115 protein-coding genes (1 of these 115 running past the window's edge) are annotated in these 113408 nt (G+C 61.8%); 45 read left to right on the top strand and 70 right to left on the bottom strand.

Annotation, left to right across the window (positions count from 1 at the left end):
- Positions 1-2020, bottom strand: partial view of a transglycosylase domain-containing protein gene (locus tag VMA09_17175; GenBank protein HUA35345.1) — the 5' portion only. It extends 506 nt beyond the left edge of the window; the window shows 2020 of its 2526 coding nt (coding positions 1-2020); its start codon is at positions 2018-2020; the stop codon falls past the left edge of the window.
- 114 nt (positions 2021-2134) lie between these two features.
- Positions 2135-2617, bottom strand: a complete 483-nt coding sequence (locus VMA09_17170) for an adenosine-specific kinase (GenBank protein ID HUA35344.1) — start codon at positions 2615-2617, stop codon at positions 2135-2137.
- 77 nt (positions 2618-2694) lie between these two features.
- Between VMA09_17170 and VMA09_17165 the strand changes: the two genes are divergently transcribed.
- Complete coding sequence (locus VMA09_17165; protein HUA35343.1) at positions 2695-3282, top strand: hypothetical protein; 588 nt, start codon at positions 2695-2697, stop codon at positions 3280-3282.
- Here VMA09_17165 and VMA09_17160 read toward each other — a convergent pair.
- Positions 3279-3788, bottom strand: coding sequence for an SRPBCC domain-containing protein (locus tag VMA09_17160; protein HUA35342.1), 510 nt, complete (start codon positions 3786-3788; stop codon positions 3279-3281). The genes VMA09_17165 and VMA09_17160 overlap by 4 nt on opposite strands.
- Positions 3789-3981: 193 nt before the next feature.
- On the opposite strand from VMA09_17160, the gene VMA09_17155 reads away from it, so the two are divergent.
- Positions 3982-4452: a hypothetical protein gene (locus tag VMA09_17155; protein ID HUA35341.1), complete on the top strand. Its 471-nt coding sequence runs from the start codon at positions 3982-3984 to the stop codon at positions 4450-4452.
- Positions 4453-4763: 311 nt separating this feature from the next.
- On the opposite strand, the gene VMA09_17150 is transcribed toward VMA09_17155, so the two are convergent.
- Entirely contained in the window at positions 4764-5840 is a 1077-nt protein-coding gene (locus tag VMA09_17150; protein HUA35340.1) for a sugar phosphate nucleotidyltransferase, read from the bottom strand.
- Positions 5841-5846: 6 nt separating this feature from the next.
- The gene (locus VMA09_17145; GenBank protein ID HUA35339.1) at positions 5847-7202 is read right to left on the bottom strand and encodes a phosphomannomutase/phosphoglucomutase; all 1356 of its coding nucleotides are present in this window, start codon (positions 7200-7202) and stop codon (positions 5847-5849) included.
- Between the two features lie 115 nt (positions 7203-7317).
- On the opposite strand from VMA09_17145, the gene VMA09_17140 reads away from it, so the two are divergent.
- Positions 7318-8067 (top strand): SDR family oxidoreductase, encoded by a 750-nt coding sequence (locus tag VMA09_17140; GenBank protein HUA35338.1) that lies wholly within the window; start codon positions 7318-7320, stop codon positions 8065-8067.
- Here VMA09_17140 and VMA09_17135 read toward each other — a convergent pair.
- The 4 genes from VMA09_17135 to VMA09_17120 form a co-directional block, all read right to left on the bottom strand.
- Complete coding sequence (locus VMA09_17135; GenBank protein ID HUA35337.1) at positions 7979-9313, bottom strand: glycosyltransferase family 87 protein; 1335 nt, start codon at positions 9311-9313, stop codon at positions 7979-7981. The genes VMA09_17140 and VMA09_17135 overlap by 89 nt on opposite strands.
- An 80-nt stretch (positions 9314-9393) precedes the next feature.
- Positions 9394-10722 (bottom strand): glycosyltransferase family 87 protein, encoded by a 1329-nt coding sequence (locus VMA09_17130; GenBank protein HUA35336.1) that lies wholly within the window; start codon positions 10720-10722, stop codon positions 9394-9396.
- 4 nt (positions 10723-10726) lie between these two features.
- A complete protein-coding gene (locus VMA09_17125; GenBank protein HUA35335.1) occupies positions 10727-11341 on the bottom strand; it encodes a class I SAM-dependent methyltransferase in 615 nt (204 codons plus the stop codon).
- Between the two features lie 31 nt (positions 11342-11372).
- Positions 11373-12653 carry a glycosyltransferase family 87 protein gene (locus tag VMA09_17120; GenBank protein ID HUA35334.1) on the bottom strand — a complete coding sequence of 427 codons (1281 nt, stop codon included), beginning with the start codon at positions 12651-12653 and terminating at the stop codon, positions 11373-11375.
- Positions 12654-12814: 161 nt separating this feature from the next.
- Between VMA09_17120 and VMA09_17115 the strand changes: the two genes are divergently transcribed.
- Positions 12815-13681, top strand: a complete 867-nt coding sequence (locus VMA09_17115; GenBank protein ID HUA35333.1) for a CPBP family intramembrane glutamic endopeptidase — start codon at positions 12815-12817, stop codon at positions 13679-13681.
- Here VMA09_17115 and VMA09_17110 read toward each other — a convergent pair.
- The 7 genes from VMA09_17110 to VMA09_17080 all read right to left on the bottom strand — a co-directional run bounded on the left by VMA09_17110 (position 13637) and on the right by VMA09_17080 (position 19407).
- Positions 13637-14104 carry a hypothetical protein gene (locus VMA09_17110; GenBank protein ID HUA35332.1) on the bottom strand — a complete coding sequence of 156 codons (468 nt, stop codon included), beginning with the start codon at positions 14102-14104 and terminating at the stop codon, positions 13637-13639. The two genes, VMA09_17115 and VMA09_17110, sit on opposite strands and share 45 nt — an antisense overlap.
- An 87-nt stretch (positions 14105-14191) precedes the next feature.
- Positions 14192-14392 (bottom strand): rhodanese-like domain-containing protein, encoded by a 201-nt coding sequence (locus VMA09_17105; protein ID HUA35331.1) that lies wholly within the window; start codon positions 14390-14392, stop codon positions 14192-14194.
- 1 nt (position 14393) lies between these two features.
- Entirely contained in the window at positions 14394-15758 is a 1365-nt protein-coding gene (locus tag VMA09_17100; GenBank protein HUA35330.1) for a neutral/alkaline non-lysosomal ceramidase N-terminal domain-containing protein, read from the bottom strand.
- Positions 15759-15763: 5 nt separating this feature from the next.
- Positions 15764-17020 (bottom strand): DegT/DnrJ/EryC1/StrS family aminotransferase, encoded by a 1257-nt coding sequence (locus tag VMA09_17095; protein ID HUA35329.1) that lies wholly within the window; start codon positions 17018-17020, stop codon positions 15764-15766.
- A gap of 39 nt (positions 17021-17059) precedes the next feature.
- Entirely contained in the window at positions 17060-18517 is a 1458-nt protein-coding gene (locus VMA09_17090; GenBank protein HUA35328.1) for an amidase, read from the bottom strand.
- 50 nt (positions 18518-18567) lie between these two features.
- Positions 18568-18867 carry a putative quinol monooxygenase gene (locus VMA09_17085; GenBank protein ID HUA35327.1) on the bottom strand — a complete coding sequence of 100 codons (300 nt, stop codon included), beginning with the start codon at positions 18865-18867 and terminating at the stop codon, positions 18568-18570.
- Positions 18868-18981: 114 nt separating this feature from the next.
- Positions 18982-19407 carry a VOC family protein gene (locus VMA09_17080; protein HUA35326.1) on the bottom strand — a complete coding sequence of 142 codons (426 nt, stop codon included), beginning with the start codon at positions 19405-19407 and terminating at the stop codon, positions 18982-18984.
- A gap of 138 nt (positions 19408-19545) precedes the next feature.
- On the opposite strand from VMA09_17080, the gene VMA09_17075 reads away from it, so the two are divergent.
- Positions 19546-20688 carry an acyl-CoA dehydrogenase family protein gene (locus tag VMA09_17075; protein ID HUA35325.1) on the top strand — a complete coding sequence of 381 codons (1143 nt, stop codon included), beginning with the start codon at positions 19546-19548 and terminating at the stop codon, positions 20686-20688.
- Here the strand turns inward: VMA09_17075 and VMA09_17070 are convergent.
- The 4 genes from VMA09_17070 to VMA09_17055 all read right to left on the bottom strand — a co-directional run bounded on the left by VMA09_17070 (position 20678) and on the right by VMA09_17055 (position 24009).
- The gene (locus tag VMA09_17070) at positions 20678-21013 is read right to left on the bottom strand and encodes a hypothetical protein (protein HUA35324.1); all 336 of its coding nucleotides are present in this window, start codon (positions 21011-21013) and stop codon (positions 20678-20680) included. The genes VMA09_17075 and VMA09_17070 overlap by 11 nt on opposite strands.
- Positions 21014-21079: 66 nt before the next feature.
- Positions 21080-21859, bottom strand: coding sequence for an SDR family oxidoreductase (locus VMA09_17065; GenBank protein ID HUA35323.1), 780 nt, complete (start codon positions 21857-21859; stop codon positions 21080-21082).
- Position 21860: 1 nt separating this feature from the next.
- Positions 21861-22802, bottom strand: coding sequence for a UDP-glucuronic acid decarboxylase family protein (locus VMA09_17060; protein ID HUA35322.1), 942 nt, complete (start codon positions 22800-22802; stop codon positions 21861-21863).
- A 25-nt stretch (positions 22803-22827) separates the two neighbouring features.
- Positions 22828-24009, bottom strand: a complete 1182-nt coding sequence (locus VMA09_17055; protein HUA35321.1) for a DegT/DnrJ/EryC1/StrS family aminotransferase — start codon at positions 24007-24009, stop codon at positions 22828-22830.
- Positions 24010-24172: 163 nt separating this feature from the next.
- Here VMA09_17055 and VMA09_17050 point away from each other — a divergent pair, with 163 nt between their 5' ends.
- Positions 24173-25834 (top strand): glycosyltransferase family 39 protein, encoded by a 1662-nt coding sequence (locus VMA09_17050; GenBank protein ID HUA35320.1) that lies wholly within the window; start codon positions 24173-24175, stop codon positions 25832-25834.
- Here VMA09_17050 and VMA09_17045 read toward each other — a convergent pair.
- Together VMA09_17045 and VMA09_17040 are read right to left on the bottom strand one after the other, a co-directional pair.
- Entirely contained in the window at positions 25831-26895 is a 1065-nt protein-coding gene (locus VMA09_17045; protein ID HUA35319.1) for a L,D-transpeptidase family protein, read from the bottom strand. The genes VMA09_17050 and VMA09_17045 overlap by 4 nt on opposite strands.
- Positions 26896-26967: 72 nt before the next feature.
- Complete coding sequence (locus VMA09_17040; protein ID HUA35318.1) at positions 26968-29154, bottom strand: UvrD-helicase domain-containing protein; 2187 nt, start codon at positions 29152-29154, stop codon at positions 26968-26970.
- 118 nt (positions 29155-29272) lie between these two features.
- On the opposite strand from VMA09_17040, the gene VMA09_17035 reads away from it, so the two are divergent.
- Positions 29273-29884, top strand: coding sequence for an RlmE family RNA methyltransferase (locus VMA09_17035; protein ID HUA35317.1), 612 nt, complete (start codon positions 29273-29275; stop codon positions 29882-29884).
- Between the two features lie 43 nt (positions 29885-29927).
- On the top strand, positions 29928-30758 hold the full coding sequence (locus VMA09_17030) for a bifunctional nuclease domain-containing protein (protein HUA35316.1): 831 nt from the start codon (positions 29928-29930) through the stop codon (positions 30756-30758).
- Here VMA09_17030 and VMA09_17025 read toward each other — a convergent pair.
- Complete coding sequence (locus tag VMA09_17025) at positions 30755-32473, bottom strand: DUF6178 family protein (GenBank protein ID HUA35315.1); 1719 nt, start codon at positions 32471-32473, stop codon at positions 30755-30757. The genes VMA09_17030 and VMA09_17025 overlap by 4 nt on opposite strands.
- Before the next feature lie 122 nt (positions 32474-32595).
- Here VMA09_17025 and thiD point away from each other — a divergent pair, with 122 nt between their 5' ends.
- Positions 32596-33399: a bifunctional hydroxymethylpyrimidine kinase/phosphomethylpyrimidine kinase gene (gene thiD, locus VMA09_17020; GenBank protein ID HUA35314.1), complete on the top strand. Its 804-nt coding sequence runs from the start codon at positions 32596-32598 to the stop codon at positions 33397-33399.
- On the opposite strand, the gene nrfD is transcribed toward thiD, so the two are convergent.
- The 4 genes from nrfD to VMA09_17000 are packed head-to-tail and all read right to left on the bottom strand — an operon-like array spanning position 33375 to position 38316.
- Positions 33375-34229 (bottom strand): NrfD/PsrC family molybdoenzyme membrane anchor subunit, encoded by an 855-nt coding sequence (gene nrfD, locus VMA09_17015; protein HUA35313.1) that lies wholly within the window; start codon positions 34227-34229, stop codon positions 33375-33377. The two genes, thiD and nrfD, sit on opposite strands and share 25 nt — an antisense overlap.
- Positions 34222-35103, bottom strand: a complete 882-nt coding sequence (locus VMA09_17010) for a 4Fe-4S dicluster domain-containing protein (GenBank protein HUA35312.1) — start codon at positions 35101-35103, stop codon at positions 34222-34224. The genes nrfD and VMA09_17010 overlap by 8 nt, the downstream gene beginning before the upstream one ends.
- A gap of 12 nt (positions 35104-35115) precedes the next feature.
- Complete coding sequence (gene fdnG / locus VMA09_17005) at positions 35116-37803, bottom strand: formate dehydrogenase-N subunit alpha (protein ID HUA35311.1); 2688 nt, start codon at positions 37801-37803, stop codon at positions 35116-35118.
- Positions 37804-37815: 12 nt separating this feature from the next.
- Positions 37816-38316: a hypothetical protein gene (locus VMA09_17000; protein ID HUA35310.1), complete on the bottom strand. Its 501-nt coding sequence runs from the start codon at positions 38314-38316 to the stop codon at positions 37816-37818.
- Positions 38317-38453: 137 nt separating this feature from the next.
- Here VMA09_17000 and fdhD point away from each other — a divergent pair, with 137 nt between their 5' ends.
- Complete coding sequence (gene fdhD / locus VMA09_16995; protein HUA35309.1) at positions 38454-39224, top strand: formate dehydrogenase accessory sulfurtransferase FdhD; 771 nt, start codon at positions 38454-38456, stop codon at positions 39222-39224.
- Positions 39225-39318: 94 nt separating this feature from the next.
- On the opposite strand, the gene VMA09_16990 is transcribed toward fdhD, so the two are convergent.
- Genes VMA09_16990 through VMA09_16980 form a run of 3 tightly spaced genes read right to left on the bottom strand, consistent with a single transcriptional unit; the run spans position 39319 to position 42503 of the window.
- The gene (locus VMA09_16990) at positions 39319-40407 is read right to left on the bottom strand and encodes an ABC transporter permease (protein ID HUA35308.1); all 1089 of its coding nucleotides are present in this window, start codon (positions 40405-40407) and stop codon (positions 39319-39321) included.
- Positions 40407-41519 carry an ABC transporter permease gene (locus tag VMA09_16985; GenBank protein HUA35307.1) on the bottom strand — a complete coding sequence of 371 codons (1113 nt, stop codon included), beginning with the start codon at positions 41517-41519 and terminating at the stop codon, positions 40407-40409. The genes VMA09_16990 and VMA09_16985 overlap by 1 nt, the downstream gene beginning before the upstream one ends.
- Positions 41520-41525: 6 nt before the next feature.
- Positions 41526-42503, bottom strand: a complete 978-nt coding sequence (locus tag VMA09_16980) for an ABC transporter ATP-binding protein (GenBank protein HUA35306.1) — start codon at positions 42501-42503, stop codon at positions 41526-41528.
- 351 nt (positions 42504-42854) lie between these two features.
- Between VMA09_16980 and VMA09_16975 the strand changes: the two genes are divergently transcribed.
- From VMA09_16975 to VMA09_16950, 6 genes are all read left to right on the top strand, one after another.
- On the top strand, positions 42855-43664 hold the full coding sequence (locus VMA09_16975) for a class I SAM-dependent methyltransferase (GenBank protein HUA35305.1): 810 nt from the start codon (positions 42855-42857) through the stop codon (positions 43662-43664).
- An 88-nt stretch (positions 43665-43752) separates the two neighbouring features.
- Positions 43753-45510 carry a radical SAM protein gene (locus VMA09_16970; GenBank protein HUA35304.1) on the top strand — a complete coding sequence of 586 codons (1758 nt, stop codon included), beginning with the start codon at positions 43753-43755 and terminating at the stop codon, positions 45508-45510.
- A gap of 36 nt (positions 45511-45546) precedes the next feature.
- A complete protein-coding gene (locus tag VMA09_16965) occupies positions 45547-46245 on the top strand; it encodes a hypothetical protein (GenBank protein HUA35303.1) in 699 nt (232 codons plus the stop codon).
- A gap of 57 nt (positions 46246-46302) precedes the next feature.
- Positions 46303-47352, top strand: coding sequence for an Mrp/NBP35 family ATP-binding protein (locus tag VMA09_16960; protein HUA35302.1), 1050 nt, complete (start codon positions 46303-46305; stop codon positions 47350-47352).
- Between the two features lie 119 nt (positions 47353-47471).
- Entirely contained in the window at positions 47472-47807 is a 336-nt protein-coding gene (locus VMA09_16955; protein HUA35301.1) for a YfhL family 4Fe-4S dicluster ferredoxin, read from the top strand.
- 18 nt (positions 47808-47825) lie between these two features.
- The gene (locus VMA09_16950; protein HUA35300.1) at positions 47826-49148 is read left to right on the top strand and encodes an inositol-3-phosphate synthase; all 1323 of its coding nucleotides are present in this window, start codon (positions 47826-47828) and stop codon (positions 49146-49148) included.
- Here the strand turns inward: VMA09_16950 and VMA09_16945 are convergent.
- Positions 49145-49582, bottom strand: a complete 438-nt coding sequence (locus VMA09_16945) for a VOC family protein (GenBank protein HUA35299.1) — start codon at positions 49580-49582, stop codon at positions 49145-49147. The two genes, VMA09_16950 and VMA09_16945, sit on opposite strands and share 4 nt — an antisense overlap.
- A 114-nt stretch (positions 49583-49696) precedes the next feature.
- On the opposite strand from VMA09_16945, the gene VMA09_16940 reads away from it, so the two are divergent.
- A complete protein-coding gene (locus VMA09_16940; GenBank protein HUA35298.1) occupies positions 49697-50221 on the top strand; it encodes a DUF983 domain-containing protein in 525 nt (174 codons plus the stop codon).
- Between the two features lie 8 nt (positions 50222-50229).
- On the opposite strand, the gene VMA09_16935 is transcribed toward VMA09_16940, so the two are convergent.
- Both VMA09_16935 and VMA09_16930 read right to left on the bottom strand, forming a co-directional pair.
- Positions 50230-50913, bottom strand: coding sequence for a hypothetical protein (locus VMA09_16935; protein HUA35297.1), 684 nt, complete (start codon positions 50911-50913; stop codon positions 50230-50232).
- A 74-nt stretch (positions 50914-50987) separates the two neighbouring features.
- The gene (locus VMA09_16930) at positions 50988-51872 is read right to left on the bottom strand and encodes a GNAT family N-acetyltransferase (protein HUA35296.1); all 885 of its coding nucleotides are present in this window, start codon (positions 51870-51872) and stop codon (positions 50988-50990) included.
- A 142-nt stretch (positions 51873-52014) separates the two neighbouring features.
- Between VMA09_16930 and VMA09_16925 the strand changes: the two genes are divergently transcribed.
- Together VMA09_16925 and VMA09_16920 are read left to right on the top strand one after the other, a co-directional pair.
- Positions 52015-53199: an acyl-CoA dehydrogenase family protein gene (locus VMA09_16925; GenBank protein HUA35295.1), complete on the top strand. Its 1185-nt coding sequence runs from the start codon at positions 52015-52017 to the stop codon at positions 53197-53199.
- A gap of 30 nt (positions 53200-53229) precedes the next feature.
- Positions 53230-54369, top strand: a complete 1140-nt coding sequence (locus tag VMA09_16920) for an acyl-CoA dehydrogenase family protein (GenBank protein HUA35294.1) — start codon at positions 53230-53232, stop codon at positions 54367-54369.
- Positions 54370-54485: 116 nt separating this feature from the next.
- On the opposite strand, the gene VMA09_16915 is transcribed toward VMA09_16920, so the two are convergent.
- Positions 54486-56144 (bottom strand): APC family permease, encoded by a 1659-nt coding sequence (locus VMA09_16915; protein ID HUA35293.1) that lies wholly within the window; start codon positions 56142-56144, stop codon positions 54486-54488.
- A gap of 495 nt (positions 56145-56639) precedes the next feature.
- The gene (locus VMA09_16910; GenBank protein ID HUA35292.1) at positions 56640-56879 is read right to left on the bottom strand and encodes a hypothetical protein; all 240 of its coding nucleotides are present in this window, start codon (positions 56877-56879) and stop codon (positions 56640-56642) included.
- Between the two features lie 257 nt (positions 56880-57136).
- On the opposite strand from VMA09_16910, the gene VMA09_16905 reads away from it, so the two are divergent.
- Positions 57137-58138 carry an LLM class F420-dependent oxidoreductase gene (locus VMA09_16905; GenBank protein ID HUA35291.1) on the top strand — a complete coding sequence of 334 codons (1002 nt, stop codon included), beginning with the start codon at positions 57137-57139 and terminating at the stop codon, positions 58136-58138.
- A 76-nt stretch (positions 58139-58214) separates the two neighbouring features.
- Here VMA09_16905 and VMA09_16900 read toward each other — a convergent pair whose 3' ends face one another.
- From VMA09_16900 to VMA09_16890, 3 genes are all read right to left on the bottom strand, one after another.
- Complete coding sequence (locus VMA09_16900) at positions 58215-59003, bottom strand: hypothetical protein (GenBank protein ID HUA35290.1); 789 nt, start codon at positions 59001-59003, stop codon at positions 58215-58217.
- 252 nt (positions 59004-59255) lie between these two features.
- Positions 59256-59861, bottom strand: coding sequence for a hypothetical protein (locus VMA09_16895; protein HUA35289.1), 606 nt, complete (start codon positions 59859-59861; stop codon positions 59256-59258).
- Positions 59862-59994: 133 nt separating this feature from the next.
- Complete coding sequence (locus tag VMA09_16890; protein HUA35288.1) at positions 59995-60273, bottom strand: hypothetical protein; 279 nt, start codon at positions 60271-60273, stop codon at positions 59995-59997.
- A 145-nt stretch (positions 60274-60418) separates the two neighbouring features.
- Between VMA09_16890 and VMA09_16885 the strand changes: the two genes are divergently transcribed.
- Positions 60419-61246: an SDR family oxidoreductase gene (locus VMA09_16885; GenBank protein HUA35287.1), complete on the top strand. Its 828-nt coding sequence runs from the start codon at positions 60419-60421 to the stop codon at positions 61244-61246.
- Positions 61243-61863, top strand: a complete 621-nt coding sequence (locus VMA09_16880) for a TetR/AcrR family transcriptional regulator (GenBank protein HUA35286.1) — start codon at positions 61243-61245, stop codon at positions 61861-61863. Before VMA09_16885 ends, VMA09_16880 begins: the two co-directional genes overlap by 4 nt.
- 219 nt (positions 61864-62082) lie before the next feature.
- On the opposite strand, the gene VMA09_16875 is transcribed toward VMA09_16880, so the two are convergent.
- The 13 genes from VMA09_16875 to VMA09_16815 all read right to left on the bottom strand — a co-directional run bounded on the left by VMA09_16875 (position 62083) and on the right by VMA09_16815 (position 71584).
- On the bottom strand, positions 62083-62646 hold the full coding sequence (locus VMA09_16875; protein HUA35285.1) for a hypothetical protein: 564 nt from the start codon (positions 62644-62646) through the stop codon (positions 62083-62085).
- Positions 62647-62766: 120 nt separating this feature from the next.
- Entirely contained in the window at positions 62767-62991 is a 225-nt protein-coding gene (gene iscX / locus VMA09_16870) for a Fe-S cluster assembly protein IscX (protein HUA35284.1), read from the bottom strand.
- Between the two features lie 18 nt (positions 62992-63009).
- Positions 63010-64872, bottom strand: a complete 1863-nt coding sequence (gene dnaK / locus VMA09_16865; protein ID HUA35283.1) for a molecular chaperone DnaK — start codon at positions 64870-64872, stop codon at positions 63010-63012.
- A 3-nt stretch (positions 64873-64875) separates the two neighbouring features.
- On the bottom strand, positions 64876-65508 hold the full coding sequence (locus VMA09_16860; protein ID HUA35282.1) for a hypothetical protein: 633 nt from the start codon (positions 65506-65508) through the stop codon (positions 64876-64878).
- Positions 65509-65535: 27 nt separating this feature from the next.
- Positions 65536-65853 carry an iron-sulfur cluster assembly accessory protein gene (locus tag VMA09_16855; protein HUA35281.1) on the bottom strand — a complete coding sequence of 106 codons (318 nt, stop codon included), beginning with the start codon at positions 65851-65853 and terminating at the stop codon, positions 65536-65538.
- A gap of 14 nt (positions 65854-65867) precedes the next feature.
- Positions 65868-66284, bottom strand: a complete 417-nt coding sequence (gene iscU / locus VMA09_16850) for a Fe-S cluster assembly scaffold IscU (GenBank protein HUA35280.1) — start codon at positions 66282-66284, stop codon at positions 65868-65870.
- Positions 66285-66308: 24 nt separating this feature from the next.
- Positions 66309-67523: an IscS subfamily cysteine desulfurase gene (locus tag VMA09_16845; protein ID HUA35279.1), complete on the bottom strand. Its 1215-nt coding sequence runs from the start codon at positions 67521-67523 to the stop codon at positions 66309-66311.
- A 229-nt stretch (positions 67524-67752) separates the two neighbouring features.
- Positions 67753-68889 carry an ABC transporter permease gene (locus tag VMA09_16840; GenBank protein ID HUA35278.1) on the bottom strand — a complete coding sequence of 379 codons (1137 nt, stop codon included), beginning with the start codon at positions 68887-68889 and terminating at the stop codon, positions 67753-67755.
- Positions 68886-69557 carry a TetR family transcriptional regulator gene (locus VMA09_16835; protein HUA35277.1) on the bottom strand — a complete coding sequence of 224 codons (672 nt, stop codon included), beginning with the start codon at positions 69555-69557 and terminating at the stop codon, positions 68886-68888. The genes VMA09_16840 and VMA09_16835 overlap by 4 nt, the downstream gene beginning before the upstream one ends.
- A gap of 97 nt (positions 69558-69654) precedes the next feature.
- A complete protein-coding gene (locus VMA09_16830; GenBank protein HUA35276.1) occupies positions 69655-69966 on the bottom strand; it encodes a hypothetical protein in 312 nt (103 codons plus the stop codon).
- A 30-nt stretch (positions 69967-69996) separates the two neighbouring features.
- Positions 69997-70929 (bottom strand): protein translocase subunit SecF, encoded by a 933-nt coding sequence (secF, locus tag VMA09_16825; GenBank protein ID HUA35275.1) that lies wholly within the window; start codon positions 70927-70929, stop codon positions 69997-69999.
- Positions 70930-70979: 50 nt separating this feature from the next.
- A complete protein-coding gene (locus VMA09_16820) occupies positions 70980-71390 on the bottom strand; it encodes a hypothetical protein (protein ID HUA35274.1) in 411 nt (136 codons plus the stop codon).
- Between the two features lie 20 nt (positions 71391-71410).
- Complete coding sequence (locus VMA09_16815) at positions 71411-71584, bottom strand: hypothetical protein (GenBank protein ID HUA35273.1); 174 nt, start codon at positions 71582-71584, stop codon at positions 71411-71413.
- A 257-nt stretch (positions 71585-71841) separates the two neighbouring features.
- Here VMA09_16815 and VMA09_16810 point away from each other — a divergent pair, with 257 nt between their 5' ends.
- The gene (locus VMA09_16810) at positions 71842-72714 is read left to right on the top strand and encodes a tRNA (adenine-N1)-methyltransferase (protein ID HUA35272.1); all 873 of its coding nucleotides are present in this window, start codon (positions 71842-71844) and stop codon (positions 72712-72714) included.
- 53 nt (positions 72715-72767) lie between these two features.
- The gene (locus VMA09_16805; protein HUA35271.1) at positions 72768-73721 is read left to right on the top strand and encodes a molybdopterin-dependent oxidoreductase; all 954 of its coding nucleotides are present in this window, start codon (positions 72768-72770) and stop codon (positions 73719-73721) included.
- A gap of 4 nt (positions 73722-73725) precedes the next feature.
- Here VMA09_16805 and VMA09_16800 read toward each other — a convergent pair whose 3' ends face one another.
- The gene (locus tag VMA09_16800; GenBank protein ID HUA35270.1) at positions 73726-75084 is read right to left on the bottom strand and encodes a kelch repeat-containing protein; all 1359 of its coding nucleotides are present in this window, start codon (positions 75082-75084) and stop codon (positions 73726-73728) included.
- Positions 75085-75402: 318 nt separating this feature from the next.
- Between VMA09_16800 and VMA09_16795 the strand changes: the two genes are divergently transcribed.
- Positions 75403-76185, top strand: coding sequence for an enoyl-CoA hydratase/isomerase family protein (locus tag VMA09_16795; protein ID HUA35269.1), 783 nt, complete (start codon positions 75403-75405; stop codon positions 76183-76185).
- Between the two features lie 15 nt (positions 76186-76200).
- Complete coding sequence (locus VMA09_16790) at positions 76201-77298, top strand: SDR family oxidoreductase (protein ID HUA35268.1); 1098 nt, start codon at positions 76201-76203, stop codon at positions 77296-77298.
- Between the two features lie 351 nt (positions 77299-77649).
- Here the strand turns inward: VMA09_16790 and VMA09_16785 are convergent, their stop codons facing one another.
- The 8 genes from VMA09_16785 to VMA09_16750 all read right to left on the bottom strand — a co-directional run bounded on the left by VMA09_16785 (position 77650) and on the right by VMA09_16750 (position 85556).
- Entirely contained in the window at positions 77650-78435 is a 786-nt protein-coding gene (locus VMA09_16785; protein HUA35267.1) for an SDR family oxidoreductase, read from the bottom strand.
- A gap of 65 nt (positions 78436-78500) precedes the next feature.
- On the bottom strand, positions 78501-79616 hold the full coding sequence (locus tag VMA09_16780; protein ID HUA35266.1) for a substrate-binding domain-containing protein: 1116 nt from the start codon (positions 79614-79616) through the stop codon (positions 78501-78503).
- A gap of 44 nt (positions 79617-79660) precedes the next feature.
- Entirely contained in the window at positions 79661-80260 is a 600-nt protein-coding gene (locus tag VMA09_16775; protein HUA35265.1) for a histidine phosphatase family protein, read from the bottom strand.
- A gap of 6 nt (positions 80261-80266) precedes the next feature.
- Positions 80267-81043 (bottom strand): slipin family protein, encoded by a 777-nt coding sequence (locus tag VMA09_16770; protein HUA35264.1) that lies wholly within the window; start codon positions 81041-81043, stop codon positions 80267-80269.
- A gap of 232 nt (positions 81044-81275) precedes the next feature.
- Complete coding sequence (locus VMA09_16765; protein ID HUA35263.1) at positions 81276-82592, bottom strand: nodulation protein NfeD; 1317 nt, start codon at positions 82590-82592, stop codon at positions 81276-81278.
- Positions 82593-82594: 2 nt separating this feature from the next.
- Positions 82595-83383 carry a uracil-DNA glycosylase gene (locus VMA09_16760; GenBank protein ID HUA35262.1) on the bottom strand — a complete coding sequence of 263 codons (789 nt, stop codon included), beginning with the start codon at positions 83381-83383 and terminating at the stop codon, positions 82595-82597.
- A gap of 66 nt (positions 83384-83449) precedes the next feature.
- Positions 83450-84676, bottom strand: coding sequence for a bifunctional phosphopantothenoylcysteine decarboxylase/phosphopantothenate--cysteine ligase CoaBC (gene coaBC / locus VMA09_16755; GenBank protein HUA35261.1), 1227 nt, complete (start codon positions 84674-84676; stop codon positions 83450-83452).
- Between the two features lie 46 nt (positions 84677-84722).
- Positions 84723-85556 carry a hypothetical protein gene (locus VMA09_16750; protein HUA35260.1) on the bottom strand — a complete coding sequence of 278 codons (834 nt, stop codon included), beginning with the start codon at positions 85554-85556 and terminating at the stop codon, positions 84723-84725.
- An 87-nt stretch (positions 85557-85643) separates the two neighbouring features.
- Between VMA09_16750 and VMA09_16745 the strand changes: the two genes are divergently transcribed.
- Positions 85644-86597 (top strand): fatty acid desaturase family protein, encoded by a 954-nt coding sequence (locus VMA09_16745; protein HUA35259.1) that lies wholly within the window; start codon positions 85644-85646, stop codon positions 86595-86597.
- 25 nt (positions 86598-86622) lie between these two features.
- Entirely contained in the window at positions 86623-87000 is a 378-nt protein-coding gene (locus tag VMA09_16740; GenBank protein ID HUA35258.1) for a HigA family addiction module antitoxin, read from the top strand.
- A 15-nt stretch (positions 87001-87015) separates the two neighbouring features.
- Here the strand turns inward: VMA09_16740 and VMA09_16735 are convergent, their stop codons facing one another.
- The 3 genes from VMA09_16735 to VMA09_16725 all read right to left on the bottom strand — a co-directional run bounded on the left by VMA09_16735 (position 87016) and on the right by VMA09_16725 (position 89076).
- Positions 87016-87459, bottom strand: coding sequence for a hypothetical protein (locus VMA09_16735; protein ID HUA35257.1), 444 nt, complete (start codon positions 87457-87459; stop codon positions 87016-87018).
- Positions 87456-88610 carry a serine hydrolase gene (locus VMA09_16730; GenBank protein ID HUA35256.1) on the bottom strand — a complete coding sequence of 385 codons (1155 nt, stop codon included), beginning with the start codon at positions 88608-88610 and terminating at the stop codon, positions 87456-87458. The genes VMA09_16735 and VMA09_16730 overlap by 4 nt, the downstream gene beginning before the upstream one ends.
- Positions 88611-88689: 79 nt before the next feature.
- Positions 88690-89076 carry a DUF1272 domain-containing protein gene (locus tag VMA09_16725; protein ID HUA35255.1) on the bottom strand — a complete coding sequence of 129 codons (387 nt, stop codon included), beginning with the start codon at positions 89074-89076 and terminating at the stop codon, positions 88690-88692.
- A gap of 111 nt (positions 89077-89187) precedes the next feature.
- Between VMA09_16725 and VMA09_16720 the strand changes: the two genes are divergently transcribed.
- The 3 genes from VMA09_16720 (at position 89188) to VMA09_16710 (ending at position 91899) form a co-directional block, all read left to right on the top strand.
- Complete coding sequence (locus tag VMA09_16720; GenBank protein HUA35254.1) at positions 89188-89664, top strand: ion channel; 477 nt, start codon at positions 89188-89190, stop codon at positions 89662-89664.
- A gap of 214 nt (positions 89665-89878) precedes the next feature.
- A complete protein-coding gene (locus VMA09_16715) occupies positions 89879-90664 on the top strand; it encodes a UDP-2,3-diacylglucosamine diphosphatase (GenBank protein ID HUA35253.1) in 786 nt (261 codons plus the stop codon).
- Complete coding sequence (locus VMA09_16710; GenBank protein HUA35252.1) at positions 90661-91899, top strand: glycosyltransferase; 1239 nt, start codon at positions 90661-90663, stop codon at positions 91897-91899. Before VMA09_16715 ends, VMA09_16710 begins: the two co-directional genes overlap by 4 nt.
- Here VMA09_16710 and VMA09_16705 read toward each other — a convergent pair.
- The 4 genes from VMA09_16705 to VMA09_16690 form a co-directional block, all read right to left on the bottom strand.
- Positions 91896-92567, bottom strand: coding sequence for a DJ-1/PfpI family protein (locus VMA09_16705; GenBank protein HUA35251.1), 672 nt, complete (start codon positions 92565-92567; stop codon positions 91896-91898). The genes VMA09_16710 and VMA09_16705 overlap by 4 nt on opposite strands.
- Entirely contained in the window at positions 92564-93184 is a 621-nt protein-coding gene (locus VMA09_16700; protein HUA35250.1) for a TetR/AcrR family transcriptional regulator, read from the bottom strand. The genes VMA09_16705 and VMA09_16700 overlap by 4 nt, the downstream gene beginning before the upstream one ends.
- Before the next feature lie 158 nt (positions 93185-93342).
- A complete protein-coding gene (locus tag VMA09_16695; GenBank protein ID HUA35249.1) occupies positions 93343-93738 on the bottom strand; it encodes a hypothetical protein in 396 nt (131 codons plus the stop codon).
- Positions 93739-93824: 86 nt separating this feature from the next.
- Positions 93825-94085, bottom strand: a complete 261-nt coding sequence (locus VMA09_16690; GenBank protein ID HUA35248.1) for a hypothetical protein — start codon at positions 94083-94085, stop codon at positions 93825-93827.
- Positions 94086-94370: 285 nt separating this feature from the next.
- Here VMA09_16690 and VMA09_16685 point away from each other — a divergent pair, with 285 nt between their 5' ends.
- From VMA09_16685 to VMA09_16625, 13 genes are all read left to right on the top strand, one after another.
- Positions 94371-96476 (top strand): NAD(+) synthase, encoded by a 2106-nt coding sequence (locus VMA09_16685; protein ID HUA35247.1) that lies wholly within the window; start codon positions 94371-94373, stop codon positions 96474-96476.
- A complete protein-coding gene (locus VMA09_16680) occupies positions 96430-97311 on the top strand; it encodes a TIGR03619 family F420-dependent LLM class oxidoreductase (protein HUA35246.1) in 882 nt (293 codons plus the stop codon). Before VMA09_16685 ends, VMA09_16680 begins: the two co-directional genes overlap by 47 nt.
- Before the next feature lie 512 nt (positions 97312-97823).
- Positions 97824-98129 carry a PqqD family protein gene (locus VMA09_16675; protein ID HUA35245.1) on the top strand — a complete coding sequence of 102 codons (306 nt, stop codon included), beginning with the start codon at positions 97824-97826 and terminating at the stop codon, positions 98127-98129.
- Positions 98113-98556: a lasso peptide biosynthesis B2 protein gene (locus tag VMA09_16670; GenBank protein ID HUA35244.1), complete on the top strand. Its 444-nt coding sequence runs from the start codon at positions 98113-98115 to the stop codon at positions 98554-98556. Before VMA09_16675 ends, VMA09_16670 begins: the two co-directional genes overlap by 17 nt.
- 27 nt (positions 98557-98583) lie before the next feature.
- On the top strand, positions 98584-98889 hold the full coding sequence (locus VMA09_16665; GenBank protein ID HUA35243.1) for a PqqD family protein: 306 nt from the start codon (positions 98584-98586) through the stop codon (positions 98887-98889).
- Positions 98890-98910: 21 nt separating this feature from the next.
- Positions 98911-100875 carry an asparagine synthase-related protein gene (locus VMA09_16660; GenBank protein HUA35242.1) on the top strand — a complete coding sequence of 655 codons (1965 nt, stop codon included), beginning with the start codon at positions 98911-98913 and terminating at the stop codon, positions 100873-100875.
- Between the two features lies 1 nt (position 100876).
- A complete protein-coding gene (locus tag VMA09_16655) occupies positions 100877-102016 on the top strand; it encodes a 50S ribosomal protein L11 methyltransferase (protein ID HUA35241.1) in 1140 nt (379 codons plus the stop codon).
- A 212-nt stretch (positions 102017-102228) separates the two neighbouring features.
- Positions 102229-102393, top strand: coding sequence for a lasso RiPP family leader peptide-containing protein (locus VMA09_16650; protein HUA35240.1), 165 nt, complete (start codon positions 102229-102231; stop codon positions 102391-102393).
- A 220-nt stretch (positions 102394-102613) separates the two neighbouring features.
- The gene (locus tag VMA09_16645) at positions 102614-103513 is read left to right on the top strand and encodes a hypothetical protein (protein HUA35239.1); all 900 of its coding nucleotides are present in this window, start codon (positions 102614-102616) and stop codon (positions 103511-103513) included.
- Positions 103514-103531: 18 nt separating this feature from the next.
- Positions 103532-104785 carry a nucleotidyltransferase family protein gene (locus VMA09_16640; protein HUA35238.1) on the top strand — a complete coding sequence of 418 codons (1254 nt, stop codon included), beginning with the start codon at positions 103532-103534 and terminating at the stop codon, positions 104783-104785.
- Positions 104782-106572, top strand: coding sequence for an ABC transporter ATP-binding protein (locus VMA09_16635; protein ID HUA35237.1), 1791 nt, complete (start codon positions 104782-104784; stop codon positions 106570-106572). Before VMA09_16640 ends, VMA09_16635 begins: the two co-directional genes overlap by 4 nt.
- Positions 106573-106613: 41 nt before the next feature.
- Positions 106614-107606 carry a glutathione S-transferase family protein gene (locus tag VMA09_16630; protein HUA35236.1) on the top strand — a complete coding sequence of 331 codons (993 nt, stop codon included), beginning with the start codon at positions 106614-106616 and terminating at the stop codon, positions 107604-107606.
- 202 nt (positions 107607-107808) lie between these two features.
- Positions 107809-108453, top strand: a complete 645-nt coding sequence (locus VMA09_16625; GenBank protein HUA35235.1) for an OmpA family protein — start codon at positions 107809-107811, stop codon at positions 108451-108453.
- A gap of 89 nt (positions 108454-108542) precedes the next feature.
- Here VMA09_16625 and VMA09_16620 read toward each other — a convergent pair whose 3' ends face one another.
- From VMA09_16620 to VMA09_16610, 3 genes are all read right to left on the bottom strand, one after another.
- A complete protein-coding gene (locus tag VMA09_16620) occupies positions 108543-109436 on the bottom strand; it encodes an SDR family NAD(P)-dependent oxidoreductase (protein HUA35234.1) in 894 nt (297 codons plus the stop codon).
- Positions 109437-109599: 163 nt separating this feature from the next.
- Complete coding sequence (locus VMA09_16615) at positions 109600-110016, bottom strand: nuclear transport factor 2 family protein (GenBank protein ID HUA35233.1); 417 nt, start codon at positions 110014-110016, stop codon at positions 109600-109602.
- A gap of 96 nt (positions 110017-110112) precedes the next feature.
- A complete protein-coding gene (locus VMA09_16610; GenBank protein ID HUA35232.1) occupies positions 110113-110583 on the bottom strand; it encodes a MarR family transcriptional regulator in 471 nt (156 codons plus the stop codon).
- A gap of 73 nt (positions 110584-110656) precedes the next feature.
- Between VMA09_16610 and VMA09_16605 the strand changes: the two genes are divergently transcribed.
- On the top strand, positions 110657-112159 hold the full coding sequence (locus tag VMA09_16605) for an FAD-dependent oxidoreductase (protein HUA35231.1): 1503 nt from the start codon (positions 110657-110659) through the stop codon (positions 112157-112159).
- Positions 112160-113408 lie beyond the last annotated feature (1249 nt).

The raw sequence follows: 113408 nt of genomic DNA, 5'->3' as shown, positions 1-113408 counted from the left end.
GGCGGCCGGAGCTCGCACCGGTGCCATAGCGCAGAACGGCTTTCAACGCGCCTGTGATCAGGAACGCGACCTGGGGCTTGATGACGCGATCGGAGACGTCCTCGTGATGGTAAATCTGGTGGTCTTTCGCATCGACTACCGATTCAACGGCGTACGGCTCTTCCAGAATTCCTTCGCTGGCGAAGGCCTGGTAGGCGCCGACCAGCTCGAGCAGAGTGACTTCGTCGGCGCCGATCGAGATCGGCAGTACGGCCGGAAGATCGGCGCCGATTCCAAGCTCATGCGCGGTGCGAACGATCCTTCCCGCGCCGAGTTCATTGCCGACATAGGCAGTCGGCACGTTGAGCGATTCGATCAGCGCCTCGGCGACCGTCACTTGCGGCTGATAGGTGCGCTCATAGTTGGCCGGCGTCCATCCGTTGAACGACATCTGCTCGTCGGGCAGGAGCGACGCGAGCGTGAGCGGTGGCGAGAAGGGCGCGCGGCTCGGATCGAGCGCTGACAAATAGACAATCGGCTTAAACGCAGAGCCAGGCTGACGCTCCGCGAGCGCAGCGCGGTTGAACTGACTCTCAGAGTAGTTGCGCCCGCCGACCATCGCCTGGATCGCGCCCGTATCCACGTCGATCGCGACCATCGCGCTCTGCAGCTTGTCTTTCGGGTTCGCATGCGCGAGCCGGTGACGCGATTTTTCGAGGCGCGCGAGATTTTCAATGATCGCGTCGTTGGCGTCGGCCTGCATCACGGTGTCGAGCGTCGTGTAAACCTTGAGTCCGGCGAAATCGCCGTTGAAGCCGGGGATATGCTGCACGAAGGCGGTCACGAAGTCGGTGAAGTAGGGCGCGCGCCGGAGGCCGGGCGCCTTCACGGTCTCAATCGGCGTTGCGATCGCGACTTTGTAGGCCGCTTCGTCGATTACGCCGTTGTTCTCCATGATACCGAGCACGGTGTTGCGCCGCTTGAGCGCGTTGTCAGGATGCCGCCGCGGATCGTAGGTCGTGGGCGCGCGCACCATCCCGATCAGAATCGCGGCCTCGGCTGGAGTGACTTCCTGCAAATCCTTGTTGAAGAAAAGCCGCGCCGCCTGCGGCATCCCCTCGATCGGCGTGCCGTCGTACGAGCCCATGTCGACGTCGTTGATATAGCGCTCGAGGATTTCCGATTTGCGCAGCCGCAGCTCGAGGACTATCGCGACGGCGAACTCGCGGAACTTGCGGCTGAACGAGCGCTCGCGGCGCTCCATGAAGGTTCGCGCGAGTTGCTGGGTGAGAGTGCTCGCGCCTTCGACCAGGTGATGCGCGCGCACGTCGGCGATCGCAGCCTTGACGATACGAATCGGATCGAATCCGGGATGGTAGTAAAAATACCGATCCTCGGTCGCGAGCAATCCCTTGACCAGGTAAGGCTTGAGCTGGTCGAGCGAGACTTCGACGCGCTCGGCCGGCGCTCCCGCCATCAAACGCCCGATCACTTCCGGCTCGAGCATCGCATCCTGCATCGCAACGCCATATGCGTCGGCAACGTCGGTGATCCGCGTCTTGTCGAGGATGATTCGCACGACGCGCGCGGGATAGTCCTTCACGCCGACGCGAAAGGCGCGCACATATATCGAGACCGCGCGCGGGTTGGCGGAATATTCACCGGGCGCACTCGCGAGCGGGGTGAGCGTGTAGCTCAGTTGATCGAGGCGATTATATAAACCGATTCGTTCGACGTCGTCGCCGGTGCGAAGCGGAGCTGGCGCGGAATAGATCGCGGAGGTGAGCGCGGCCTCGCGCTGCGCGATCATCGTCGAGATCTCGGCGTAGAGTTGCGCGAGGTAAAAACCGAGTCCGAAAAATATGGTCAGGAAGACTGCGGCGGCGATGTTGCGCACGCGCCATCCGCGGATGCGCCATTCGCGGCGCGCGGGTTTCTGTGCCGATGCGCGCGGCTTCGCACTCGCAGGCTTGGCGCTTTGCGCAGACCTGGCGCCTTGCGCCGCGGGCTTGCCGCCCTTTACCTCTCGTCCACCAGCCATCCGCCGCCCTCGCCGCGGCTCATGGCGCCGCGCGCGTATGAGGAAAATCCGCGCCGTTCACAAGCTCAAGGCTAGCCGCGGCGCACCGTGTGGTCCATCGCCGGTGCAGTGCGCCTACTGCTTGTAGCCGAACCGGCGCAGCATCGCGCGCCGCTCCGTCTCTTCCGCCTCGCCCTCGACGCCCTTGGGCGAGCTGCCGTCGATAACGCCGATCACGCCGCGGGCTCCATCTTCTTCTACGACGACCAGCTTCAGCGGATTCGCCGTGGCGCAGAAAATCGTGCAGACCTCCGTCACCGACTTGATTTGATTGAGCACGTTGACCGGGAACGCATTGCCGAGCATGACGACGAAGACGTGCCCCGCCGCAATTGCCGAGGCCGCATCGATCGCGGCGCGCTCGAGCGCCGCATCGGTTCCGGTATGTCGAATCAGGCAGGGACCCGAGGCTTCGTTGAATGCCACGCCGAACTTGATTCCGGGCACGGCCTGTACCAGGGCCTCGTAAACGTCCTCGACGGTTTTGATGAAATGCGCCTGGCCGACAATCACGTTGGCATCGGCAGGTTTAACGATTTCCACAGTCTTGAGTTCCATCGCGATTGCCCCTCGGCTCGACTCCATGGATGATAAGGAAGCGGAAGGTCCGCAGGAAGTGGGGGACGGAGGTGGCGGTGGCTACCAGTACGGTCGCGAGACCAAAGTCGAATCTGCCGGCGTATTTTCACCGGCTCTCGGGCCATCAGAAGCGCATCTATCTAAGCAGCGACGCAATCGATCATTTCGACCTGGCGCCGAGTCCGGGCGCGCGGCGAATCCTGACGGCGCTGATGACCGCGCTCGAAAGCGAGGAAGTCGCGCGCATCGGACCGCATGCGCGCGCGCTCGCGGCCGAGGTGTGCCGGCTGCTGGGTGTGCCGCCCGTCGAGGTGCAGGTGCGAGGCGTGCGGCCGCATAACGCGCGCGGCGAATTGCACGGGCTCTTCTATCCTTACGATCGCGTGAGGCGCACGCCGCCGAACATCATCCTCTGGATGCGCACGGCGCAGCGTCATGACGTCGTCAAGCCGCGCACGTTCCTGCGCACGCTGATGCACGAGGTCGGGCACTACCTCGACTACTCGCTGCTGAGGCTTGGCGATTCGTTTCATACTGCGGGATTTTTCAAGCGCGAATCGTCCCTCGTGCGCGCGCTGCTCACGCCGCCGCAGGAGCCGCAGCAACTCGCGCTCGGCACCCTGTACTCCGATCCCGGCGACTAGGCGGCGAGCGCCTCGCTCATACGATCGAGCGCCTCGTTCCATCCTGTCACGTGATCGTCGCAGACCGAGCTGCTCTCGAAGCTCGCCTGATGCAGCATCAGCTTGGTTTTGCCGCGTTCGTCGCTAAGCGTGATCGTGACGAGAGTTTCGTGAATCGGCTGCCCGGCTTGGTCGAGGAACGTGTAAGTGAAGACGAGGCGCTCGGGCTTGACGATTTCGCGATACCCACCGCGCTGACGCTCGACGATCCAGTCGCCGTCGCCGGTGCCGCCATAGCGATGGTTGTAGTTGTCGAGGACGCGCCGCGAGCGCATCGCGATGGACCATGAGCCGCCGACTTTCAGATCCATTTCGCAGGAAACTACCGTGCAGCCTCGCGGACCCCACCAGCTCGCGATGCGCTTGGGATCGGTGAAGGCGTCGAAGACCAGCTCGCGCGGCGCGTCGAAGGTGCGCGTGATGACGAGGCTGCGATCATCGAGCTCGTCGCGGCTTGTAATTTTCATTTCCTTCGGCACGTCAAGTCTCCTGCGAATCCATGTATTTTACCAATTGGTTAAGTAACAACCTATGGGATCGCGAATCGTCAATCAACCGCCTGCTCTTGCGGATGTATCTCAATCCCGATACGTAAACTCGCGAAGTGGCTTGAGCGCGCGTCGAGGGCCGCGCGCAATTCGAGGCCAATGACGGGGGAGCATGGCGACGGCTATGGGATTGTTCGACTGGTTGCGCCCATCGGCGGCGGGCAATGTGGACGACAGCATCGAGCTGGCGGAGCTGACGGGACGAATCGAAGCGCTGGTGGATCGGCTGCGGCGGCATGCCGCGATGTGCCGTTATCCGCAGGATCGATCCGCGGTGGAGCAACTCGCGGAGCATCAGGCCGAGCACCTGAAGTCGCTCAAATCGATCCTCGCCGATCGCAACGCGTGGGCGCGTCCTCCGGCGGGTGTTGCACACGAGGGCTCGAACGACTGGGGCCGGTTAAGCGGCGATCTCAATGAGCTGGGCACGCTCGGCGACGACATGCATCGCACGGCGATCAAGTTCGAGGCCTTCGATACAGCAACCGCGAAAGTGCTGCACGAAATCGCAGCCCAGGATTCCAACTACGAAAGCAAGCTACGCCAGATCGCGCTCAAGTGCGATCCACAGGCGATCGACTGATTGCCAATCTGTCCATTGCAAGGTCGAAGGCGAAACAACCGACGATTTTGCAGATAGTGTCGACAGGCCAACCTTCCCTTCTCGTGCGGGAAGGGAAAGATGGTCAGGTCGATCTTTGGGTTTTGGATTCGTAAAGTCAAAGACATACGACCTAACCCCTAACCCCTTCCCGCACGGGAAGGGCGACCAGAAGCGAACGCCACTTCGCCTAATAAGAGCTGTTTCAGATGTAGCGGCACAGGCCGCCTCGTTCTTCCTGCGCGAGAAAGGAGACCAGAAACGAAGCCGAGTCGAAGTTGTCCTAGGTTCGTTTACAAGTAGCGGCGGAGGCCGCGGCGTTCTAGTTCCTTGACTACTTCGCCGAGGCGCGATGAATGTTCGCGATGGGCGATCAAGATGGCGTCTCCGGTATCGACTGCGATCACGTCGCTTACGCCGAACAGCACCATCAGGCGCGAGTGCGAGTGCGCGAGGTAACGCTCCGCTTCCATCGCGATTACCTCGCCGCGCGCGAACGATTTGCCGGCGCCGCTTACCGCTGTAATCAGGCCGTCCCATGAGCCTACGTCGTGCCATTCGAAGCGCGCTCGCACGCCGAGCACGTTGCGGCTCTTCTCGGCGACGACGCGATCGAACGAATCGAACTTGAGCTTCGGATATTCGCGATCGACGATCGCTTTCGACGATTTTGCGAGCCGCTCGGCTGCGACTTTCAGTGCGGGTGCGTGCGCTTCGAGTTCGGCATCGAGCGTCGTACTCGACATGACGAACATCCCGGCGTTCCACAGGTACTTACCGGACTTAACCATGCGCTCTGCGAGCGCGAGCGCGGGCTTCTCGACGAATCGCGCTACTTTGAAGCCTTCGCCCACGGGAGCGCCGATTTGCTGATAGCCGAAGCCAGGCTCCGGCCGCGTCGGAGGCACGCCGATCACAACGATCGCGCTGCGCTCCGAGGCGAGGCGAATTGCGCTTGCGATCGTGGCGCGAAAGCCCTGCGCGGGCGTGATCATATGATCCGCCGGCATCACCGCGATGGTTCCGGGACCGAGTCGCCGCTTGATGACTGCAGCGCCATATGCGATCGCAACCGCGGTGTTGCGGCCGACAGGCTCGACGATCAGGTTGCGCGACGGGATTCGTCCCGTGACCTCGCGGCGGAACGGTTTCGCGTGCGCGGTGGCAACCAGCACGAAGATTCGTTCCGGCTGTATCAGAGGACTCAGGCGCGCGATCGTTTCCGCGAGCAGGCTCGTTTTGCCATCGGGCGCGAAGAGCGGCTTGGGGCGCGCCTCGCGGCTCGCGGGCCAGAATCGAGTGCCGCGCCCGCCCGCGATGATGAGCGCGGAGGCTGTGGCGTTAACCAGAAGCTTGCTCGCTCGCGGCATCGAAAATCAGAACGCGCCGAGCTCTTTCAGCTTGCGCTCGAACGTCGCACGGATTTCGGCGAGCCGCTCGGGGCTGGTCGCTTCGAATCGCATAACGAGGGCGGGCTGCGTGTTCGACGCGCGCACGAGGCCCCATCCGCCGTCGAGGTTCACGCGCACGCCGTCGATGTCGATCGTCTCGTATTGCGATTTGAAAAACTCGCTCGCGCGGCGCACCACGTCGAACTTCTTGTCGTCGCTGCAATCGAGGCGAATCTCGGGCGTAAAATAGCTGGACGGTAGATCGCCGAGAATTTCGCCCAGGCCGCGCTTTTCATTGCTGATGATCTCGAGCAGCCGGAACGAGGCGTAAACCCCGTCGTCGAAGCCGTAGTAGCGGTCGGCGAAGAACATGTGCCCGCTCATCTCGCCGGCGAGCGCGGCCTGCTCCTCGCGCAGCTTGCTCTTGATCAGCGAGTGGCCGGTCTTCCACATGATCGGACGGCCGCCGTGATGCGCGATGTCGTCGTACATCCGCTGGGAGCATTTCACTTCGCCGATGATCGCCGCGCCCGGGCGTTCCTTCAAAATCGCGCGCGAGAATGCGACCATCAACTCGTCGCCCCATACGATGCGTCCGTTCTCGTCGACCGCGCCGATTCGATCGGCGTCGCCGTCGTATGCGATCCCGACAATCGCTGCATTGTCGCGCACGGCCGCGACGAGATCGCGCATATTCTCCTCGACGGTGGGATCGGGATGATGATTCGGGAAGCGCCCGTCCATCTCGGTGTAGAGCTCGATAACCTCGATGCCGAGCTGTTTCATGATCGGCACCGCGACGGCGGCGCCGCATCCGTTGCCGCCGTCGACGGCGACTTTCAGGCCGTTGCGAAAGTGAAATCGTGACGTGATGTAATTCGTGTAATCGGGGATTACCGGCCGCGCGCTCAGCTTTCCCGGCGCCGCGGCCTTTACGTAATCGCCAGCCTCGATGATCTCGCGCAACGCCTGGATCTGCGCGCCGTGAATCGTCGTCGTGCCGACACCCAGCTTGAAGCCATTGTACTCGGCGGCGTTGTGACTGCCGGTTATCATCGCGCCGCCGTCCATCTGCCAATGGAGCATCGAGAAGTAGAGCAGGGGCGTGGGCACGACTCCGATATCGACCACGTTGATCCCGCCGGCGAGGATACCTTCCAGCAGCAAATCGCGCAGCGCGTCGGAGCTGAGGCGGCAATCGCGGCCGAGGGTGATCGTGCGCTTGCCGGCGCGCGTCAGGATCGTCGCGTAGGCGCGGCCGAGGTTTACGACGAAGTCGTCATCGAAATCGTTTTCGACTACGCCGCGGATGTCATATTCGCGAAATACCTGCGGATTCATAAGTTGCGGTGGTTGATGGATGGCCGCCGTGCGCCTCATTATGATGTGCCAAGTCTGTGCGACGATCGCGCCGAGCGCAAGTGCGGCTCGCTCGCAGGCGCCCTTTGATTACGTCATGAATAACCCGAAGCACGAGCATCGTGTCGCGATCGTAACCGGCGCGGGTCGCGGCATTGGGCGCGCGATCGCGGTGGCACTGGCGCATGCCGGGTTCTCGCTATGCATCGCGGCGCGCACGCGCGAAGAGCTCGAAGAAACGCGGCGTCTCTCGGGACTCGAGCCCGCTCGTTCGCTCATCGCGCTGATCGATCTTACGGCCGAGGACGCGGCCGACGATCTCGTCGGTGTCGCCTTCGATTGCTTCGGGCGAATCGACGTCCTGGTCAACAATGCGGGATGGGCACCGCCGCGCACGCCGCTCATGAAGCTGCGGCAAACTGAGATCGATCGAATGATCGCGCTCAACTTGCGCGCGCCGATTGCGCTCACGCGCCTGGTCGCGGCGAAGATGAGTGCGGCGCCGGGCGGCGGCACGATCGTCAATATCGCATCCGCCTCGGCGCGCCGCCTTCCTGCTGGAGAATCGGTTTATGCCGCGACCAAAGCTGGACTCATCGCTTTCACGCACGCCGCTTTCGCGGAACTCCGTCCGGCGAATGTTAGGCTGTCCGTGATCGTCCCCGGCCTCGTCGATACTCCGCTGATTCCGAACAACAAGCGCATCGATCGCTCGGCGATGATGGCGGCCGAAGACATCGCCACTGCGATCATGCAAATCATCGAGTCTCCGCCGCGTACGGCTGCGGTTGAGCTTGTCTTGGAGCCGCGGAGCGATCCCGAACACCCGGCGAAGCGCGACGGCTAAGCAGATCGGCGGCGAGGACATACGCGGCGCCCCAGGAAAGTATCGTCGATACGAACAGCCCCTCCATCACTACATTTCCAAGCACCGGATGGCCGGCGTCGAAGATTACGAACCCGCCTGAATAGGCGAGTTCGGCGACGACGAATGCTGCGATGCCGAATGCGATCGCCAATCGGGGCGCCTCTCCCCGATAGGCGGCGATCGCGAGTTGTCCAAAGGGGATCAGCAGCAGGACCATATAATGCGGCCAGGCGCCGGGTATCAGCAGCACCATCGTCGGGATCAGCAGCCCGAAGGCGCTGCGAGGATCGATGCCTCGCGCGCGAAGCCGCAGGGTCACAATCACCACCCAGCCGAAAATGCACAGGTCCAACGCCGTTGCGATGAAATGAATCAATAGTGCGAAGCGCGACTTCGCGTTTGCCGGGCTCACGAAGTACCCGAACCAGCGCCAGATCGTGCCCGCGATACTGACGATCGGCAGCATCGGCACCCCTGCTCCGGCGGTGATTGCTCTGGGAAGTCGTGCGAAAAAGCCGAGCGACCACGGGCCCAGGATAACTACCGTCAGCATGAATCCGAACATCACCGCGACTGCCATCGCAGCGAGCGCACGCCAGCGATGATCGCAAAGAAAGTAAAGCGCCATGAATAGCGGATATCCCTTCAACAATCCCGCGAAGGCGAGAATCAAGCCCGCAGTGATTTCGCGATCGCGCTCGAGTTCGCGCAGAACCAGGATCAGCAGGAACATTATCAGTATCTGCGCCTGCCCGAATTCGAAATGAACATAAGTCGGGCTATACAAGAACGACAACGAAACGGCGATGGCGATCAAGTACGGGGGCAGATCGTCAGCCAGTAGAATCACGGTCGCCGCGATGAGCAGCGCGACGCTCATGATGATCCAGATCCAGTGAGCGTTAGTCGGCGCAAAATGCGAAAGCGGTTCCGATAGCAGAAGGAACGTCGGAGGGTAATTCGATCGCGTGACTGGACCGATTATTGCCCCATTATGAAGCCCTAGTAGGGTAAGGTCGTTCTGATATGCATTAATATGGCGTCGAGCGGCAATCGCCCACGTGTAGTAACATGAGAAGTCTAGTCTAATTATATCGAGCGGGCGCTCGATCCAAATTGCGCGGTAAGCCCAGATAATCGCGACGACAATAGCAAGTGCGGCCGCTTCCGGCCGATTCACTATTTGCCAGAATCGAGACCGTGCCTTCGCAATGTTATCGTCCATCGCCGAAAACTCCGAACAAGCCGTACTAAACGGGCGTCGCTACCGCAACGAGGTCAGTCGCGCCCGGTTGGACGAATCGGTTATGCAGGACTAGCTGCGTGCGACGATTGAGTGAGCGCCGCCGTGTCTGTACTCGGTTCTCTTCGCGAGTCTTGTAGGATCATTACATATGACGCAGCGAACGTGAGCACTACTGACCAAAACAAGCCCTCAGATATCTGATCGGCCAGAACTTGATGCCCATACACATAATACTCAATACGAGATAATTCGATCGCGACGTCAGCCAGCAGATATGCGGCGATGCCAAGAGCGATCGCCAGGCGGGTGGCCGTGCCGCGATAAGCTGCAAATGCCAATTGTGCAAGGGGTATCAGGAGCAGCACCATATAATGCGGCCATGCGATCGGTGTGACTAGCACCGTCGTCGTGATCAACAGACCAAAGGCCGGCTCGAGTGATTTTCCCCGCTCTCGCAGTCGCAGAGCCGCCCGCAGCGCCAAGGCGAGAACGAGCAGGTTCGTCAATGTACTTACAAACGTTAGTGATCCAAGGTGGTGTGCCCTTATGTCCGCCTTGGTGCTGAAGAATTCGTAAAATCTGAAATAGGCTCCCGGGATGCTCACGATCGGCAGGATCGGCGCACCGTGACCCGGAAGCGCCGTACGTACGAACGCCCCGAAGAAGTCGAGTGCATCGCGTCCCATGAGCAGCATGCTGAGAACAAACCCGAAGACAAATACGAGTCCGGCGCATGCGACCCCTTTCCATCGCCGATCGGATACGAAGTAGATAATCAGAAGCATCGGAAAGATCTTCAGCAGTCCGGCCAAGGCCAGGATCGAACCAGCAGTGTCCTGGCGATTTTGCCGGAGTTCTCGCATGACTAGAACGAATAGGAACAGCAGCGGAATCTGGATTTGCGCGAACACGAAGTGAATATCGACCGGCAAGTAGGAAATCGCGAAAACAGCCGCAATTGCGGCCAGCGGCATGGGTAGCTCAGCAGTTAACATCAGAGTCAGCGCCGCAACGAAGAGGACGGCGCTCAGGCTGATCCAGATCCAGTAAGCGACGATTGGTCTGAATTTCACGAACTGCTCGAACAGTAAAAGGGTAGTCGGCGGGTAGTTAGTTCGAAGAACGGTCCCGATTGAAAGCCCTAGTCTGCTCGCCAACGGAGTCAGATCGCCACGATACGGATTGAGATGCCGGCGTATAGCGAATGCCCAGGTGTAGTAGCTCGAGAAATCCAGCCCGATGATTAGCGGACGGCGCAGGTAGATAATGTAGCAGAGCTCGATCAGCGCGAGCGCGGCGGCGATGATCGCCACATCGCGGCGATTGGCCGCCCATTCGACGAGCGAGCGCACGCGGCCCGTGACCTTCCCGGGCTTCACGGCGGGCATCGAATCACTTGCGGGCGAGGACGCACGCCTCGGTCCATGGCGCGATCCTGCATGTCTCGATGCGTATTTCACCAAAGCAGGCCTCGGTCAGCAGGCATTCTATCTTGTGTGGATCCAGGCTCGGCGGTTCCCGTGGAGCGTTTGGGCGTGGTTCCTTCCTGAAGGCGAGCGCTAGAATGCCGCCTGATTTCATTGTGCGCCGGATTTCGCGTAAGTCGTCCGCCAATGAGGGCCAGAAGTAGATATTATTGATGCTGCAGACCTTGTCGAACTCGTCGTTTGGATATGGGATTGCCGAAACGGTACCTGGCTTGAGCTCGACACGCCCATTCGCCAGGTAGCGTCGATTACGAGAGCTTGCCAGCGCAATCATCGTTGAAGATGGATCGATGCCAGCAACTTTACCTCTGCCGGTCACGCACTCGGCGAGCATCGTGATGCATCCGCCCGGGCCAAAGCCGATTTCGAGCACGCGGTCGTCGGGATCGATTTGCAGCTGCGCGACGACGAAGCGGTTTACCTTGCGATTGGATACCAGCATGATTCGCCCTGCCACGCGACCGGCGAATCCCGTCGGATTGCGGAACTGAGCGGCCACACGGCCTGGCAGGTCGTTCATCAGCAAGGGCTTTCGATCGACAAAGGGACAATCAAGATGCGCAATCCTCGGATGCCGTAGTTGCGGGAGGGCGTTTGTCAACGGTCAGTATATACGCGGCTATATAGGTCATAATCGTGGAAACGAACATCCCTTCGATTAGCCATAAGCCCCTCTCCAAATGATTATGTGTGAAGCTCTTGTGCGCGGTTACGCCCGAAACCTCCGCCAGCAGACAGGCGCTCAGTGCCAGCCATGAAACGATCGCAGTCGTCTCACCGGCGAGCGCAGCGTAAGCGATCTGGCAGAGCGGAAACAACAGCAAAACCATGTAGTGCGACCACGAGTTTGGATAACAGACAGTCATCGCAGCGATACAAAAGCCAAATGCATATTCCGTTCGGCGCGGATCGCCTCGTGACTTCAGAATTGCAAGCGACGAGATGGCTAGTAAGCCAAGCTCCAGGATCGCTTCGACGACGTTCCGTAGAATTACGAGCGAAGTGTACGCGTCGCCCGGATCGAAGCGATGATAAATGCGGACGATTGTGCCGTCGATGCCGACGATCGGCGACTCGAGTGTTCCTGGGACAGGAGTGACGTGGCGGATGACGGTATGGAAGAAACCAAACGATGTTGGCCCGACAATCGCCAAGGTGATCGCAAAACCGGCTGCGAGCACAATCATCGTGAATCCGAGAGCGCGCCATTTCTGCATGCAGACCAGGTACAGCATCATGAATAGCGGGTAAGCTTTTAGCAGTCCCGCGACTCCGAGCCACGCACCGGCGGCGAGATCGTTGCCGCGCCGCAAATCACGCCACATAACGACGAGCATGAACAAAATCATGATCTGTGTCTGCTGAAAGATGAAATGGATCCTCAAGGGCTGGTAGAAGAGCGCGATCGATATGACAATCAACGCTGTGGCCCGGGAAACGGACTTCGTCGTCGGCACCAGCAGCGCTAACGATGCGATCAGCAGGACAATCGAGATGCCGCACCACACCAAATATGCCGTCGAAGGCGTGAGGAACGTGAGTGGCTCGAACATCAAAAGGAAAGTGGGCGGATAGTCGGCGTGACCAATTACGCCGATATTGACGTTGAGCGTCTTCGCGTACGTGAACAACCAGGTCTGATAGGGATCGATGTGATGACGCAGCGTCCACGCCCACAAGTAAAATGAGCTGAAATCCAGGCCCGGCAATTTGCGCGGATAGGTATTGCGCACCAACTCGATCAGGTGGATCGCAGCCGCGACGACAGCGGCTGTTGCCACCCACCGCGAGCGCATCGCGGCAGCGAGCATCTCCCTCCATTTCGATGGCATCAGTCGCAACTGGCTGGACGAATCCGCGACAGGCTCAACTTCCTCTTGGTGCCTCGCAAGCATCCGCATTCGTAGCCGCCGTTGCCCGCAGGGTCAAGGCGACCGGAGAAGGCTTGCATGGCACCCGGGCAATCGGTATCGGTCGGACGCCGGAAAACCGCATGTCGTTCACTTCCAGACTGGCGCTAACGCTCGCGGCCGCAATCGGCGCCGCAGTATTGCTCGCACCGATCGCAGGAATGCTGGTCGCGGTGGCGGGCTTTCACATCCCGTTCCCCCGCATCTTCGATCGCGTCGTGATGGTCACAGTTTTCGTCGCTCTTCTCTGGAACAGCCGCGGCCTGCGATTCATACCGCTGCTCAGCGCGGGTTTCGCCAATCCCGCCGGCAACCTGGGGCGCGCACTGCGAGGATTCGTGGCCGCGCTCGTCGTGATCGCCATACTCGGAGCACTGGCGCTCGCGATGGGCGGCTGGGCGAGCGCATCGCTCGCTGCCGCAGCTTCGCGATTTCCGAAATACCTGCTATCGGCGATCGCGATCGCGATTATGGAGGAGGCCTTCTTCCGCGCGTTTTTGCTCGGAGGCTTGAAGCGCGACTTTGGTCGAATGGGCGCGTTGATCCTGAGCGCGGCCGTGTATTCGATTGCGCACCTGGTGCGTTCTCCATCGGCGTTTTATGTGAACGGCTTCGAGCCGGGCGCCGGATTGATCACGCTCGCGCACAGCGTCGATCAGATGCGCCATCCGACGACCGCGATTCCCGTTATGCTCGGCCTCTTTTTGCTGGGAATCGTTCTCGGCGAGGCATTTTTGCAAACCGGAAATGTATATCTGTCGGCGGGCCTTCACTGCGGTTTCGTGCTCGGATCGAAGCTGTGGCCGAAGTTGATCGCAGGCCGCAACGCCATTCCGCTCTGGCTCGCGGGCGTCGGTCCGGTTCCGCTCATCGGCGGCGCCGCGGCCTGGGCGATGGCGATCGTTCTATTTTTCCTGCTGCGTCCGCTCGGCGCCGATCGCAGGACTTGAGTTTTCCAGACAATAGCGGCCGAGGTACTTTCCCATCCCTGTTGTGATCAGAATGTAGCGATGATCCTTGAGCAGCTTTGCCGCGAGTGCCGGCGTCATTTCAGGACGAGCGGTTTGCGGACCGCCATTGACGTAATCGATAGCGGCGCCCTCAACTCCGGCTTTTTCTATCGCACCGAGCAGGACGCCGTCGCGATTCAGCACCACCGCGTGGGGCGAATCAGGCCGCAGTGACGACGCAGCGATCTGATCTTCGGATGAAAGCCGCGGCACGTCATCGGCCATCAGCTGATCGATGCGGTGACGCCTGGTGGCCGAGATCCACAAATCGCGCGGACCTGGAAACAAGTTGTTGATGAAGTACGGAAGCGGACGGATTCGCTCGACGATTCCGGCCCGCGGCTCGGTCGGCAATCCGCGCATCAGCCAATCCGCCTTGCCGCGCAGATAGTGATGAACGCGCGTGAAGCCAAGATACTCGAGCTGCGCCGCAGCCCGCGCGCTGAGGTCTCACAATGAATCGCGGCAATAGACGATTATCGGCGTTTCGCGCGCGAGCTTTTGCCGCGCCTCGCGGAGCACTCTGCCAAGCGGCATATGAATCGCGCCGGGAAGGTGAACGGGGTTGTACTCATGAGCCGGCAGCGCGTCCACGACCTGCGCGCCTTCGGTAATCAGCCGCAGCACTTCGTGATGATCGATGCTGCGCAAGTCAGTGCCTCTCAGATCGCATCGCCATCAGTGACTCTAGAACCGTCGCTACGATTGCATCACCGGATCCCTCGGCCACGCGCGCCGTATCGACTTCGTAGCCGCCCTGCGCGTAAGCCTCGCGCGTCGGGATGTATCCGATCAGGTCGTTGCAGTAGCCCGCGACGAAGGTACGGTCGAAGAGCGGATTTGCCTTGAGCGCGAGGCCGAGCTCGACAAACAGCTCGCCGGGGATTCCCGCAATCGCGAGACCGCCGATCGTGATCAGTGTCAGCGTGGTCGAGATCTCGCGCCGCGCCAGATCGACCCGGCGATCGCGGCGGTTCTGCTCTTCGAGGCCCTCGATCGTGGCGAGCTGCGTGAGCGAGAGTTCATGCTGATCGCGCAGTCGTTTCAGCTGGATACCCTCGCCGCCGCGATGGTTGTTGAGTGATGCTTCAGTCTGCGCGGCGCAGCGCCGTGCATCGGCGATGAGGTCATCGAGCGGTCGCAGCTTGAGAGTGATCGGAACGCGGCGGAACGCGACGGGCGCATCCTCGATTGCTTGCGCCCCGCCGACCGCAGCGAGCACCGCGCGTCCTGCGGCAGTACCATGCTCGCCTGCGACTTCGAAGCTGCCACGGCCGCGCGGATCGATGTTCCCGGTGGCACCCTGCAGGAAAATCGTGATCGCGCCTTCGCCTTCGGCCGTCGATTCGATCTCGTCGGCGGCGAAGCCCGGCCAGTCGCGCGAATAGAGCAGGTTGTCCTCGCACAGCACGACGGCGTGGCAGGGATAATTGAAGATGATCACGATCGGTGCGCCGTCATTGGCATACACGCCGAGCGCGAGCGCCTCGGGATCGGCGACGCCAGCGTAGTTCGGGGCATTCTGAATCGACCCGTCAGCGCGCCGCAGGCGCCGATTTGTTCCGAGTGTGAAACGTGCGCCGGCTGCTCGAATCGAGGCAAGCTCGAGTCGCTCATTGGCTTCGACGACGGCGCGCGCAATCTTGTCGGGCAGCGCGCGCTCCCACTCCAGATCGCGATCGTCGCCTGCTTTCGCATCAGCCGCAGGCGTCGCGAAGATGTTGAAAAGCGGGGCCGAGTGCGTGTGCGTTGCGCAGATCATGATCGCGTCGGCGGCGATGTCCGTCTTCGCCGCGATAGCCTCGCGGATTTGATCGGCAATTCGAATTCCGATCGCGAGAACATCGACGCTTACGATCGCGATTTTCGTAGCGCCGTCGGAAATCACCACCGCCTGCGCGGCGAGATCGTCGTGGACGCCCGAGGCGCGCCCGATGCGCCGGCCGTATCCCGCCATCGCGATTCCCAGTGGAGGCTCGAGCTTGACGCGCGCCGCGCCGGCCTGAAGGCGGCCCATCGTCGTCACGCAGCGCGCTCGAGCCGCGCGGTTTTGAGTTCGCGCGCATGCGCCGCGACCTTGGCGGCGGCCGCGACTAGATCGTCAACGTCGCGCTCATCGCCGAGCAGGCATTCGTGCGGAATCGCGACCATCGCCTGCTCGAAGAGCTGCTCTGCAACGGGACATTCGGCGGGCGCATCGGGATCCGCGCCCGCCAGCTCACACGCAACGCGGTACGGTTTCACTTCGCGAGGGAAGAGAGCCGAGCGATAGACCGGTTCGTTGCCGACCCCGGCCGGGATGCCCTCGGCGCGCAGCGCGCGCACGAAACGATTTCGCGACACGCCCAGCGCGGTTTCATCGACCATGAAGATGAAGGCGTAGATCACTTCGCGCGTGGTGCGCGGATCGCGCGGGATCGCTTTGAGTCCGCGAATCGCGTCGAGGCCCTCACGCAGGCGCGCTGCGTTGCGGCTTTTCGTTTCGATCTGCTCAGGCAGGCGCGCGAGCTGGGCGATAAGCACGCCGCATTGCCATTCCGTCATGCGATAGTTGGCGCCGAGGAGCGGCTCCTCGAATGTGTCGCCCGGGCGCCGCCGGCCGCAGTTGATTAGCGACTGGCATCGCTGCTCGAGGGCGGCGTCGTTGGTCGTGATCATCCCGCCTTCGCCGGCGGTCATCGGTTTCGTGGTTTGAAAACTGAAACATCCGAGCGCGCCATGCGCGCCGACTCCGCGCTCGCGCCACGCCGCTCCGGGGACGTGCGCGCAATCTTCGACGATTGGAATTCCGTGTGCGCGCGAGATTTGCGCAAGCGCATCGAGATCGGCGAGCGTCGCGCCGTAATGTACCGGGATGATCGCCTTGGTGCGGCGCGTGATGAGTCGTTTCACGGACTCGGGGTCGATACACACAGTATCAGCGCGCACATCGGCAAAGACCGGGCGCGCGATACAAGCAACTGGAGCATAGGCGGTCGCAGCGAACGTGATCGCGGGAATGATTACTTCGTCGCCGGGGCCGATGCCGAGGGCTTTCAGCGCGGCTTCCAGAGCCGTCGTGCCCGATGTCGTCGGAATCGCGAAGCGCGCGCCCTGAAACGCGGCGAACTGCGCTGCGAACTCGGCGGCCTTGCGATTCGGCGACGGAAACCCGCCCCAGCTTCCCGCTTCGAGGACTTCCGTAAGCTGTTCGCGTTCGCGCTCGTCGAAAGTCGGCCAGCGTGGGAATGGCCGTTCACGCAGCGGCTTGCCACCGAGGATTGCAAGTTGAGAAGCCACGAGTACCAGAATATCGCGGCAGCATCGTCACCGGAAATCTTATCCGAAGATGGAAGGAAGGCGATCGGACCATGGCGCCGCCTGCTCGATCTGGGTCGCCAGCCTCAGCAACAGATCTTCGCGTCCGTAGGCTGCGACCAACTGGATGCCGAGCGGCATTGCGTCAGCCGTCATATGCAGCGGCAGCGAAATCGCGGGATTGCCCGCCACGTTCCAGGGAATCGTGAAGGGACTCATGATGGCCTGGCGGCGGCCGCTCTCGGTCGCGTGATCTCCCGGTTCGAGCTTGAACACCGCGATCGGCGGAGGCGGCGTTGCCAGCGTCGATGTAAGCAGGATGTCAAACCCCTCGCTCCACCACCGGGCAGTCGCACGCGTGAAGTCGTTGACCCACTGCCGCGCGAGCAGGAGCCTCACGGCGGAGACGTTCCTTCCGCGCTCGATGAGCCACCACGTCCACGGATCGAAGTCGTCGGCTAGCAGAGGGCGCCCGAGGATCTTCTCCGCTTCGACCGCAGTGAGAGCTTCGCTGGCCGCGACCAGGACTCCCACTTGCTTGCCGTTGTTCTCGTCGTCGAGCACCGCGGGATGGTTTTGTTGGACGCGATGGCCGAGCGATTCGAGCAGTTTCGCAGTGCTGCGGACCGCGTTTGCACACTCGGAGTCAATTCCGGGATGAAAGCTGGGGGCGCGATCCATAAAACCGATCTTGAGCGCTCCCGGGGACGTGCCGGGTTCGAGACGGAAGGGGCGTACCGGCGTAGGCGCGGTGAACGGATCGCCCGCGCAGTATCCGCTGATAACGTCGAGCGCGGTCGCTGCGTCGCGGACTGAGCGCGCGACCACGCCATGCTCGCCGAGTCCGTGCCAGATATCCGCGTGTGCGGGGCCGTTCGAAGTACGCCCGCGCGAGGGCTTGAGGCCCACGAGTCCGGAGAATGACGCCGGGATACGAATCGAGCCGCCCGCATCGTTGGCGTGCGCGATCGGAACCATCCCCGAGGCGACCGAGGCGGCCGCGCCGCCGCTCGATCCTCCGACTCCGCGCTCGAGATTCCACGGGTTACGCGTCGCGCCCCAAGCGGCGGTTTCGGTCGCGAGCGACGGACCCCATTCGGGCACAGTAGTTCGCCCGAGCGTGATTAAGCCGGCGGCGTGAAACTTCTCGGCGACATGCGCCGTCGAGCGCGCTTTGAAGCCGATATCTTTGAGCGGTTTCCATCCCCAGCTGGCAGGCTCGCCCGCGACCATTTCGCCGAGGTCCTTCAGCAAGAACGGAACGCCGCGGAAGATCCCGTCGGGCAGCTTGCGCTGATCGGCGGCCTCGGCGCGCGCATTGTCGAAGCGCGGATAGATGACGGAGTTGATTTGTGGATTGAGCCGCTCGATGCGCTCGATTGCGGCTTCGACCAGCTCGGACGGCGACGCCTGGCCCGAGCGCACCAGCTCAGCCTGTGCGCACGCGTCGAGCCTCGCGATTTCAGAAGCGTGGGTCACGTCGAATTCAGGTAGCGGCGCGTGGGGACGCCACGCGCCGTAGCTGAATCCTACTTCTTGTCCACTTCCTGCAGGACGTGAACTTCGGGGCGGCCATCGAGATGAGGGCCGATCTTGCCGCCGAGTTCTCTCATGTGCGCGGTCTTGCCGTGCGAATCGACCGCCGCCTGGTCGGTGTACAGCTCATAGAAAATGAAGGTGGTCGGATCCTGCACCGACTTGTGCAGAATGTACTGCAGCGTGTTGGGTTCGTTGGCGCGGACCTGTTTGATCATTTCCTTGAAGGCGGCTTCGACCTGGGCTTCGCTGCCGGCCTTGGCCTTGATTTTCGCGACGATAGCTACTGACATTGGTATCTCCTCGAGGTCGGGATTGCGGCTGGCGGGAAAATCTCTCCGCGGCCACCTGTGACTCGAAAGCTCGTCATATCGACAGCCGGGCGGATTTTCAAGGCGAGACTTCCGCTACGATTTCGCCGTGCCGTCCGGACTCGCTACCACGACCACGTAGCCGTCAGCGTCGCGCAGCCACATTTCCCAATGATTCGGCGCCGGATTGATATGCGGCTCGAGGACGAACTCCGCGTCCAACTCGCGTGCCCGCCCGACGGCCGCATCAAAGTCATCCAGCTCGAACCACAGCAGGACGCCGTGTCCGTGCGGAGCCGCGTCGGCATTGATGAGATTTGGATGATCCTCCTCGTCCCAGGCATGAATCTGAAGGATCAACTCGCCGCCGCAAAACAACCGATCGTATCTGTCGCGATGGCGGTGTTCCGAAAGCGCGTCGAGGCCCAGCAATTGTTGATACCATCGGCTGCTTGCCCGGACATCGCGAACCGCAATCAGAGTCTGAGAACGAACTTTCGCTCGTCGCACGGTTGATTCCATATCTTACGCTCCTCAATACCCCTACAACGGTAGGACGGGCCAGAACGTTACGTCGAGGCTCTTTTCTCGGGGCGCGCGCTCGGTTAACAACCATCACGGCGCCCCGCGCGCCAATCGGTCCGCGACAGAGAGGCAATCATGCTGGGTTTCGAGATCACCGACGAGCAACGCGAGCTGAAGGCGCTGGCGCACAAATTCGCCGAGCAGGAGATCATCCCGCACGCGCGCGAGTACGACGACAAGGAAATCTTTCCGCGCGACGTCGCGCAGAAGGCCTTCGATGCGGGGCTCATCAACTTCGGTGTGCCTGCCGAGCTGGGAGGACCGGGGCTCGATATCCTGACGACGTGCCTGGTCGGCGAAGAGCTCAACTACGGATGCGCCGGGATCACGAACTCGATCGCGGCGAACGACCTCGCGACCTTGCCGATCGTGATCGCGGCCAACGACGAGCAGAAAAAGCGCTACCTCGGCGCGTTGACCGAGAAGCTCTCCTTTTGCGCGTTCGCGATCACCGAACCCGGCGCGGGTTCGGACGTTGCCTCGATGAGCACGACGTATCGGCGCGAGGGCGACGAGTTCGTGCTCAACGGCACCAAGCATTTCATCTCCAACGGCTCCGTCGCCGACTGGATCGTCACCTTCGCGACGTCCGACAAACGCCTCAAGCACAAGGGCATCAGCTGCTTCGTTTTTCCCTCCGATACTCCGGGAATCACGCGGCGCCGAATGCACGGCAAGCTCGGGCAGCGCGCGGCCGACACGGCGGAAATCTTCTACGAGGACGTGCGCATCCCGGCCAGCGCGATGGTCGGGCGCGAGGGCGAGGGCTTCAAGTACGCGATGGCGACCTTCGACAAGAGCCGCCCCGAGATCGGCGCGATCGCGGTTGGCGTGTCGCAGCGCGCGCTCGACGAATGCCTCAAGTATTCTAAGCAGCGCAATGCGTTCGGACAGCCGATCGCGAACTTCCAGGCGATCCAGTTCATGATGGCTGACATGGCGATCGAGATCGAAGCGATGCGCCTGCTCACGTACAAGGCCGCATGGCTGGTCGATCGCGGCGAGAGCCCCAACGTCGTGTCGAGCTTCGCGAAAGCTTTCAGCGCCGACGCGTGCATGAGAATCACGACCGACGCGGTGCAACTCTTCGGCGGCTATGGCTACATGAAGGAGTATCCGGTCGAGAAGCTGATGCGCGATGCCAAGCTGTTGCAGATTTACGAAGGCACGTCGCAGATTCAGCGCGTCGTGATCGCGCGCAATCTGCTCAGGGAGTAGCGTTCGGCGAGTCCTGATCGTGATCCCTGGTCGCGTCGGTAGGATGCGGCAGCGGAGGATCCTGGGTCGCGGGCTCGTTGCCGGTCACGGCGCCGACGAGGTTGCCCTTATGATAAACCTCGACCTCGCCGGTCGTCGGATCGGGGAAGAGGTTCCAGTCATCCGGCGGCGGCGACTGGGGCCCCTGCATCACGACCGATGGAACCGCCTGCGGCGGCGGAGGCTGCGGAATCGGCGACGGTGACGCGTAGCATCCCGCGAGCGCCAGCGCCGCGGCCGCCGCGATACCGCTTAAGATGGCCTGACTTTTTGAAAACGAGTTCATTCTCGCCGGCAGATCTCTATATTCTTCCCGGCGGATAGCTACCGCAATAGCGGCTGACGTTACAGTCTAGGTTGGCTCTTCGCGGAACATCGCGGCTGCGATTCGCCGGACTATCGCGCGTGGGGCGAGGCGGGTTGATTGCGCCATCAGGAAGTTCATTAGGCCGTTGATGCGGACCGCACGGCCTTGCTTCGCTGATGCGATTCCCTGCGCGACTACTGTTGCGGCATCCATGTATGCGAAGTCGGGAAAGGCCGCTTCTGCTGTATTGGCCACGGCTTGGAACTCGGTGCGTGTTGGACCCGGGCATAGCGCGAGGACTGTCACGCCGGACTCGCGCAACTCGCTTGATAACGCCTCTGAAAAACTCAGGACGAACGCTTTCGTCGCGCCGTAGGTCGCCATCCACGGGACTGGTTGGAAGGCGGCGGTCGATGCGACGTTGATGATCGTGCCGCTTTTGCGCGACGCCATCGCGGGTGCGAATAGGCGGCACAGCGCGACGAGCGCGGTGACATTCAGCTCGATTTCCTCGATCTCGCGCTCCATCGGCAGCTCGCAGAATGTGCCATGAGTGCCGAAGCCGGCGTTGTTCACGAGGTAGCCGATTTCGAGGCCCGCAGCGGTGACATCGGTGTGGAGCTGAGCGAGGGCTCCTGGGGCTGACAAGTCGGCGGCGAAGATTGCGACCTTCTTTGCGCCGAGCTCACGAGCCTTCAACGCGACTGACTCGAGCCGATCCTTGCGCCGCGCGACAAGTGCCAGGTCGTGGTGCTCGCGCGCGAGCTGGTAGGCGAACTCCTCGCCGAGGCCGCTCGATGCGCCGGTGATGAGTGCGGTCGTCATGTCAGGCGCGGATGAGGCCGAGCTCTTCGCGGAAGTTCGTGATCGTCTTTTCGAGGCCCGCCCGCAGCGGCGTGCTCGGCTGCCATCCCAGGACCTTTTTCGCGAGATCGATATTCGGACGCCGCCGGACAGGATCATCGGGACGCGCCGGCTTGAGCACCACCTTCGATGAGCTGCCGGTCAGACTAATCGCGAGCTGCGCGAGCTCGTCGATCGTGAATTCGTCGGGATTGCCGATGTTCACCGGTCCGATGTGCTGCTCCTGGTTCATCATGTGCACGAGCGCGTCGATGATGTCGTCGACGTACGCGAACGAGCGCGTCTGCTTGCCGTCGCCGTAAATCTCGAGCGGCTCGCCGCGCAGCGCAGCGACGCAGAAGTTGGAAACCACCCGCCCGTCGTTGATCGCCATCCGGGGCCCGTAAGTATTGAAGATGCGCACGATGCGGATGTCGACGTTGTTCTGCCGGTGATAGTCCATCATCAGGCATTCGGCGACGCGCTTGCCCTCGTCGTAGCAGGAGCGCACGCCGATCGGATTCACGTGCCCCCAATACGATTCGGTCTGCGGATGCTGCTCCGGGTCGCCATAAACTTCGCTGGTCGAGGTCAGCAGGATTCGCGCGCGCACGCGCTTGGCGAGCCCCAGCATGTTGATCGCGCCCATCACACTCGTCTTGATCGTCTTCACCGGGTTGTACTGGTAATGAACGGGCGACGCGGGGCAGGCGAGGTTAAAGATGCGATCGACCTCGAGCAGAATCGGTTCGACTACATCGTGGCGCACCAGCTCGAAGTTCCTGTTGCCGATCAGATGCGCCACGTTCTGGCGCTTGCCGCTGAAAAAGTTGTCGAGGCAGATAACCTCGTGACCGTCTTTCAACAGCCGCTCGCATAGATGCGAGCCGAGGAATCCCGCTCCACCGGTTACCAATGCACGCACAGCAGTATTCCTCCCGCGCCGCGCTTTAGCGGCGGTTTTCGCGCGCGATCGCGAGAACGGTTTCGATTACGTAGTCGATATCCTCGTCGCTCATCGAATAGTAAATCGGCAGCGACAGGCAGCGGCTGAATATGTCTTCGGCGATTGGATAGTCACCCATCCGATAGCCATACATCCGCTGATAATAATGCATCGTGTGCAGTGGGATGCAGTGCACCGAGCATCCGACACCGCGCTCGCGCAGCGTTTCGACGAATTCGTTGCGGCCGATACGCAGAAGCTCCGGACGCAGCCGCAGGATGTACAGATGCCATGCGTGCTCGACGCCGGGCTCGACGTATGGAACCTGGATCGAATCGACTTCGCGAAGAGCCTCGCTGTAGCGTTGGGCGATCTCGGTGCGGCGGCGCTTGAAATCCTCGGCGCGCTTCAGTTGCGCGAGTCCGATCGCGGAGTGCACGTCGGACAAGTTGTACTTGAAACCCATGTCGTGGATTTCGTAGTACCACGAGCCGCTCTTGTCGTAGCGCTTCCAGGCGTCCTTGTTCATGCCGTGGAGGCTCGCGACGGCAATTTTCTCCGCGAGCGCATCGTCGGCGGTCGTGATCATGCCGCCCTCTGCCGTCGTGAAGTTCTTGGTCGCGTAGAAGCTGAAGCAGGTGAGGTCGCCGATCGTGCCGACCTTGGCCATCCCGCGGCCTTCCATGTAGCGCGCCGAGCCGACGGCGTGGGCAGCGTCTTCGATGACCTTGAGATTGTACTGCCGCGAAATTGCGAGAATGCGATCCATGTCGCAAGCCTGGCCCGCGAAATGAACCGGCAGCAGCGCGCGCACGTGCTTGTGCTTGCCGCTTTCGAGCGCCTCTTCGATCCGCGCGGGATTGATATTGAAGGTGCCGGGATCGACGTCGACGAACACCGGCCGCGCGCCGAGATAGCCCATCACCTCGGCGGTCGCGGTGAAGGTAAATGGCGTCGTGATGATCTCGTCGCCGGGCTGGATGCCAATTGCCCATAGCGAGAGATGCAGCGCGCCCGTGCAGTGCGAGAGCGCGAGCGCATGCTTGGCGCCGATGTACTCGGCGAACTCCTGCTCAAAACGCTTGGTCTTGGGCCCGGTCGTGATCCATCCGGAGCGCAGCGCTTCGAGCACTTCGCGCTCTTCTTCGGGGCCCATCGCGGGGCGGTGAAAGGCAACCTGTCGCATCGTATGGTCGTTGAGTTCCCGTTGCGTAGTGGAATCGGCCGTCATTCAGGAGCGGTGAGGGAGGGGGCTCGCGCGCACAGAGAAAACCGGATAAACACTTCGTTCGATCATCTGGCTCCTGGCGCACAGCGAAGTATAGGGGATAGCCGGAAATCGGAGCAAGTTGGCATTGAAGCGCGCTGGATGGCTTGCGTGCGGGGGCGTGGCGCTCTGGTACCTGTTCGCGTGGGCGATGCTGCGGCCGCTCGCCGACGCGCCGGTCGCAGATAGCTGGCTCTACGGCGAGGCGGTGCGGCGCTACCTGCAGACGGGCGAAGTCCGTTTCGCCGGGTACACGCAGGCGATGCCGATCGCTCAGGTGTACTACGGCGCGGCCTGGGCCAGGCTCTTCGGCGGCGGCTCGGCGTCGCTCGAAATCGCCGATGTGGTACTGGCCGCGCTCGGCGCGATGATGTTCTATGCGCTCGCGCGGCGATGCGGCGCCACGCCGATCCCGTCACTGATCGCCACGGGCTGCCTGCTTGGAAATCCCTGTTACAACTTCCTCAGCTTCTCGTTCATGACCGAGATTCCGTTCCTGATGCTTGTCATCGCGGTGAACCTCGCGTTTGCCGAAGGAGAGGGCCGCTTCGAGGCGCTCTGGATGTGGCTCGCTGCGATTCTCTCGGTCGTGTGCTTCATGATTCGGCCGTTCGCCGCGATGACGGTGCTCGGATGCGTCGCGGCGATCGTGCTGTACGGCTCAGGCGTGCTCCGAGAGCATCCGTTTGATCTGATGCGGATGGTGCGCGGGTTGTTTCCGTTCGCAGTCGCGTCGGCGACGTGCGTCGGAATCTGGTTCTGGCAGATGGTGCTGAATCCTCGGCCGTGGGACCTCGAGCGCAACCTCAATCACTTCGGCTTTCTGTTCCAGGTGCCGATTTCAACATACCTGCGCGCTGGAGTGCTCGGGCCGCTGATTTATTTAGGCACCGTGCTAAGTCCGATCGCGCTGCTGCAGTTTATCGGCGAGCGCCGAAGGCAAACGATCGCATGGGCGATCGCGATCTTTGGATCAACGTTGTTTCTGAGTTTCATTGATCACCGGCTGCCGGTCACGCCCGAGTATAGCTGTTTCGGCGGATGGGACAACGTGATGATCCTGCGCGGTCTGCCGAACCGCTTCTACTGGAACGGCGACTGGCAGTATTTCTGGATGGCGCTCGGAAGCGCGGGCGCAGCTGGACTGATCGTTGCGGCGCGCGATCTCATTCCACGACTCGGACGCGCACCGTCGGCGATTATGATCGCCGCGATCGTCTACTGGCTCGCGATCGTTCCGCTATGGTTCTTCAACGATCGCTACTATGTCGTGATGGTTCCTGCCGGATGCCTGCTGCTCGCGCTTACGCCATGGCCGAAGCTGCGGGTCGCGCCGATGCTCGCGGGAGCGCTCACGCTGATCCTCATGATGTTGTCGCTCGGCGGAACGTATGCGTACCAGCGCGGCCTGCTGGCGGTGACTTCGGTGCGCGATGCGCTCGAGCGCGAAGGCGTACGCCGCTCGGCGATCGATGCCGGCTACTCGCTCAACGGCAACGATCTCTATCGCTACCCGAAACACGGCATCGATTCGATGAAGCTCGAAGCCGGAATCCCGATGATCACGTCGCCCGGTGTCGACGAATACACGCTCGCCAGCGCGCCGATCGCCGGCACACAAATCGTCAGCCGTTTCAGTTGGCCGGGGCCATTCGGCCTAGGCTCGCGCGAACTGTATGTGCTGAAAAAAGCGCACGCGTATCAGGCCGGCGCGGCGCCCGCCAAGACTCAGCCGCGATTCTAGCTCGCGTCGCCAGCGTCGGGTGGCGGGCCGGGCATGATGTAGGTCGGGATGCCGGTTTTCTCTTCGACGGCTTTCTCGAGCTTCTGCATGTCGATCTGATCGGAGATGCCCTGCTCCTTAGCCGTCTTCACGGCATAAGCCCACAGACCCGCATAGCGCCCGTACAAATCGTCATGCACTTCGACGTAGATCGCATCGCCGCGATAGCCGTACTTGATCGGCTGGTAGGTGAACTCGCCCGGCGTGCCGATCTTCACCTTGTTGAACAGGCGCTCGATGTCCTCTGGATAAAGCCGCACGCATCCGTGGCTCACGGTCATCCCGACGCCCCATGGAACGTCGGTGCCGTGCAACGCGTACTCGGGCAGCGTCAGCTCGATGCGATACTTGCCGAGAGGATTGTCATCCTCGCCGCCCGGGACGACGTGGTCGGCTTCGCCATCGCGCTCGAGGTGTTCCTCGTAAATATCCTGCGGCACGACCCAGGTGGGATTTTTCGTCTTGCCGCGCACGCGCCAGTCGCCGACAGGTGTCTTCCAGTCGTAGCGGCCGAGTCCGACCGGGAAGGTGTAAACGACGGTCGGCATCACGCCGAGGTGCGGCTCGTGCTTCGTCGTCATCGCTACCGGTTTGATCTTGCTCTTCGAAATCGGACCGGTGGGCGACGGATAGTAATAGTAGATGCGCATCTCGGGGATGTTCAGCACGATACCGACGTGATTACCGGCCGGCAGGATATGCTCGGTGGGGAGAATTATCTGCTTGCCGACGGGAGGTCCCCACCAATCGATCTTGCCGTTGGCATCGGAGATTTCCTTTGCCGTCACGCCGAACCATCGCCCGATATCGAGCAGCGTATCGCCTTTCTGGATCTGGTAGGTGACGAGATTGCCGATGATATTGTCGCGGCCATGCGGCAGCGGGTAGGCGTAGAGCGGTCGGCGGGCGAATTCATCTTCGCTCCAGGCCGAGGCCAGTCGCGGCGCCAGGACCATGGCCGCCAGCATCAAAGCTGCGGACACAGCGACCACGATGAGAGAGATTCGTTTTCGTGAAGTCATCACGCCACCACCGCTAAGTTAACGCCGGCTCCTGCCGCCGCCCATCCACTGCGGAAAATTTTACGCGCGCGGTTATTCTCCGATCAACCGGAGGTTGGCGAACTTTAGTACCAGTAACTTCACTCCGCCGCGTTCGAAATTCACCCACGCCTTGGCGCTGTCGCCGCGCCCTTCGCGACGATGAATCACGCCGCGGCCGAACGCAGGATGAATCACGCGCGCGCCGACGCGCAGGCCATCAGCCGCGGCAGAGGGCCCATCGCCGTCGGAGAGCTGACTCTCGGAATAATCGACGTAGGACTCGCGCGGCGATAGCGGACGCACGGGCGCGGATGGACGTTCAGGAGCGATGCGCCGGATAAGCCCCGGATCGACCTCGGCCATGAAGCGCGAGGGCCGCGACTCCTGGCGCTGGCCGTAAAGCTCGCGCGACAACGTGTTGGATAGATAAAGCAGGTTGCGCGCGCGCGTCATGCCGACGTAGCAGAGGCGACGCTCCTCCTCGATTTCCTCGTCGCTGTCCTGCGAGCGGCTGTGCGGGAAGAGGCCTTCTTCCATGCCGGCGATGAAGACCGCGGGATATTCGAGGCCCTTCGACGTGTGCAGCGTCATGAGCGCGACGCGTCCGCCGCGCGATTCGATCTGATCGGCATCGCTGACGAGTGCGACGCGCTCGAGAAACTCGCCGAGGCCTCCACTGCGTTCGGCATCGAAAGCGCTTGCCGCCGCGAGCATCTCAGCGAGATTCTGTTTGCGCGCCGGCGCGTCGATGAGCGTGTCGAGATAAGCCTCGAATCCGCTCTGTGCGACGACGGCGTCGAGGATCTCGCGCACCGGGACTTCGCTCGCACGCGCGATGAGCTCGCGCATCCAGGAGTAAAGCGAACTCGCCTGCTTGGCGATCCTGAGCGCGACTTTCGATTGCGCCTCGAGTCGGCCCATCGCCTCGAAGGCCGAGATGTTCTCGCGCCCGGCGATATCGCTGATCGCCTCAAAGGTCTTCGCACCGATGCCGCGCGTCGGCACACCAACCATCCGCTCCAGGCTGACCGCGTCGGCAGGATTGGCGACGACGCGCAGATACGACAACAGATCCTTGATGTCGCGCTGCTCATAAAACCGCACGCCGCCGATGATGTAGTAGGCGAGTCGCCGCCTGACCAGCGCCTCCTCGATTACTCGCGACTGCGCATTGACACGGTAGAACACGACGACGTCCGCCGGGCGGAGACCGCCTGAGGTCGTCAGGCTCGAAATCTCGCGTGCGATAAAGTCGGCCTCGTCGCGCTCGGTGATTCCGGTGAAGTATGTGATCTGCTCGCCGGCGTCGTTCTCGGTCCAGAGATTCTTGACCTTGCGCTCGGTGTTGTTGCGGATAACGGCGCCGGCCGCGGCGAGGATCGTTTTGGTCGAGCGGTAGTTCTGCTCGAGCTTGAAGATGCGCGCGCTCGGATAGTCGCGCTCGAAGTCGAGGATGTTGCGGATATCGGCGCCGCGCCATCGGTAGATCGATTGATCCTCGTCGCCGACGACGCACAGGTTGCCGGTTCGCTCGGCGAGCGCGCGCACCAGCAGATACTGCACGTGGTTGGTGTCCTGGTATTCATCGACCAGCAGATGCTTCGCACGCGATTGCCATCGCTCGAGCACATCGGGAAAACGCTCGAACAGCAGGTACGCCTGGAGCTGGAGGTCGCTGAAGTCCATCGCGTTGATGTCGCGAAGGCGCGCCTGGTAGAGGCGGTAAAGCTGCGCGATCGTCGTTTCGCGTCCGGTCTCCGACGCCGAGAGCATCTCCTCGGGCGAGACGCCTTCATTCTTGGCCTGCTCGATTCGATTGCGCGCCGCCTCGGGCGCGGGCGAATCGGGAAGATTGGCCTCCTCAATCACGCGGCGCATCACCGACATCGAATCGCTTTCGTCGAGGATCGAGAAATTGCGCTCGTAGCCGAGCCGGTGCGCATCCTGGCGGAGAATCCGCGCACACGCCGAATGGAACGTGCTGACCCACGGCAGCCGCGTGGAGTCGAGCAGGCTGGCGACGCGCTCGCGCATTTCGCCGGCGGCCTTGTTGGTGAAGGTGACAGCCAGCACCTGGTCGACCTCGGCGCCGCGCTCGGACAGAATATGGGCGATGCGGTACGTGAGCACGCGCGTCTTGCCCGATCCCGCACCGGCGAGGATCAGGATCGGACCGTCGGGCGCCAGCACCGCATCGCGCTGCTCAGGATTCAAATCGTCAAGTCTAACTAAACTCATCGTGATGTGCGGGTTGAAGCGAAGCGCAGAGTCACTCAGGATACCGGCTCGCACGCGACGCGAAAAGTATGTCGGTTCAAATTTAATTCGCGGCGCAAATTTTTCGGCGTGACGTTCGATGGCGACCTACGAGCCGCACGACAAATTTTATCGCAAGGCGCGCGCGGCAGGGTTGCCTTCGCGCGCGGCGTTCAAGATCGAGGAACTCATCGCGCGTTGGAAGCTGGCAGCGAAAGGCGCGCGAATCGTCGATCTCGGATGCGCGCCCGGCGGATGGCTTGCGATTCTCGCTCGCGCGGCAGGCTCCGGCGCCAAGATCGTCGGCGTCGATCTCGCGCCGGTCAGAAATCCACCGCCGGGATGTATCACGATCATCGGCGACATCGTTGATCCAGCCGTCGCGCAGCGGGCGGCTACCGAACTCGGCGGCCCAGCAGATCTCGTCACGAGCGATCTCGCGCCGAAGCTCACCGGTATCGCGGCGCGCGACGAGGCGCGCTCGCGCGAACTGATCGATACCGCGCTCGCGTTCTCATCGCGCGCGCTAAAACCCGGCGGCGCGATGATCGTCAAGGTCTTCATGAGCGGCGAGTTCAACGACATAGTTGCGCAGTTCAAGCGCGTCTTTGCCAGCGTCGAGACGACGCGGACCAAGGCCAGCCGTCCCGGCTCGGCTGAGCTCTATATCGTCGCTAAAGGTTTCCGCGGCCGTCCCGAAGGCGATGCATAATGCCCTTGGCGCCCACCCTGTCATGCGCGTAATGTGATCTTCCATGAGAGCCGTAGGCTGCAGGAACCTGTGCCTGCTGCTACTCGCGGGCTTGGCCGCCGCGTGTGCCTGCAGCCGTTCATCCACCAGCCAGCCCACCGGACTCATTCAGCCCACCATCCACGAAGTGCCGGTCCAGGTGACTAACGTTGCTTTCGATCAGGACACCGGCGAGCATTACGTGCTGCTCGAAGATAAAGACGAGACGCGCGAGCTGCCGATCATGATCGGCGCCAACGAGGCGTACGCGATCGAGCTCGCGCTGAACAACGTCCAGCCGCCGCGGCCGATGACTCACGACCTGCTGAAGGCCGTGATCCAGCAGACTGGTAATCACGTCGATAGCGTGCTCATCTGCGACATGCGCGACGAAGTGTACTACGCGAAGATCTTCATGGATCGCGGGCGCTACACGATCGACAGCCGTCCGAGCGACGCGATCGCGCTCGCGACCGAGATGCACGTGCCGATCTATGTGATGGACAAGCTGTTCGATTCGTCACCGGTCGTCGGCAAGGCCGCGGTCGATAAACTTCCTGATACCGCGACGGCGTATGGCGTCACCGTACAGCAAGTGACGCCCGAGCTGGCGGCATACTTTGGCCTCAAGAATCGGCACGGGGTGCTGGTGTCGGACGTCGATCCGGCGGCGGCGAGCAGTGGAATCGAGCGCGGCGACATCATCAAGAAAATCGGCACGCGTGACGTGAAAGCGCTGAGCGATTTCCACGCCGATCTCGCGTCATTCGCGCGCGAATCGGCGATCACGTTCACGATTCAGCGCGGCAGTTCCGATCGCACCGTCAAACTCGACGGCGCAACGGCTGAACGCTAGACGCTGCGCTTGACCAGAACGCTTTCGATAAATCGTGAATCGATCGGGTAGTTGACGCTCAGTCCCGCGAACTCTTCTTCGAGCTGATTCAGACAGGAATTTACGAAATCGAAGGTGCGCTTGGCCGCAGTCTCGTCGAGATGCGTGTCGATCGCGGTTTCGACCGACTCGCGAAATGCGTGGCTCAGCACCGACGGGCCGCCATTTTTGATCACGATTGCTGCTCGCATCGCGTCGAGCTCGCTCGCCACGAGCGGCTCGGCCTGCAGCCGCCCGTCCATGAAATTGCGCACCAGGGCCGTCGTCAGGATCTGGCTCAGGCGAATATCGCGATTCGCGACCGCGCCGCGGAAGCGCGCCGAGCTGATATCGATCGCAAGCAGTGAGCGGAACAGCTCCGCCATCGCGTCGATCTGATCGAGAATCGCGTACGACAGATGAAGGTCGCGAATCGTCTGGAACGCGCGCAGCTCGACGGCGCCGCCGCGATCGAGCGCCGAATAGAAGCGCGGCATTGGCTCGATGAATCCCGCGAGCGCGTCGCGATACGGCGAGTCGAGGTACGAGATTTCGCGCGGCCGCTGCTGCGGAATCCCGAGCATCCGAGTTGTCGCTTCCGCCCGCTTGCGCAGATCGATCGTGAGGCTCACGCCGAGGCGAAAGAGGAGTTTCAGATGCGTATCGCGCAGATGCTCGATTGCGCTTTGCAGGTCGCCGCCAGCGAGCGATTCGAGCCCAAGGTTCAGGTAGTTGTGCGTCAGCTCGACGGCGATCCGCACGGCGTCGAGATCGCCAAAATCGATCGATCGCGCAACCAGCACCTGGTTTGACACCATCGCCATCTCGCTGCGCAACTGCCGCCGCCCCTCGGCCGCGAAACCAGCCGTGAGCGCGGTGTTGAGCAGCGAATTGTCGGCGCCCGCGATCATCGGCGCTGAGCCTGGTGGCACCAGCTCGCTGTCGTCAAGGAGCTCGGCGCGGCTCGGCGCCACGTACTGGGCGCGGATGTCGAGGAACGAGCGCGGATTGACGTACGCGAACACGTCCTGCGCTTCGTAGTAGTCGGGAAAGCCGCGATCGTTCAGGCGCGCCCGGCGGAACTGATAGGCCGCCTCCTCGAGCTCCGCCTTGACGCCCCAGTAACATTCGTCCATCAAGCCCGCGAAATATTTGTAGTCGCGCTCGAAGGCTTCCTCGATGAAGTCGGAAATAAGCTGCGTAATGTGATCTTGCCGCACGAACTCGATGAGATAATGCTCGTCGAACTGGACGTAGCGGTTTGATGGCGCGTCTGGTGACGACGCCGGATCGTCGAGCAGATGCACCTTGATGTAATCGCGCAGCAGGATCGATACGAGCTCGAGGTCGAGCTCCATCAGACCCTGTGCCATTCGGCTGCGCCCGCCCTCGGAGAGCGCTTCGAGCCATTCGCGCATCCGGGCAAGGTTGGGACGATCCTTATCCCAACAATCGAGATCGAAGAGCGACTTCACCTGCTCGGGGAGCGCGAGGCTCAGCAGATCGCCCGCGTCGGCGCTGCCGATTTCCTTGACAGTGTAGAAGAGCGTCTCAGGCGAGAAGGACTGAACCAGGCGCTCGGCCTCGGGCGCGGCGAGAATCAGATCACGCTTCTGGCGTGCGGGCAGGCCGTAGAGAAATTCCAGTTTTTCCTGGAACGGAAGGTTGAGAAACTCGTCTTGTCCGCGTACTGCCATGCATTCGGCCGCGCGAAGCGGCATGAACGGCAAGATACTACCGCTTCCGATCTCGGACAACGTGGGTCTGCAAAAACGCGCACTCGTGGCGAACGCAAAAGCGTGATAGGATAAATAAACTCTTGAGCGGCAGCACAATTCCCCTTGCGTTAACGATCGCGGGCAGTGACCCCGGCGGCGGCGCAGGAATCCAATCCGACATCAGAACTTTCGCCGCGCTCGGCGTTTACGGGTACTCGGTGATCACTTCGATCATCGCGCAGTCGAGCTCGCGCGTCACGCGCGTCGATGCCGTTAAGCCTGCGATGATCGCGGCGCAGATTGAGGTGCTCTTGGCGGAGAGCATGCCGCTCGCGATTAAAACCGGCGCGATGGGCAGCGCCGGCGCGGTGCGCGAGACGGCGCGCGCGATCGTGCGTTTCAAGATGCCGCGCCCCGTTGTCGATCCGGTTACGATCGCGAGCAGCGGCGCGCGGCTCATCGACAAGCGCGGCGAGCGCATGCTGCGCGACGAACTGATCCCGCTCGCGCGCATTGTCACGCCCAACGTTCCGGAGGCCGAGGCGCTGGCGGGAATCGCGATTCGCGATCGCGATTCGATTCGCGAGGGCGCTGCGAAAATCCTCGCGATGGGTGCGAAGGCCGTCGTGATCAAGGGCGGGCACTTCGCCGATCGCGCGCGGTCCACCGATCTCTACTTCGACGGCCGCAAGTTCATCGAGCTGAGGGCGCCGCGTCAGAAGAGCGGTGCGCACGGCACCGGATGCGTTTTCTCGGCCGCCATCGCGGCGCATCTGGCGCGCGGCGCGAAGCTCGAAGACGCAGTCAGCGCGGCCAAAGAATTCGTGACCCTCGCGCTCGCGAACAGTTTCAAGCTGGGCCGGGGCAGGGCGGTTCTCGATCAGTTTTCGGCGGTTGCGCGATGAGGAATGAACACGAGCACGTGACGAATCGCGATCGCGCCGACGATCAGCAACACCGCCGCGCAGTCTTCCTCCAAGCGGCCAGTTGAGAAGGTGATCACGAGAAGCGGAATCACAATTCCGCCGAGGGCCGCCAGCCACACGCTGAATCGCGAATGCCTGCGCGCGACACGAGTCCATTCATCGGCGTCGCGTTCGAGCAGGAGAACTGTACCGAAGTAGAGAACAATCATGATGAGCAGCGATTGGCGCAAGGTCGTTGCCGCTGCGGGCAGCCCCGACATTGCGGCGATCACCAGCGCTACTGCCACGCCCAACAGCCCTGCCGATATCGAGAAGAACGCACCCAGCCAGCGCATCGTGCGCCATCCCGGTTGCGCGGTCGTACTGAACAGCACGCCCTTGTAAATTCCGACCATCAACGCGAACGGCAGTCCCGCGATCCCAACGATGGATAGCAGAACTATCGGCAGGCCGAGTCCGACGATCACGAACGCGCAGAACGCGAGGACTGAGAAAATCGAGATCGTCCACACGCCGACCGACATCGGCGAGCCCGGCTTGAACACGCGCATCATGTTCATGAAGCGCCAGGGATCGCCGAGATCGAATACGAGGCACACCAGATCGACGGCCATGATCGGGAAAGTGATCAGGAACGCGATCCTCGCGACCGCCTGTTCCTCGGGGTGCCCAACCAGGTGAAGAATCGTCGCGACGCTGAACAGTCCTCCGCCCATCGTCGCGAAGAAGAGATCGAAGGTTACCCACCAATGCCACGGCACCGGCTTGGTGACGATCGGCGGCGCCGCGGGCATCATCGCTTCAGCCATGGAGAATCACTCCGACCGCGACGATCGCGATCCAGACCAGGGTCGCGGCGAATGCGCGCGCATAGTCGCCGCGCATATGACGCTGCGGCGTGTCGGGATCGTTCGGCAAACCATATTTCTCCGGTTCGTCGAGAAGGAGGAAAAAAGCGCCCAGCTCCGAGTACTTGTCGGTGGGCTCGGCGCCGTAAAGCCTCGCACCCTTAAACCCGCGCGCCTTCACCTCTTCGAGGCGGATCTTGGCATGCTCGCGAAGCTCGTCGAGATGGCCGAACTTGATCGATTCGGTGGGGCACGCTTTCGCGCAGGCGGGAATGAAATCGTCGCGCTGGCGATCGTAACAAAGTGTGCACTTGTGCGCGTGGCCGTCGAACTGGCTGCGCGTGATCACGCCGAACGGACAGGCCGCGATGCAATAGCCGCAGCCGTTGCAAATGTCGCCCTGGATATAAACGTCGTTGAACTCGTTGTGGATAATCGCGGCGGTCGGACAGGCCATCTGACACGGCGATGCGCTGCAGTGCTTGCAGACGTCGCTCATCATCAGCCAGCGGCCCTCCTGCGATTGCTTCAGGAGAGATTCGATATCGAAATCTCCGTCGAGCGACGGCTGCGGCGGCTGAGCGCCGGTCGGGAACTGCTCGATGAACCGGACATGACGCCAGGTCGTCGCACTGAGTGCGATCGTATTGTCGTAGCTCTGCGCGGTGAAGTTGAATCCGTCAGACGGAATCTGGTTCCACTGCTTGCACGCGACCTCGCACGCTTTGCATCCGATACATAGCGTCGTGTCGGTGAAGAATCCGGTCGGACGGCGCGGCGCAGGTTCTGCCGGACGCCGAAATGGATAGAGGATTTCCAGGAGGAGGTTCAACATTGGCGCAGAGTCTTATCGCGATCGCCACCATCCCCACCACTGCTGGCGGCCTTCGGGTTGCGCGGAAGAAGCGGTGTCGGGAATCGGCTCGACGCCGAACGGACGCTCATTCGCCGCGATCGGCCGCGGCGCGCGCATGCTCGTGAGCCGCCCCGGCCGCACCGCGACTGTGAATGCCTTCGCCTCGTGCATGCTCACGTTCACGCCGAGTATCAGCGATGTAAGATCGTTCGCCATCGCGCCAACGGTCTCGCCCGCGTAGCCCCAGTGAATCGGCAGACCTAACTGGTAGATCGTCTTGCCGTTCACGAGCAGCGGCTTCATGCGAGCGGTGACGAGAGCGCGCGCTTCGATCGATCCGCGGCGCGAGCTGATCACGACCCATCCGCCGTTTTCGATTCCCTTCTCGGCCGCCAGCTCGGGACTGAGCTCGGCGAACATCTCGGGCTGCAGTTCATTGAGCCAGCTATTGAAGCGGCTCATCGGCCCGCTCAGATAATGCTCGGTCAGCCGGTAGGTTGTCGCGACGATCGGAAATTCGGGATCGACTTCCTCGGCCAGACGATTCAGCTCGTCGGGAAACTCCCTAATCGTCGGAATGACCTGTGTCGTGTAGAGCAGATTCCTGACGACCGACTCGCGCGGCTCGTAGTGCGTCGGCAACGGCCCGTCGCGCACGCCGAACGGCGCGAACAACCAGCCAAGGCCGTCGGGATGCATGATAAACGGCGCGTCACCGGGAATCGCGTCCATGCCGCGCGCGCCTGCTGGAGGACGATAACTGGGAGCCTTGTCGATCTCGAAATCTGGAACGTCGAATCCGGTCCACGTGCGCCGATCGGCGTCCCACCAGATGAGCTTTTTGCGCTCAGACCACGGACGTCCCTGCGCGTCGGCCGAGGCGCGGTTGTACAAAGTGCGGCGGTTTGAGGGCCACGCGAATCCCCAATTGGGATAGAGGATGCCGGTGCGGGTGTTGTCGCGCGAGTTCGCGCGGTTCTGATCTTCAGCGGGAAAAACCCCGGAATAGATCCAGACGCCGCAGGCCGTCGAGCCATTGTCTTTGAGCTCCGCGATCCCCTTGAGCAGACGACCCTCGCGAAGGTCGCGGCCGTTCATCTCCTTGAGGATTTTTTCCGCGTCAACGTCGTCGCCGAGACGGCTCGGCGCGCCATTCGGCAGTATCTCCGGAGCGTCACGGCCGAAGTCCCAGGTAAGATTTTTGATCGGCAAGTCGCGCTCGAGATTCGAGTCCGCGTAGAGCTTCTTGAGCCTCCTCCCGAGGTCGTACATGAAGAACGCGTCGGAGCGGCAATCGCCCGGTGGATCGATCGCTTTCTCATGCCATTGCAGCATCCGCTCGGTGTTGGTGAAGGAGCCATCCTTCTCTGTGATCGATGCCGCCGGAAGGAAAAAGACTTCGGTCTTGATCTGGCGCGAATCCGGTGCGCTCGAATCGGCGTACCAGAAGTTCGCGCTCTCGTGCTCGAACCAATCGCGCACGACCAGCCAATCGAGGCTGCGCAACGCGGAGCGATTGAGTCCCGCATTCGGCGCGCCGGCCGCCGGGTTCTGTCCGATGAGGAAGAGCCCTTTGACTTTGCCCTGGTGCATCCGGAAGAACATCGGCAGCTCCGAATAATCGCCGTCGATCTTGGGCAGGTACTGATAGCCGAACTCGTTGGCGGGCGTTGCCGCATCGCCATACCAGGCCTTGAGCAGGCTTATCGTGAACTTCGAGAGGTTTGCCCAATAGCCGAGGAACGCTTCTTCCTGCCAGAAGCCCGCCGCCGAGTTATTGCGCGCATTGGCGAAGCCGCGGCCATGTTCAATGTACTTTTCCAGCGACGCATTCTCGGGCACCGCGTCGGGCAGCGACAGGTAGCCGGGCAGCAGGTTGTAGAGAGTCGGCACGTCGGTGGAGCCCTGGATACTGCAATGCCCACGCATCGCCATGATTCCGCCGCCGGGCCGGCCCATGTTGCCGAGCAGGAGCTGGATAATTCCCGCCGCTCGAATCATCTGCACGCCGGTCGTGTGCTGCGTCCATCCGAGCGCATAGACGATTGCCGAAGTCCGCTCGCGTCCTGAATTGCGGCACAGCAGTTCCGCGACTCGAATCAGATCGCCGGGGGCGCATCCGCACAGCCGCGACACCATCTCGGGCGTGTAGCGCGCGTAATGCCGCCGCATCACCTGGAACACGCATCGCGGATGCTGCAGCGAGGGATCGCGCTCGACCGCGCCCATCTCACCGGGCGTCGTGCTGTAGTTCCATGAGCCGTGATCTTTCACGTATGCGCGCGCGTCGGCATCAAAGCCCGGAAAGATGCCGCCGGCATCTTCGGCATCGACAAACGCTTCGTTCAGTACCGTCGCCGCGTTGGTGAAGTGCAGGACGTATTCCTTGAACCATCGATCGTGCTCGATGATGTAGTTGATGATTCCGCCCAGGAACGCGATATCCGAGCCAGCGCGAATCGAAACGAAAGTATTCACCATCGCCGAGGTCCGCGTGAAGCGCGGATCGACATGAATCAGCGTTCCGCCGCGCTCGCGCGCCTGGAGCGCAAAGCGAAATCCCACGGGATGGGCCTCGGCCATGTTCGAGCCCATGATCAATATGCAGTCGCTCGTCGCCAGGTCAGCCTGGAACGTCGTTGCCGCACCGCGTCCAAAGGAGGCGCCCAGACCGGGCACCGATGCGCTATGTCATATGCGCGCCTGGTTCTCGATGGAGAGAATTCCCAGGCCTCCGGCGAAAAGTTTCTTGATTAAATAGTTCTCTTCGTTGTCGAGCGTGGCGCCGCCCAGATGCGCGATGGTCTTGAGGTGATTCACCGTCAGACCATGCTCGTTACGCTCGATGAAATCGGCGTCGCGCGTCTCCTTGGTGAGTTGCGCGATTCGATCCATCGCCCACTCGAGTGGCCGCGTCTCCCAATGATCGGAGTAGGGCGCGCGGTACTTCACCGTCGTGATGCGATGCGGGTTGCGGACTAGCTGAAACGTGTTGGAGCCCTTGGGGCAGAGCGTGCCCGCGTTGATGGGGCTCTCCGGATCGCCTTCGATATCGATGATCTCTCCGGCCTTGGTGTACACGTTCTGACTGCATCCGACCGCGCAATAAGGACATACGCCGTGACTTTTGGTCGCGCCGCGCAGGCGTGAATGCTTGTCCGCGGTGTCTGGGCTGAAATGTGTGCGAGCCATGTAGCCTCCGGGTGGCTGCTGAATCGGCCGCGCGGGTAACCAAATACCTGCGCGCTTGGATGTTCGAGTGGTAATCTAGCAACGTGGCAGAAGGGAAAGAAAAGCAATTTGTAGTTGCGCGCACCCTGAGGTGGAGAGTGGGCGCGGGCGCGACTGCGGAAGACTCGCTCGCCGTCGAAGAGCCGCTCGAGATTCGTCTCGGCGGCAGGCGCTTCACGCTCACGATGCGCACCCCGGGCCATGACGAAGAGTTGGCTGCGGGGTTTCTTTTTGCCGAGGGCTTTATCAATTCGATTGCGGAGCTCGGCGAGATTCGCAGCGTGCGCGATGCGAAGGGTGCCTTCGAGCCGAACTCGATCGATGTCGTGCTCAACGTTGCGGCCGACGATCTGCGCGAGCGGCTGCGGCGCAACTTCGCGATCGCCTCGAGTTGCGGAATATGCGGCCGCACCAGTATCGAGTCGCTGACGCGACGCATCGCGACCGTCGATGCGCCGCTTCGCGTCCACTCCGATCTGATCCTCGCGATGGCGCCGAAGGCGCGCGTGGCGCAGGAGGTCTTCGCGACGACGGGCGGTCTTCATGCCGCGGGTCTGTTCGATTCGGAGGGCGAGTTAATAGTGCTGCGCGAAGATATCGGCCGTCACAATGCCGTGGACAAAGTGGTCGGTTATGCGTTGCGAAACCTCGGAGCGCCGCTCTCGTCGAGCATGATGCTGGTGAGCGGGCGCGTGAGTTTCGATATCGTGCAGAAAGCCGCCGCAGCCGGCATTCCAATCCTGGCGGCGATTTCCGCGCCTTCGTCGCTTGCGGTCGAGCTCGCCGAAGAGACGGGAGTTACGCTGATTGGATTTCTGCGCGAGGCCAGCTTCAACGTCTATTCGCGTCCCGAGCGTATCGCGGGATGATGCCCGGGCCTGAGGTTTTCCACGCTGCGAGCGTATGCGCCACAAACAGCGAAGCGCTTCGCTAGACTCCGTGGAGTCGGTCTTTCGCAAAGCTCTATCGCGACAACTGCGGCCGCAGGCGGACGATGCCCGCCGTTGCAATGATTGCGGCAAACGCGAACACCATCGCGATGTCCGGAGCTATTTCGGAAAGCGTTGCGTGATCGAAGATCAGGCCGAGGTACGCGTCCATTGCCCATGACGCGGGCGAGAGACGCGCCACGATCTTCATGAACGGGGGGACGACTTCGAGCGGCCACATGCATCCGCCCAGCATTCCGAGCGACACGGCGATCCACGGACCGAGCGCGGTCGCTTGCTGCTGGGTTCGAAACACCGTGCCCATCAGGAGCACGATCGCGACGCCGAGCGATGTGACTGCTGCGGTAATCAACACCAGCCCAAGGGTATTGCCCCAATGAATACCGAAGAAAAACCGGGCGGCGAGAATCATGAACACGGTCTGCGCGATCATCTGCTGCGCCGGTGCGATCGCCAGCATCGCCACCAGTTCCCAGGTCCGGCGTGGCGCGGCCAGCAGCCGGCGCGAAATGCCGTTTTCGCGAAGCTGGAGAATGGTCAGGGCCGAAACGAACCCGGTGACCATAACGAATAGCACCAGGTTCGCAGGCGCCGTGTAACCGAATCCGAGGCGCGGAACACCGGCGTGCCCGCCCCCGGGATAGCGAACGGGAACGTCGAGCGGTGGGCCGCCGCTCGCCATCCGGCTCAATTCCGTGTTGATGCCGGCTCGCATGATGCCGGCGCCGGCGTTCGCAGTCGAGAGGTACACGTCAAGGTTCTGGTCGCCATGCCAGCCGGGCGGAATCACAAGTCCAGCGTTCATTCTGCCACGGAAAACCGCAATTTTAAGCCGCTGCTCATCGCTATAGTCGCGAATCTGAAAGTGCTCATTGGATACCAGCGCCGCGGCGAGCGCCCGGCTCTCGCGCGTGTTCGCTCGATCGAGGAGACCCACCTCGAATGACGCGCTGGTGTAACCGCCCATTGCGAAACCGACAAGGGCCATTATCAGTGTTGGCATCAGGAACAACAGCGCAAGCCGGCCGCGGTTGCGCCGGACGCCCGCGCCGCTGACGGCTGCCGCGCCGAAGATCACGTTCAGACTATGCGACAGTCGCATCAGGTCATCCTCCGGAGCGCGCCACGAGCCTTCAGCCCCGCGAACGCAATGCCGCTTAATCCAACTATGGCCGTCACTGCCAGCGGTTGCGTGATCGTTAGCAAGGTTCCGTGAGCGCCGGCGGCGGACAAATCGAGGAAGCCGAAGAACGCCTGTCCATTTGGCGTAAGTCGAGTCAGGGTCTCGAACACGTCCGGAAGACCTTGCGGAGGCAGGAATTGTCCGCCGACAATCGAGAGCAGGGTGATCACTATGGTCGCCAGTGAAGTTCCCTGTTCGGCGTTGTTAGCGAGACTCATCAGGAATGCCGTCAATCCGATCGCCATCAGCACACTGGTGAACACCAGCGCGGTGGTCGGCAGCGGGTTTCCCCATCGCGTGCCGAACATCAAAGAGGTCGCCGCGATCATAGTTCCCATCTGAATCAGCCCGATGAGGAATAGTGCGGCGAATTTCCCCGCGACAATCGCGTAGGGTGGCGTGGGCGAGGCGATGAGACGCACCATCGTGCGCGAATCGACCTCCGCCTGAAGCGCGCGGACTCCAAACAGCACCCCGAAGTTCAGAAACAGCACAGTCATCGACACCGCAAAAAAATCGACCATTCGCATCTGTCCGCCCGCGGAACGCGGAATCACTTTGGGGACTGCGCGATCGTGCGGGATTGCCGCACGGTATATGAAATCACGGAAGAGCTCGCGGGTACCCAGCATCGCGAACGGTTCGCCGCGCGCGGCGAGAATCTCGGCCGGTGGGGGATTCCCGCTGCTGATCGCGCGGCCGAATCCAGGGCTCATTACGACCGCACATTGCGCTTGATGCTCCTGGATCACCTTTTCTGCCGCGGAAAGCGAATCCACTGCTTCTACCCGAATCAATCCGCCCAGCGCAGGCCGCTCGACAAAATCAACGAACCCGGCTGACAGCTTGGTGTGGTCGAGATCCGCGATGCACAACCGCATCCCGGCGTTGCCGCCGCCTTGCGAACCGCCGAGGGCCAGACCCATCAGAGCAGCCAGCGCGAGCGGCGCGACGATCGCGGTCAGGATCGCGGTTCGATCGCGCAACCGCTGGCGCAGGTCCTTGATGCAAATCAGCAGCGCGTGTTGCATCTGAAATCAGTCGCGCAGTGCGCGCCCCGTCATCCGCAGGAAAACGTCTTCGAGATTCGGCTCAACCACGCGCACACTCTCGGCGACGGCACCGGCGTCGAGTAGCGCTGTCAGCATCGCAGGCAAGCGGCGCGCGCCATCGTCGGCCACCACGTGAAGATGGCCGTTCTCCACGATCGCGGACCGCACGCCCTCGAGCGCGCCTACGATGCGCTCCGCGCGTTCGACCGAATCGCCGCGTCCCAGTCCGATCTCGATGCGCGTATCATGCCCCAGACTCGCTACCAGTTCGTCGCGAGTGCCCTCGGCTATGAGCCGGCCCGAATCGATAATCCCAATCCGCGCGCAAAGACGCTCCGCTTCCTCCATGTAGTGGGTGGTGTAGAGAATCGCGGTGCCCGCGTCGCGCAGCCGCTCGACCAAATCGAAGATCGCGCTGCGGCTTTGTGGATCGACGCCGACTGTCGGTTCATCCAGGATGAGGACCTTCGGCCGATGCAGAATACCGCACGCGAGATTCAAGCGTCTCTGCATCCCGCCCGAAAAGGTGCTGACGATGTCGTCGGCGCGCGGCGTGAGACCGACCGCGTCGAGTGCGCTTACCATCGCATCGTGCAGCGGTGCGCCGTTGAGATCATACATCCGGCCCCAGAAGTCGAGATTTTCGCGCGCAGTGAGGTCGAGGTAGAGCGTGATCGCCTGCGGCACGATCCCGATAAGCGCGCGGGCCTCAAGACCGGCGTCGATATCGATGCCATCGATGGTTATCTTGCCCGCGTCACGCGCGAGAATTCCGGCGATCATCGAGATCGAGGTTGTCTTGCCGGCACCGTTGGGTCCGAGCAGACCATAGACTTCGCCGGCGGCGATGGTGAATCCGACAGTATCGACCGCGACTCGTGCTCCGAAGCTCTTGCGGAGCCCACTCACGAGCAACGCGGGCTTGCCTTGATCCGAGGCCCTCACTTGCAGCGGCCGTTCCATCTTCAGTTCACCGTCCTTAGCTCAGACTGAAATATGGCTCATCAGCAGCACTCTGCGTGCGGCGAGGATCGCAGGCGATGACCCGGCTGCTTCGCCTTCGAAGGCAATTCATAGGCGCGGCGACCGCTGCCGGGCGCGCCGCCAGTGACGACGCAGGTTCTATGCGTGATAGATAATCCATCCGGACTATGGCACTCGATGAGTAGTGTCGATGTTCTGATTTGAGCAGCAGCGCAAACATCTTAGGACGAGTATTCTAAAACGAATATTCGTAGTCAAGCGGATAAGGCATGCCGTCTGGACGCTGCGCCCCTTCGCGCGTGATGATGACCGACGTTTGAGGTTTTCACGATGACAGCGTATTCGGCACAAACCCCGCAGCTCTTCGCTGGCACCGCGACGTACTACTCGCGGTTTCGCCCGCCCTATCGCGACTCGATGTTCACACTGCTGCGCGAGACGTTTCAGCTCGACGGACGCGGCCGATTGCTCGACCTCGGATGCGGCCCGGGCGCACTGACGATTCCGCTCGCGCCGATGTTCGCCGAAGTTGTTGCGATGGATCCGAGCGATGAGATGCGCGCGGAGGGCGAGAGAGTCGCCGCTGCGAGGGCTCTTGCGAATATCGAATGGCGTGGCGGGAGCTCCGAGGATCTGAGCGCCGCGCCCGGTCCCTTTCGTCTCGTGACGATGGGTAACTCGTTTCACTGGATGAATCGCGAGAAAACTCTCGACGCTCTTTATCCGCTGGTCGAGGATGGAGGCGGAGTTGCGATCGTCGCTTATGGATTTCCGTTCCCCGAGGACGCGCCCATCGAGCCATGGCGCAACAAGGTCGCGGAGATCGTTCTGAAGTACGCCGCGCCCTCGCACTTTCGGGGCTATGGCATCCCGGTGCCGGTCGAGTCACGTTTTGAATCGAGCGTGCAGCGCTCGCAATTCAAGCTGGCGCGGAGTTGGAAGGAACGTTACGAGCAGACCTGGACGATCGACGAAATGATCGGAAATCTCTACTCGACGTCCTATTGCAGCCCGCGCCTGCTCGGCTCCAATCGCGAAGCCTTCGAGCGCGAACTGCGCGCCGCGATGCGCGAGTTCTCAATCACAGGCATCCTGACCGAACCGCAGGAGATTTGGGCGGTGCTCGCCTTCAAGCCGTAACCAATGCTCGGCGCGGGCTCCTGTCGCGCGGGCCCTTGGACTACGGGGCGGGGCGGGTTACGCTGTTCGGTTATGGTGGAGGGCTGCGATGTTCATCCGTAAGCGCGCGCTGGAGCGGATTGCGCGCGAGAAGGTGCTCTACGAGCGCCGGCGCGGCGGTGACATCTCGGTTTGCGTCATCTATCCAAATATCTATCGCCTCGGGATGGCGAACCTCGGCTTCCAGGCGGTTTTTCATATCTTCGAATCGGATACTCGCGTGGCCGCCGACCGCGCCTTTTTGCCCGATGCCGACGAGCGCGAACAGATGAGCCAGACGGGCGAGCGTCCGGTTTCATTCGAGCGCGCGCGCCCGTTCGAGGACTTCGATATCCTGGCGTTTTCGATTTCGTTCGAGACCGACTACCTGAACGTGCTGAGTATCCTGCGGCTCGCGGGAATTCCGCCGCGGCGCGAGGATCGGCGCGGGCGCAACTATCCGCTTATCATCGCCGGCGGCTCGGCAGTATTTCTGAATCCCGAGCCGATCGCGGATTTTATCGATCTCTTTCTGATCGGCGAAGGCGAGGAGATGGTGCCCGAGTTTATCGCACGCTACGCGGACTCGCGCGGCCGCGACGATCAACTCGATGCGCTAGCCGGCGTTGAAGGGGCGTACGTTCCGGCGCACTTCACTCCCGCCTATGACGATAGCGGCCGGCTGCGCTCGTTTGCCTATCACGGTCCGGCCGCGCCGCGCGTGAATCGCCGTCTCATCGATAATCTCGACGATCACAAAACAGCGTCGCTAATTCTCACCGAGGAGTCCGTATTCGGCGACATGTATCTCGTCGAGGCGAGCCGCGGATGCCAATGGGGATGCCGCTTCTGCGCGGCAGGCTTCATGTATCGTCCGATTCGCTATCGCTCGCCCGAGACGATCACTGCGGAGGCGGAGCGCGGGCTTGGCGAGCGCAAGGTGATCGGTCTCGTCGGCGCCGAGATGGCGAGCGTGCCCGGCGTCGCGGAAATCGCGACAGCGGTCGCGGAAAAAGGCGGGCGGCTGTCGCCGTCTTCGCTGAAAGCTGATTGTATCACGCCGAAACTCGCGGCTGCGTTATCCCAGACGGGAGCACGCAGCGTAACGATCGCGCCCGAGGCGGGCAGCGAGCGGATGCGCAAGGTGATCAACAAGAATCTCACCGAGGATGAGATTCTTGGCGCGGCCGCAATGATGCTCGGCGAGGGCGTGGCGAATCTAAAGCTTTACTTCATGATTGGCTTGCCCGAAGAGCGTGACGATGACGTGCTCGGGATCGCGCATTTGACCCACAAGATTATCGAGCAGGCGCGCGCGCGCCGTCAGCGTGTCGGCAATGTGACCGTCTCGCTGAATCCCTTCGTGCCGAAGCCGTGGACGCCGTTTCAGTGGGACGCGATGCTCGACGCGCGCAGCCTCAAACGCAAGGTGGCGCTGCTGCGCAGCGCGCTGGGCAAGCTCGGGCCGGTCGAGCTCGACGCGGAATCGCCGCGCGAGGCGTATTTCCAGACGATGGTGTCGCGCGGCGACCGGCGGATGGCACGAATCCTCGAGCGCCTCGACGCTGCGGGATGCGACGGGCCGGGGCCGATCTGGCATGAGCTCCAGTCGATTCGGCGCGAGATTGCGGCGGGCGAGGCGGGCGATTTGCCCGATCCGGATTCTTTCGTGATCCGCGACTATGCGCACGACGAGGTGCTGCCGTGGGACTTTATCGATCATCACGTCGAAAAATGGTTTCTTCTTGCCGAGCGCAAGAAGGCGCAGTTTGAGCATCAGAGCCCGCCCTGTGACGTGACGCGATGCACCGTGTGCGGGGCCTGTTGATGTAGTATCGAGTTTCGGTGGAGGGGGATGAGGATGATGGCTAAGCGAAGATTTTCAGCGAAACAATTTGTGTTGGTCGCGGCGCTCGGCGCGAGTGCGATGCTCGCGATGTCGGCGAATCGGGTGCACGCCGCGATGTCGGAAGGAGACGTTCCCGAGACGTCGGTTGTGCCGGCCGATTCGGGCAGCGGAACGCCTGGCGCATCTCCTGCCGCGCCATCGTCACCCGCGGCGGCGAGTATGACGGGAGGGACGGCTCCCGCTCCTGAGCCTCACGCCTCGCGGCCGCCGCGCGTCGTTCATCGTGCTTCGACGCACGGATCGGCGGCGCCTCGCGAGGTTGAGGTCGAGCCGGCGCGGGCGCGCCTGCGCGTGATCAAAGCCGACTGGGTTTACTCGAGCCCCGCGAAATCCAGCAAGCATCTCGAGCAGTTGCAGGTCGACAAGTTCATCAACGTGAGCGGCTCGACGCATTACTTTCTGCGCGTGAATCTCAAGAACGGCGAAACCGGTTATATCGATCCGGCGTCGGTCGAGATGCTGAAGCCGATCGACAAAATCTTCAGGCTGAGTCACGACGCCGCCGTGCTAGACAAGCCGAACCGCTGGGGCAAGAAGCTGTCGGAGGTTCACACCGGTCACGATGTGCACGTCGTCGGCCTCGCGCTCAGCTACGCGCGAATCAGGATGAAGAGCGGCCTCGAGGGCTTCATCCCGCTGACGGCGATGGAGTAAGGCGATTTAGTCACGCGCAACTTTCGCGCGGCTAATGCATCTGGAATAATCACATTAGTGGCGCGCCAGATTCCATCCGAGGCCGTGTTCGAGGCGCTCGGCAAAATCAAATACCCCGGTTACTCCGCCGATATTCTGACTCTCGGGATCGTCGAGGATGTGCAGCCGACGCAAAATGGCGGCTACGCGATTCTGCTGCGGCAGGCCTCCGAGAACGACGACGTGATGAAGAAGCTCGCCGAGAGCGTTCATCACACGATCTCGCACGACCTTGGCGTGCCGAGCGTCGAGCTGCGCGTGCGGCGTATCGAGGCGGAGCTCGGCGAGAAGACCGGGCGGGTCCGCCTCGAAGGCACGAAGTATATCGTCGCCGTCGGGAGCGGAAAGGGAGGAGTCGGCAAATCGACCGTCGCGGCGAACCTTGCCGCGGCGCTCGCGCAGCTTGGCATGAGTGTCGGCCTGCTCGACGCCGATATCTACGGGCCCTCGATTCCGATGATGTACGGCACCGGCGACGAGCGGCCCAAGTCCGCGGGCGGCAACACGTTCTTTCCGATCGAGAAGTACGGCGTGAAGATGATCTCGATCGGATTTTTTCTGACCGACAAGGCGCCCGTGATCTGGCGAGGTCCGATGGTGATGGGCGCGGTGCGCCAGTTCCTCAAGGATACGCTCTGGGGCACGCAGGATTTCCTGATCGTTGATTTGCCTCCCGGCACTGGCGATGCGCAGCTCACGCTCGCGCAGCAGGTGGCGCTCGACGGCGCCGTGATCGTTACGACGCCGCAGGATGTCGCGCTGCTCGACGCGACGCGCGCGGTCAAGATGTTCCGCCAGGTGCATTGCCCGCTGCTCGGCGTGGTTGAGAACATGAGCTACTTCATCTGCCCCGATTGCGGCGAGCGCGACGAGCTGTTCGGTCACGGCGGTGGCGAGAAAATGGCGGCGCAGGAAGGGACTGAGCTGCTCTCAAAGATTCCGATCTATCCCGAAGTGCGCGAGGCTGGTGACAAAGGGACGCCAATCGTCGTCGCCAACCCGAAGCATCCCGCAAGCCAGGCCTACCTCGAACTCGCGCGCAGAATCGTCGCGGAGATGCCGGAGTGACGAGGCCGCATACTTGCCCGGCTTTGGACGCGCCGATACTCTTGTCGCTTAACGTTAGTTCCTTCACGCGGACAGAGGGCCGCGTCGATTAGTAAATCCAGTTACGGAGTTTCTTTGCGATGTCGACCTTGATCACCGACGAATGCATCAACTGTGGCGCTTGCGAGCCGGAGTGCCCCAACACCGCGATCTACGAAGGCGGGGCGCAGTGGGAACACAACGGCGAGATGCATCCCGCGGTCAAGGAAGACATTTATTACATCGCCGCTGCAAAATGTACCGAGTGCGTCGGATTCTTCGATCAGGAACAGTGCGCGGCGGTATGCCCCGTCGATTGCTGTATCCCCGATCCTGGCAATCCCGAAACCGAGGAAGCTCTGCTCGTCCGCGCGCGCGAGCTGCATCCCGATCAGACTTTTCCCGACGACGCGCCGTCGCGTTTCCGCAAGGCTTAAGCTCGCGAATTATCAAAAGTGCCGAACAATAAAGACACCGTTCGTATCGCTCCCGCCGAAGGCAAGCTCGGCGTTCTGCTGCCCGGGATGGGCGCCGTCACCACGACCTTCATCGCCGGGGTCGAGGCCGTCAAGCGCGGACTCGGCCAGCCGATCGGATCGCTGACGCAGCTCGCGACCGTGCGCCTCGGCAAGCGGACCGAAGCGCGTACCCCGAAAATCAAGGACTTTGTTCCGCTCGCGAAGCTCGAGGACCTGGAGTTCGGCGGATGGGACATCTACGAGGACAATGCCTACGAGGCCGCGCGCAAAGCCGCGGTTCTCGATCCCGCGCTCATCGAAAAAGTCCGCGAGCCGCTCGAGAAGCTTCATCCGATGGACGCCGTGTTCGACCAGGACTTCGTCCGGCGCATCAACGGCCCTAACGTGAAGGAAGCCGCGAACAAGATGGAAAAGGCCGAGATGTTGATGGACGACATCCGGCGTTTCAAGGAGCGCACCGGCGTCGCGCGGATGGTGATGGTGTGGTGCGGCTCGACTGAAGTGTTCCATCGACCGGCTGACGTGCATCAGACGCTCAAGGCTTTCGAGGCGGGGCTCGCCAAGAACGATCCGCGTATCGCGCCGAGTCAGATTTACGCGTACGCCGCACTCAAGATGGGCGTGCCGCACGCCAACGGCGCACCGAATCTCACGACCGATACTCCTGCGCTCCAGGAACTCGCGCGCGAGCGCAATCTCCCCGTCTGCGGCAAGGACTTCAAGACCGGGCAGACCTTCATGAAGACGCTGATCGCGCCGGGGCTCAAGGCCCGCATGCTCGGGATGTCGGGATGGTACTCGACCAATATCCTGGGCAATCGCGACGGCGAAGTGCTCGACGATCCCGGCTCATTCAAGTCGAAGGAAGAGACCAAGCTCTCGGTACTCGATCAGATCCTGCAGCCGGAACTGCATCCCGAGCTCTACGGCAACGTTTTCCACACCGTGCGCATCAACTATTACCCGCCGCGCGGCGACGCCAAGGAAGGCTGGGACAATATCGATATCTTCGGATGGCTCGGCTATCCGATGCAGATCAAGATTAACTTTCTGTGTCGCGATTCGATCCTCGCCGCGCCGCTCGTGCTCGACCTGGTGCTGTTCCTCGACCTGGCGCATCGCGCCGGCATGCGCGGCATCCAGGAATGGCTGTCGTTCTACTTCAAAGGCCCGATGCACGCGCCGAAGCTGTATCCGGAGCACGACATTTTCATCCAACTGATGAAGCTCAAGAACACGCTACGCTGGATGCGCGGCGAAGATCTGATCACGCACCTCGGCCTCGAATACTATGACTAGCTGTCAGCAGTCCGCTTGCGCGACAGCAATACGCGCTGCGGATTAAGTTCGATCACGTAGCCATCTGGGTCTTCGACGTAGGCGTAGCGCTCGACTATCGAATCGACTTCGTCTTGAGCGCGGCGTCTCAGCCGTCCGCCGGCGCGTTCAATGGCGGCGATCGCGTCATCAAGGTCGTCATCCGTCAACAGCGTAAAGCCGAAGTGGTTCACTCCGCCAGGACCGATTGGTTCGCCAGGAACCTGGCTCAGCGCGATCAAATCCTGCGCACCTGGCGTGCTTAGCACGAGCTGTCTGCCCCACGTATGCTTGCCCATTGGGCCTTCGTAATCGTGCAGTACTTCGAGCCCGAATACCTCGCTGTAGAATCGCTTTGAGCGTTCGATATCGGAGACATTCAGGTTGATATGCGAAAGACCGCGAGTGCGAACCATGGCAGGCCTCCTTTATTTCACCGCAATCTAATTAGGCATATATCTAATTAGGCGCACCTCGAAATTCAAGCGGCCACATGTACTCGAATCGGTAGACATGCGAGGCTTTTTGCCGTGACCACCGACCAGGAAATCGCGCTTTCGATCGTTATCAGCCTCGGCGTTATCGTTTTGCTCGCGGGGTTGGGCGCGACGGTGATCATCGCGATCGGATGGAGCGAGCGCGAAGCGAATAACGTTGGCGAAGCAGCCGCTGGGCTCCCGCCGGGAATCCTCATCAAGCGCGCGCTCGCTCGCATGTGTCCGATATGCGGGCGCGGCGCGATGTTCAGCTCATACCTTGAAATGCGAAAGCTCTGTCCCGCTTGCGGCGCGCAATTCTGGAAGAACGAAGGCGAGTGGGTAGGCCCGGCAGTAATTGACTATTCGATCGCCGCCGCGGCTGCAGTCATCACGTGGACCGTATTCGTATTCGTGGGAGCAAACTGGATTCTGCAGCTAGCGTTGCCAGTTGCGGCGGCCTTCGCGTCAGCTATCGCCGCGATCCCATGGACGCGCAGCCTTTGGACGCTATTTCTCTTCCTAAACGGCGAAATGGGCCCGCGCCAAGAGGAATCTACGCCGTCACTTCCGAAGTAGAGCGTTACTCAGTGGCTACTGCCGCCTCGATGATAACTGACTAATTCGAAGTTCAGCTGCTGTGGCGACGAAGATTGCACTTTGACAAAGAATCCCACCTCGGGCACATACCATGAAGTCGTCCTGATGTCGGGACCGTGTCGCGCGTCGATGCGATAGGCCTGGAAAGTCCCTGCGGGGACAGTCACCTGTTCGATTCCCATCACGGTGCCGCTGCCGGTTTGCTGAATGAACTCACCACCCGCGGTTGATTGACCGTAACGTGCAGTCCACGTCTTGCCGACTTGCAGGGGGAACTGGGCACTTTGGTCGCAGGGCTGGAAACGTGTGGTGATGTTGTTGTCCTGAAACTGGGTCGCGCACATTTGCGCATCGAGGACGAGAGTCATAGCTCCGGCGTCTAATTGCGGGGTCTGCTTGCTCGCAAAGACCAGCGAATCGCCGTCGTGCTTTACGATCAGATCGAGGTCGGCGGGAAGCTGAAGGCCAGACGCAGTATCGGGAGCGAGGCGAATCGCGAAGTCATCGCCATCATTGAGCGATGGTGCGTTGACCGCCGGTCTGCTCGCGGCCTGCGGCGCGGCCGCCGCCGGCGCGCTCGTCCCCGCGGACGGAGCCGCAGCCTGCTGCCCGCCGCAGCCTGCGCCCACAATCGCGATCGCAACCAGCATCGAGGTCAGTGATGTGCGCACGAAACCCTCCCCACGAGATCAACGAAATGTATGCGCCGCTTATACTGCCGCCCCGCCGCACAATTCAACTGGTCTCAGTCAAGCCGTTTTTTCAGGAAATGATGCGCATGTCCGAGTGGATGATTCTCGAGCACGCCGAAGGTCTCGTATCCGAGGCGCTCGTAGAGCGAGAGCGCGCGCCGGTTGAAGGTGTCGAGATAGGCGCTGCGGCATCCGGCTTCGCCCGCGAGCCGCTCGATCGCGTTCATCAATCGCGTCGCCTGCCCATTTCCCCTAAGCGGCTGATCGACCCAGAGGATTCCGATAAACAACCAGTCACCCCAGAGATTGCCCATCGCTCCGCCGACGATCTCGCCGTCGTCATTGCGCACGAAAACGTTGGCGAGCGACCATGACTGCTCGGGCCGACCGATCGCGCCCGCGGCATGAGTCTGTATTCCGCGTCGAATCGTTGCTTCGGTGTCAGCGGAAACATAGGGCTCCATCGCGATCGTTTCGCGGCTCGCGCGCCGCTCCGTCACCGAAGGTGCGCTCCGCAGATCCTTCGCGAGCCAGTACCGGGAATGGCCTTTGACCGGATGCTCGGGCAGTTCGGCGAAAATGCGGTAGCCGCGCTTTTCATACAGCGGGCGCGCCTCGTAGCTGGCCGTTGTCAGAAACGCACCGACGCATTGGCGGCTGAGTGCGTAGTTCTCCGCCGCAGTCATCAGATCGCTGGCGAGGCCGCGGCCACGCGCGCGCCGGTCTACCCACAGCGACCAGACATGAAGCCATCCGCCAACGACGTTACCGAGGACACCGCCGATGACGGCACTGTGCTCGTCGCGGCTGACGACTCCGACACGCCGGTACTCGTCGAGGCCGATCGTCGCAATGTTGTAATGATGCAGCCCGCGCTCAACCGTCTCGACCCATTCGCGAGGCGGATTCGGCTCGACGACGATCTCAGGCTCTTTCATTGGCGTCCCCCCCTTTGGAATGACAAATGGCCTACGCAGTGCGAGCCTGATCCTGTAGATCGAACACTCGTTAGGATCAATAATCCGTTGATTGGACGCGACCGCTGCGAGCGGCGCGAACAAAGCTTAAGGAGCGATACCGATGGCCGATCTCGAATCCTTCCGGACCGAAACTCGTGCGTGGCTCGAAGCGAATTGTCCGCCCGAAATGCGCCAACCGCTACGCGGCGAAGAAGACACGTGCTGGGGCGGACGCAAGTGGAAATTCCAGTCCGAGGCGCAGCGCCAATGGCTCGAGCGCATGGCCGCCAAAGGCTGGACCGTGCCCGAATGGCCGCGCGAGTACGGCGGCGGCGGACTCTCTCGCGAGGAAACCAAGATCCTGCGCGAGGAGATGCGCAAGCTCGGCTGCCGTTCGCCCCTCGACAGCTTCGGCATCTGGATGCTCGGCCCGGCGCTCCTGAAATACGGTAACGAGGAGCAGAAGCGCGAGCATCTGCCGAAAATCGCGCGTGGCGAAATCCGCTGGTGCCAGGGCTATTCGGAACCCGGCTCCGGCTCCGACCTCGCCTCGCTCCAGACCCGCGCCGAGGACAAGGGCGATCAGTATCTCGTCAACGGCTCGAAAATCTGGACCTCGTACGCCGACAAGGCCGACTGGATTTTCTGCCTCGTGCGCACCGATCCCAAAGCGCCCAAGCACGAGGGAATCAGCTTCATCCTTTTCGACATGCAAAGCCCCGGCGTCACGACCGCGCCGATCACGCTCATCTCGGGCAACTCGCCCTTTTGCCAGACGTTCTTCGAAGATGTCGTAGTGCCGAAGGCGAATCTCGTCGGCACCCTCAACAAGGGATGGGATGTCGCGAAGTTCCTGCTCACGCATGAGCGCGACATGATCGGCGGTATGGGCGGCAACACCGGCGAGACCCGCACGCTCGGCCAGGTCGCGACGGATTCGATCGGCCTCGAAAACGGCGTCCTCGCCGACACGAACCTGCGCGCGCAGATCGCCGCGCTCGATATCGACGCGTGGGCGTTTCGCCTCACGATGGATCGCGTCGGCGACCTGATGAAATCCGGCAAGGCCAACGGCGCCGTCTCGTCACTCCTGAAATATTACGGCACCGAGCTCAACAAGCGCCGCCAGGAGCTGATCATGTCGGCCGGCGGTTCTGACGCTCTGGAATGGGAAGGCGAGCACTCGCACGAAGGGCGCGCGGCGCGTGCGTGGCTGCGCTCCAAGGCCAATTCGATCGAGGGCGGCACCAGCGAGGTTCAGCTCAACATCATCGCCAAGCGGCTTTTGAATCTGCCCGGCGCGTAAACAATCTGACAGGAAACTAGAAACACGTAGATGGCACTCGTTCTGACTGACGAACAATCGATGCTCCGCGATACGACGCGGGGTTTTCTCTCCAAGAACGCTCCGATCGCGCACTTGCGGCAGCTGCGCGACAGCCACGATCGCGAGGGCTTCTCGCGCCCGCTGTGGAAGGAATTCGCGGGCAATGGATGGGCCGGGATTCTCATTCCCGAAGCTCACGGCGGACTCGGCCTCGGCCACGTCGAAGCCGGAATCGTGATGGAAGAGCTCGGGCACACGCTGACGCCGTCGCCGTTTTTCGCGACCGCGATCGTTGCGGCGAGCGCAATCGCGCGCGGCGGCAGCGATGCGCAGAAGAGCAAGTATCTGCCGAAGATCGCGAGCGGCGAATTGATCGCGACGCTCGCGATCGACGAAACGCCCAAGCATCGGCCGGAAAAGGTCGCGCTAGGCGCGGCGCCGGCCTCCAACGGCTTCACCCTCACCGGCGCGAAGAGCTTCGTCGTCGATGGGCACGTCGCCGACCTGATTATCGTAGCGGCGCGAACCTCCGGTGCTCCCGCTGAGACTCGCGGCATCACGCTTTTCGCAATCGATGCGAAGAGCCATGGGATTCACGTTGAGCGCACTTTCGCCGTCGATAATCACAATGTCGCGCGGATCGTGTTCGACAAAACGCCCGCTCCTCGTGAAGCAATAGTCGGCGAAGTAGACAACGGTTGGAGTGTCCTCGACGGCACGCTCAACGTCGGCCGCGCCGCGCTCGCGGCGGAGCTGCTGGGCGCTGGTGACGAGGCATTCGGCCGCACTGTGACCTATCTCAAAGAGCGCAAACAATTCGGCAAGCTGATCGGCGAATTCCAGGGCCTGCAGCATCGCGCCGCGCATCTTTATTGCGAGCTCGAAGTTGCGCGCTCGGCCGTGCTGAAGGCGCTGCAGACGCTCGATGAATCGTTCGCCAATGCGGGCGCGATAGTTTCGGTCGCCAAGGCCAAGGCGGGACAGGCCGCGACCCTCGCGGCGCAGGAAGGAATCCAGATGCACGGCGGAATCGGGATGACTGACGAGTTCGATATCGGATTTTTCCTGAAGCGCGTGCGCGTATTGCAGGAGCTGTTCGGCGATTCGAACTTTCACGCCGATCGAATCGCGCGCCTGGGCCGCTACTAACTAGTAAGTCGAAAATATTACGGGCCGGGACTGCGTTAGCAGACCCGGCCCGGTGGAGAGACAGTCATCGGCAGAAGCAACCGTTGCTATTTGCTCGGTGACTGCGGAAAACGGCCTTAGGCCGGTTTCGTCGCAAGTATAGTTTCCTTTCCCCGCTTCTTCGAGTTCATGCTGAAATAGACCGCGCCATAGGTGCCCCACAGAATCGCGATACCGACGGCGATCAGCGGTTCCTTCACGCTGCCGAGACCCTCGATCGGTCCAATGACGTAGAACGCCATGCAAGCGAGGTTGGCGAGCGCGCCAAACACAGGCACCACCATATGCTTGAAGCCCGAGAACTCATGATGCTCGCGGAAGGCCACGATGCAGATGATATTGGTCAGGCCGTACAGCATGAATGTTCCGAAGTTGGAAACCAAGGTTACCAGTGCCAGGCCGTTGGGCAACGAAGATAGCCCCGCGTTCGAGCTCATGCCGATCGCATACCAGAGATTATGCGGCAGGGCGGCGATGGTCTTATCGTCGGGCGCCGCAGAACCAGCAAAGAAGAACAGGGCGGCATACGCGCCGATCACCGCTGAAATCGTTGCCAGCACCCAGATGGCGCGATGCGGGGTGAGGTTCTCGCCGTGCAGCAGTCCGAAGTGCTCCGGCACTTCCTCGTCGCGGCCCATCGCAAACGTCACGCGCGCGCCGGTGTTGATACAGCTAAGGGTCGTACCGATCAACGCGAGAAATACAGTCAAGGCCTCGATCAACATAAAGGCCTGACCGTGGCCGCCGAGCAGCGTATTGCCGATGATCACCATCATGTCGCCAATCGGCGCCGCGGAGCCTTTGGCATCGGCGAGGCTGTAGGCGTTATTCATGAAGTAGTTGGCGGCAAAGTATTCGATCAGATACATGAACAGGCACTGGATCGTGATCGAAAGGAGCACGCCGCGGGGAATATCTTTCTTGGGATTCCTGGCTTCTTCGCCGAGTGAAGTAATTGACTCGAATCCGACCAGGAGCAGAATCGCCACCGTCGCTTGCAGCATTACCCAGTTCAGATTATGCGGTGCGACAACTGAGAATGCCGAGGTATGCGCCGGCGTGTCGCCGGTGAATGCGTAGTGCAGAACCTTCTTTGTGCCATCGAGCGCCATGCCCATCGAGCCCTCGGGATGGCCGAGGCGGTAAGAGATCGCAAGCGCGGAGAAGAAGAGCAGTGCAATGATCTGGACCACGTTGATTCCGAGATTGACCATCGTCGAACCGACCACACCACGGTACGCAATGTATGAGATCGCGTACGACGCGATAATGGCGATAAAGGCCATGAACACCGGACCCGGAATACTTGAATTCATTAGATTCGGGTTGAGTGTGCCGACGATGTAGCCAATCATGACGCCGATCGTCGCCGCCATCACTCCCGGGTATACCCAGTAGTAAAGATGAGAAGCCCAGCCAGTAACGAATTTGGCTATACGGGCAAAACGATAAGCATTAGTCTTGGTCAGGAATGCCTGCTCGGCGAAGAGGTATGAACTCCCTGCACCGGGATAGAGCTTGGCGAGCTCGGAGTAGGAAATCGCAGTAGCATATGCGAGCACGATCGCCGCGAATATTCCGAACCACATCGCCATGCCGGAGGGAAATGCGTATCCCGCCTGAATGACGAATGTGATCCACAGAAACGCGCCGGGCGCGATTAGCGCCATCGCGTTTACCGTCACCCCGGTAAGTCCCAGGGTGGGGACCATTTTCTTTTCAGTTGCCTCGGCCATATTTGATAGTTTCCTCCTCAGGTCGCGCGTGCCTGACTGTTTGGTATCGTCGGATCAACCCTCCGATGCGTTCGGAGCCCATCAGCAGAAAACATGCCGTGCATGATGCAACGAGCTAGTCGGCATCAGCCGATTTTCGGAGCGTTGCAATCCGAACTGAGAGGGAGGGGTATGCCATTTCAAAATGCATTTGCTGTGTCGTGTTGCCTTACGAGTGCAATGCAGTCTGCATTTTATGGCAGCGAAAGTCGGCCGGAGGTGCGACAGGTTGCAGCAAGTCACCGTCGCGCAGGTTCAGCCTGAAATCGTGCCGCTCGAATAGGCAGAGCCCGCGTAAAGGGCAGGTACGCGCCTATCGATTCAGCAGCTAATTGGAATTTGCAGTTGGCTTCGAGACGGCCGCGATTCAATCATCAATGGCGCGCGACGCAGTTCATCAAAATGAGCTTTGAAGATGCAGTCCTAAAAGCTCGCGCGAGCCGCGGGAAGATCTGATCATAGTAAATGTCGATTGCGAACCCGGCCGCTTGCACTCGCAGGATTGTCGAGCCCGGTGCTGCCCTGTACCCGGTGCCGGGAGAAATCGCCGAGCGCATAGCCGACGAAGAGGCGGAAGTTGGGCCTCATTTGGTTTTCGAGCGAGAAGAGAAACGCGCCTTGGCTCCTGCTCGAGCTTTTCGGCCTGCCGGGCTCCAGCGTCAGTTCGTTGCCGGGATCGACGTCTTGCGTGATCATCTGGTCGAAAGAAGTTGCGCTGTCCAACCTGGGCCTGCGCGCGGGTTGCGATCGCAATGAGCGCTGCAGCGACGACCGCAATGAAGGTCGCAAGAGCGGCGCAGGGCGCCTAAACACAACTATTTGTATAAGTATTGTTACCGTGAGGCTCAGATGAAGCCGGCGCGCCGCGTTAGGTTCGGGCGGGATCCGCCACTTGGTGGGGTGTGCGCTCGTATGCAGGGTGCGCTAGATTCGCTGGCCGAGAGGAAGTTCCCATGCGACTTGGAATCACGATTCCGCACGAGCCGTTTCAGAATCCGCACCTGGCCGATCTCGTTCGCACCGCCGAACGCTGCGGCTATACCGATGCGTGGTCTTACGAATCGTTTGGCGCCGACGCATTCAGCCCGATCGCGGCGGCCTCGATGGTGAGCACGAAGCTGCGCTTCGGCACCGCGATCGTGCCGGTATTTTCGCGGCCCGCGCCACTGATCGCGATGTCGGCGATCACGACCAATCAGATCTCCGGCGGCCGTTTCATCCTGGGCCTTGGCATCTCGACGCCGAACATCATGCAAGGCTGGATGGGCGTGCCGTTTCGCAAGCCCGTCACGATGATGAAGGAGACGGTGCAGGCGCTGCGCGCGATCTTTCGCGGCGAGAAGGTCACGCTCAACGGTCAGATGGTCCACATCAACGGATTCAAGATCGATATTCCGTTCGAGCAGCCGCCCCCGATCTATATCGGTGCGCAGGGCTCGCTGATGCTGCGGCTCGCGGGCGAGATCGGCGACGGGCTGATTGTCAACTTCATCACGCCCGAGACTCTCCCCGCGATGCTCGAGCATACGCGCGAGGGGATGCGCGCGACGGGCAAGGATCCCGCCACGCTCGACGTCGCATGCCGGATCATCGTCGCGCTCGACGAGGATGAAGGCACGGTGCGAACGCTGTTCAAGCGCTCGCTGACCGCCTACGTGACGGTGCCGCAGTACAACAAGTTCTTCCGCGAGATCGGTTTTGAAAATGAAGCCGGCACTGCAATCGAGGCGTGGAACGCCGGCGATCGCAAGAAAGCGCTCGAATCAGTGACCGATGCGATGGTCGAGAAGATTTTCGTCTTCGGCAACGCCGCGCAATGCAAGCGCCGGCTCGACGATTACGCGCGGGGCGGTATCACGACGACGGCCCTGCAATTCTCGTCGTTCGCATCGACGCCGGATGAGCGCGCCAGAAGGATTTTGAGCGCGATCGAAAAGCTCGCGGCCGCTTACTAATCGAGAAAAAGAAGAGGGCGCCTCGCCGGGAGGATGACGAGGCGCCTGTTTCGCGCATCGGGGCTGGAGCGATGCGCTACCGAATGAATGGCGCCAGCATCGAGCCGAGCCCGTTGTTAGCGTAGGCGCCGTTTCTGTAATTTCCGTTGTAGCCGGAGGGCCGGCCATACGCATTGTAGGCGTTGGCGCTCGCGAAACCGCCGTTACCGTTGTACCCGGTGTTGTAACGATTATAGCTGGTGGGAGCGGTATACCCGCGATTCGGCATGAAGTTCTGCGTCAAGCCGATGTTGCCGGCACCTGGGCCGCAGGCCGCGCCGCCGCCATTTTGATAGATGAGCTTGTTGGTGTATTCGAGCTGCGTGTTGAGCCGATGCGCATCGTTCCAGTTCCGCGCGTAGCTCTCCTGCGCGATCTGGTTGTTGAGCAATCCGCGCATCTGCATCAAGTGTTGCATGCCGGGACCGCATCCGGGCGCCCCCGCGCCATAGGGTGCGCTTGAATAGCCGGCGTAAGCCGGCGCGCCGTAACCGCCGAATGCCGGGGCCGCATAGCCACCGTAAACCGGCGCCCCATAGCCACCGTACGCCGGCGCCGAGTAGCCGCCGCCGTAGGCGGGCGCCGAATAGCCGCGATATCCAGGATTATAGACCGGTGCGTATCCGTTCGGAGAGTAATTGGGCCGCGCTGAATTGTAGACATTGGGCGCCTGACCCTTATGATTCCAGCCGTTCTCGTGCTTGCCCCACTTCGCGAAATCGTGATGCCAGTGATGGTGGTAATCGTCCGCCAGAGCACTCATCGGCAGACCGAGCATCATGGCAATCCCCACTATCGTTACCGCAGCCAGCCGCTTCGACCTCATCGTCAAGTCCTCCTGCGGCTTCGCCGAGCATCAACTGATCATCGCTGTGATCGTGAAATTGCTCTGGTCTACGAAGCAGCGCTGATTTGAGTACGAATACGCGCGAGGCTGGTTACATCGGCGTCCTCATACTCCATACAAGAGGAAGAAATTCGAGATGATTCGCGGATTCCAATCGATGACGTAAAAGAAAAGAGGCTGCAGCGGGGAGGCACGGAGGCGCTGCAGCCTGAGGAGATCGGCAGTTGAGGCCTAGTGCATGAAGCCTTGGAGGAGCGGACCCAGCATCGATGTCAGCGGGCTGCCGGCTGCACCGTTGGCGTTGGTTCCCGGAGCTGCACCAGTTGCGCCGTTCTGGCCTCCCATCAGCGCGCCGAGCAAGGAGCCAGCCCCGCTCGGGGATTGGCCGGCGCCATTCGCTGCACCGTATCCTTGCGCACCGTAGCCTTGCGGTGCGCCATATCCCTGCGAAGCGCCGCCATTGCCCTGAGCCATGTACTGTTGTGGAGATCCATACGGCCCGGAGGACGGCTGATTCTGCGAATAGCCGCTGCCGGTTGACGAGCATCCGTTCGGACCGAGCTGGCCGATTTGCTGGTTGACGGAATCGAGCTGCGAGGCGAGTTCATGAGCGCTGCTGTAGTCGTGGTAATAGTCGGCCTGCGAAATCTGGTTGTTGAGGTCCTCGCGCTCCTGCATCAGTTGCGCGAATTGCGGATTGCTGGCGCATCCGCCACCGCCGCCCGAGGCGTATGACCCGCCGCCCCCGTAGCCGCCGAAGTTCTGTGCCAGCGCCGCAGCCGGGATCGCGAACATGAACGCCGCGCCAACAATCGCCATCAGAAATCGCCGCGTCATGAACTGATACCTCCCGCGCATAGAGCCTCGATCGAATCGCTCCAATAACCAATACGATGCGCGCGCGATCCGCGTTTCATCGAAATCGCGCTAGCGATGGCAAAGTTCTGAATAGCTCGAATCGGCGACAGGTTCAGACAAAGGTGCGGCGCGCGAGCCAGTACATCACGGCCCCCGCGACCGCATAGACTGCGATTCCTTCGATCAGGCTGAAACCGCTGGTCATGAGGAAGAGACCGAGCACGAGGGCGGTCGCGACGATGGCCACGACCTGTTCGGTGCGGCGCTCGCGAGCGCGGACCTTGGCGACGTGCTCGGTGATCGCGGCGCCGCAGTTGGGGCATACGCCACCGCGCTTGACGACCAGGTCGGCGTCGCACTCGGGGCATTCGATTTTGGTCCGCAGCGGCATCGTTCCCGCAAGTCATCTGACCTCAGACGAGGCTCGATCTCAATCCCTATCAAGTAAGCTCTTCCCTCGCACAACCCGCCGTGTTAGACGGTTTGACCAGTTTATTTTAATCGGTCATCTGGTCATGACCGGAGGGAGCATCATCATGGCGGACGCAAAAGCATTGTCGGGCAAGACCGCGATCGTTACCGGCGCGTCGAGCGGCATCGGCCGCGCAATCGCACTCAGAGTGGGCGAGGCGGGCGCGCACGTCTTCGTCGCCGGGCGCAACAAGTCCTCGCTCGATGCGATCGCGCGCGAGATCGGCGAGCGCGGCGGTAAAGCGAGCACGCAGGCGTTCGATATTCGCGACGTTAAGGCGTTGCAGAATTTCATCGCCGGCGCGGCCAAGGATTCGGGCGGGCTCGATATCATGGTCAACAACGCGGGCCTCGAGTTTCCGAGTTCGATTATCGAAGGCGATCCGGATCGCTGGCGCGAGATGCTCGAAGTCAATGTACTGTCGCTGCTCGTGGGCTCGCAGGCAGCGATTCGTGCGATGCGCGCTTGCGGGGCCCAGGGGCACATCGTAAATATTTCGTCCGTGGCGGGACGCAGCGAGGCCTCGGGCGTGTACGGCTCGACCAAGTGGGCGGTGAACTCGATCGCGACGTCGCTGCGCAAGGAGCTGGAAGGCGATACGATTCGAGTCGTGAACATCATGCCGGGAGCGGTCGCCACCAACTTCGCGCGCAACTTCCCGCCCGAGTTCGTGCAGGGAATCGTCAGCTCGCTCGGTCTCCAGGCGGACTTCAAGCCGGGCGAGCAGATGCCGGCCGAGCTGCTCGACCAGGTCGCCAAGGCGGGCAAGCTGTTTCTCGCCGCCGCCGACGATATCGCGCGCGCCGTGCTCTATGCGGTCACGCAGCCGATTGAGCTCAACGTTTTCGAAATGGTCGTGAGACCGCAGAGGCAGTTGCAACTTCCATCATGATCAAACACGAGCGGGGTGCGCCGGAAGCCAAGCGCGCAGCGATCCTCGATGCCGCGCAGAAACTCTTCAGCCGGTACGGCTACCGGCGCACCTCGATCGACGACATCGCACGCGAGGCGGAAATCGCCAAGGGCACGGTGTATCTCAGCTTCAAGAGCAAGGAAGAAATCTTTCGCGCGCTGTGCGAGAGCATGTGCGTGCGAGTGCAGGCCGAGGCCGCGCGCGCATCCGCGATGGAAGCGCCGATCGAACGACGCCTTGCGGCGATCCTCGAAGCCAAGTACGGATTCTATTTCGACCTGGTGCAGCGCTCGCCGCATGCGGCCGAGCTGATGGACTCGAAGAACCGGCTCTCCGAAGACATCTTCACGCCGGCCGATCGCAAGTACGCGAAGACCCTGCGCGACACGATCGAAACGGCGGCGCGCCGCGGCGAAATCGATCCCGCCCGCGCTGGCCTCGACGCGGCAGGCGTCGCGGAGCTGCTGTCGGCATCAGCAACCGGGATCGAGAAAACCGCCAATGCGCCCGCAACGTTCCATCGCAGATTGCGCGATTTAGCCCGTATGACTACGGCCGCACTCACCTCGCGCGCGGCAGAAGCATCTCCCAAGTAGCATTCTGAGATAACCTCGCTCGCACAGCGGGAGAGGTTGTTTCAGAAGTGAGAGGCCGACTAACGGCTCGCGCCTTCTTTTGAGAATTGAGGCCACGGCGCAGCTTGAGATCGCATTCGAGCGCCGGCGCTATCGCGCGCGGTCGCTGATTAACGCGGCCCTCTCCCTTTGTGGGAGAGGGCTTTATGCGCAATCCAGTGGTCGAAAAGTGACTGCGCGCTAGCCGTGCTTGCGCATCTTGTGTGCTGCGGCTGCCGGGTGCGGACGATGCCGTTCGTCGCGGCGCGGAAGATGCGTCGCGACGGGCACGATCTTCACCGCGGGCGCCGCGGGCTTTTGCGCGACGAATACTGCCGCCGGCGCAGGCGTCGCTGCCTCTTGCGCGGCGACCGCCATCGCCCGCGCGGCTTCTTCAGCCATAGCGGCGCGGCGGCGCTCGATGAGCGCGAGGCGGTTTTCCTTCCAGCGCTTCAATCCGCTGCGCATGTATTCCGGGTTGATGTCGAGCATGTCGCAGACGTTGTCGAACGAGAACACCCAGCGCTTGTCCTCGTGATTGATCCATTCCTCGGCGTCGCGGAACAGACGCTGGCCCTTGTTGGTGCTGGCCTCGATGCACTTCATAAAGCACTCGATCGCGTCTTCCAACACGCTCAGAATCAGGCGCTTCTCGCCTTCGAGGAGATGCTTCTTGCGCATCGCCTCGAAGTATTGAATTGGCAAAAGGGTGTCTGGCTCGAACAGAGCCGGCAACCTTTCGTCCAGGGTTTCCTTTTCCTGCATCTTCTCTCCCCGATCCGTCGTCCTCAAGCTATTCTCATCCACCGCCCCGCCCTCCTGATTTTACGGCTTAAACACGTGCAGGCCCCTGTGGCCTACTTTTCGACGTATTTACTCCGTGAATTATTCAGAATCGTCTTCGTTTTGTTCCTTGTAGATCTCGTGCCATGCCATCTGGATGGCCTCAAGCTTGCCTTCGGTCGATCCGTTGCGATCGTCATCGAATTCATCGAGATCGATCACCCACTGACGCAAATCGGTGAACCTGGCGTCGAGTGGATTAAGCCCGGGATGATTTTCCGCGAGCACTTCGGCGAGTTCTTCCGCCTGTTCCCACTTGAGTCCCATCGCGTTCCGATTCCTCCGTCAGGACAATTCCTCGACCGATTTCTTTTCGAGCGCGTCCTTGATAGCCGCGTCCATAATTCGTTGCGCGAACGGCGTGGTCAGCTCGTTCAGCTCTTCGACCAGTTTGGCGATTAGTTCGCGATCGGTGCCTTTACGTGCATCTTCCAACCGCCCCACCGCCTCCTCGATCCGCGCGCGCTCGTCGCTCGCGACCAGCCCTGCCCACTCGCCGAGTTGCTTGTGAAGTGCGCCAAGAATCTGCTCGGCGTCGTTGCGGGCCGTGATGAGCAGCCGCTCTTCGAGGTCCTGCTCACCCAGATCGATCGCCTCTTCGAGCATCCGTTCGATTTCTTCGTCGTCGAGCCCATAGCTCGGCTTAACGTCGACCGAATGCTCGCGCCCCGTGCGCTCGTCGCGCGCGTTTACGTTAAGTATCCCGTTTGCATCGATAAGGAAAGTTACTTCGATGCGCGGCAGCCCTGCTGGCTGGGACTCGATCGGGCCCAGCTTGAAGCGCGCGAGGCTACGGCAATCCTTAGCAAGCTCGCGCTCTCCTTGCAAAACATGAATATCGACGTGGGTCTGGTTATCCACAGCCGTCGTGAAGCCTTCAGCTACGCTGGTCGGAATAGTGGTATTGCGATGAATGATACGCTCCATTACGCCGCCCATCGTCTCGATCCCGAGCGACAGCGGGACGACATCGAGCAGGAGCATGTCACCCTGGGTGCCCATCAATACTCCTGCTTGCACTGCTGCCCCCAACGCCACCACTTCCTCAGGATCGAGCGAACTGAGCGGTTCGCGGCCAAAGAGGCGCCTCACCTGCTCGCGAACATAGGGCATTCGCGTCGAGCCACCGACCAATACTACGGCTTCGATAGCGGAAGGTTTCAGCTTGGCGTCGCTCAGCGCCATTTCGCAGCGCTTTAACGTGCGCGCGACGAACGGCTCGGCGAGTTTTTCAAGTGAACTGCGCGTCAGCAGCTTCTCGATACGATGGCCCGGGAGCTCGACGACGATCTTCGTCTCCGCGGCGTCGCTGAGGCGCTTCTTGGCGTCTTCGGCGGCGATTCGCGCGGTGTTCCACACGTGGCGCTCGACCTTGAGCGTCTCCGGCAGTTCGGTCGTGAGCCATTCGACGATAGCGCGATCGATATCGTCGCCGCCGAGATGCGTATCGCCGTTGGTCGCGAGGACCTCGAAAATTCCTTCCTTGATACTCAGGATCGATACGTCGAAGGTGCCGCCGCCGAAGTCATAGACAGCGACGTTGCCCGTCGCCATTTTACCGAGCCCGTACGCGAGCGACGCCGCAGTCGGCTCATTAACGAGGCGCACGACATCGAGGCCCGCGAGCCGGCCGGCATCCTTGGTTGCCTGGCGCTGGCCGTCGTTGAAATAGGCAGGGACAGTGATAACGACGCGCTCGACTTTTTCGCCGAGCGCTTTCTCGGCACGTTCCTTCAGCGCGCGCAGAATCTCGGCGGAGATCTGCGGCGGCGTGAAAGTGCGCTTGCCGATCTGGAATCGTACGACCGGGCCGCTGAGATCGGCGAAGGTGTAGCGCTGGCGATCCTCGGATGCGACCTCGTCGCCGCCGAGGCCCATGTAGCGCTTCACCGATCGAACCACGGCGCCGTATTCGCCGCCGGCAAAGCCAACCGCGCTCACGCGGCCATCTTTTTCGACGGTGAGATGCGGTTCCATTTCGATCGCCTTGGCGCCCACTTCAACTTTGCCGTCGGGCGCGATCGCGACCACCGAGGGCAGCAGCGCGGCGCTTGAGTCCGTCTCGCCTATCACCTTGGGTGCGGCGCCATCCATGATCGCGATCAGGCTGTTGGTGGTGCCGAGGTCGATACCGAAAATTCGTTCCATCGTTTACGCGGCCTTCGCGTTCTCCAACGCGCGGTCAACATCGCGGATCAGTGTGCGCAGGTATGCGATCTTCGAAAGGATCGCTTTCAGCTCCAAAGTCAGTTGTTTTGCGTCGTCCGGCTGGCTCGAATCCCAGCGCGCGAAATTCTTGTCGAGCTCGTCGAGCGACGACGCGACCATCAATTCGATTTCGTCGCGCCGCGTCGTGATTGCGCTGCGCGCGGCATCCGATTTGTCGGAATCGAGATCGGCAAGCTGCTCCTGAACATCGAAGACCAACTCGGCGAGATCAGGCGGCACCTGGTTGTTGTTGGTGCCGAGCTTTTCGCCATGCAATTCGAGCCAGTAAAGACCGCGAGTCACCGAATCGCGCAGCGTGCGATTCGCGCGGGTGAGCAGGGCGGTCGCGCGGAGGCTTGCGCTGCGCACGCGGGCGTTCTGCGATGCATATTTGTCAGGATGAATGCGGCGGCTCAGGTCGTGATACGTGCGCTCGAGCGCAGCGGGATCGACCACAAGCTTTTTCGGAAGGCCCAGCGCGGCGAACAGATCGGTCTCGGCGCCGAGCGGAGTGCCGCACTGTTCACATATCAATTGCGGCTGTTGCCGCCGCGCACATGACGGGCATTCGATCATTGGCTGGATAAATTCCCCGCATCGCCGCTACACGACGAACGATTCGCCGCATCCGCATGAGCGCTTGGCGTTGGGGTTGACGACCCGGAACCCGGCCGACATCAGCTCTTCGGCGTAGTCGAGCTCGGAACCGTTCAGATAGAGGAAGCTCTTCTTATCGACAATCAGCTTGGCGCCGTCGCGCTCGAAAATCTTGTCGCGCTCTTTGGCCGCGTCGATTTCCATCCGGTACTGAAGCCCGGAGCATCCGCCACCCACCACCTTCACGCGCAGTCCGGCGTCGTCGCCCTTTTCGGCAACGAGCTGCTTAATCTTGTGGACCGCGTTTTCTGACAGAGAGATCATCGCGCCTACCTGCTTTAGGCCTTGGCCTTTTCGGGCTCGGCTTCCACCACCTCACCCTTGCGCTTCTTCCAGTCGGTGATCGCAGCCTTGATCGCATCTTCGGCCAGCACCGAGCAATGGATCTTCACCGGGGGCAGGTTGAGTTCCTGCACGATGACGGTGTTCTTGATTGCCATCGCCTCGTCGATCTTCTTGCCTTTGACGAGCTCGGTGACGTAGCTCGAGCTTGCGATCGCGCTGCCGCAGCCAAAGGTCTTGAACTTCGCGTCTTCGATCACGCCGCTGTCGCTGATCTTGAGCTGCAGCTTCATCACGTCGCCGCATTCGGGCGCACCGACGACACCGGTGCCGACGTTGGGATCGTCCTTGGCGAACGAGCCGACGTTGCGCGGATTGTTATAGTGGTCGAGAACCTTATCCGAGTAAGCCATGATTCCTCCGCGATCGCGTCGCGCTTAAGACTTCCAGTTGACCGACTTGAGGTCGATCCCTTCCTTCGCCATCTCGTACAGCGGCGACATTTCGCGCAGCCGCTTCACTTCCCGAGATACGCGATCAGTTACGTACTCAACTTCCTCTTCGGTATTAAAGCGCCCGACGCCGAAGCGAATCGAGCTATGCGCCAGCTCGTCGTCGATACCGAGCGCACGAATCACGTAGGACGGTTCGAGCGTCGCCGACGTGCACGCCGAGCCGGAGCTCACCGCGACATCGTTGATTCCCATCAAGAGCGACTCGCCTTCGACATACGCAAAGCTGACGTTGAGGTTGCCAGGCAGCCGCTCCGTCGGATGGCCATTCAAATAGATTTCGTCGAGCCGCTCGAAGAGCCCCGCGCGCAGCTTGTCGCGCAGGTCGCGCATCCGCGCGATCTCCTCGGCCATTTCCTTGCCGGCGATCTCGCACGCCGCGCCGAATCCCACGATACCGGTGACGTTCAGCGTGCCCGAGCGCATCCCGCGCTCATGGCCGCCGCCATCGATAATCGGCGTGAGGCGCACGCGCGGTCCCTTCGAGCGCACCCATAGCGCGCCGCATCCCTTGGGGCCGTAAAGCTTATGCGCTGTCATCGCGAGCAGATCGACGCCCGCCTTTTCGGCATCAACGGGAATGTGGCCGATTGCCTGGACCGCATCGCAGTGGAAGATGACGCCCTTTTCCTTGGCGATCTTGCCGATCTCGGCCACGGGGTGAATCGTGCCGACCTCGTTGTTAGCCCACATGATCGAGATAAGGACGGTCTTATCGGTGATCGCGTTGCGCACGTCGTCGGGATTCACCATCCCGTACTTGTCAACCGGCAGATAAGTGACCGTCGCCTTGCCGGCACGCTCGAGCGCGCGGCAACTGTCGAGGACCGCCTTGTGCTCGGTGACGCACGTGATGATGTGGTTGCCTTTGTCCTTGTAGAACTCGACGACGCCCTTGATCGCGAGGTTGTCGGATTCGGTGGCGCCGCTCGTGAAAATGATTTCCTTCGACTTGCCACCGATGAGAGCAGCGATCTGGTCGCGGGCGCGACCGACGCCTTCCTCGGCTTCCCAGCCGAAGCTGTGATTACGGCTGGCGGCATTGCCGAACTTCTCGGTGAAGTAGGGGAGCATCGCTTCGAGCACACGGGGATCCATGCGCGTCGTAGCGTGATTGTCCATGTAAATCGGCGTCTTCAACATCGCGTCCTAAGCCACAGTCGGCCCCGAAGGGCTCGGGAAAATTAGTGGACCTCTCAGGTCAAGTATAGCCATGATAGGCCAGCAGTCAAACGAATACAGCCACCGCGCAGCATTAGTTAGAAATTCTGGACTCATTTAGTCGGCTAAAGGAATTATCCAGAAAACTCGGGCTGAATTCGATCCTTACCGAGCGGTCAGAATACACCGTCGATGCGCGCGCTTCAATTTATCCGACTGCGCGGAGCTCGTCGACGATATTGCGGCGGACGATGGCGATCGCCGGGATCAGAGCGCTTAACGCGCCGATCGAGAGCGCGACGAGGGTGGCATAGACGACGATCGACGGCGCCAGCCAGGAGAGCCCGATACCGCCGAAGAGGCGGGGCCCGGCGATACGCACCGAAATTTCCGCAAGCGCGATTCCGATAAAGCCAGCGATCACGGCAAGCACGATATTCTCGGCGACGAGCAGGAAGCCGACCGCGCGCGAGGTGAATCCGAGCGAGCGAATCAGGGCGACTTCGGCGCGCCGCTCGCGTATCGACATCGCGGCCGTGTTCGCAGCGACGAGCGTGATACTGACCAGGATGATCACCGCAAAGGCTTCCATCAGCTTCACGATCATTCGGAACATGTCGAGAATGTTGGACTGAAACGCGCCCTCGGTCTCGGTCTGGGTGGGCGCGGGCGAGTTGGCGAAGGTCTCGTCGATCGCGTGTGAAACGCGCTGCAGATTTTCGCGCCGATCGACCATCACCCAGAAGACATCGACGCGGCCGGTGCGTCCGACCGCCTCCTGCATGTAGTCGCGGCGCAGGAGCAGCATCGAAGCCATCGTGCCTTTGCCGAGTGTGCCGACAATCTTTACCGTCAGATTCACCGGGTACGCGGTACCGCGCAGCATGATCTGCTGGCCGAGATGGAAATTGAAGCGCTTCATCGTATCGAGCCCGGCGAGCGCCGCAATTCGCTCATGCTGGAAAGCTGCGACCTGGTCAGGGCTCACGCGCCAGTCGGGCCACACGCTCGGAACCGAGTCGGGATTTATCGCGACATTCGGAAACTGATCCTTGGCATCGTGATAGATGCCCATGAAGCCATTCCAGGAATCGACGCCTTCGACATGCGAGACCGCCGCGATCTTTGGCGCGTATGACTCCGGCATCGAGAAGGAGAGCCCGGCCTTGGCGTGGCATACGAGCCGGAGTGACGAGGCGCTCGATTTCAGAGCCAGCGCGAAGAACACCGGCAGAATCAGCACGCCGCAGAAGATAAAGATCGAAACGGCGATCGAAATGATCGTGAGAATGGTGCGCCGTCGATTGCGCTGCAGATTCCGCAATAGCAAATGAAAATACTTCATCGCGCGCGCACCCCCTTGATAGTCCTGCGCGAAGTTCGATCGAGCGCGCGGCGCAGCAAGGCCCGATCCTTTGCGAGCGACCAGATGAACTCCTTCAGCACTTCGAGCACCGCCGTCGAAGCGGCTCTGAAAACGTCGGGGGGCGCATTCATCCCGATCACGGCCAGACCGATCATCAGCGCCGCTTCGAAAGTCTGCGAGACGGCGAATTCGTCGAGTGGCAGACTCGAATAGGAGCTGCCGAACTTGAGCAGCTCGGCGTTCATCTTTGCGCCGCCTTCGGCGACGGCCTTGTGCAGCTTGGAATCTCTGCGTGCCGCGACCAAGATCTCGATCCACGCCGTGGCCATCCGGCCGTCAAAGAAATTCCAGGCGAGCTCGATCGCCGCGTCGTTCTGATCGACGCCGGCCGGCACGATACTGAAGGCCGCCGCAAAATCGGCAAGGCCCCGCTCGAAGAGATGGCTGATTGCGGCGTGTATGAGTTGCTCGCGATTACCGAAGTGATGAAGCTGCGCGCCGCGCGTGAGCCGCGCCCGGCGCGCGATCATCGTCGTCGTGGTGCGCGCGTAGCCGTGCTCGACAATACAGTCGATCGCAGCCTCGAGCAGGCGCTCGCGAGTAGTGGCACTGCGCTCAGCCTGTGTTTTACGCTTCCGCGCCGGCATGAAAACGAGCGTATCGCGCTAAAAACATACATGCAAGATTGCATGTAAGAAGCCGCTCTGAAATCCCTCTCCCGTGAAATAACGGGCGAGGGAGTTTTCAGAGCGGGCCACGATTTGTGCTGTCGAAGAGAAACTCGTGCAGGCGGCGTTCGGTGCGGATCGTTTTCAGTGCGGTCTCGCGGGTCATTTCGAAATCGCGCTCGATCCACTGGGCGAGGCGCTCGGCGAGTGCCTCGTCCGATGCGCTTGCGGCGAGCTCTGCGGCGACTCGGCATTTGAACGCGACGCGTTCGATGCCATCGGCGCGGTCGAGTGCGATCGTCAGCACGATCGCGTCGCCTGAGCGCTCCGTGGGCGCCGCGAGCTTCATCGCGTAAGCGCCGCGTCCCGTCTTTACCGTGATTGCCAAGTGTCGGCGGACGATACGCCCGCGAATTGCTCAGGCTGCGCGCGATGATACGGCGCCGACGCGGTGGCCGCTCTCCCAGAACAGCACCACCGGACCCGCGATGTAGATCGACGAATAGGTTCCCGTGATGAAGCCGACCAGCAGCGTGAACGCTGACGGCCGCAGGATCGGACCGCCGAAGGCGAGCAGCGCGATCAGCACCACGATGGCGGTGCCCGAGGTCAGGATCGTGCGCGACAGCGTTTCGTTGATGGCTCGGTTCATCGTGATCGCGATCGGCTCGCGGCGCCGCTTGGCGGAGTCCTCGCGGATTCGATCCGATACGATGATCGTGTCGTGCACCGAATAGCCGATAACCGTGAGCACCGCAGCCAGCGTCGTCAGATCAAATTGATACTGGCTCACGACCAGCGCGCCGACGACCACGAGCACGTCGTGGATCAAGGCCACGACCGCGCCCGCGCCGAAGCTCCAGCTCACGTGCCGGAACTGGATCGCGATATAGACGCCCATGAAGAGCGTCGCCACGATAACCGCGAGAAATCCCTTGCGCCTAAGATCGCTGCCGACCTTGGCGCCGACGCTCTCGACGCGAACCACCTTGGCCGCACCCTGGCCGTATTTTTGTCCCAGCGCCGACTCGAGCTTGGGCCCGATACTGCCGATGTTTTTGACCGCTTCGAAGCGGATCAGGAATGACTGTCCAGCTTTGCCGAAGTCCTGAACCGTGATTTCGCCGAGGCCCAGCGGTGCAAGCGCGCTCCTGATCGTGTCGCCGTTGGTCGTCTGTGTAAACTCGACCTGCGCGACGCTGCCGCCGACGAAATCGACGCCATAATTGAGGCCGCGGGTTAAGAGCAACACGATAGCGGTAATATTGATCACCGTCGAAAGCAGAACGAAAAAGTACCGCTTCCCGACGAAATCAAGATTAATGTCGGGGCGAATCAGCTGAAGAGACATCGGCCCTGTTGTTTATCTTTTCGCGGCTGGCGGCACAACCCTGAGCGGTTTCAGCTTGCCGCAGCTCGTTTGCGCGATGGTGCCGGGCGCGCCGGCGCCTGAGCCTCGCGCGCTGCCGCAGCAGCCGCGCTGGCCTTCAATTTGACGCAGGCGCCGCACAGGTTGTTGACGTTGGCCGGATCTTCTTCGAGGCCGTCGTCGAGCGAATGGCACACCTTCATGCACCCAGAGCATATGAAGTAGATACCCTCGATCGTCTTGTTGATCCGCTCGCGGTTCAGGATCCGGCCGCGAAGCTTCTCGATGCGGATACCCAGGAGGTCGGCGTACTGGCGCTTGATCTTGCGCCGGCCGGCTTCATCCTTGGGAAGATCCGCATCTTCTTCGCTCTCGTCGGTCATATCGCCGAACGAGGCGTACTTGTCGCGCTTGGAGGTCTTGCTCTTGCGCGCCCTGCCCATCTGCGAGACTCCTTGGCGGCTCAGCCGCGCACGCGGCCGACGAAGCCGCAGTTCTTTTCGCAGACCAGGAAGAATCCCTTGCGGCCGTAGCCGGCGAACAGCGTCACTTTGCTCTCACCGCCGCACTGCGGACAGCTATGCTTGATTTGAAGTCCCGCGTTCTTTTCTGCGGTCTTTGCTTTTTTCTCAGCCATGGCGATTCGCGTCCTGCCTGAAAGTTAATCTTCTGAAAATGTTACGGCGCATCTCGATTCGGTCTCGCGATGCGCCTGTCGCTTGACTATACCAGAAAATGATCCGCTGTGCGTAAACAATCCGCGCAGCAGCATCCATCAACGTAGGCGTCCAGCTCATATCCAGTCAATACTTATATCTAAGCACGACTCGCCAACGATGCTCGCGCGCCCGCGATGTTGCGCGGGGCCATCGATGCGTTTAAGCGTGGAGTATCTTGGATTCCCTCTTAAAACCTGCTGACGCCGTTATCTTCATCGATCGCAAAGCCCGCCGCTACCTCAAGATTCTCACGCCAGGGCGCAAGCTCCTGATTCGCGGCGAGCTCCTCGCCGACGACGTGATCGGCCTCGAGGAAGGCTCGCGCGTGAAGTTCAGCACCGGCGAGGCTTACCTGGTGCTGCGTCCGACCTATGCCGACCTTGTCCCGCTGCTGCCGCGCAAGGCGCAGGTGATCTATCCCAAGGATACGGGACCGCTCGTCGTGTGGGGTGACGTGTTCCCCGGTGCGACCGTGATCGAGGGCGGAGTCGGCGCCGGCGCGCTCACGATTGCGCTGCTGCGGGCGGCCGGCGATCGCGGCCGCGTCATCTCGTATGAGATTCGCGAAGACTTCGCCGCCGCGGCGCGGCGCAACGTCGCAACTTTCTTCGGCGAGGCTCCGACCTGGACGCTGAAGCGCCGCGACCTCTACGAAGGCTTCGATGAGCGCGGTGTCGATCGCATGTTCCTCGATCTCCCCGAGCCGGGACGCGCACTCGATGTCGCCGCGGAGGCGCTCCGCCCGGGCGGTGTGCTGGTCTGCTACGTGCCGACGACGGTCCAGCTCAAGGAGACTGTCGATGCGCTCCAGGCGCGCTCCGACTTTGGCGAGATCGAGAGCTTCGAGACGATGCTGCGGCATTGGCAGGTCAAAGGACTCAGCGTGCGGCCCCATTTCAGGATGATCGCGCATTCCGCGTTCATCATCGTCTCGCGACGGCTGGCGGACGGCGCTTCTCCAAAAGTCATCGAGCTGCCGATTCCCGAAGAGCCCACATCGGTCGAAGAGGAAACAGGCGAGGACGAACCCCCTGACGAGACCGCATGAAATCGCCGATATCGCGCCGCAGATTTCTCAGGCTGACGGGGCAAGCGGCCGCTGTGGCCACGTTTCCCTTCGCAAGTCGAATCGCGATCGCGTCGGACGCGCCGAAATACGGCGGCTTGACGCCGAACGATAAGTTCTACGTCACGACTTACGGTGCGACGCCGACGGTCGATCCCGCCGCGTGGCGGCTGCGCATCAAGGGCCTCGTCGCCAATCCGCTCGAGCTGAGCTACGCCAATATCCGCTCGCTCGCGGCTATCAACGAGACGCTGACGCTCGAATGTATCGGCAATCCTCCCGACGGCAGCTCGATCGGGAACGCAAAATGGACCGGCGTGAAACTCAGGCCGCTGCTCGATCGCGCGCGCGTCAGCTCCCGCGCCGTCTGGTGCTCGATGCGCGCGGCCGACGGTTACTACACGGGACTGCCCGCTGACGAGCTGATGCGCGATGAGAACTTTCTGCCTTACCTGATGAACGGCGCGCCGCTGCCACCCGAGCACGGTTTCCCCCTGCGCATCTTCATCCCGGGCAAATACGGGATGAAGCAGCCGAAATGGATCACCGAGATTGCGTTTCTCGATCACCAGGCGCCCGGCTATTGGGAAGCGCGCGGATGGACCAACAGCGCGTGGCGCAAGGTCAATTCGGGTTTCTTCGCGCCGCACGTCGAGGGCGGCATGACGGCGATGTTCGAGCATAAGCCGCGCGTCGTTACACCGATGGTTATCTGGGGATGGGCACTGGCAGGTCCGTCAGGCGTTCGCCGCGTGCAGCTCTCGACCGACGACGGTGCGACATGGCGCGACGCACAGCTCGTCCGCAACCAATCGCCGTACGTGTGGACGCTGTGGAAGTACCGCTTCAATCCGCCCACGCCTGGCGACTACATGCTCCGTGTCAAAGCGACCGACGGCAAGGGCGTGTCTCAGCCTGCGACCGATCCGCAAACTGGCAGCGGCATGGGCGGCCAGGCGCGGATCGCGCTGGAAGTCGTTAAGGCTTGAACAGTTATTGCAGGAGCGTTGCGCTCTGCAGAGCGCGGGCGCGATTCATATTTGACGTGACGCGGAAGGTCGATGTTGCCGGATCGAAGATTTCGGCGCTGCTGAGCGGCCGTCCCGCCGCATCAGTACTCCTGCCGCCCCATCCTCCCGCGAGCAGGATCTGACCTTTGAGCTTGCCCGAATTGAAAAGCGTCGCGCTCTGACCGGCGCGTGCAAAGCTCATCGCGGGGTTGCATTGCGTGGTATCGCTGTTGAACCCGCCGATACACGAGAACTGGGTCGATGCCGGATCGAAAATCTCGGCCGAGTCGCTGATCGATCCCGATGCGCCCGACAGCGTTCCAGCCGCCATCGCAACCGAACCGTCGAAGCCTCCCGCCAGCAGCACGCGGCCATCGGGCAACAGCGTCGCGGTGTGAAGTGCGCGCGCTTCATTCATAAAGGTACGCAGCAGCAGGAACTGCCCCGAGGCGGAATCGTAAATTTCCGCAGAGCTGTCCTTGAGGAAGAGACCGGTGCCGCCGCCGCCTCCCGCGATCAACACGCTGCCCGCCATCGGTCCAAAGGTGAACAGCGTGGCCGTATGACCCGCGCGCGCGTGATCCATCGCGGCCGCCTGGACGAACGTGTCGCTCAGCGGATCATACAGGTCCGCCGAATTGGTCGTGCCGCCGGAAAGGTCGGTGACGCCCCCCGCGACCAGCACCTTGCCGCCAGGCAGCAGTGTCGCGGTGTGAAACGCGCGCCGATCGCTCATCGCCGTGACGATCCCGCTGAACTTGCCGCTCGCAGGATCGTAAAGCTCGGCGCTGTCGAGAACGTTGCCGCGATTGTCGATTCCGCCTGCGACCAGGACCTTGCCGCTTTGCAGCGTGGTCGCGGTGTAGCCGGCGCGAGGCGCGATCGTGAGGCCGGTTGCGACGAACTTGCCCGCCGCGGGACTGAAGACATCGGCACTCGGCACGACGCTGCCCGAAAGCGTGAGCGAGAAATCATTGATCATCGCCGTGCCGCTGAAGCCTCCCGCCAGCAGCACCTTGCCTCCAGCCAATACCGCCGCCGCCGAGCCAGCCCGACCATCAGTTAGTGCGCCAGTGATCAGGAATTTGCCCGTCGCAGGATCGAAGAATTCCGCCGGCGCGAGGCTCTGGTCGAGCCGCCCGACGCCGCCGGCGATCAGCACGTCGCCCGCCACGGGCACAGCGGGATCGGACGAACTGACGGGATTGTCTGAATATGCAGGATCGTTCGAGCCGGGACTCGCAGGATTGATGCAGCCCTGCGCCGCGATCGCACAACTGATCGCTAGCAACGCAAGGGCCGGTTTCAGGATTCGGCTCCGCAGGAAACAGATTGCGCGCACGATGCTCCTCTCAATCAGAAAGTCTACCCAAAGCGCACAGCCGGTCCTAGACGCGTTTCTCACCGCGATCAGCTTCCCGCCGGACACTGGTAATGCCGTCGCGCTCTGTTCCCACCAATCGATTCGCTGCGCTCTGGTTCCCCTTCCCGTGCGGGAAGGGGTCAGGGGTTAGGTCGTTTTCTGAATTTCTGGACTATTGCAGAGGAGACACCGGACCTGCCGTCTTCCCTTCCCGCGCGGGAAGGCAGATTCGATCGGCTGACGCGTTGCGCTGATTTTGCGGTTGCGAATCGCGTGCGGGTTTGATTTTACAGAGCCATGACGCAATCCAGATATGGTGATGTATCGGTAGCGATCGAAAACAATGTCGGCCAGGTCGAGATTCATCGGCCGCCGCATAACTTTTTCGACGTCGAGTTGATCCGCAATCTCGCTGACGCGTTCAACGCGCTCGACGAGGATCCCGCCTGCCGCGCAAGCGTGCTTTCGGCGGAGGGCAAATCGTTTTGCGCGGGCGCCAACTTCGCCAATCGCGAGCCGACCGGCGCGCGCTCGGGCGAGAACACCAACCCTCTGTATTCCGAAGGCGTGCGGCTCTTCTCGTGCAAGAAGCCGTTCATCGCGGCGGTCCAGGGCGCGGCGATTGGCGGTGGACTCGGACTCGCCCTCGTCGCCGATTTTCGCGTCGCGACTCCCGAAGCGCGCTTCGCCGCGAACTTCGTGAAGATCGGAATCCATCCCGGCTTCGGCCTGACGTATGTTCTGCCGCGTCTCATCGGACAGCAGAAAGCGAACCTGCTGTTCCTGACGGGTCGCCGAATAAACGGTCAAGAGGCATACCAGTGGGGCCTTGCGGACATGCTGGTCGAGCCCGACCGTCTGCGCGCCGCGGCGACCGAGCTTGCCGCCGAGATCGCCGAGAACGCTCCGCTCGCGATCATGTCCACACGCGCGACGATGCGCCACGGCCTCGCCGAAGCGGTGAAGAAGCAGACCGATCACGAGAACATCGAGCAGATGCGCCTGATGAAGACCGAGGACCACCGCGAGGGCGTCAAGGCCGTCGGTGAGCGGCGTCCCGGCAAGTTCGTCGGCAGGTAGAATCACGATCGCGCGATGGCGAAGAAGAAAATCCTGATCGCGGGCGCGTCGGGCCTCGTCGGTTACGGCGCCGTTCGCCATTTCGCTTCGCTGCCGCAATGGGAGGTCGTCGCGATATCGCGGCGGCCGCCGATCGAATCGGGTCGCGTCAAGTTCATCTCGGTCGATCTGATGGACGAGCGGAAATGCGCCGAGACTTTCGCCGCGATGTCCGACGTGACGCATCTCGCCTACGCCGCGCTCTTCGAGAAGCCCGACACCGGGTTGATCAAGGGATGGCGCGAGCGCGATCAGATGGAGACCAACCTCGCGATGCTGCGCAATCTGTTCGAGCCGCTCGCCAAATCGGCGCGCGGCCTCGAGCACGTCTCGCTGCTGCAGGGCACCAAGGCCTACGGCGCACACATCGGACCGATCTCGATCCCGGCGCGCGAGCGCAACCCGCGTCATCAGCACGAGAACTTCTACTGGCTGCAGGAGGACTACCTGCGCGGCAAGCAGTCGGGCCAACGCTGGAGCTGGACGATCCTGCGTCCACAGATTGTCATCGGCGAGGCGATCGGCGGCAATCTGAATGTCATCCCGGCGATTGGGGTATATGCCGCGCTGCGCAAGGAAGCCGGACTGCCACTGGCGTTCCCAGGTGGCAAATGCGGGATCGCCGAGACTATCGATGCGGACCTGCTCGCGCGCTCGATGGAGTGGGCGGCGACGAGCGAATCGTGCCGCAACGAGATTTTCAACATCACCAACGGCGACGTCTTCGTGTGGACCGAAGTGTGGCCGACGATCGCTGACGCGCTCGGCATGAAAGCCGGCGCGCCGCAACCAATGTCCCTGCGCGACGAAATGCCAAGGCATCAATCGGAATGGGCAGCGATCGTGCGCAAATACAATCTCCGCGCCCCCGCTGATCTCAAAGCCTACGTGGGCGGCTCATTCGAATTCGCCGATGCAGTATTCGGATACGGCGCCAGCATCTTCCCGCCGGCCTCGCTCGTGAGCACGATCAAAGCCCGCCAAGCCGGCTTTCACGACTGCATCGACACCGAAGACATGTTCCGCAAATGGTTCGCGAAAGCGCAGACCGACCGCATGCTCCCGCCGCGCTGACGATCCGCCCCACAATCACTATTCATACTTGAGTGGTGGGCGTACGGTATTTTCGACGCTCCAGCATTAACCAAATCAGGCACGTCGCTTTGCTCGCGTATTTAGATACCAATATCTTCGATCATTTGATCAAGAAAAAGTTCGGTGTAACGGAGGCGACTGAGCAATGGCTACGCGAGGCTATTTCTTCGGCCAGCGTGACGATTGTAGCCAGTCACATCAAATATTCGAGAGACGCTTGCCGCACTTGACAATTCTCCTGAAGTCGCGAGCGGCCTCGTTCGCGGCTTCCGCCCTTGGCGTCAGCCGCGGGAGAGGCTGTTGGCAGGCTGTTCAGCGAAGCTGAAAAGGCTAGACCGAGCGCATCGAGCCGCCGTCAATTCTTATCATTGAGCCCGTTACGTAGGACGCGAGCGGGCTTGCGAGGAAGGCGACCACGGCGCCGAATTCTTCGGGGGTGCCGAGGCGGCCTACCGGGATCATCTCCGCCGTGCGTTTAAGCAATTCCTCGACGGGAACGTTGCGGCGCTCGGCCTGGGCGCGATTCACCTGCATGATTCGATCTGTCGCGAGTACTCCCGGTAACAGCGTGTTAACCGTGATGCCGTCGCGGCCGACTTCGCCGGCCAGCGTCTTGGCCCATCCGACGACCGCGCTGCGCAGCGAATTCGATAATCCCAGTACCGGAATCGGCTCGACCACACTCGACGATGCGATGTTCAGGATGCGGCCCCATTTCTTTGCGCGCATGTCGGGCAGAATCAGATCCGTTACACGCACGATCGAGAGCACCATCGCTTTGAACTGGCTCTCCCAGAGCTCGGGCGCAACTCCAGCCGCACCTGAGGGAGGCGGTCCGCCTGAATTGTTCAGCAGGATATCGATCGGACCGAGCTGAGCCCGCGCCGCGCCGACCGCGGCTTCGACCGTCGGCCAATCGGACATGTCACCGACGATTCCGACCGCGCGGCCACCGCGTGCGTTGATTTCGGCCACTGCTTTGTCGAGCGCTTCCTTGCCGCGCGACACTATCGCGACCGCAACGCCTTCCGCCGCGAGCGCGTCGGCCACGCCGCGCCCGAGTCCCTTGCTGCCGCCGAATACGAGAGCGGTTTTGCCCGCGAGCTTCAGATCCATCGACACAACCTCGACCGAATAATCGTTTCGCCTCGATGGTAATAGCGCAATTTGAAACCGCGAGCCTAGCTGACAGAGCCCACGATGCGGCCCATCTCGCGCGTGTCGTAGGCGCAGAGTTCGGCGACCTGGCGCGCGAAGCGGGCAGAGTTCAGCGCCTCGAGCATCGCCTTGACCGCGACCGATTCCATCTCGCGCTCGGGAATCGCAAGGTCGTAACGCTCCTCGCGCATCGGGATGAAGCCGAGGCCGAATGCCTGCGCGGCGACGCGAATCGATACGCCGGCATTGGCGTATCCTTCGGCGATCGCGGCTGCGACTTCGAGATGTCCCGGCAGCTCATGCTCGTAGCCCGCGACCTTGCGCGAATCGATCTTCGCTTCGGCGAGCGCTTCATCGAGAGCGATCCGCGCGCCCGAGCCTGCCTCGCGGTTGGCGAGCCGGATTTTGGGGCGGCCGAGATCGGCGAAGCCGCGGATGCCGAGCGGATTGCCGGCCGCTGTTGCGAGCCCCAGCTCCCAGCGCGCGAAATTGACGACGATCGCCGGACGGCGGCCGAGCGCGCGCCTGACCGCTGCGAGATTATATTCGCCGCTGCGTGCATCGCGCAGATGAAGTCCAGCGGCGTGCGCGCGCCCCTTCGCAAGTGCATCGAGCGCACTCTGGCTCGATCCACCGAGCGCAACCAGCGTTATCGGATGGCGCCGACGCGCGATCCAGTCGGCGAGAATTGCTACTGCCGGATCGCATCCCGCGACCATCAGCGTCGAATCGATCTCGAGCGGCGAGACAAACGATTCTATCGACGCGCGCCCGCCTTTGAGCGACTCGACGATCCCGCCCGCGGGCGTCAGCGCGAGCGTCGCGGGCCGAATCGGCGTCGCGACGACGCGGCCGGCGACGCGCGCGAGCGACACGCGACTCTTCACGGGCGCCGCATCGGTCAGCGTCGCTTGCAGACTCGCTCCCGGTTCGGTGCCGAACAGACTTTCGACTGTTTCGCCGAGCTCGCGCGCGATCTTGAGCGCAGCTTCCACCCCCGGCATGTAGGTGCCGGTTTCGATCGCACCCAGCGCCTGGCGCGAAATTCCGGCGCTGCGCGCGAGCTTCACCTGCGAGATACCGTGCGCAACGCGCGCACGGCGAATCTTGTCTCCGGCGCCGGCGAGTTTCGATCGCATGAGGTAATTATGATGGCAGGCTGGGCGAGATTGAAGCAGCCAAATCAGCCGCCGGATTCGTGGGCCGGTTCGCCGTGAATGATTTCGGGATGTCGGTAACGGCCGCCGTCGTGTTCGATGACAATGATTCCGCAATTCGGCGGCACGTGAGCCTTGTCCCAGTTGCCGGTCGCATGCGCCCACAGGCATCGCATTACACCGCCGTGGCTCACGATCACGACTTCGTCCGCCGCGAAGCGCTTCGCATACTCGTCGAGCAGGGGACCCGTGCGCGCGAGCACGTCGATGTGGCTCTCGCCGCCGGGCGGCCGCCAGAGCCAGGATCGCGTCGCGTCGAAAGTGGGATCCTCGCGAACGAGGTCGTAGGACTTGCCCGCGAGCTCGCCGAGATTCTGCTCGCGGAAGCCGTGCTCGAGCTCGATCGGAACGCCGAGCGCCTCGGCGATGATGCGTCCGGTTTGGTGCGCGCGCCGATACGTGCTCGCGACAACGAGTCGCGGCCGGAACTTGATCCTGATTTTGAGCGCCGCTTCCTCGGCCTGGCGGCGGCCGAGATCGGTGATCGGCGTTTCGGCCGTCATCGTGAAGCGGCGCATCGCGTTGCCTTCGCTCTGGCCGTGGCGGACGAGGATTAGCTTGCCCATCGAAACCTATTTTCCTTCCTTGCCGTCGCCGCCCGCTCCGCCTACCGATTTGCGGAAGACCTCGAACAGGTCAATCGGCACTGGAAAGATCGTAGTCGAATTGTGCTCGGTCGCAATCTCGGCGAGTGTCTGCAGGTAGCGCAACTGCAGCGTGATCGGACTCCGACCCATGATCTCCGCCGCGTCAGACAGGCGTTGCGCGGCCTGGAACTCGCCTTCGGCCGAGATGATCTTGGCGCGCCGCTCGCGCTCGGCCTCGGCCTGCGCCGCGATCGCGCGCTGCATATCCTGCGGCAGGTCGATGTTCTTGAGCTCGACGAGCGTCACCTTGATTCCCCACGGCTCGGTCTGCGAGTCGACGATTTCCTGGATGCGCGAGTTGAGCTTGTCGCGCTGGCTCAGCAGATCGTCGAGATCGGTCTGACCGCCGACCGAGCGCAGCGTGGTCTGCGCAAGCTGCATCGTGGCGAACAGGTAATTCGCGATCTCAGTAACTGCGCGCGACGGATCGACGACGCGGAAATAAAGCACCGCGCTGACCTTGACCGTCACGTTGTCCTTGGTGATGACGTCCTGCGCGGGAACGTCGAGCGTGACAGTGCGAAGATCGATTCGCACCGCGCGCTCGAGCACGGGAATAATGAAAATGACACCCGGGCCGCGATAAGGCGTCAGCCGCCCGAGCCGAAAAACCACCGCGCGCTCATACTCGTTGTAAACACGCAGACTGCTCAGCAGCACGATGACCAGTATAACGATGACCACGCCAATCCCGCTCGCCATCAGGTTTCTCCTTGCGATTGCGCTTCACGAGCTCGCCGCCTAGCAGCCTTGATGCGAAGCTTGCAGCAGATGCTCAGGGCGCAGACATCCCTTCCCGATGCGGGAAGGGAAAGAGGGTTATGTCGATCTCTTCGTGTGGAGTCAGGCAACGACCTAGCCCCTAACCCCTTCCCGCATCGGGAAGGGGAACCAGAACGATCCGCGTTTATCCGCATTTTCGCGCCGCTCTCCGCTACGGTAGCGGTTGCACTTCCAGTTCCAGGCCGTGGATTGCGGTGACGCGGGCGTGAGCGCCGGGGTTGATCGGATTCGCGCTCGAGGCGCGCCAGATTTCGCCGTGAACGAAAACTTTGCCGGGCTTGCCGGGGCCGATCGGCTCGCGCACCTCGCCAACCTCGCCGATGAGTCCTTCGACTCCCGTTTGCGCTTTGCGCCGTCGCTCGCGCGCGACCACGTAGCCGAGTCCGATGATAATGATCGAGAGCGCCACGGCCGCGCCGAAGATCATGCCGCGATTGACCTGAAGATCGGTCTTCGAAGTATCGATCAGAAAAAGCGAGCCGAAGACGAACGCCGTTACTCCGCCGAGGCCTAAGATTCCGTAGCTCGTCACCCAGGCCTCGGCGATCAGCAGTCCTACGCCGAGAAAAATCAGCAGCAGTCCGGTGACGTTGACGGGCAGGACCTCGAACGACGCGAGCGCCAGCAGCAGGCAAATCGCGCCCGCGACGCCGGGGAAGATCACGCCAGGATGCGCGAACTCGAAGTAGAGCCCGATGAGCCCCGCCATCAGCAGGAGGTAGACGATGTTCGGGTCTGACAGTGTGTTGAGGATCTGCTGACCGAAGGTCATCGGAATGCGGCGCACGGTGGCGTCGGCGAGCGCGAGCGTTACGGTCTTGCCTGCTACCTGTACGCTGCGCCCCGAAGCCTGCATGAGCACGCTGCGCAGATCGGGCGCGATAATATCGATGACGTGTTTCGCGAGCGCCTCACGCTCGCCGATCGCCGCGCTTTTGCGCACCGCTGCTTCCATCCAGTCCTGGTTGCGGCCGCGCTGCTCGGCTATTGTGCGCGCCCATGTGGCGGCGAAGTTCTCGAGCTTCTGGCCCATCACACCGCTGACTTCGCCGCCGCCTTCCTCGACCGGATGCGCCGCGCCGATCGTGGTCCCAGGCGCCATCGCCGCGACCGCCGCCGCCTCGGTGATAAACGTGCCGGCAGAAGCGGCGCTGGCGCCTGACGGCGCCACATAAACGATCACCGGAACCCTCGCGCCCAGGATGCTCTTGACGATTCGCTCCGCCGATGTGAGTAAACCGCCCGGCGTGTCGATTTCGATCACGACAGCCGCGAGGTAGTTGGCCTCGGCATAGTTGATCGTGTCTTCGACATAACTCGCGACGGCGGGATTGATCGAGCCGTCGATAGAGATGAGCGCGATCTGCGATTCTGTCGACGCGGCACAGGTTGCAAAATGATTGGCACCCAGCACCGCGAATATAACGGCCGCGATCGCGATGAGCGCTGCGCGCAGACTGAGGCGCATCGTCAGCTCCCGCCGCGACGCGGCACCGCTATGCCGAGTTCCTTCATCACTGCCTGCACGTCGGCCCATACGAGGCGCTTGTCGCTGGGATTGCGAAGCAGGTACGCCGGATGAAACGTCGGCATCATCTTGATACCGCGGACTTCGTGCCAGCGCCCGCGCAGCTTGCTGATCGGCGTCTTCACCTTGAGCACGGCCTGCACTGCGAAGGTGCCGAGGCCGATGATGACTTTTGGTTTAACGATCTCGATCTGCCGCAGCATGAAGGGCTCGCAGGCCGTGACCTCGTCGGGTTCGGGATTGCGATTCTCGGGCGGTCGGCACTTGATGACGTTGCAGATATATACGTCGGCGCGGCTCAGGCCCATGCCGCGCTCGATAATGTCGGTGAGCAACTGCCCAGCGCGGCCGACGAAGGGCTCACCCTTCGCGTCTTCGTCGGCTCCCGGTCCCTCGCCGATAAACATCAGGTCCGCGTTGGGATTGCCGACGCCGAAGACGAGATTCTTGCGCAGCGGCGCGAGCTTGCAGCGCTGACAGTCGCCGATGAACGCGCGCAACTCGTCGAGCGACGCGGTCTTCTCGAGCCCCGGGTACTTCGAGAACATCTCTGCCGAAGCAGGAGCAGGCGGCACGGCAGGCGAGGGCGATGCCTGCGCTCGCGGTTCAGCCGGCGGCACAGTAATCGCCAGACGATCACTTTGCGGCAAGCCCTCGATACCCTCCTCGTGCAGTTGATCGAAGTAATCGCGAAGTGATGAGACCAACAGGTCTCTTTCAGCAGTGCTCATATAAATGAAATCAGCCCGCGACCGTTATCATCGCAGGCTGCGATCATTAAGCAAGCCGCCCCCGGATCAGCGCACGGCGCGCAGGCGGCGCGATTTGGAAGTCCTGAGTGCGACGACGCGATCGAGAATCAGGTCGGCGACTTCGTCCTTGGTGAGCTTGGGATGATCCTGCGCCGCGCCGTCGGCGCCGATGAGCGTAACGATATTGGTATCGACGCCGAAGCCCGCGCCCTCCTGCGTCACATCGTTGGCGACGATCAGATCGAGTTTCTTGCGGCGCAGCTTGTCGCGGGCGTGTTCGATCAAATCATCGGTTTCCGCGGCGAAACCGATGAGCAGGCGCGAGCCTTTTTTTGCTGCGAGCCGCGGCATCTCGTCGGCAATCGGTGCCATCTCGAGCGTCATGCCCCTGCCGCTCTTTTTGATCTTGGCCGGCGCGGGATGAGCCGGACGGAAGTCGGCGATCGCCGCCGCCATCACCAGCGTCGTTGACCATGGAAAATTCTGTGCGGTCCTGCCGAGCAGGTCGGCGGCGCTGGTTGCGTCGATTCGCTCGACGCCATAAGGCGCGGCGAGCTGAGTGGGACCGGTGATGATCTTCACCTCGGCGCCGCGCCGCCACGCCGCGCGCGCGATCGCGAAGCCCATCTTTCCCGAAGATCGGTTCGAGACGAATCGCACCGGATCGACCGGCTCCTGCGTGGGACCGGCGGTGACGAGGATTCGCTCGGCGGCGAGGTCCTGCGTCGAGAGCATCTTCTCTAATTCAGCGACGATTATCGCGGCATCGGCCAGGCGGCCCTTGCCCTCGTATCCGCATGCGAGCGCGCCTTCGCCAGGCTCGATAATCGTCACACCGCGAGCTTTGAGCTTGGCGAGGTTCTCCGTGATCGTCGGATGCTCGTACATGTGCACGTTCATCGCGGGTGCGAACGCGACCTTGGCGCGCGTCGCGAGCAGGACCGTAGTCACGATGTCGTCGGCGATGCCTGCCGCGGCTTTCGCGATCACATTGGCGGTCGCGGGCGCGATCAGAATGGCGTCGGCGCTGTCCGCCAGCTGGATATGACCGATCTCAGATTCCTGAGTGAGGTTGAACGTCTCGGTTGCAACGGGATTCTGACTGAGCGTCTGCAGCGTTAGCGGCGTGATGAACTCGCGCGCGTTCGGCGTCATCATGACGCGGACCTTCGCCCCGGCGGTGACGAGTGCGCGCACGATCTCCGCGGACTTGTAGGCGGCGATTCCGCCGCTCACGCCGAGCACAATCGTTTTGTCTGCGAGCACCGCCATCGAGCGCGATTTTACGGAGCGCGACGGCGGTAAGGAAGCCCGCCGCTCATTGCTGACGCCCTTCGACCTCGTGCATGAAGCGGCGCCAGATCTGTCGCGCCATATCGTCGTATTTGATCATGTCTTGCACGAGGCGGCGCAGCGGCTCCGCCGGCATCAGCTCGTCGGGCAGGAGCGGATCGAGGTTGATATGCCGCAGGACCGAGCGCCCTAGCACCAGCGTCTCGCTGGCCGCGTCTTCGAGCTTCAGATGCTGCACGCGATTGGTGCTTTCGCCGAGCGCGCGCGTCAGCCCCTCGTACGATTCTATAAGTTTCGCCGTATCCCACAACTTCAACGCGTGCGCTTGAGTATGTTGGTCGAGATCGCCGAGCGTCGCGACGATCGCTTCGTGATGGAGTCCCAGCGCGCGAAGCTGATCGCGCAGCGCGTCGAGCGGATCGCGCAGATTAGCAGGCCTGATTCGCAATCCCGTGCTGAGATCGGCGAAGCCGCGCAGACGTAGCGCTTGCTCATGGCGGCGCAGCGCCGCGCGATCGCTGCGCCGGATATGCGCATCGTGAACGACGATCCAGGCGCCCGACCATCGCTGCGTGAGGTTCAGGATGTTGCGCCACTTGCGCACCTCGATGCGCATCGTCTCGCCCGAGGGCGCGAGCTTGTAGAGTCCGCGCGCGGCGCTGATCGCGACGCCGTCCTCGACCATGCGCGTCAACGCCATCCTGATGCTCTGTTCGGTGAAGCCAAGCGCCGCGGCGCTGTCGACGATGAGGCGTGCGGACAACTCGCGCGGCGCGCGATTCGAAAGAAAATCGATCACGAGCTCGCGGGCGGTCAGCGCGTCCGCGGCTTCATAACGAGCATTTGCCTTCGAAGCCATCTGGTGTTATATAACTAATCGTGTCCGAGATTGCCTTTTGTCGTTACACCCTGATACTTCCCGCCGCAGGGAAGATTGGAGGATAGCATGTTCCAGGCGCGCAGCATTTTCACCCCCGAGGAGCTCCTGACGCTCAAGCAAAAGTCGAACTGGCGCGGAGCGTGGATGATCGTTCATGCGTGGGGCGTGATTTTCCTTGCGATGGCGATGTTCGTGAAGTGGCCGAATCCGCTCACCTTCGTCCTGGCCGCCGCGATAATCGGCGCCCGTCAGCTCGGGCTGGCGGTCATCTCGCACGACGCCGCGCACGGCCTGCTGTTCAGCAATATGCGGCTCAACGATTTCGCCGGCACCTGGTTGACCGACTACATTTTTCTCGGCGACATGTATTCGTATCGCAAGGAGCACGTCGCCGGGCATCATCGTTTCACGCAGCAGTCCAACGATCCTGATCTCTACCTGACAAAGCCATTTCCGATCACGCGCACGAGCCTTAAGCGCAAGCTGATCCGCGATATCACCGGGCAGACCGCCTATAAGCAGCGGCGCGGATTGTTCCGCCGCGCCTTCGCGATTGGCAAGCCGATGCCGCTAGCAGAGCGCGTGAAGCGCGCATGGCCGCGCGTGGGCACCTTCTTCATCTCGAGCGCAATCCTCTTCACGATTCTCGCCGTGGCTGGATACTGGTGGCTTTATCCGGCGCTGTGGCTGTTGCCGTGGTTCACGTTCCAGCCGATGGTGGTGCGCATTCGCGCGATCGCCGAGCACTCAATGGTGAAGAGCAACGACGATCCGTTCCTCAACACGCGCACGACCCGCACGAACTGGTTCACCCGCGCGTTCATTGCACCGTACTTCGTGAACTACCACCTTGAGCATCACCTGCTGATGTCGGTGCCGTGTTACAACCAGCCGAAGATGCATCAGATCATGCTCGCCAAGGGCCTCGCCCCGAAGATGGAAATCCAGCCGGGCTACCGCGCCGTGCTGAAGCTGGCAACCTCGAAACCAGAAGCCCCCGCGCTCCAGGCCGCCGCGTAGTAGCGCAACTAACTTCGGGTGATCAATGAAAAAGGCCCGCCGACGAAGCGGGCCTTTTTCTTTCGTGCCAGCCGTCATCGTGACTGGCTACACCTTACACCAGGCGAGACTAATCGATGGCTATAAAGAATCCGCCGCATCCTGGAAGCGTCGTCCGTCGGCAGTGCCTCGCGCAGTTGAATCTTTCCGTTACCGGCGCTGCAAGGCGCTTGGCGTCACGAGGCAGGCGCTGTCCGAATTGGCGAACGAAAGAGCAGGGATGTCGGTGGAAATGGCGATTCGGCTCTCGAAGGCATTCGGCTCAAGCCCTGAGACGTGGCTCGGAATGCAAATGGCCTACGACCTGTGGATGGCGCGCGGCCGCGCGGCCGAAATCAAGGTGCAATCGTTCAAAGCCGCATGAAGTCCGCGTTCGTGCTCATTTTGGGGCAGGCCGTTCGTTTTCATGGAGTACGCGCTTCTTCGCGCGATCGTAAATTGTGAGATTGCTTACCTTTTCGACGCAGACGAATTGCATCACGCCGGGCTTGGATCGTGTGAACGGGCAGACTTGGTAGGTGCCGCGGAAATCGCGATCCCATTGGGCATTGGTGGGATCGTTCAGCCACTGCTTCAGGTTTGCCGGGAGGATCGGGTCTTCGTCGCATAGCACGCCGACGATTCTCTTCGTGCGGGTGCGCGAGATGCGATAGGTCGGGTTGCCGTTCCAGAGCCGCAGGATGCCCTTCAGTTCGAAGCACGGCCCTGCGAGGTTGGGATTTCCGGCGCATACGGCGTGCGGCACGCACGCATCGTGGATGTCGCCCGCGTACGCGCCGTTCGTGAGCATCAGCGACAGCGCAAGCGTGAGCCGCCAGTTCATTTGTCAGTCGTGGCGGCGACCGGCTGCGTCGCTCTCAAGACGTATTGGTTGAGAATCGCGAGCGGCACGGGACCCTGCAGCTCACTCTTGTAGAGGCCGGCATTTACGACCGCGACCAGGTCAAGGTCGGGCACGATGAAAATCCGCTGCCCGCCGAGTCCCCAGGCCGCGGACCAATCGACCGGATGCTTTCCGACCAGAGAGCGGCCGAGCCAGAATTGATAGCCGTAGAAGAAAACCATAAAGCCGTTGATTTGAGGCGTCGTGGACGCATCGATCCAGGTCGGGGAAACGATTTGCTTGCCGTTCCACGCGCCGCGGCGCAGGACGAGTTGGCCGATTTTTGCGAAATCGCGTGGCCGCAAGCGCAACCCACCCGCGGCTAGCGGATAACCCTTCGAGTTCTTGTACCACTCGACGTCGGTGATCCCGAGCGGCTCGAAGAGCATCGAACGAGCCAACTGGTCGAGCGGCTTGCCAGTAGCCTTACGCAGTACGGCACCGAGCAATTCGGATGATCCGGAATCGTAGTTCCACACGCGACCGGGCGGAGCGACCACCGGCTGTTCGAGCGCATAGCGATCGGGATCCGAAGCCCGATCCATCTGGTTTTCGCTGTTTTTGCTGCTGGTGTAGGGAGTATCGAATTCGTGCCACTCCTGCCCCGATGACATCGTCAGGAGATCGCGCAGCGTAATGCGGCTGCGCTCGGGAGTTCTCAGGTCGGCATATTGGGGAAAAAATGAGACCACACTTTCATCGACGCTTTTGATCCAGCCGTGATCGATCGCAATCCCGACCAGCAGGCTGGTGATGCTCTTGGTCACGGAGCGTGCGTCATGCCGGGTTTCGGGACCGAAGGCGACCTCGCCGGCATCGACACCGAAATGCTCATCGCGGCCGGAGAAATAATGCTCGAAGACCAGTTTGCCGTGGCGAACCACCACGACGGAGTGAACATTGGCCTCTTTCCAGTTGCTCAGCCACGGCACCATCGCGCACAGGGTTGCGCTGGAAAGGCCGACGCTCTCGGCGGTCGCGACCGGCCAGTGGTCATTGCCGGGTCCCGGCGTCCCGCAACTCGTTTGCGCCTGCGCGACACCGGGCAAGAGTGCAATCGCAGCTGAGATGAGCAGTACTCGAATCCGCATACTGCCCGGGAACCTATGACACGCGCGAACAGCTTGTAAAACGCTCACGCAGGATTTCGGCCGCTGTCGTGCGCTTCTGTTAACTGGCGGACATCGCGCGGGCCGATAGCCGTCCTGAGCAGTTCGGACATACGTGCTTGTAGCCCTCGGCGCAGGGGTCGCAGAACGTGCACTGGAATGAGCAGGCGTAGCCCTCGGATGCCGCGGTCATCGCGGCACCGCATTTCTCGCACTTATCTTTCGGGGTCGTCATGAGACGGAGCAGGTTGCCGTTGCGCTCTTCGTCTTCTGCCGCTTTGAGCAGTTTCTCGCGCGCGAGCTTGTTGCTCTCGTGCTCCGCGAGCGCGCGATAAACCGCGCCGCCCGCGATCTCGAGCTTGCCGAGGAGAGCCATCTGCTCGGGCCGGCTGAGGCCCTTGAACAATGACGCCATCACCTGTTCGGGTGGAAGTTTCTGCTCGCTCATGATGATTAAATCCTCGCGCGCGATTCTATAAACGGTAGTTGTGCGATCAAGGGTGCCACTTCATCGAGGGTGGCTGGATCCATCGGATTGCACAGAAGTGAGGATGAAACCGTGAATGCCACTTTCGAAAAAATGGCGATACTAACTCCGCTAATCGTTGGATTGCTCGCGATCATGGCGTCGATCGTGATCCACAGTATCGCGGGGCGCAGCGTGCTTTACCTGATGGTGCGCGAGATGCGGCGGCCGGCGCATCTGCGGCGGTATCGCCACGACATCATGATCGTCTGGAGCGCTACTTCCGTACTGCTCGTGGGGCACCTCGCTGAGATTCTTATGTGGAGCGTGCTGATCTTCGGGCTCGGCGAATTTCCGAATCTCGGCCCCGCCTTCTATCATTCGGCGGTTAACTACACGACGCTGGGCTACGGCGATATCGTGATGTCGCCGGCGTGGCGGCTGCTGGGCCCGCTGGAAGCGGCCGATGGCATGCTCATGTTTGGAGTGACTACGGCGCTGGTCTTTGCCGTGATCAATCGAATCGCGGCGCACAATTTCGCGCCCTTCGATGCGAATCCAACTGAGTAATGTGTCGTAGCCATTACTAAATAGTAACTCGCAAGTTATCGATTCATCCTCTGGCAGTGATTCCGTGTTGATAACTTCAGGTTTACGTCACACGTCCGTCGAAATTCATTGTTCTAATTCATAGCAGTTGAACCGCGCGGCACGACCGCCAAAGGGGTGGTGTGTCGCAACCGAATTCACTTGGGAGCGGAGGGTGGAAAGGTGGTGGGACGCTATGAAGAGTAGTTATCAGTGCCGCGCGATTTGGATCTCGGATATTCACCTCGGTACGCCGATCTGCAAGGCGGAGGCGTTGCTCAGTTTTCTGCGGACGCACGAAGCGCCGACGCTGTACCTCGTCGGCGATATCGTCGACTGCTGGAACGTCGGCCCCGCCTGGCATTGGACGCAGGCCCAGACCAAGGTGGTCGAGGAAATCGCGCGACGGCATCGCAGCGGCGTGCGCGTGACCTTCCTGCCCGGTAATCACGACGAGTCCAATATCGATCTCGTGCAGACGCTGTTCGGGTCGGTGAGCGTCCGTTACGAGTTGATGCACGAGACGGGCGAAGGCCGCAGGATGCTCGTGATTCATGGGCATCAGTTCGACGGCACGCTGAACCCAAACCGATGGTTCTCGCGCATGGGTTATCAGGCGTATCGGCCGCTCCTGTTCCTGAATCAATGGACGCATGCCAGGGGCGTCGCGCGCCCTGACAATGGCCCGACGCTGCTCTCCAAGGTCACTTCGCGGCTGCGGCGCGCCGTCGAGTACATGACCGACTTTCGCGAGAGCGCGGTTTCGGAGGGCGCGAGTCAGCGCGGCGCCGACGGCGTGATCTGCGGGCATATCCATCGCGCGGAGAAGCGGCAGATCGGCTCGATTCTCTACGTCAACGACGGCGACTGGGTGCATAGCTGCACCGCGCTCATCGAAGCGCTCGACGGCAAACTGCGGCTGGTGCAATGGGATCGCAGCTCCGAGACGATGATCGAGCGTGATGCGGAGGCGGCGTTATGAGCACGCCGCTGGCTCGGCAAGCTGGGATGGCGCGACTTGATTTGATCTTTATCGACGCCGGCGGCGGTCATCGCGCGTCAGCCACCGCGCTGCGAGATGTAATCGAGCGGCAGACGCGGCCGTGGCAGACGCGGCTCGTCAACTTGCGCGACATCCTCGAGCCCGTCGATCCGATTCACAACTGGACCGGGATTCGCGTCGAGAATTTTTACAACGGGCTGCTGAAATACGGCGTCACGTTCGGCACCGGTGCGATGCTGCGCACGGCGCAGGCGATTATTCGCCTGACTCACGAGCGGCAGGTCGCGTCGCTCGCGCGCTACTGGCAGGAGCGGCGGCCCGACATGGTGCTGTCGCTAATCCCTAACTTCAATCGCGCGTTGTTCGAGGGCTTGCGCGCCGCGGATCGCGCGACCTCGCGGCCGCGCACGCCGATGGCGACGATCCTCACCGACCTCGCCGACTATCCGCCGCATTTCTGGATCGAGCAGCAGGAACAATTCCTGATCTGCGGGACCGAAGCCGCTGCGGCGCAGGCGATTCGCATGGGACATCCGGCGCCTCGCGTTTTCCGCACCTCGGGCATGATCGTGCGCCCGGAGTTCTACGAGCGCCCCGTGATGGATCGCGCTCGCGAGCGCAAACGGCTGGGCCTCGATCCTGAGCTGCCGACCGGCATCGTGATGTTCGGTGGCTACGGCTCGCGTCAGATGCTCACGATCGCGCGGCGCATTGCGGCGTCGGGCGAGCATGCCCAGATGATCTTCATGTGCGGTCACAACGCGGAACTCGCGTCGCGGCTAGTGCAGATGCGGCTGCCGTTTCCGTGCCGGATCGAAGGTTTCACGCGCGACGTTGCACGCTACATGGCGGTCGCGGATTTCTTCATTGGCAAGCCCGGGCCCGGAAGTATCAGCGAGGCGCTCGTGATGGGACTGCCGGTGATCGTCGAGCGCAACACGTGGACGATGGTGCAGGAACGGTTCAACACCGACTGGGTCGCGGACAACGAAGTCGGAATCGTGCTGCGCTCGTTCAGTGACGTAGCCGAAGGCGTAGCCGAGATGATTGATCCCGAACGCCTGAGGCATTTCCGCGAGCGCGTCGCGGCGATGAACAATCGCGCCGTGTTCGAGATTCCGGAAATCGTCGAGTCGATCCTCGAGATGCCGCGAACGCACGAGACCGAGGCGGAAATGCCGTCGCTTGGTCCGCTGAGCCTCGCGACTGCTTAGAGCGTCCGGCCGGATTGGTGCTCCATCGCCGCGCTCATCGCGCTCATCGCCTGCAAGACGATTTCGGGCCCCGCGCTTTTGGGATTGCCGGCGTTGAACGGCGGCGCGGGATCGTACTCCATCGCGAGTTGCGTGAGCTTGGCGGCGTCGTCGCCGCGCAGTTTGGCGAGGAGCACGAGGCCGAAGTCGATTCCCGCCGTTACGCCTCCGCCGCTCACTCGATTGCGATCGACAACCACGCGCGCATCGACGGGCTCGGCGCCATATGCGCTCAGACCGGCGCGCGCGGCCCAATGTGACGTCGCCTTGTAGCCCTTGAGCAGACCGGCGGCGCCGAGCAGCAGCGATCCACTGCACACAGAAGTGACGTACTTCGCCCGCAAGGCGCGGTCGGCGAGGAACTCGAGCACTTCGCGATCGCCCATGATATTCGGCTGGCCGAATCCGCCCGGCACGAACAGCACATCGAGGTCGCGCGGGCAGGTCGCGAAACTATCGGTTGGCTGGATACCGATATTGGTGTCGGAGAAAACCAGGTCCTTCGTCTTCCACACGAGGTGGATATTGGCGAACCATGAAAAGACCGTTTGCGGGCCGATGAGATCGAGCAGCGTGAGGCCAGGGTAGGTGAGCATCGCGATTTCGAGCTTGGGTGCGCTGTCATTCATGGTCGTGAACTCCTCTTTGGTTTCGGGTTCTTAGCGGCGCGCTCGAGCAAGGCCTGAAATGCGACTTGCGCTCGCCGATCGGCATCGGCGGAGCGCAGAAAGCGATGCGCTGCGTGATGCGCGAGGTAGATGCCGCAGAGCTCCCATACGAATTGTTCAACATCGAGATTGGCGCGCAGATGGCTGAGCTGCACTGCGCGGCGTACCAGCGCGGTGAGCATCGCCCGCCACTGATTTTCCATCTCGAGGATCTTGTCGCGCACCGCGCCTTCGACGTCGTCGAATTCAAATAGGCCCGCCGCCACCGGGCATCCGCCGGGGAGGCCCGCGCGCTGGGCCCATCCGAACCAGTTGTCAACGAGGGCCTGGAGACGCGGCAATCCTTCTTGCGCCTTCATCGACGGTTCGACGACACGACGCATCGCGAACTCGGCCATGTGCGAGAGCAACTCGACCTGCACCTCTTCCTTGGAGCGGAAATGGGCGAAGAGCCCGCTCTTGGACATCCCGACCTGGTCGGCCAAGGCGCCGAAAGTGATGCCGCCGAGACCCGCCTGGCTCATCAGCGCGAGTCCCTGGCGCAGGATCTTTTCACGAGTGGATACGGCAGCGGCCATGCCCATAAAAAAGCACGACCGGTCGTGCTACGCAACCGGTCGTGCTGGAAATCCGGACCGCCTCCAGCTGTCCGGTGAAGTCAGCTTAATTCGCAATCGCGAGATTCAAAGAAGTTCCCCGGGATATGCAGCGTCTAAAGGATGTACGGGTGCTGCTCTCAAGTGAGCCCCAGCTCACCTGGGCGGCTCCCCTTCACCCCGTGCACCTTGGCAAACCGCTGGCATATCCCGGGGAAGTAGCAATCGACAATATACCGCCTCCATATCCCGATTGCGCGGCTTGACAGCCGGCCAGCGGGACAGGGCAGGGCGGGCGCATAGAGATGACTCCACGACGCGTGAATCGCAGTGGCCGTCGCGCTGAGCGCCCCAAACGAGGCGCCATCGAGCGGCCGCCGGCAGATGAACGCGGTCACCAGACCCGTCACGGCGATTGCCGCGATTCCGATTGCAGTGCGGAGGTTGTCCTGGGCAACCATCTTGGCGCAGGCCGCCGTCACTAGACGGGCGCCGAGCGCAGCTCCGCTCTCGATCTGTGTCTGGATCGAATCCATTCAACCTTACTGCGAATACTTCGAATTTGACGGGGAGCCCCGCGGCTCTTACAGGGCTCCCCGCCGGCCTGGGGGTTGCGGGCATGTTAGAGGAGCCCGCTCAGGAGACTTAGAAGGTACACCAGCGTCACGACGGCAATGGCGAGGCCCGGCAGTTCGTCGAGCATCGCTTCGCGTGCCAGCTGGAGTCCGATCGTTTCTTGCTTAATCGCTCCAAGACCACGAATGGCGATGGCCTTTTCCTGGGTGTCCATCGAAGCTATCCTCAAAGTGCTGAACGATTCCGTAAGATTCGCGCGGAGGGTGAATACCGCGCTTGGCTTAGGCTGGATGATCGTTGCAGTCATTTGAGTTCCTCCTCTCGACAGCCCTTTCACAAAATCAGGCGTGAAAAAGTGCTGAACAATTCCGTTCAACGCCAATGAACGAGCCTTCGACGTTGCTTCTCTGGCGAAAATACGACGAAGACCTTATGAACGTTTCGTTAATGCGCATTGATTTGGCGTCGGGCTTCCACTGCATCCCGGCTTAGGGCATGTTTGAATGCGTCAGGGGCGACGGTGGCGATTTCGCGACGAACACATCGAGTTACCGAGCTGAGGCGATCAGAGAGTCGCGCCTCCAAGGGTTCGTTGCACGAGCGCAACTTCTTCAATCTGTTTGTTCACGACTTTGTCCGCGTCGCGGTCGGAATTCCGCCGGTCAAGGTCGCCGATCCCTCGTACAACGCGGGTCATACGATCGAACTAGTTCGGCGCGCGGCCGCTGCGCGCGCGACGCTCGTGCTCTTTCCCGAGCTCGGGTTAAGCGCGTACTCGTGTGACGATTTGTTTCATCAGCGCCCGCTGCTCGATGCGTGCAAGGAGGGGCTCGGTCGTATCGCCGCCGAGACGGCATCGCTTGAGATCCTGACCGTGGTCGGGATGCCGCTCGTGGTCGAGAATCAGCTCTTCAACTGCGCCATCTTTATCTGTCGCGGACGAATCCTCGGTGTCGTTCCGAAGACCAATCTTCCCAACTACCGGGAGTTTTACGAGCAACGCCAATTCACGTCGGCTGACGCGGCGAGCCGCACGGAAATCGATCTCAATGGGCAGCGCGGCGTGCCTTTCGGCACCGATCTCATCTTCGAGCATGGCGAGCAGCCGTGGCTGAAGATCCACGCCGAGATTTGCGAGGACCTGTGGGTGCCGGTCTCGCCGTCTGCGTATGCGGCGCTCGCGGGCGCGACGGTGCTGCTCAATCTGTCGGCCTCCAATATCACGATCGGCAAGGCCGACTACCGGCGCCTTCTCGTATCGAGCCAGTCGGCGCGATGCCTCGCGGCGTATCTTTATTCGGCGGCGGGCGCGGGCGAATCGACGACCGATCTTGCGTGGGATGGCCACGCGCTAATCTGCGAGAACGGCAACATGCTCGCCGAGTCGAAACGCTTTGCCGACGATCCTCAGCTCGTTCTGGCCGAGATCGACATCGAGCGGCTCGCGCAGGAGCGGATGCGCCAGAACACGTTCGGTGAGACGGCGCAGCGCGAGCGCGAGCGTCTCGCGAGGTTCAGGCGTATCGAGTTCGCAACTGAGCTTCCACGCGCAGCTCGGCTGATGCCGGAGCGCAACTACGAACGCTTCCCCTACGTGCCGTCTGATCCAGCGACGCGCGATGAGCGCTGCTCGGAAGTCTTCGACATCCAGGTGCAGGGTCTGGCGACGCGGCTGCGCGCTTCGGGGCTCAGCCGCGTAGTGATTGGAATCTCGGGCGGAATCGATTCGACGCATGCGCTGCTGGTATGCGCCAAGGCTCTGGATCGAATCGGCTCGCCGCGCACCAACCTGATCGCGATCACGATGCCGGGTTTTGCGACCAGCGAGCGCACCCTCGAGCAGGCGCGCCGACTGATGCGCGCGATCGAATGCGACGCGCGCGAGATCGATATCCGGCCGAGCTGTCTGCAGATGCTCAGCGACATCGGTCATCCGTATTCCGAAGGCAAGCTCGTTTACGATGTCGCGTTCGAGAATGTGCAGGCGGGCGAGCGCACGAGCCATCTGTTCCGCGTCGCGAACCTCGAAAACGGATTGGTCGTCGGCACCGGCGATTTGAGCGAGCTCGCACTTGGATGGTGCACCTATGGCGTCGGCGACCACATGTCGCACTACAGCGTCAATGCGAGCGTGCCGAAGACACTGATACAGCACGTCATCCGATGGGTCGCGGAGAAAGACGAGCTCGGCCACGACGCGAGCAACGTGCTGCTCGAGATTTTAGATACGCCGATCAGCCCCGAGCTCGTGCCGAGTGACGGCACTACTCCCGCCCAGGACACCGAGGCTTCGATCGGGCCATACGAGCTGCACGATTTTTTTCTCTACTACACGGTGCGCTTCGGATATTCGCCGCCGAAGGTCGCCTTTCTCGCCTACCACGCATGGCATAATAGCGAGCGCGGCGGATGGCCGAATATTCCGGCGCAGCGCCGCAACCAATACGATCTTGGCCAGATTCGAAAGCATCTGGAAACTTTTCTCCGCCGCTTCTTCCGGCTGAGCCAGTTCAAGCGCAGTTGTATTCCCAATGCGCCCAAGGTCGGTTCGGGCGGATCGCTCTCGCCGCGTGGTGATTGGCGTGCGCCGAGCGACAGCGAAGCGACTGCATGGCTGGCGCAGCTCGCGCTGATTCCGGAGGAGGCTCGCGATGAAGCTCGGACTCCATCTCCCGCAACTCGGCGGCGCGCCCGCTGACATCGCGCGTATCGCACGCCGCGCCGAGGATACCGGCTACGCATCGATCTGGGTAAGCGATCATATCCTCGTCCCGGCGGAGGGCGGGCGGCTTCCTGCGATCGAAATCATGGAACCTCTCATGACGCTCGCGTACGTCGCGGCGCTCACGAGCAAGATTCGCCTCGCGACCAGCGTGATCGTCGTGCCGTATCGCAATGCGATTCATCTCGCCAAGGAGCTCGCCACGCTCGATCGCCTGTGCGGCGGCCGGCTCGCCGTGGGCGTCGCCAGCGGATGGCTCGAATCGGAGTTCCGGGCGCTCGGCGCGCCATATGAAAAGCGGGGCGCATACACTGATGAAGCGATCCGCCTGATGCGTGCGATGTTCGCGAACGACACGCCCAACTTCGACGGCGAGTTTTTCAAGCTCCACGGCATGAAGTTCGGCCCACGTCCCGCGGCGGGCAGAATTCCGCTGTGGATCGGCGGAATCAGCAAGCGCGCTGTTCGCCGCGCCGTCGAGCTCGGCGACGGATGGCATGGCACCCGGATGCGGCCCGAGCAGGTGGCGGAGTGCGTGCGATGGGTTCATGAGATCGCCTCGCGCTATGGCCGCGTGCTCAACAACTTCACAATGAGTCATCGCGTCTATGTCGGTTTCGCGGAGAAGTGGACCGACACAGGGGGGTACGTCGAAGGAGTTCTCGCGCCGCCTGCGGAGCTCGCGCAATATCTCGCGCGCTACGCTCCGCTCGGAATCGACGAGCTGCTAATCAGCCCGCTAACCCCGGAAGGCAAGCTCGACGACTTCCTCGACCGCTTCGACAAAGAAGTCCGCCCGCTCGTGAAGTGAATAGCCTTGGCAGCAGATCGGCGTCAGGTTCGGGATAGGGAAATAAAGCAGTTCGTCTCGCGATCATTCGCGTCAGGAAATCGGACTCGAGAGTAATTATTTGTGCCTGCGCGCTTCGGCCCCGACGGCAACTTCCATTTCGCGGATGCTGAGGCGCGGCCTTTTATAACCAACGCAACCGAAGAGCGATTCCCAAGTCTTGGTTTTGCCTGCAATGCGAGTACGAGGCGGCTTCAAAAGGAATCCACCGTCGCTTTCTTCAATCGTGAACACCGTTCCCGGCTGGAGACGGTGCGCGATCCGCAGAGCCAGGGTAGAACCAACCGCCCGTTGGTCGAGACTCTGGCGATGTAGGGAGTCTGGCGATGTAGGACATGATTAACGTTACCGCCGGAGCGAGCGATCCGAAACGTCTGACGATGCTCGCGCTTGCCCGTCGAGGCCTTGCGCTATAGATTTCTCAGGATAGCTGAGTCGGGTCGAAATACTTTGAGGCATAACTTGACCGCTCAGTGCATCAACACTTGAACATCGATATTTCCACCGTCGTCGTGGCCTCCAGGAACCAGATCTCGTGTGAGCTCGAGGGCGAGGCTGCGATCCTGAATTTGAAGGAAGGCTTCTATTACGGCCTCGACGAAGTGGGATCGGCGGTGTGGCAGATGCTTGCCGAGCCGCGGCGCGTCAGCGAGATTCGCGACGAGCTGCTCGACCTTTACGAGGTGGACGCCGACAAATGCGGCGCGGACTTGATTCGCCTGCTCGGCGAGCTCAGCACGCGCGGCTTGATACAGGTCGTCGATGACGCGAGCGCGTAAATACCTCGCGCTTGAGCCCGCCGAGCGCCAGCTCTTTCACGAAGCCTACGCGCTCGTCGCCGCGATACGCCTGGCGAGCTGGACATTGCCGTTTGCCAGGGTTCGCGAGCTTGCCTCTCAGATAGCGAAGAAGGGTGAATTGCCGGATTTTGAGTCGCGGCCGTCGCGCGAGCGAATCGCGTACTTCGTGCGCGCCGCGGGCAACGCGTTCCCCGGCGGACACAATTGTCTCGTGCAGGCCCTCGTTGCTGAGATCATGCTGCTGCGCCGCGGTTATCCGGCCGAGCTTCGGATCGGCGTCGCAAATCCCGCAGCGCAGGGATTCAAAGCGCACGCCTGGCTCGAGAGCGAGGGCCGCGTCGTGATCGGCGATTTTGAGCTCGAAACCTACGCGCCACTCGGCACGCGCGGCGCGAGTCCGCGCTGATTGGCGATCGTCCGGCGAGAAACTTCGATGAAGGTTCAGATCGGCGACGACGTCGTATGGCGAGAGCTCGATGAACAGGTTGTCATCTTCGATACGGCCCGCAATCAATACTTTGGCCTCGAAGGCTCGGGAGGCGCGATGTGGCGAACGCTGGTCGAGTGCGGATCGACCGAGTCAGCACTTGAGAGCCTCGCCGAGGATTTCGATGCCGATCCCGAAGAGCTTCGCAACGATCTGGATACGCTCGTGAAAAACCTCGTCGAGCGCGGTCTCCTGCAAACTGTCGCCGACATTCCGCCTTCGCTGGCGCGCAAACCGCGCGCCCGTCGCTGAGGCCTCGCGCACGCCGACCTCATGAGCGGTATCGCCGCGATTTTCAACCTCGACGGAGCCCCGGCCGACCGCGCGCTCGTCGAGGCAATGCTGGCCGCCGCACCGTATCGCGGTCCCGACGGCTCCGGCATCTGGAACGAAGGTCCGATCGCGCTCGGTCACTTGATGATGCACGCGACGCCCGAATCGATCGGCGAACCGCAGCCGCTCGTCGACGCCGCCGGAAATCTCGCGCTCGTATTCGCAGGACGCATCGATAATCGCGAGGAACTGATCGCTGCCATCGATGGCGCGAAGCTCCACACCGATGCTGAGATCGCGTTGGGCGCGTATCGGTGTTGGGGCGAGGAGTTCGCGGCGCGAATCCTCGGCGACTTCACATTCGCGCTGTACGATCGGGTGCGCCAGCGCTTGTTGTGTGCGCGCGATCCGCTCGGCGTTCTGCCGCTTTACTACTTCTGCGACGGCCGGGTTTTTATCTGCGCCTCGGAACTCCACCAATTGTTGATTCATCCACGGGTGAGGCTCGCGCCCAACGAGCCGATGATCGCGGAAGTGCTCGTCGCGTGGCCGCAGGACCCCGAAGAAACGCTCTATCGCGGAATCTTTCGCTTGCCGGGCGCTTTCATGTTGTCGGTTGCGGCACAGGGCATGACCAAGCGCCGCTATCATGATCTGGATCCGCGCAGCACGATTCGTTACCGCCACGACGCCGAGTACGCCGAGCATTTCGGTGCGATCTTTCGCGACGCGGTGCGAAGCCGGCTGCGCAGCAGCGGCGGCGTGCTCGCGGACTTGAGCGGCGGACTCGATTCTTCGTCAATAGTCATGGTCGCGCGCGATCTCATGAACTCGGGCCATGCGCGCGTCGGGTGGTTCGACCCGGTCTCGATGACCTTCGATCATCCTCTCGCCGATGAGGAGCGTTACATCGCCGAGGTCGAAGCAGCCACGGGTCTCCGCAGCTATCGGATTCATCATAGGCTGCAGACTCGCGACGATTGCCTGGCGACGGTCCGCCATTATCGCGATCTGCCTTTCGTTCCCAACCTCGCGATGTTCGATATCGCGGCAACGACGCAGGCCTTGCAAAAATCGCGCGTGTGGCTGACAGGTTCGGGTGGCGACGACTTTCTGAGCGGCAGCAACCGCATCTATGCGGATCTAATTCGCGGGTTCCGTGTCGCCGAGTTGATCCGCCGCTTGCGCGCCGAGAACGCGCGCTACGCGCTCGATCCCAAAGGCGAGAAACCGCTGCTGACACTCTACAAAGGAGGCGTGCTGACCCTAGTTCCTCCAAAGTTAAGACGCGCGCTCAAGCCGTATTTCAAAAATGTCGCAGCGCCGCCGGCGGTCACTGCGGATTTCGCACGGCGAACGAATCTCGTGGAACGATTGGCGCGTCGTGCGCCGGCGCCTGAGGGCACTGGCTTCGCGCAGGGCGACCTTTATGAGATGTATGCCTCGGGCGAGCGCCTCTCCGTGCTCGAGATGGTCGATCGGTTCGGCGCGCGCCACGGCGTGGAGGCGCGCCATCCTTTTTACGATCGCCGCCTCGTGGAATTTTTCTTCGCCATCCCTGAAGAGCAGCGCCGGCGCGACGACCTGACCAAGTTCGTGCTGCGCGGCGCGATGAAAGGCGTGTTGCCCGAATCGATCCGCACGCGCCGCGACAAAGGTGATTTCGGCTATATCTATCCGCAAACGTTCCGGCAGATGGGCGGCGAGCGCTTGTTCGATTCACTTGCTATCGCGCGCAACGGCTGGGTCGATGCGGCCAAAGTCCACGCCGACTATGTCCGCATGGGTTCGCTATATGCCGCTGGCAGTCCTGAATATATGAGGCGCCTGGTGCCGCTGTGGGCGGTGACCGCGGTCGAGATGTGGTTCAACGAGGTCTTCGGGCAATCGAGCCAAGGCCTAGCCGCCCGACCACATCGGTCTGAAGCTGTGGACCCGACTTCCTCCGCATCGAGGACGAACTAGAGTGTCACAGGCTCTCGACGAACATCGGCACTATCTCGCCGACGAGTTGCGCACATCGCTTTATCGAAAGGCGATTCGCGACGTCGTGCGTCCCGGCGACGTCGTCATGGACCTCGGCGCCGGCACAGGCATCCTCGGATTGCTCGCGTGCGAGGCCGGGGCGCGCCGCATCTACGCTGTCGATGCGGGCGGGATGTTGCAGGTGGCGCGTGAGTCCGCGCGCGCAAATGGCTTTGGCGATCGTTTCGTGGGAATCCAGGGATTCTCGACCCGCATCGATTTGCCCGAGAAGGTCGATGTAATCGTCGCCGATCAAGTCGGTTACTTCGGTTTCGAGGCCGGCCTGTTCGAATCGTTTCGCGATGCAACGCGGCGCTTTCTCAAACCCGGCGGCAGGACGATTCCGCTCAGCGTCACGCTTCAAGCCGCCCCAGTCAGTTGTCGCGAGGGCTCGGACATCGTGAAATTCTGGAGCACGCATCCTGGCGGGTTCGATTTTTCAAGTGTGTCGAAGATCGCAGCAAACACCGTCTATCCAATTACCGCGAAGCATTTGAAGCCGCTTTCGATTACGGCCGACCTGCTGACGCTGGATGTCGTTGGCGCGCCATCGGCATTCGATGCGCAAGCTATGACGCGGGTTAGCCGCGCCGGCGTGATCCACGGCCTCGGCGGATGGTTCAGGGCGCGGCTCTCGCCGAGCGTAACGATGACCAACAATCCTGTCGTATCGCGGCGAATCAATAGGAGCTGTGCGTTTATGCCGCTCGATGAGCCATGGCGCGTGGCTAAAGGAGATCGGCTGCAGATTGCAATCAACGTGACGCCTCAACAGCACTTGGTCACTTGGAAGGTGAGGCTTTTCGATCGCAAAGGCGTCGAGAAGTTGAGGGCGACGCAATCGAGCCTGCGCGGGATGCTGATGACGGCGGACGCCGTTGCCAGGACGAACCCCCGGAACGCACCGCGCCTCACACCCTGGGGCGAGGCACGACGGACCGTGATCGAAGCCTGTGATGGTCGAAAATCGCTCGCTGAGATTGAGTGCCTCGTATTTGAGCGGCATCGAAAACTGTTCGATTCTCAAGCGCAAGCCGCGGAATTTGTCGCAAAGGTGACCGCCGCCGATGCTGCGTTCTGACGGCCAATGACGAATTGGATTTGCAGTTGCAACAAAGAAGCCGAGAGGGCATAGTTCTCGCGATCCGGATTGCGATAGCGCTAGCGAGACCGGTATCGCGCTCAAGCTAGTTTAGAGGAGCAAACTAAACCGAAATTGCTCTTTGACGAAGCGTCGCGACTCTGGTAAAACCTTCACGTCTGGTCGTTGAGCTATCTGGAGGAGGAGTAAGAATGCGCAAGCAGCAAGAGGAAATTTCCTCCAAGCGGAAGGAAAAGCGGGCAAAACGTGCCTATAACGCCCCTCGCTTGATTGAGTTTGGCAGCGTCACAAAGCTTACCGCTGGCACCGGTACCTCGCTTCCGAACGACGGCGCTTCGGGCATGATGAACGGCTGAGTTCCAGCTCCATCTTTACTGCCCCGAGTGTTCCTTTCGTTGGTTCGAGGGGGGACAAAGAGAGTTCGCTAAGGGAGGGTGGCTGCCGATAGGCAGTCGCCCTTCAATAAATGCGCTGTCCTGTCGAAACCGAACTTGCCCACTGATATCGTTCCGAGTCTAAAATTATCGCGTGTTCCTGTATCGGGCCTACGGATTCATTGTTAGATCCGATGTGCGGATGCCCGAGCTCGTCCCGGCGCGAGGCTCCGATCCTGATGGGCGTCGAAAGTTCGATATAAAGCTCCGGCGCCATCGACGCGAATCGCTCTCGCGCCGCGAACTTATCGGCGAAGTCGAGTTGCCCAAAGGCGGCGCATGGCGGCGCATCTGGCGGGCCGCCGATGGCGGCTTCATCGTCACTTTCGCCGAGCTTGCGAGCTTTGCGCTGAGCGCGCGCGGCGATGCGATCGTTTGCACGCATCGATCACCGGGAGTCGCGATTCGTACGCTGCGCCATCTCGTGCTCGATCAGATCATGCCGCTGGTGCTGATAAGGCACGGGCGCCAGGCGCTGCACGGCACCGCGATCGCAACGCGCGTCGGAATCATCTCGTTCGTGGGCCCGGCAGGAACCGGCAAATCCACTCTGGCCGGCGCATTCTGCCAGGCCGGGTTCAAAGCCGTCGCTGATGACTGCCTGTCACTAATCGACAACGGACGAATCCTGGGCGTCCCTGCCTATCCCGGCCTGCGATTGTGGGAAGATTCTGCGGCGGCGCTGGGGCACCCGGGCGGGGCGGCGGTCGCGCACTACACTCCGAAGCAGCGCTCATTCGCCGCCGAAAACTTTGACGACTTTCCCCCCGCGCCGCTGCCGCTGGCGAGGATCTATCGCCTCGAGCGCGAGGAATCCTCAACCGTGCCGCGGATCGAGGAAATCTCGCAACGCGATGCGCTGCTCGAACTGGTTCAGACCTCGTTTCAATTCGATCCCAGGGACGAAGCCGCGCTCGAGCTGCATTTCCGCTTCATGGAACGGGTGGCACAGACTATCCCAATCAGAAGATTGTTCATTCCCGAGGGCTTTGAGTTTCTGCCGCATGCTCGCGATGCAGTCCTGCGCGATCTCGATGCCTGAGCGCTCTTGGGCGAGGGCGTGCGCGCCGCTATTCTCTTTTGCCAGGTGATTCGGCCCGAAACTCCGCTCCCGGTGCCGGCCAGTCCGGAGGCTCGTCTGATTTTGTGCTGCGCCGCGTTGGCCCATGACGACGAGCGCGAGGCGCTGGCGCGCGAGCTCGTTGCGGAAGTTGATTTCGATCTGCTGGGCCGTCTCGCCAAGCGCCACGCCGTCACGCCCACGGTGTATCGATTTCTCGAGCGCGCGTGCGCGGAGCAGATGCCTCAGGCCGGTGCCGCCGCGCTCCGGACACGGCTTCAGATCGTGGTGTTGTTCAATCGGCATCTGGCGGCGGAACTGGTGCGCATCGTGCGGCTGTTTGCCGAAATCGGAATCGAGACGCTCTCTTTCAAAGGTCCGATTCTGGCCGCGACTGCGTACGAGTCGATCGAGGGCCGCCAATACGGCGATCTCGATCTGCTCATTCGCCGGCGCGATTTGCCGCGCGCCGCGGAGCTCCTTCGCGCGCAAGGTTATTCATCCAACGTCCAGCGCTGCGATCGGCTCGGCGATCCCTACTTTCAGGAATTCGAGGAATTCTTTACCGCGCCCGCGGGCATCGGCGGTGTCGACCTCCACTGGCAGATGACGCCGAAGTCGTTTCCGTTCGTGCCGGACGAAGAAGCGACGTGGGCGCGTGCGCAGGAAGTCGAGTTGTTCGATGCGCCCATCCGCACGCTCGATCCAATCGACAATCTGCTCTACCTGTGTGTCCATGGCGCGAAGCACGGATGGCATTCGCTGAACACGATCTGCGATGTTGCCGCGCTGCTGCGTGCGCTTCCCGGCCTCGATCTCGAGGCGGCGCTCGATCGCGCGACGCGCTGCGGCAGTCAGCGAATGCTGCTCGCCGGCCTGTACCTCGCGCATGCGATGCTCGGTGCCGAGTTGCCGGGCGAGTTGCTGGCGAGGGCGGTTTACGATGACCGTATCGTATCGCTGTGTGCCAAGGTCGCGCGCGATCTCTTTCGCGGCGATCCCGACGTCGATCCGCTGGTCGATCCATGGCTCGTTCCGCTGCGATCGATCGAGTTGCCCGCGGCGCGCGCGCGATATGTGGTAGGACGTTTGCTGGCGCCGACGATGGGTGACTACCAGGCGCTACCGCTGCCCGATGCGCTGTTCCCGCTCTACTGGCTCACGCGCCCCTTCCGGATGGCGGCGCAATATGGTCCGCGCCTCGTTCGCGGTGCGTTCGGAATCCATACCGGCGAAGAGGCCGGCTCGCGATGAATTCGACGTTCCGCCGCTATCTCGCCACGATCATCGAAGTCTCGCGCTGGAACGTGATTCGCGCGCTGGTGCTGATGGTCGGCTTCTCGCTGACCGAGGGAATCGGCATTGCGCTGCTTTTGCCGACACTGGAAGTTGCCGGCCTCAACCTCGTGGGGCAGGGCGCAGCGGGCCGTTACGCCAGCGCGGTACGGGCGGCGCTGGCGTCATTCGGACTTCACGCGGACTTGCTGCTGTTGCTCGGGATCTTCGTCGTGCTGGCCGGCCTGCGCACGCTTCTCGGCCGGATGCAGTCGGTTGCGTCGTATCGCGTCGAGCAGGATTTCGAGGACAGCATGCGGCGCCGGCTGTACGCATCGATCAGCAATGCGAACTGGCTGTTCGTCTCGCGCACGCGCGTTTCGGATTTCACGCATGCTTTGACGGCGGAAATCGAGCGCGTGTCGTTTGCGACTTTCATGCTGATGCAGCTGGGCACCGACGTTGTGATCTCGATGCTTTATGTGGCGATCGCATTTTCGTTGTCGCCCGCAATGACGCTCCTCGTCCTCGGCAGCGCGCTGGTCTTGGTCGTGGCCTTCCGCGGCCGCACGCAGGCCATCGAAGAAACCGGGCAGGAAGTTTCGAGCACCACCAAGTCGCTCTACGCCGCGATCAGCGACCATCTGCTGGGACTCAAGACCGCCAAGGCTTACGGCGCTGAACGCGACAACGCCAGGATTTTCTCGGCGCTGAGCCGCGAGGTCGCCGAATCGAACGTGTCGAGCGCGCGCGAGCAGGCCCACGCCGCGGCGCTCTTCGAGCTGGGCTCGGTCGCGATTCTGGCCGTCGTTCTGTTCGTCGCGATTCGCGTGATCCGGGTGCCGTCCGCCGCGATTCTGATTCTGCTGCTGCTCTTTGCGCGCGTGATGCCGCGCCTGATGTCGGTTCATCGCTCGTATCGGATCGTTATCAACGCCATGCCCTCGTTTGTGGCGGTGCTCGCGCTCGAAGCGCGATGTATCGAGGCCGCGGAACCGGTGGACAGTATCGAGATGGCGCTGCGGTTCGATCGCGAGATCGCAATCGACGGCGCGTCTTTCGCCTATGACGGCGTGCGCGGCGAGGCGCTGCATGCAGTCGGGCTTACGCTCCCGGCGGGAAGCAAAGTGGCGCTCGTCGGTCCCTCAGGCGCGGGCAAGAGCACGATCGCCGACTTGATAATGGGATTGCTCTCACCGGACCGCGGCGCGATTCGTATCGACGATGTCGAGCTGACTCCGGCGCGGGCGCGCGCGTGGCGCGAGTGTATCGGCTACGTCGCCTCGGACACGTTTCTGTTTCACGACACGATTCGCGCCAATCTGAAATGGGCGAAACCGAATGCCAGCGACGGTGAGATTCGCGCCGCGCTCGCGAGTGCCGCGGCCAGTGATTTTGTCGCCGCGCTTCCCGCCCGTCTCGACACCGTTGTCGGTGACCGCGGCGTGATGCTGTCGCAGGGCGAGCGTCAACGGCTCGCGCTCGCGCGCGCGTTCCTGCGCAGCCCCGCTTTGCTCGTGCTCGACGAAGCGACCAACAGTCTCGATGCGGAAAACGAGGCGCGGATCCTGGCCGCGATCGCCGAGCGTGGTGAGAAGCTGACGGTCGTGATAATCGCGCATCGCCTGTCGACGATCCGCTGGGCGGATTTTATTTACGTGGTCGAGAACGGCAGCATTGTTGAGTCCGGCCGGTTCGACGAACTCAGCACTCGCCGCGAGGGGCGTTTTCGCGCGCTGTGCGAGGCACAGAGTCTCAACCTGTGAGACAATGAGCATGATTCTTTTGGCATCGAGGAGATCATGCGATGGGACTTCTGATCGAAGGCGTCTGGCACGATCAATGGTACGATACCAAGTCGCATCACGGCCGCTTCGTTCGCAGGGACTCGGCGTTCCGCAACTGGGTAACGCCTGATGGCGCAGCGGGATCCTCCGGCGAAAGCGGATTCCGCGCTGAGCCGGGACGCTATCATCTTTATGTCTCGCTCGCGTGCCCTTGGGCGCATCGCACACTGATCTTTCGCAAACTCAAACATCTCGAACAGGCTATCTCAGTATCGGTAGTCGATCCCTTCATGGGCGAAAATGGATGGTGCTTCGCGGCGCCCGACGGGTCGATCACGCCGGGCTCGACGCGCGACGACTTATACAGTTCGAAATGCCTGTATCAGATTTATACACGCGCCAACCCGAAATATAGCGGCAATGTCACCGTGCCGGTGCTGTGGGACAAGAATCGCGAGACGATCGTCAACAATGAATCGTCGGAGATCATCAGGATGCTGAATAGTGCGTTCGACGAATTTGCCGACGCATCAGTGAATTTCTATCCAGCCGATCTTCGTCAACAGATCGATCGCATTAACGCCGTCGTCTATCCGAACCTGAACAACGGTGTTTATCGATGCGGATTTGCGACGACACAGGACGCCTACGAAGAGGCATTCGATATTCTCTTCGAGACGCTTGACGGACTGGAGAATCGTCTTAGTCGATCGCGATATATAGTCGGCAATCGCCTCACCGAAGCCGACTGGCGCTTGTTTACGACACTGGTTCGCTTCGACGCCGTGTACAATGGACACTTCAAGTGCAACCTGCGGCGGATAATCGACTACCCAAATCTGTCCAATTACCTGCGCGATCTATTCCAAGTGCCGGGCGTCGCCGAGACCGTCAATCTTTTCCAGATAAAGCGGCACTACTACATGAGTCATGGAACTATAAATCCGACCCGAATCGTGCCCAAGGGTCCGGCGCTCGATTTCAGCGCGCCCCACGATCGCGCGCGCTTCTGATTAGTCACATTCCGTTAATACTCAATTCGTAGAAGCGAAACAGGGTTAAATTTCGGTGACTCTGTTCCTTCCATGCAAGGCCGCGCGCTACACCCTAATCGCCTGATTTCGTTTGTTCGCTTATGGGAGGGCCTTGGGAGGAACAATGAAAAGACGATCGCGAACTTCTATCCTGGTGGCGATGTCAGCCGGAATAGCCATGATGGCGTCCGGTTGCGCCTGGCTTGAGCAACCTCGTGAAGTTGGATGGTGTACTTTCGGCGGCGGCGTGCTCGGCGCGCTGGCCGGAACCGGTATCGGATTCGGCGTGGCCGAAGCCAACAGCAACACTGACGGCGGACCTTCGCGGCAAGCCACTGGCGCCGTGATCGGCGCAGCCGTGGGCGCGCTCTCCGGCGCGATCATCGGGCACTTCGTATGTGATCCGATCGAGCAGCCGGCTGCGCCGCCTCCTCCTCCGCCCCCCCCACCGCCTCCTCCGCCACCGCCGCCGCCGCCCCCGGTGAAGCAGAAGCTCGTGCTGCGGGGCGTGCACTTTGACTTCAACAAGTCGAACATTCGCCCCGGCGATGCTGCGATCCTCGACGAGGCTGCGCAGACGCTAAAGGCGAATCCGGGAGTGACGGTTGACGTCAACGGCTACTGCGATGCGATCGGCGGTACGGAGTACAACCTCCGCCTGTCCGACAGACGCGCACAGTCGGTCGTCGATTACCTTGCGAACCAGGGTATCCCGTCGAGCCAGCTCGTAGCGCACGGCTACGGCAAGACGGATTTCGTCGCACCGAACGACACGGCTGAAGGCCGCGCGCAGAACCGCCGCGTCGAACTGGTCCCCGAGCAATAACTGGCACCACAACCAACGGGGCGCTCGCGAATCTCGCGAGCGCCCCGTTGTTATTTTCGGTCCGCTGTTCCCGGGCGCTTGAACAATCACTACATCCGCGGCGGCTCCATATCGACGAGCAGCGTTGTCTTCAGGCGCTCGAACAACTCGTCGACGTTCCACGGACCGTTGTTGTAGATGATTTTCTCAGGAACGATGTGCGTGTAGCGCATGATGCGGTAACCAGAGGCGCCGAAGCATTGGCCGGTGACTTCGGCAGCGTCGTCGCTCGCGAGGAAGAGGCAGATCGGCGCGATGTTGGCGGGATCTCGCGGCGTGCCTTCGGCCGATTCCGATTGCGGTACCCCGGTCGAGCCGAAGCGTCCCGCCGGAATCGTATCGGTCATGCGCGTCGCGGCGCCCGGCATGATTGCGTTGACCGTGATGTTGTACTTCTTGAACGCAACCGCGCTCGAATAAGTCAGACCGAGAATTCCCGCCTTGGCGGCCGCATAGTTCGGCTGACCCGGACTGCCGAGCGCAGAATTCGACGAGAAATTGATTATGCGTCCGGTCTTGCGCTCGCGCATATGCGCCGACGCCGGGCGCATCGTGCAGTAATGGCCCTTGAGGTGGACGCGAATGACGTCGTCCCACTCTTTCTCGCTCATGTTGAACAGCATGCGGTCGCGCAGAATTCCGGCGACATTGACCAGGATGTCGAGCTGGCCGAATTCCTTGATCGCCTGGTTGACGAGGCCCTCGCCGCCCTCGACGGTCGAGATATCCATGTGATTCGAGGCCGCCTTGCCGCCGGCCTTTTTGATTTCCGCGACCACTTCTTCGGCTGGCGTTTGCGTCTTGTCGATCTCGCCGTCCACCTTGACGCCAAGATCGTTGACGACGACTGCGCATCCTTGCGCGGCGTACAACTTTGCGATGCCGCGGCCGATACCGCGTCCTCCGCCGGTGATGGCGGCTACTTTACCGTCGAGCTTGCCCATTGCTCAGAATCTCCCTTGCGGCGAAATGCCGGAATCCAAACGCGTGCGTGTTTTGGTTCCATCGAGACGCCGCGCACGATCGCGCGACAATCTTCTGAGCGCTTATAGCGCAAAGTTCGGAATCGGCAACAGAGTATCGCTAAGCCGCGCAAGTATCACAGGGTCAGATCCGTATCAGCGGTTCCAGCTTTTCGCCTGAGCGGCGCGCGCGCAGCGGCGCAGTGTCCTGGTAAACGCGTTCCTCGGCGATCTTGCCCTCCCTCAGCGTGAACTTGTCGACGCCGCGCCAATCGAAGCGCTTGCCCTCGACGATTCGCGTCGTTTGCCATTCGATCATGACGATTGCGCCGTCGGGGGTGGGGCGCCAGCTCCAATCCAGAAGCTGCCACACCAGGTCAGGCGCCACGTGCTTCTGCACTTCGTTCAATCGCGGCAGCTCGCTGCCAGTGATTGGCGATCCCACGAGCGGCGTATGCAGCAGGCCATCGGCGTGCCACAACGCCAGGAATAAATCACCATCCCGCGCAGCCCACGCGGCAGCAAAGCGGGTAACAAACTCTGCGACAGCAGCCTCAGTCATAAAATTCCTCCCTGCGTATTCCGACGAACATCAAAACCCCGCAAGAAGGCCAATGTGAAAACTCGGTGGGCCGATCGATAGTCAGTTTGGCGATTGTCACTTACCGGACGGGGTTGTCGCTAGAAGATCGTCCGCAAACCGGCGCATGAGCCGCGTGAGATGCTTCAGGTCTTTCTTGCTCCAACTGGCGAGGAGCCGCGCACCCAGCCGTTCGCGCGCCGCGTCGAGGGCGTCGGTCATGACGCGGCCCTTGGCGGTGACTATCGCCTCCCGCACGCGTCTGTCGCGCTTGGAGGAACGGCGCGCGATGAGTCTCAGCTTTTCGAGTTTCGCGAGTTGCCTGCTGATGGTGGTGTAATCGCGTCCGACCATGTCGGCCAGGTCGCCGACGCCCAGCGGTCCTTTGCGTTCCACCAGCACCAGCAGCGGGAAAAGTGCCCGGTCAATTGAGACGCCCGCTTCGTGAAGGACGAGGCTGTCGCGCTGCGGGCGATTTATCATGCTCACCAGGTCGATGAGCGTGTTGTGCAACTGGCGGATTTCTTTGTTTATAGGTCTAGGGGGCATGGCTCCGTGTGGCGGCATATCCTGATATGTGTATAATACAATATATGTATAAGACACATATCAGGAGACGGCTATGAGCGAAACCTTTTCGACCGATGTGCTGATCTGCGGGGCAGGGGCCGCGGGCCTCACTCTCGCCATCGAGCTCGCGCGCCGCGATGTGTCTTTCCGGCTCATCGATAAGCTCGCGGAGCCGTTCCGCGGCTCGCGCGGCAAAGGCATTCAGCCGCGCAGCCAGGAGATTTTCGAGGATCTGGGCATTCTCGACCGCGTGGTCGCAGCGGGCGGCGAGTATCCGCCGCAGCGCGAGTATCGCGCCGACGGCAGCTATGAAGAATCGCTCATCATGGAGCCCCAGGCGCCCACGCCCGACGAGCCGTACCATATTGCGCTACTCGTTCCGCAGTTTCTGACCGAAGCGGTGATGCGCGAGCGGCTGGCGGAACTCGGACATCGCGTGGAATTCGGCCGTGAGCTGACCAACCTCGCGCAGGATGCCGAAGGGGTCAACGTCCGCATCGGCGGGGCAAAACCTGAAGAGGCTCTGCGCGTGCGCTATCTCGTCGGTGCGGATGGCGGCAGAAGTTTCGTGCGGCACGCGCTCGGGATCGATTATCCGGGCAAGACGCTCGGCGTGCGCGCGGTGGTGGCCGACGTGATCCTCGAAGGACTCAATCGCGACGCCTGGCATCGGTTCAATGAAGGCTCGATGGAAAAACAGATGTCGCTGTGCCCGCTGGCCGGTACCGAGCTGTTCCAGTTGCAGGCGCCGATTCCGATGGAGGGCGATGTCGATCTCACGGCCTCGGGGCTGACCGAAATGGTTGCAAGCCGGATCGGACGAAACGACATCGTGATTCGATCGGTGGGGTGGGCCTCGGCCTATCAAATGAATGCGCGCCTGGCGGACCGTTACCGCGAGGGCCGCGTGTTTCTGGCCGGCGATGCGGCGCATATTCATCCGCCGACCGGCGGCCAGGGCCTCAATACGAGCTTGCAGGATTCCTACAATCTCGGCTGGAAGCTCGCCGCGGTGCTGGCTGGTGCGCCTGATACGTTGCTCGACACTTATGAGCAGGAGCGCCGTCCGATCGCGGCGCAGATGCTCGGCCTTGCCACGAAGCTTCTGGAAGCGGCCAAGCGAGGCGTGATGCGCCGCGGCCGCGAAGTGCATCAGCTCGACCTCGGATATCCGGAATCGTCGCTGGCGCTAGAGAAGCCCGAGCGCAAGGGCGGCCTGCTCGCGGGCGATCGTGCCCCGGACGCGCCGATGCGTGGTGCGGCAGGGGAGCCGCTCCGGCTCTTCAATCTCTTTCAAGGCACACACTGGACGCTGCTCGGCTACGAAGTCGATTCCGCTTCCGCGATCGCTCCGCGCGCGCATCTTCACATCCACAGAGTTGGCGCTCGAGGAGACATCATCGACGAGGGCGGTCACTTTCGCGCGGCCTACGGCCTCACGCCCGGAACATGGGTCCTGGTGCGGCCCGACGGTTATATCGGCGCAATCATTGCGGCGGACGAGGCACGCGCGCTGTCCGGATATCTCAATCGCGTCGGCGTCGCAGGCGCTTGAGTCGAATTCGGGAAGGCGCGACTTTGCGCCGCTTCGAACTCGATGCCGGATGTCAACACCGTTGAACTTCCAGAGCATCTTGGGAAAGTTGGTCTGCCGCTTGTATAAAACCTTGTCAAAAAGTTTTGCACGCCGTAACACGCCTCAGCCAGTGTCTTTTCGTTAACGTGCGGTCGAGTCGACGGGATCGCGCTCCGGTTGCTGTTCACCACAAGCCGCGCGGCACCCGTGCCGCGCAACCGCATCCTGGAAAGGAGCATCATCAAGCGAGGAACCGATCGAGCAGTCGCGGGACGTCGAGGCATCTTCGTTGCGCTAGTGGCCGGTATGATCGCGATACTGGCGGCGAGCGCCGCGCAGGCGCAGCCCATGATCAAGGTCAGTACCGTAGCGGACGACAATGGTTCGAGTGAGTGCACCCTGCGCGAGGCGATCAATGTCGCGGTGGGTGCAACGCCGCTCTCGGAACGACCACGATTCTCAGCAGTACTTTTTCGAACAACGAGGCGATCGCGCAGACCTCGAGTGTCGCGAGCAGCGAGAGGGGCAATCTGGGGCGATGGCAGCGCGACCATAGTCAACAGCAACTTTTTCCGGAAATGAAGCCGATTCCTCTACCACCGGCCCGCGAAGCCGCAGGGCGGGGCCTCTTTAACAACGGGTCTGCCTGGACAATGACCAACTCAACATTTTCGAACAATCAAGCCATCAGCAATTGAGTGCTTTCGGCGGCGACAGCGGCGCCGGAGGCTCCACAACCCTCAAAGGGACCATACTCGCCGGGAACACAGCCGCTGGGACACCTGACAACTGCGATGGCAACCTGCCTGATGACGGTTACAACATAGCGGAGGATAGTTCGTGCAACTTTGCGAGGGGCGGCACCAGCCAGGTCATCACGCCGATCAGCGCCATCGGCCTTGATACAGCGGGACTGGGGCAGAACGGAGGCCCGTCCGAGCAACCTAAACATCGCGAGAGAGGTCGGCTGGTCCGCGGCTTGAGTTGTCTGAGCTCAAGCTCCGTACCAGACAGGTGAGGAGTGCGCGTTCGAGGCTGGCCGCGCCGATTGGAGGACTAACGCCCGCCGCCGCTCGTCGTCGCATCATCCGCGGGTTCCGCGGCGCCGTGCTTGGTCGGCTTCGGCATGTGGATATACAAGTCCTCGGCGGCGGGGCGCTTGTCGGTATGCATCTTCGGCGGGCGCATCGAATACTTGACCTCGCGAAAATGCTCCTTGTACTGGCGC

The organism is Candidatus Binataceae bacterium (assembly GCA_035508495.1).
Taxonomy (GTDB): Bacteria; Desulfobacterota; Binatia; order Binatales; family Binataceae; genus JASHPB01.
Note: the sequence above shows the minus strand (reverse complement) of the source record. Positions and strands in the feature narration are given on the sequence as shown.

Bases quoted from the DNA above. Each gene is read 5' to 3' on its own strand.
- VMA09_17170 (HUA35344.1), bottom strand. From the start codon at position 2,617: ATGGAACTCAAGACTGTGGAAATCGTTAAACCTGCCGATGCCAACGTG.
- VMA09_17160 (HUA35342.1), bottom strand. From the start codon at position 3,788: ATGAAAATTACAAGCCGCGACGAGCTCGATGATCGCAGCCTCGTCATC.
- VMA09_17155 (HUA35341.1), top strand. From the start codon at position 3,982: ATGGCGACGGCTATGGGATTGTTCGACTGGTTGCGCCCATCGGCGGCG.
- VMA09_17150 (HUA35340.1), bottom strand. From the start codon at position 5,840: ATGCCGCGAGCGAGCAAGCTTCTGGTTAACGCCACAGCCTCCGCGCTC.
- VMA09_17145 (HUA35339.1), bottom strand. From the start codon at position 7,202: ATGAATCCGCAGGTATTTCGCGAATATGACATCCGCGGCGTAGTCGAA.
- VMA09_17140 (HUA35338.1), top strand. From the start codon at position 7,318: ATGAATAACCCGAAGCACGAGCATCGTGTCGCGATCGTAACCGGCGCG.
- VMA09_17135 (HUA35337.1), bottom strand. From the start codon at position 9,313: ATGGACGATAACATTGCGAAGGCACGGTCTCGATTCTGGCAAATAGTG.
- VMA09_17130 (HUA35336.1), bottom strand. From the start codon at position 10,722: ATGCCCGCCGTGAAGCCCGGGAAGGTCACGGGCCGCGTGCGCTCGCTC.
- VMA09_17125 (HUA35335.1), bottom strand. From the start codon at position 11,341: ATGAACGACCTGCCAGGCCGTGTGGCCGCTCAGTTCCGCAATCCGACG.
- VMA09_17120 (HUA35334.1), bottom strand. From the start codon at position 12,653: ATGCCATCGAAATGGAGGGAGATGCTCGCTGCCGCGATGCGCTCGCGG.
- VMA09_17115 (HUA35333.1), top strand. From the start codon at position 12,815: ATGTCGTTCACTTCCAGACTGGCGCTAACGCTCGCGGCCGCAATCGGC.
- VMA09_17110 (HUA35332.1), bottom strand. From the start codon at position 14,104: ATGCGCGGATTGCCGACCGAGCCGCGGGCCGGAATCGTCGAGCGAATC.
- VMA09_17100 (HUA35330.1), bottom strand. From the start codon at position 15,758: ATGGGCCGCCTTCAGGCCGGCGCGGCGCGCGTCAAGCTCGAGCCTCCA.
- VMA09_17085 (HUA35327.1), bottom strand. From the start codon at position 18,867: ATGTCAGTAGCTATCGTCGCGAAAATCAAGGCCAAGGCCGGCAGCGAA.
- VMA09_17080 (HUA35326.1), bottom strand. From the start codon at position 19,407: ATGGAATCAACCGTGCGACGAGCGAAAGTTCGTTCTCAGACTCTGATT.
- VMA09_17075 (HUA35325.1), top strand. From the start codon at position 19,546: ATGCTGGGTTTCGAGATCACCGACGAGCAACGCGAGCTGAAGGCGCTG.
- VMA09_17070 (HUA35324.1), bottom strand. From the start codon at position 21,013: ATGAACTCGTTTTCAAAAAGTCAGGCCATCTTAAGCGGTATCGCGGCG.
- VMA09_17065 (HUA35323.1), bottom strand. From the start codon at position 21,859: ATGACGACCGCACTCATCACCGGCGCATCGAGCGGCCTCGGCGAGGAG.
- VMA09_17055 (HUA35321.1), bottom strand. From the start codon at position 24,009: ATGCGACAGGTTGCCTTTCACCGCCCCGCGATGGGCCCCGAAGAAGAG.
- VMA09_17045 (HUA35319.1), bottom strand. From the start codon at position 26,895: ATGACTTCACGAAAACGAATCTCTCTCATCGTGGTCGCTGTGTCCGCA.
- VMA09_17040 (HUA35318.1), bottom strand. From the start codon at position 29,154: ATGAGTTTAGTTAGACTTGACGATTTGAATCCTGAGCAGCGCGATGCG.
- VMA09_17035 (HUA35317.1), top strand. From the start codon at position 29,273: ATGGCGACCTACGAGCCGCACGACAAATTTTATCGCAAGGCGCGCGCG.
- VMA09_17030 (HUA35316.1), top strand. From the start codon at position 29,928: ATGAGAGCCGTAGGCTGCAGGAACCTGTGCCTGCTGCTACTCGCGGGC.
- VMA09_17025 (HUA35315.1), bottom strand. From the start codon at position 32,473: ATGGCAGTACGCGGACAAGACGAGTTTCTCAACCTTCCGTTCCAGGAA.
- nrfD (HUA35313.1), bottom strand. From the start codon at position 34,229: ATGGCTGAAGCGATGATGCCCGCGGCGCCGCCGATCGTCACCAAGCCG.
- VMA09_17010 (HUA35312.1), bottom strand. From the start codon at position 35,103: ATGTTGAACCTCCTCCTGGAAATCCTCTATCCATTTCGGCGTCCGGCA.
- VMA09_17000 (HUA35310.1), bottom strand. From the start codon at position 38,316: ATGGCTCGCACACATTTCAGCCCAGACACCGCGGACAAGCATTCACGC.
- VMA09_16990 (HUA35308.1), bottom strand. From the start codon at position 40,407: ATGCGACTGTCGCATAGTCTGAACGTGATCTTCGGCGCGGCAGCCGTC.
- VMA09_16985 (HUA35307.1), bottom strand. From the start codon at position 41,519: ATGCAACACGCGCTGCTGATTTGCATCAAGGACCTGCGCCAGCGGTTG.
- VMA09_16980 (HUA35306.1), bottom strand. From the start codon at position 42,503: ATGGAACGGCCGCTGCAAGTGAGGGCCTCGGATCAAGGCAAGCCCGCG.
- VMA09_16975 (HUA35305.1), top strand. From the start codon at position 42,855: ATGACAGCGTATTCGGCACAAACCCCGCAGCTCTTCGCTGGCACCGCG.
- VMA09_16970 (HUA35304.1), top strand. From the start codon at position 43,753: ATGTTCATCCGTAAGCGCGCGCTGGAGCGGATTGCGCGCGAGAAGGTG.
- VMA09_16965 (HUA35303.1), top strand. From the start codon at position 45,547: ATGGCTAAGCGAAGATTTTCAGCGAAACAATTTGTGTTGGTCGCGGCG.
- VMA09_16955 (HUA35301.1), top strand. From the start codon at position 47,472: ATGTCGACCTTGATCACCGACGAATGCATCAACTGTGGCGCTTGCGAG.
- VMA09_16945 (HUA35299.1), bottom strand. From the start codon at position 49,582: ATGGTTCGCACTCGCGGTCTTTCGCATATCAACCTGAATGTCTCCGAT.
- VMA09_16930 (HUA35296.1), bottom strand. From the start codon at position 51,872: ATGAAAGAGCCTGAGATCGTCGTCGAGCCGAATCCGCCTCGCGAATGG.
- VMA09_16925 (HUA35295.1), top strand. From the start codon at position 52,015: ATGGCCGATCTCGAATCCTTCCGGACCGAAACTCGTGCGTGGCTCGAA.
- VMA09_16920 (HUA35294.1), top strand. From the start codon at position 53,230: ATGGCACTCGTTCTGACTGACGAACAATCGATGCTCCGCGATACGACG.
- VMA09_16915 (HUA35293.1), bottom strand. From the start codon at position 56,144: ATGGCCGAGGCAACTGAAAAGAAAATGGTCCCCACCCTGGGACTTACC.
- VMA09_16910 (HUA35292.1), bottom strand. From the start codon at position 56,879: ATGATCACGCAAGACGTCGATCCCGGCAACGAACTGACGCTGGAGCCC.
- VMA09_16905 (HUA35291.1), top strand. From the start codon at position 57,137: ATGCGACTTGGAATCACGATTCCGCACGAGCCGTTTCAGAATCCGCAC.
- VMA09_16900 (HUA35290.1), bottom strand. From the start codon at position 59,003: ATGAGGTCGAAGCGGCTGGCTGCGGTAACGATAGTGGGGATTGCCATG.
- VMA09_16895 (HUA35289.1), bottom strand. From the start codon at position 59,861: ATGACGCGGCGATTTCTGATGGCGATTGTTGGCGCGGCGTTCATGTTC.
- VMA09_16890 (HUA35288.1), bottom strand. From the start codon at position 60,273: ATGCCGCTGCGGACCAAAATCGAATGCCCCGAGTGCGACGCCGACCTG.
- VMA09_16885 (HUA35287.1), top strand. From the start codon at position 60,419: ATGGCGGACGCAAAAGCATTGTCGGGCAAGACCGCGATCGTTACCGGC.
- VMA09_16880 (HUA35286.1), top strand. From the start codon at position 61,243: ATGATCAAACACGAGCGGGGTGCGCCGGAAGCCAAGCGCGCAGCGATC.
- VMA09_16875 (HUA35285.1), bottom strand. From the start codon at position 62,646: ATGCAGGAAAAGGAAACCCTGGACGAAAGGTTGCCGGCTCTGTTCGAG.
- iscX (HUA35284.1), bottom strand. From the start codon at position 62,991: ATGGGACTCAAGTGGGAACAGGCGGAAGAACTCGCCGAAGTGCTCGCG.
- dnaK (HUA35283.1), bottom strand. From the start codon at position 64,872: ATGGAACGAATTTTCGGTATCGACCTCGGCACCACCAACAGCCTGATC.
- VMA09_16860 (HUA35282.1), bottom strand. From the start codon at position 65,508: ATGATCGAATGCCCGTCATGTGCGCGGCGGCAACAGCCGCAATTGATA.
- VMA09_16855 (HUA35281.1), bottom strand. From the start codon at position 65,853: ATGATCTCTCTGTCAGAAAACGCGGTCCACAAGATTAAGCAGCTCGTT.
- iscU (HUA35280.1), bottom strand. From the start codon at position 66,284: ATGGCTTACTCGGATAAGGTTCTCGACCACTATAACAATCCGCGCAAC.
- VMA09_16840 (HUA35278.1), bottom strand. From the start codon at position 68,889: ATGAAGTATTTTCATTTGCTATTGCGGAATCTGCAGCGCAATCGACGG.
- VMA09_16835 (HUA35277.1), bottom strand. From the start codon at position 69,557: ATGCCGGCGCGGAAGCGTAAAACACAGGCTGAGCGCAGTGCCACTACT.
- secF (HUA35275.1), bottom strand. From the start codon at position 70,929: ATGTCTCTTCAGCTGATTCGCCCCGACATTAATCTTGATTTCGTCGGG.
- VMA09_16820 (HUA35274.1), bottom strand. From the start codon at position 71,390: ATGGGCAGGGCGCGCAAGAGCAAGACCTCCAAGCGCGACAAGTACGCC.
- VMA09_16815 (HUA35273.1), bottom strand. From the start codon at position 71,584: ATGGCTGAGAAAAAAGCAAAGACCGCAGAAAAGAACGCGGGACTTCAA.
- VMA09_16795 (HUA35269.1), top strand. From the start codon at position 75,403: ATGACGCAATCCAGATATGGTGATGTATCGGTAGCGATCGAAAACAAT.
- VMA09_16790 (HUA35268.1), top strand. From the start codon at position 76,201: ATGGCGAAGAAGAAAATCCTGATCGCGGGCGCGTCGGGCCTCGTCGGT.
- VMA09_16785 (HUA35267.1), bottom strand. From the start codon at position 78,435: ATGGATCTGAAGCTCGCGGGCAAAACCGCTCTCGTATTCGGCGGCAGC.
- VMA09_16780 (HUA35266.1), bottom strand. From the start codon at position 79,616: ATGCGATCGAAACTCGCCGGCGCCGGAGACAAGATTCGCCGTGCGCGC.
- VMA09_16775 (HUA35265.1), bottom strand. From the start codon at position 80,260: ATGGGCAAGCTAATCCTCGTCCGCCACGGCCAGAGCGAAGGCAACGCG.
- VMA09_16770 (HUA35264.1), bottom strand. From the start codon at position 81,043: ATGGCGAGCGGGATTGGCGTGGTCATCGTTATACTGGTCATCGTGCTG.
- VMA09_16765 (HUA35263.1), bottom strand. From the start codon at position 82,592: ATGCGCCTCAGTCTGCGCGCAGCGCTCATCGCGATCGCGGCCGTTATA.
- VMA09_16760 (HUA35262.1), bottom strand. From the start codon at position 83,383: ATGAGCACTGCTGAAAGAGACCTGTTGGTCTCATCACTTCGCGATTAC.
- coaBC (HUA35261.1), bottom strand. From the start codon at position 84,676: ATGGCGGTGCTCGCAGACAAAACGATTGTGCTCGGCGTGAGCGGCGGA.
- VMA09_16750 (HUA35260.1), bottom strand. From the start codon at position 85,556: ATGGCTTCGAAGGCAAATGCTCGTTATGAAGCCGCGGACGCGCTGACC.
- VMA09_16745 (HUA35259.1), top strand. From the start codon at position 85,644: ATGTTCCAGGCGCGCAGCATTTTCACCCCCGAGGAGCTCCTGACGCTC.
- VMA09_16740 (HUA35258.1), top strand. From the start codon at position 86,623: ATGAAAAAGGCCCGCCGACGAAGCGGGCCTTTTTCTTTCGTGCCAGCC.
- VMA09_16735 (HUA35257.1), bottom strand. From the start codon at position 87,459: ATGAACTGGCGGCTCACGCTTGCGCTGTCGCTGATGCTCACGAACGGC.
- VMA09_16730 (HUA35256.1), bottom strand. From the start codon at position 88,610: ATGCGGATTCGAGTACTGCTCATCTCAGCTGCGATTGCACTCTTGCCC.
- VMA09_16725 (HUA35255.1), bottom strand. From the start codon at position 89,076: ATGAGCGAGCAGAAACTTCCACCCGAACAGGTGATGGCGTCATTGTTC.
- VMA09_16715 (HUA35253.1), top strand. From the start codon at position 89,879: ATGAAGAGTAGTTATCAGTGCCGCGCGATTTGGATCTCGGATATTCAC.
- VMA09_16710 (HUA35252.1), top strand. From the start codon at position 90,661: ATGAGCACGCCGCTGGCTCGGCAAGCTGGGATGGCGCGACTTGATTTG.
- VMA09_16705 (HUA35251.1), bottom strand. From the start codon at position 92,567: ATGAATGACAGCGCACCCAAGCTCGAAATCGCGATGCTCACCTACCCT.
- VMA09_16700 (HUA35250.1), bottom strand. From the start codon at position 93,184: ATGGCCGCTGCCGTATCCACTCGTGAAAAGATCCTGCGCCAGGGACTC.
- VMA09_16695 (HUA35249.1), bottom strand. From the start codon at position 93,738: ATGGATTCGATCCAGACACAGATCGAGAGCGGAGCTGCGCTCGGCGCC.
- VMA09_16690 (HUA35248.1), bottom strand. From the start codon at position 94,085: ATGACTGCAACGATCATCCAGCCTAAGCCAAGCGCGGTATTCACCCTC.
- VMA09_16680 (HUA35246.1), top strand. From the start codon at position 96,430: ATGAAGCTCGGACTCCATCTCCCGCAACTCGGCGGCGCGCCCGCTGAC.
- VMA09_16670 (HUA35244.1), top strand. From the start codon at position 98,113: ATGACGCGAGCGCGTAAATACCTCGCGCTTGAGCCCGCCGAGCGCCAG.
- VMA09_16665 (HUA35243.1), top strand. From the start codon at position 98,584: ATGAAGGTTCAGATCGGCGACGACGTCGTATGGCGAGAGCTCGATGAA.
- VMA09_16660 (HUA35242.1), top strand. From the start codon at position 98,911: ATGAGCGGTATCGCCGCGATTTTCAACCTCGACGGAGCCCCGGCCGAC.
- VMA09_16650 (HUA35240.1), top strand. From the start codon at position 102,229: ATGCGCAAGCAGCAAGAGGAAATTTCCTCCAAGCGGAAGGAAAAGCGG.
- VMA09_16645 (HUA35239.1), top strand. From the start codon at position 102,614: ATGCCCGAGCTCGTCCCGGCGCGAGGCTCCGATCCTGATGGGCGTCGA.
- VMA09_16635 (HUA35237.1), top strand. From the start codon at position 104,782: ATGAATTCGACGTTCCGCCGCTATCTCGCCACGATCATCGAAGTCTCG.
- VMA09_16630 (HUA35236.1), top strand. From the start codon at position 106,614: ATGGGACTTCTGATCGAAGGCGTCTGGCACGATCAATGGTACGATACC.
- VMA09_16625 (HUA35235.1), top strand. From the start codon at position 107,809: ATGGCGTCCGGTTGCGCCTGGCTTGAGCAACCTCGTGAAGTTGGATGG.
- VMA09_16620 (HUA35234.1), bottom strand. From the start codon at position 109,436: ATGGGCAAGCTCGACGGTAAAGTAGCCGCCATCACCGGCGGAGGACGC.
- VMA09_16615 (HUA35233.1), bottom strand. From the start codon at position 110,016: ATGACTGAGGCTGCTGTCGCAGAGTTTGTTACCCGCTTTGCTGCCGCG.
- VMA09_16610 (HUA35232.1), bottom strand. From the start codon at position 110,583: ATGCCCCCTAGACCTATAAACAAAGAAATCCGCCAGTTGCACAACACG.
- VMA09_16605 (HUA35231.1), top strand. From the start codon at position 110,657: ATGAGCGAAACCTTTTCGACCGATGTGCTGATCTGCGGGGCAGGGGCC.